Origin of the sequence: Caulobacter sp. CCNWLW153 (assembly GCF_036889365.1) — a bacterium.
Classification (GTDB): domain Bacteria; phylum Pseudomonadota; class Alphaproteobacteria; order Caulobacterales; family Caulobacteraceae; genus Caulobacter; species Caulobacter radicis.
This window is the reverse complement of record NZ_JBAKFV010000001.1, coordinates 345,373-456,370: the sequence shown is the minus strand read 5'-3', so window position 1 is coordinate 456,370 and position 110,998 is coordinate 345,373. Positions and strand designations below refer to the sequence as shown.

Annotated in this window: 109 protein-coding genes, 1 pseudogene and 1 riboswitch (2 of these 111 running past the window's edge); of the genes and pseudogenes, 54 read left to right on the top strand and 56 right to left on the bottom strand. The window is 69.2% G+C overall.

Going from position 1 to position 110,998, the window contains the following annotated elements:
• The 8 genes from V6S85_RS01950 to flbT form a co-directional block, all read right to left on the bottom strand.
• On the bottom strand, positions 1-1,423 hold the 5' portion of the coding sequence (locus V6S85_RS01950) for a hypothetical protein (RefSeq protein WP_334347822.1). The gene continues 1,412 nt to the left of window position 1, outside the view; 1,423 of the gene's 2,835 nt are visible here — the first part of the coding sequence; it begins with the start codon at positions 1,421-1,423; its stop codon lies off the left edge, out of view.
• Positions 1,424-1,513: 90 nt separating this feature from the next.
• Positions 1,514-2,068 (bottom strand): UDP-4-amino-4,6-dideoxy-N-acetyl-beta-L-altrosamine N-acetyltransferase, encoded by a 555-nt coding sequence (pseH, locus tag V6S85_RS01945; RefSeq protein ID WP_116566701.1) that lies wholly within the window; start codon positions 2,066-2,068, stop codon positions 1,514-1,516.
• A gap of 109 nt (positions 2,069-2,177) precedes the next feature.
• Complete coding sequence (locus V6S85_RS01940; RefSeq protein WP_116491543.1) at positions 2,178-3,014, bottom strand: flagellin; 837 nt, start codon at positions 3,012-3,014, stop codon at positions 2,178-2,180.
• Between the two features lie 181 nt (positions 3,015-3,195).
• Positions 3,196-3,474, bottom strand: coding sequence for a hypothetical protein (locus tag V6S85_RS01935; protein WP_243410526.1), 279 nt, complete (start codon positions 3,472-3,474; stop codon positions 3,196-3,198).
• Between the two features lie 173 nt (positions 3,475-3,647).
• On the bottom strand, positions 3,648-4,469 hold the full coding sequence (locus V6S85_RS01930) for a flagellin (protein WP_116566697.1): 822 nt from the start codon (positions 4,467-4,469) through the stop codon (positions 3,648-3,650).
• A gap of 351 nt (positions 4,470-4,820) precedes the next feature.
• Positions 4,821-5,645: a flagellin gene (locus V6S85_RS01925; RefSeq protein WP_116491546.1), complete on the bottom strand. Its 825-nt coding sequence runs from the start codon at positions 5,643-5,645 to the stop codon at positions 4,821-4,823.
• A gap of 232 nt (positions 5,646-5,877) precedes the next feature.
• The gene (flaF, locus tag V6S85_RS01920; RefSeq protein WP_101715743.1) at positions 5,878-6,240 is read right to left on the bottom strand and encodes a flagellar biosynthesis regulator FlaF; all 363 of its coding nucleotides are present in this window, start codon (positions 6,238-6,240) and stop codon (positions 5,878-5,880) included.
• Positions 6,200-6,625, bottom strand: coding sequence for a flagellar biosynthesis repressor FlbT (gene flbT / locus V6S85_RS01915; protein ID WP_101715744.1), 426 nt, complete (start codon positions 6,623-6,625; stop codon positions 6,200-6,202). The genes flaF and flbT overlap by 41 nt, the downstream gene beginning before the upstream one ends.
• A 191-nt stretch (positions 6,626-6,816) precedes the next feature.
• Between flbT and V6S85_RS01910 the strand changes: the two genes are divergently transcribed.
• The 5 genes from V6S85_RS01910 (at position 6,817) to V6S85_RS01890 (ending at position 11,236) form a co-directional block, all read left to right on the top strand.
• Positions 6,817-8,610 (top strand): flagellar protein FlbA, encoded by a 1,794-nt coding sequence (locus tag V6S85_RS01910; RefSeq protein ID WP_334347821.1) that lies wholly within the window; start codon positions 6,817-6,819, stop codon positions 8,608-8,610.
• A gap of 79 nt (positions 8,611-8,689) precedes the next feature.
• Positions 8,690-9,073, top strand: a complete 384-nt coding sequence (locus tag V6S85_RS01905) for a primosomal protein (RefSeq protein WP_334347820.1) — start codon at positions 8,690-8,692, stop codon at positions 9,071-9,073.
• A 116-nt stretch (positions 9,074-9,189) separates the two neighbouring features.
• Positions 9,190-9,357 carry a hypothetical protein gene (locus tag V6S85_RS01900; RefSeq protein ID WP_165828801.1) on the top strand — a complete coding sequence of 56 codons (168 nt, stop codon included), beginning with the start codon at positions 9,190-9,192 and terminating at the stop codon, positions 9,355-9,357.
• A gap of 90 nt (positions 9,358-9,447) precedes the next feature.
• On the top strand, positions 9,448-10,314 hold the full coding sequence (locus tag V6S85_RS01895; protein WP_116566691.1) for an AAA family ATPase: 867 nt from the start codon (positions 9,448-9,450) through the stop codon (positions 10,312-10,314).
• 76 nt (positions 10,315-10,390) lie between these two features.
• Positions 10,391-11,236 (top strand): hypothetical protein, encoded by an 846-nt coding sequence (locus V6S85_RS01890; protein WP_334347819.1) that lies wholly within the window; start codon positions 10,391-10,393, stop codon positions 11,234-11,236.
• A 156-nt stretch (positions 11,237-11,392) separates the two neighbouring features.
• Here V6S85_RS01890 and V6S85_RS01885 read toward each other — a convergent pair whose 3' ends face one another.
• Together V6S85_RS01885 and V6S85_RS01880 are read right to left on the bottom strand one after the other, a co-directional pair.
• A complete protein-coding gene (locus V6S85_RS01885) occupies positions 11,393-11,764 on the bottom strand; it encodes a hypothetical protein (protein ID WP_116566687.1) in 372 nt (123 codons plus the stop codon).
• A 32-nt stretch (positions 11,765-11,796) separates the two neighbouring features.
• Entirely contained in the window at positions 11,797-12,609 is an 813-nt protein-coding gene (locus V6S85_RS01880; protein WP_116566685.1) for a universal stress protein, read from the bottom strand.
• Between the two features lie 196 nt (positions 12,610-12,805).
• Between V6S85_RS01880 and V6S85_RS01875 the strand changes: the two genes are divergently transcribed.
• Both V6S85_RS01875 and V6S85_RS01870 read left to right on the top strand, forming a co-directional pair.
• A complete protein-coding gene (locus V6S85_RS01875; protein WP_116566936.1) occupies positions 12,806-13,447 on the top strand; it encodes a YfbR-like 5'-deoxynucleotidase in 642 nt (213 codons plus the stop codon).
• Positions 13,419-14,439: pseudogene (locus tag V6S85_RS01870) on the top strand (NUDIX hydrolase); the annotation flags it as partial. The gene V6S85_RS01875 and the pseudogene V6S85_RS01870, both read left to right, overlap by 29 nt.
• Before the next feature lie 355 nt (positions 14,440-14,794).
• Here the strand turns inward: V6S85_RS01870 and glyS are convergent.
• The 4 genes from glyS to V6S85_RS01850 form a co-directional block, all read right to left on the bottom strand.
• The gene (gene glyS, locus V6S85_RS01865) at positions 14,795-16,789 is read right to left on the bottom strand and encodes a glycine--tRNA ligase subunit beta (protein ID WP_334347818.1); all 1,995 of its coding nucleotides are present in this window, start codon (positions 16,787-16,789) and stop codon (positions 14,795-14,797) included.
• A gap of 5 nt (positions 16,790-16,794) precedes the next feature.
• Positions 16,795-17,691, bottom strand: coding sequence for a glycine--tRNA ligase subunit alpha (locus V6S85_RS01860; RefSeq protein ID WP_116491555.1), 897 nt, complete (start codon positions 17,689-17,691; stop codon positions 16,795-16,797).
• A 98-nt stretch (positions 17,692-17,789) separates the two neighbouring features.
• Positions 17,790-18,824, bottom strand: a complete 1,035-nt coding sequence (locus tag V6S85_RS01855) for a fasciclin domain-containing protein (RefSeq protein WP_334347817.1) — start codon at positions 18,822-18,824, stop codon at positions 17,790-17,792.
• Positions 18,825-18,919: 95 nt separating this feature from the next.
• The gene (locus V6S85_RS01850; RefSeq protein ID WP_101718941.1) at positions 18,920-19,270 is read right to left on the bottom strand and encodes a DMT family protein; all 351 of its coding nucleotides are present in this window, start codon (positions 19,268-19,270) and stop codon (positions 18,920-18,922) included.
• Between the two features lie 314 nt (positions 19,271-19,584).
• Between V6S85_RS01850 and V6S85_RS01845 the strand changes: the two genes are divergently transcribed.
• Together V6S85_RS01845 and V6S85_RS01840 are read left to right on the top strand one after the other, a co-directional pair.
• On the top strand, positions 19,585-19,923 hold the full coding sequence (locus V6S85_RS01845; RefSeq protein WP_035046383.1) for a P-II family nitrogen regulator: 339 nt from the start codon (positions 19,585-19,587) through the stop codon (positions 19,921-19,923).
• A 28-nt stretch (positions 19,924-19,951) separates the two neighbouring features.
• The gene (locus tag V6S85_RS01840) at positions 19,952-21,478 is read left to right on the top strand and encodes an ammonium transporter (protein WP_334347816.1); all 1,527 of its coding nucleotides are present in this window, start codon (positions 19,952-19,954) and stop codon (positions 21,476-21,478) included.
• 91 nt (positions 21,479-21,569) lie between these two features.
• Here the strand turns inward: V6S85_RS01840 and V6S85_RS01835 are convergent, their stop codons facing one another.
• The 4 genes from V6S85_RS01835 to V6S85_RS01820 all read right to left on the bottom strand — a co-directional run bounded on the left by V6S85_RS01835 (position 21,570) and on the right by V6S85_RS01820 (position 26,878).
• Entirely contained in the window at positions 21,570-22,214 is a 645-nt protein-coding gene (locus V6S85_RS01835; RefSeq protein ID WP_334347815.1) for a peptidylprolyl isomerase, read from the bottom strand.
• Between the two features lie 136 nt (positions 22,215-22,350).
• Positions 22,351-23,232, bottom strand: a complete 882-nt coding sequence (locus tag V6S85_RS01830; protein WP_334347814.1) for a 4-(cytidine 5'-diphospho)-2-C-methyl-D-erythritol kinase — start codon at positions 23,230-23,232, stop codon at positions 22,351-22,353.
• Positions 23,233-23,268: 36 nt separating this feature from the next.
• Positions 23,269-25,008, bottom strand: coding sequence for a tetratricopeptide repeat protein (locus tag V6S85_RS01825; protein WP_334347813.1), 1,740 nt, complete (start codon positions 25,006-25,008; stop codon positions 23,269-23,271).
• 196 nt (positions 25,009-25,204) lie between these two features.
• Positions 25,205-26,878: an electron transfer flavoprotein-ubiquinone oxidoreductase gene (locus V6S85_RS01820; RefSeq protein WP_334347812.1), complete on the bottom strand. Its 1,674-nt coding sequence runs from the start codon at positions 26,876-26,878 to the stop codon at positions 25,205-25,207.
• A 166-nt stretch (positions 26,879-27,044) separates the two neighbouring features.
• On the opposite strand from V6S85_RS01820, the gene V6S85_RS01815 reads away from it, so the two are divergent.
• Both V6S85_RS01815 and V6S85_RS01810 read left to right on the top strand, forming a co-directional pair.
• Positions 27,045-27,866, top strand: coding sequence for a uracil-DNA glycosylase (locus V6S85_RS01815; RefSeq protein WP_116569248.1), 822 nt, complete (start codon positions 27,045-27,047; stop codon positions 27,864-27,866).
• Positions 27,867-27,931: 65 nt separating this feature from the next.
• Positions 27,932-29,497 (top strand): lytic transglycosylase domain-containing protein, encoded by a 1,566-nt coding sequence (locus V6S85_RS01810; RefSeq protein ID WP_334347811.1) that lies wholly within the window; start codon positions 27,932-27,934, stop codon positions 29,495-29,497.
• A gap of 143 nt (positions 29,498-29,640) precedes the next feature.
• On the opposite strand, the gene V6S85_RS01805 is transcribed toward V6S85_RS01810, so the two are convergent.
• Both V6S85_RS01805 and V6S85_RS01800 read right to left on the bottom strand, forming a co-directional pair.
• Positions 29,641-31,407 carry a chloride channel protein gene (locus V6S85_RS01805; RefSeq protein ID WP_116569246.1) on the bottom strand — a complete coding sequence of 589 codons (1,767 nt, stop codon included), beginning with the start codon at positions 31,405-31,407 and terminating at the stop codon, positions 29,641-29,643.
• A gap of 99 nt (positions 31,408-31,506) precedes the next feature.
• Positions 31,507-31,986, bottom strand: coding sequence for a cell wall biosynthesis glycosyltransferase (locus tag V6S85_RS01800; protein ID WP_334347810.1), 480 nt, complete (start codon positions 31,984-31,986; stop codon positions 31,507-31,509).
• Between the two features lie 81 nt (positions 31,987-32,067).
• On the opposite strand from V6S85_RS01800, the gene V6S85_RS01795 reads away from it, so the two are divergent.
• From V6S85_RS01795 to V6S85_RS01785, 3 genes are all read left to right on the top strand, one after another.
• The gene (locus V6S85_RS01795) at positions 32,068-33,174 is read left to right on the top strand and encodes a PA0069 family radical SAM protein (RefSeq protein WP_334347809.1); all 1,107 of its coding nucleotides are present in this window, start codon (positions 32,068-32,070) and stop codon (positions 33,172-33,174) included.
• A 242-nt stretch (positions 33,175-33,416) separates the two neighbouring features.
• Positions 33,417-33,833: a GFA family protein gene (locus tag V6S85_RS01790; RefSeq protein ID WP_334347808.1), complete on the top strand. Its 417-nt coding sequence runs from the start codon at positions 33,417-33,419 to the stop codon at positions 33,831-33,833.
• 92 nt (positions 33,834-33,925) lie between these two features.
• Positions 33,926-34,708: a VOC family protein gene (locus V6S85_RS01785; protein WP_334347807.1), complete on the top strand. Its 783-nt coding sequence runs from the start codon at positions 33,926-33,928 to the stop codon at positions 34,706-34,708.
• A gap of 199 nt (positions 34,709-34,907) precedes the next feature.
• On the opposite strand, the gene V6S85_RS01780 is transcribed toward V6S85_RS01785, so the two are convergent.
• Both V6S85_RS01780 and V6S85_RS01775 read right to left on the bottom strand, forming a co-directional pair.
• Positions 34,908-35,996 carry a class I SAM-dependent methyltransferase gene (locus V6S85_RS01780; protein ID WP_334347806.1) on the bottom strand — a complete coding sequence of 363 codons (1,089 nt, stop codon included), beginning with the start codon at positions 35,994-35,996 and terminating at the stop codon, positions 34,908-34,910.
• 7 nt (positions 35,997-36,003) lie between these two features.
• A complete protein-coding gene (locus V6S85_RS01775; RefSeq protein ID WP_334347805.1) occupies positions 36,004-37,233 on the bottom strand; it encodes a class I SAM-dependent RNA methyltransferase in 1,230 nt (409 codons plus the stop codon).
• Positions 37,234-37,506: 273 nt separating this feature from the next.
• On the opposite strand from V6S85_RS01775, the gene V6S85_RS01770 reads away from it, so the two are divergent.
• The 4 genes from V6S85_RS01770 (at position 37,507) to V6S85_RS01755 (ending at position 41,693) form a co-directional block, all read left to right on the top strand.
• On the top strand, positions 37,507-38,118 hold the full coding sequence (locus tag V6S85_RS01770) for a hypothetical protein (protein WP_116569241.1): 612 nt from the start codon (positions 37,507-37,509) through the stop codon (positions 38,116-38,118).
• A gap of 221 nt (positions 38,119-38,339) precedes the next feature.
• Positions 38,340-39,890, top strand: coding sequence for a hypothetical protein (locus tag V6S85_RS01765; protein WP_334347804.1), 1,551 nt, complete (start codon positions 38,340-38,342; stop codon positions 39,888-39,890).
• A 65-nt stretch (positions 39,891-39,955) separates the two neighbouring features.
• Positions 39,956-41,179, top strand: coding sequence for a hypothetical protein (locus V6S85_RS01760; RefSeq protein ID WP_334347803.1), 1,224 nt, complete (start codon positions 39,956-39,958; stop codon positions 41,177-41,179).
• Positions 41,121-41,693, top strand: a complete 573-nt coding sequence (locus V6S85_RS01755; RefSeq protein ID WP_334347802.1) for a hypothetical protein — start codon at positions 41,121-41,123, stop codon at positions 41,691-41,693. The genes V6S85_RS01760 and V6S85_RS01755 overlap by 59 nt, the downstream gene beginning before the upstream one ends.
• Before the next feature lie 53 nt (positions 41,694-41,746).
• Here the strand turns inward: V6S85_RS01755 and V6S85_RS01750 are convergent, their stop codons facing one another.
• Both V6S85_RS01750 and V6S85_RS01745 read right to left on the bottom strand, forming a co-directional pair.
• Positions 41,747-42,433, bottom strand: coding sequence for an isochorismatase family protein (locus V6S85_RS01750; protein WP_334347801.1), 687 nt, complete (start codon positions 42,431-42,433; stop codon positions 41,747-41,749).
• 12 nt (positions 42,434-42,445) lie between these two features.
• Complete coding sequence (locus V6S85_RS01745; protein WP_334347800.1) at positions 42,446-43,102, bottom strand: hypothetical protein; 657 nt, start codon at positions 43,100-43,102, stop codon at positions 42,446-42,448.
• 183 nt (positions 43,103-43,285) lie between these two features.
• On the opposite strand from V6S85_RS01745, the gene V6S85_RS01740 reads away from it, so the two are divergent.
• Complete coding sequence (locus tag V6S85_RS01740) at positions 43,286-43,879, top strand: CAP domain-containing protein (RefSeq protein WP_334347799.1); 594 nt, start codon at positions 43,286-43,288, stop codon at positions 43,877-43,879.
• 29 nt (positions 43,880-43,908) lie between these two features.
• On the opposite strand, the gene V6S85_RS01735 is transcribed toward V6S85_RS01740, so the two are convergent.
• A complete protein-coding gene (locus V6S85_RS01735; RefSeq protein WP_334347798.1) occupies positions 43,909-45,147 on the bottom strand; it encodes a CaiB/BaiF CoA transferase family protein in 1,239 nt (412 codons plus the stop codon).
• A 90-nt stretch (positions 45,148-45,237) separates the two neighbouring features.
• Between V6S85_RS01735 and V6S85_RS01730 the strand changes: the two genes are divergently transcribed.
• From V6S85_RS01730 to V6S85_RS01715, 4 genes are all read left to right on the top strand, one after another.
• Positions 45,238-46,539, top strand: a complete 1,302-nt coding sequence (locus V6S85_RS01730; protein ID WP_334347797.1) for an MFS transporter — start codon at positions 45,238-45,240, stop codon at positions 46,537-46,539.
• 95 nt (positions 46,540-46,634) lie between these two features.
• Positions 46,635-47,873 carry a class I SAM-dependent methyltransferase gene (locus V6S85_RS01725; protein WP_334347796.1) on the top strand — a complete coding sequence of 413 codons (1,239 nt, stop codon included), beginning with the start codon at positions 46,635-46,637 and terminating at the stop codon, positions 47,871-47,873.
• On the top strand, positions 47,870-48,226 hold the full coding sequence (locus V6S85_RS01720; RefSeq protein ID WP_116487276.1) for a hypothetical protein: 357 nt from the start codon (positions 47,870-47,872) through the stop codon (positions 48,224-48,226). The genes V6S85_RS01725 and V6S85_RS01720 overlap by 4 nt, the downstream gene beginning before the upstream one ends.
• Before the next feature lie 27 nt (positions 48,227-48,253).
• Positions 48,254-49,129 carry a hypothetical protein gene (locus V6S85_RS01715; protein WP_334347795.1) on the top strand — a complete coding sequence of 292 codons (876 nt, stop codon included), beginning with the start codon at positions 48,254-48,256 and terminating at the stop codon, positions 49,127-49,129.
• Between the two features lie 37 nt (positions 49,130-49,166).
• Here V6S85_RS01715 and V6S85_RS01710 read toward each other — a convergent pair whose 3' ends face one another.
• On the bottom strand, positions 49,167-51,008 hold the full coding sequence (locus tag V6S85_RS01710) for an alpha/beta fold hydrolase (RefSeq protein WP_334347794.1): 1,842 nt from the start codon (positions 51,006-51,008) through the stop codon (positions 49,167-49,169).
• Between the two features lie 165 nt (positions 51,009-51,173).
• Between V6S85_RS01710 and V6S85_RS01705 the strand changes: the two genes are divergently transcribed.
• On the top strand, positions 51,174-51,890 hold the full coding sequence (locus tag V6S85_RS01705) for an SDR family oxidoreductase (RefSeq protein ID WP_334347793.1): 717 nt from the start codon (positions 51,174-51,176) through the stop codon (positions 51,888-51,890).
• 177 nt (positions 51,891-52,067) lie between these two features.
• On the opposite strand, the gene V6S85_RS01700 is transcribed toward V6S85_RS01705, so the two are convergent.
• The 4 genes from V6S85_RS01700 to V6S85_RS01685 all read right to left on the bottom strand — a co-directional run bounded on the left by V6S85_RS01700 (position 52,068) and on the right by V6S85_RS01685 (position 54,749).
• Complete coding sequence (locus tag V6S85_RS01700; RefSeq protein WP_334347792.1) at positions 52,068-52,454, bottom strand: response regulator; 387 nt, start codon at positions 52,452-52,454, stop codon at positions 52,068-52,070.
• A gap of 96 nt (positions 52,455-52,550) precedes the next feature.
• Entirely contained in the window at positions 52,551-53,177 is a 627-nt protein-coding gene (locus V6S85_RS01695) for a glutathione S-transferase family protein (RefSeq protein WP_334347791.1), read from the bottom strand.
• Positions 53,178-53,187: 10 nt separating this feature from the next.
• Entirely contained in the window at positions 53,188-54,387 is a 1,200-nt protein-coding gene (locus V6S85_RS01690) for an FAD-dependent oxidoreductase (RefSeq protein ID WP_116487271.1), read from the bottom strand.
• 71 nt (positions 54,388-54,458) lie between these two features.
• On the bottom strand, positions 54,459-54,749 hold the full coding sequence (locus V6S85_RS01685) for a DUF1330 domain-containing protein (protein ID WP_116487270.1): 291 nt from the start codon (positions 54,747-54,749) through the stop codon (positions 54,459-54,461).
• A 175-nt stretch (positions 54,750-54,924) separates the two neighbouring features.
• Here V6S85_RS01685 and V6S85_RS01680 point away from each other — a divergent pair, with 175 nt between their 5' ends.
• Genes V6S85_RS01680 through V6S85_RS01665 form a run of 4 tightly spaced genes read left to right on the top strand, consistent with a single transcriptional unit; the run spans position 54,925 to position 58,686 of the window.
• Positions 54,925-55,671, top strand: coding sequence for a maleate cis-trans isomerase family protein (locus tag V6S85_RS01680; RefSeq protein WP_116487269.1), 747 nt, complete (start codon positions 54,925-54,927; stop codon positions 55,669-55,671).
• Positions 55,672-55,689: 18 nt separating this feature from the next.
• Complete coding sequence (locus tag V6S85_RS01675; protein ID WP_334347790.1) at positions 55,690-56,619, top strand: hypothetical protein; 930 nt, start codon at positions 55,690-55,692, stop codon at positions 56,617-56,619.
• Positions 56,616-57,488, top strand: coding sequence for an isocitrate lyase/PEP mutase family protein (locus tag V6S85_RS01670; protein ID WP_334347789.1), 873 nt, complete (start codon positions 56,616-56,618; stop codon positions 57,486-57,488). The genes V6S85_RS01675 and V6S85_RS01670 overlap by 4 nt, the downstream gene beginning before the upstream one ends.
• Positions 57,489-57,516: 28 nt before the next feature.
• Positions 57,517-58,686 (top strand): FAD-dependent monooxygenase, encoded by a 1,170-nt coding sequence (locus V6S85_RS01665; RefSeq protein ID WP_334347788.1) that lies wholly within the window; start codon positions 57,517-57,519, stop codon positions 58,684-58,686.
• Between the two features lie 141 nt (positions 58,687-58,827).
• Here the strand turns inward: V6S85_RS01665 and V6S85_RS01660 are convergent, their stop codons facing one another.
• The gene (locus tag V6S85_RS01660; protein WP_334347787.1) at positions 58,828-59,772 is read right to left on the bottom strand and encodes a CPBP family intramembrane glutamic endopeptidase; all 945 of its coding nucleotides are present in this window, start codon (positions 59,770-59,772) and stop codon (positions 58,828-58,830) included.
• A gap of 633 nt (positions 59,773-60,405) precedes the next feature.
• Here V6S85_RS01660 and V6S85_RS01655 point away from each other — a divergent pair.
• The 3 genes from V6S85_RS01655 to V6S85_RS01645 are packed head-to-tail and all read left to right on the top strand — an operon-like array spanning position 60,406 to position 63,617.
• Positions 60,406-61,629 carry a methyltransferase domain-containing protein gene (locus tag V6S85_RS01655; protein WP_334347786.1) on the top strand — a complete coding sequence of 408 codons (1,224 nt, stop codon included), beginning with the start codon at positions 60,406-60,408 and terminating at the stop codon, positions 61,627-61,629.
• 11 nt (positions 61,630-61,640) lie between these two features.
• On the top strand, positions 61,641-62,012 hold the full coding sequence (locus V6S85_RS01650; protein WP_116569224.1) for a hypothetical protein: 372 nt from the start codon (positions 61,641-61,643) through the stop codon (positions 62,010-62,012).
• A 21-nt stretch (positions 62,013-62,033) separates the two neighbouring features.
• Complete coding sequence (locus tag V6S85_RS01645; RefSeq protein WP_334347785.1) at positions 62,034-63,617, top strand: FAD-binding oxidoreductase; 1,584 nt, start codon at positions 62,034-62,036, stop codon at positions 63,615-63,617.
• Positions 63,618-63,745: 128 nt separating this feature from the next.
• Here the strand turns inward: V6S85_RS01645 and V6S85_RS01640 are convergent, their stop codons facing one another.
• The 4 genes from V6S85_RS01640 to V6S85_RS01625 all read right to left on the bottom strand — a co-directional run bounded on the left by V6S85_RS01640 (position 63,746) and on the right by V6S85_RS01625 (position 67,518).
• Positions 63,746-64,054 carry a hypothetical protein gene (locus tag V6S85_RS01640; RefSeq protein ID WP_116569222.1) on the bottom strand — a complete coding sequence of 103 codons (309 nt, stop codon included), beginning with the start codon at positions 64,052-64,054 and terminating at the stop codon, positions 63,746-63,748.
• Between the two features lie 24 nt (positions 64,055-64,078).
• The gene (locus tag V6S85_RS01635; RefSeq protein WP_334347784.1) at positions 64,079-65,125 is read right to left on the bottom strand and encodes a class I SAM-dependent methyltransferase; all 1,047 of its coding nucleotides are present in this window, start codon (positions 65,123-65,125) and stop codon (positions 64,079-64,081) included.
• A 90-nt stretch (positions 65,126-65,215) separates the two neighbouring features.
• Positions 65,216-66,004, bottom strand: a complete 789-nt coding sequence (locus V6S85_RS01630; protein WP_116569220.1) for an alpha/beta hydrolase — start codon at positions 66,002-66,004, stop codon at positions 65,216-65,218.
• Positions 66,004-67,518 (bottom strand): aldehyde dehydrogenase family protein, encoded by a 1,515-nt coding sequence (locus V6S85_RS01625; RefSeq protein ID WP_334347783.1) that lies wholly within the window; start codon positions 67,516-67,518, stop codon positions 66,004-66,006. Before V6S85_RS01625 ends, V6S85_RS01630 begins: the two co-directional genes overlap by 1 nt.
• A gap of 184 nt (positions 67,519-67,702) precedes the next feature.
• On the opposite strand from V6S85_RS01625, the gene V6S85_RS01620 reads away from it, so the two are divergent.
• Complete coding sequence (locus V6S85_RS01620) at positions 67,703-68,776, top strand: serine hydrolase domain-containing protein (protein ID WP_334347782.1); 1,074 nt, start codon at positions 67,703-67,705, stop codon at positions 68,774-68,776.
• An 839-nt stretch (positions 68,777-69,615) separates the two neighbouring features.
• Here V6S85_RS01620 and V6S85_RS01615 read toward each other — a convergent pair.
• A complete protein-coding gene (locus V6S85_RS01615) occupies positions 69,616-71,139 on the bottom strand; it encodes an aldehyde dehydrogenase family protein (RefSeq protein ID WP_334347781.1) in 1,524 nt (507 codons plus the stop codon).
• 191 nt (positions 71,140-71,330) lie between these two features.
• Here V6S85_RS01615 and V6S85_RS01610 point away from each other — a divergent pair, with 191 nt between their 5' ends.
• Positions 71,331-72,581 carry an MFS transporter gene (locus tag V6S85_RS01610; protein WP_116568621.1) on the top strand — a complete coding sequence of 417 codons (1,251 nt, stop codon included), beginning with the start codon at positions 71,331-71,333 and terminating at the stop codon, positions 72,579-72,581.
• An 11-nt stretch (positions 72,582-72,592) separates the two neighbouring features.
• Here the strand turns inward: V6S85_RS01610 and V6S85_RS01605 are convergent, their stop codons facing one another.
• Positions 72,593-73,375 (bottom strand): IclR family transcriptional regulator domain-containing protein, encoded by a 783-nt coding sequence (locus V6S85_RS01605; RefSeq protein ID WP_207780760.1) that lies wholly within the window; start codon positions 73,373-73,375, stop codon positions 72,593-72,595.
• A 241-nt stretch (positions 73,376-73,616) separates the two neighbouring features.
• Between V6S85_RS01605 and V6S85_RS01600 the strand changes: the two genes are divergently transcribed.
• Positions 73,617-74,750 carry a serine hydrolase domain-containing protein gene (locus tag V6S85_RS01600; RefSeq protein ID WP_116568623.1) on the top strand — a complete coding sequence of 378 codons (1,134 nt, stop codon included), beginning with the start codon at positions 73,617-73,619 and terminating at the stop codon, positions 74,748-74,750.
• Here V6S85_RS01600 and V6S85_RS01595 read toward each other — a convergent pair.
• On the bottom strand, positions 74,747-74,899 hold the full coding sequence (locus V6S85_RS01595) for a hypothetical protein (protein WP_165828905.1): 153 nt from the start codon (positions 74,897-74,899) through the stop codon (positions 74,747-74,749). The two genes, V6S85_RS01600 and V6S85_RS01595, sit on opposite strands and share 4 nt — an antisense overlap.
• 138 nt (positions 74,900-75,037) lie before the next feature.
• Here V6S85_RS01595 and arsC point away from each other — a divergent pair, with 138 nt between their 5' ends.
• From arsC to V6S85_RS01580, 3 genes are all read left to right on the top strand, one after another.
• Complete coding sequence (gene arsC, locus V6S85_RS01590; protein ID WP_334347780.1) at positions 75,038-75,421, top strand: arsenate reductase (glutaredoxin); 384 nt, start codon at positions 75,038-75,040, stop codon at positions 75,419-75,421.
• Between the two features lie 175 nt (positions 75,422-75,596).
• A complete protein-coding gene (locus tag V6S85_RS01585) occupies positions 75,597-76,637 on the top strand; it encodes a substrate-binding domain-containing protein (protein WP_116568625.1) in 1,041 nt (346 codons plus the stop codon).
• A 321-nt stretch (positions 76,638-76,958) separates the two neighbouring features.
• Complete coding sequence (locus V6S85_RS01580) at positions 76,959-79,100, top strand: DEAD/DEAH box helicase (RefSeq protein ID WP_334347779.1); 2,142 nt, start codon at positions 76,959-76,961, stop codon at positions 79,098-79,100.
• A gap of 106 nt (positions 79,101-79,206) precedes the next feature.
• Here the strand turns inward: V6S85_RS01580 and V6S85_RS01575 are convergent, their stop codons facing one another.
• Entirely contained in the window at positions 79,207-80,385 is a 1,179-nt protein-coding gene (locus tag V6S85_RS01575; protein WP_334347778.1) for an NAD(P)/FAD-dependent oxidoreductase, read from the bottom strand.
• Between the two features lie 158 nt (positions 80,386-80,543).
• Positions 80,544-82,364 (bottom strand): methyl-accepting chemotaxis protein, encoded by a 1,821-nt coding sequence (locus tag V6S85_RS01570; RefSeq protein ID WP_334347777.1) that lies wholly within the window; start codon positions 82,362-82,364, stop codon positions 80,544-80,546.
• 154 nt (positions 82,365-82,518) lie between these two features.
• Between V6S85_RS01570 and V6S85_RS01565 the strand changes: the two genes are divergently transcribed.
• Complete coding sequence (locus V6S85_RS01565) at positions 82,519-83,841, top strand: Hsp70 family protein (protein WP_334347776.1); 1,323 nt, start codon at positions 82,519-82,521, stop codon at positions 83,839-83,841.
• 137 nt (positions 83,842-83,978) lie between these two features.
• Here the strand turns inward: V6S85_RS01565 and V6S85_RS01560 are convergent, their stop codons facing one another.
• From V6S85_RS01560 to V6S85_RS01530, 7 genes are all read right to left on the bottom strand, one after another.
• A complete protein-coding gene (locus V6S85_RS01560; protein WP_334347775.1) occupies positions 83,979-85,430 on the bottom strand; it encodes an efflux transporter outer membrane subunit in 1,452 nt (483 codons plus the stop codon).
• On the bottom strand, positions 85,427-86,353 hold the full coding sequence (locus V6S85_RS01555) for an efflux RND transporter periplasmic adaptor subunit (RefSeq protein ID WP_334347774.1): 927 nt from the start codon (positions 86,351-86,353) through the stop codon (positions 85,427-85,429). Before V6S85_RS01555 ends, V6S85_RS01560 begins: the two co-directional genes overlap by 4 nt.
• 7 nt (positions 86,354-86,360) lie before the next feature.
• Positions 86,361-86,561 carry a DUF1656 domain-containing protein gene (locus V6S85_RS01550; RefSeq protein ID WP_116487248.1) on the bottom strand — a complete coding sequence of 67 codons (201 nt, stop codon included), beginning with the start codon at positions 86,559-86,561 and terminating at the stop codon, positions 86,361-86,363.
• Positions 86,558-88,579: an FUSC family protein gene (locus V6S85_RS01545; RefSeq protein ID WP_334347773.1), complete on the bottom strand. Its 2,022-nt coding sequence runs from the start codon at positions 88,577-88,579 to the stop codon at positions 86,558-86,560. The genes V6S85_RS01550 and V6S85_RS01545 overlap by 4 nt, the downstream gene beginning before the upstream one ends.
• A 7-nt stretch (positions 88,580-88,586) precedes the next feature.
• Positions 88,587-88,955, bottom strand: a complete 369-nt coding sequence (locus V6S85_RS01540) for a MarR family winged helix-turn-helix transcriptional regulator (protein WP_431830649.1) — start codon at positions 88,953-88,955, stop codon at positions 88,587-88,589.
• Between the two features lie 430 nt (positions 88,956-89,385).
• Positions 89,386-92,070, bottom strand: a complete 2,685-nt coding sequence (gene ppdK / locus V6S85_RS01535) for a pyruvate, phosphate dikinase (protein ID WP_116568635.1) — start codon at positions 92,068-92,070, stop codon at positions 89,386-89,388.
• A 308-nt stretch (positions 92,071-92,378) separates the two neighbouring features.
• Complete coding sequence (locus V6S85_RS01530; RefSeq protein WP_334347772.1) at positions 92,379-92,675, bottom strand: hypothetical protein; 297 nt, start codon at positions 92,673-92,675, stop codon at positions 92,379-92,381.
• Positions 92,676-92,706: 31 nt separating this feature from the next.
• On the opposite strand from V6S85_RS01530, the gene V6S85_RS01525 reads away from it, so the two are divergent.
• A complete protein-coding gene (locus V6S85_RS01525; RefSeq protein ID WP_334347771.1) occupies positions 92,707-93,273 on the top strand; it encodes an RNA polymerase sigma factor in 567 nt (188 codons plus the stop codon).
• On the top strand, positions 93,270-93,857 hold the full coding sequence (locus V6S85_RS01520; RefSeq protein WP_334347770.1) for a hypothetical protein: 588 nt from the start codon (positions 93,270-93,272) through the stop codon (positions 93,855-93,857). Before V6S85_RS01525 ends, V6S85_RS01520 begins: the two co-directional genes overlap by 4 nt.
• A gap of 10 nt (positions 93,858-93,867) precedes the next feature.
• On the opposite strand, the gene V6S85_RS01515 is transcribed toward V6S85_RS01520, so the two are convergent.
• The 5 genes from V6S85_RS01515 to V6S85_RS01495 all read right to left on the bottom strand — a co-directional run bounded on the left by V6S85_RS01515 (position 93,868) and on the right by V6S85_RS01495 (position 96,749).
• Complete coding sequence (locus V6S85_RS01515; protein ID WP_334347769.1) at positions 93,868-94,050, bottom strand: DUF3606 domain-containing protein; 183 nt, start codon at positions 94,048-94,050, stop codon at positions 93,868-93,870.
• Positions 94,050-94,220 (bottom strand): hypothetical protein, encoded by a 171-nt coding sequence (locus V6S85_RS01510; protein ID WP_165828907.1) that lies wholly within the window; start codon positions 94,218-94,220, stop codon positions 94,050-94,052. Before V6S85_RS01510 ends, V6S85_RS01515 begins: the two co-directional genes overlap by 1 nt.
• A 153-nt stretch (positions 94,221-94,373) precedes the next feature.
• Positions 94,374-95,534, bottom strand: a complete 1,161-nt coding sequence (locus V6S85_RS01505) for a glutathionylspermidine synthase family protein (RefSeq protein WP_334347768.1) — start codon at positions 95,532-95,534, stop codon at positions 94,374-94,376.
• 9 nt (positions 95,535-95,543) lie between these two features.
• The gene (locus tag V6S85_RS01500; protein ID WP_109102186.1) at positions 95,544-96,278 is read right to left on the bottom strand and encodes a PspA/IM30 family protein; all 735 of its coding nucleotides are present in this window, start codon (positions 96,276-96,278) and stop codon (positions 95,544-95,546) included.
• 30 nt (positions 96,279-96,308) lie between these two features.
• Positions 96,309-96,749 carry a YjfI family protein gene (locus tag V6S85_RS01495; protein ID WP_334347767.1) on the bottom strand — a complete coding sequence of 147 codons (441 nt, stop codon included), beginning with the start codon at positions 96,747-96,749 and terminating at the stop codon, positions 96,309-96,311.
• A 145-nt stretch (positions 96,750-96,894) separates the two neighbouring features.
• Here V6S85_RS01495 and V6S85_RS01490 point away from each other — a divergent pair, with 145 nt between their 5' ends.
• Genes V6S85_RS01490 through V6S85_RS01475 form a run of 4 tightly spaced genes read left to right on the top strand, consistent with a single transcriptional unit; the run spans position 96,895 to position 98,831 of the window.
• Positions 96,895-97,533, top strand: a complete 639-nt coding sequence (locus tag V6S85_RS01490; RefSeq protein WP_101716180.1) for a DUF2491 family protein — start codon at positions 96,895-96,897, stop codon at positions 97,531-97,533.
• 25 nt (positions 97,534-97,558) lie between these two features.
• Positions 97,559-97,972: a DUF350 domain-containing protein gene (locus tag V6S85_RS01485; RefSeq protein ID WP_116487238.1), complete on the top strand. Its 414-nt coding sequence runs from the start codon at positions 97,559-97,561 to the stop codon at positions 97,970-97,972.
• 8 nt (positions 97,973-97,980) lie between these two features.
• Positions 97,981-98,631: a DUF1190 domain-containing protein gene (locus V6S85_RS01480; protein WP_116568643.1), complete on the top strand. Its 651-nt coding sequence runs from the start codon at positions 97,981-97,983 to the stop codon at positions 98,629-98,631.
• Between the two features lie 59 nt (positions 98,632-98,690).
• Positions 98,691-98,831: a hypothetical protein gene (locus V6S85_RS01475; RefSeq protein ID WP_165828909.1), complete on the top strand. Its 141-nt coding sequence runs from the start codon at positions 98,691-98,693 to the stop codon at positions 98,829-98,831.
• On the opposite strand, the gene V6S85_RS01470 is transcribed toward V6S85_RS01475, so the two are convergent.
• A complete protein-coding gene (locus V6S85_RS01470; RefSeq protein ID WP_334347766.1) occupies positions 98,816-99,172 on the bottom strand; it encodes a response regulator transcription factor in 357 nt (118 codons plus the stop codon). The genes V6S85_RS01475 and V6S85_RS01470 overlap by 16 nt on opposite strands.
• A gap of 120 nt (positions 99,173-99,292) precedes the next feature.
• Positions 99,293-99,808: a bifunctional adenosylcobinamide kinase/adenosylcobinamide-phosphate guanylyltransferase gene (gene cobU, locus V6S85_RS01465; protein ID WP_334347765.1), complete on the bottom strand. Its 516-nt coding sequence runs from the start codon at positions 99,806-99,808 to the stop codon at positions 99,293-99,295.
• 40 nt (positions 99,809-99,848) lie between these two features.
• A riboswitch (cobalamin riboswitch) is annotated at positions 99,849-100,049 on the top strand.
• A 108-nt stretch (positions 100,050-100,157) separates the two neighbouring features.
• Here cobU and V6S85_RS01460 point away from each other — a divergent pair.
• The 10 genes from V6S85_RS01460 to V6S85_RS01415 are packed head-to-tail and all read left to right on the top strand — an operon-like array spanning position 100,158 to position 109,510.
• Positions 100,158-102,068, top strand: coding sequence for a TonB-dependent receptor plug domain-containing protein (locus V6S85_RS01460; RefSeq protein ID WP_334347764.1), 1,911 nt, complete (start codon positions 100,158-100,160; stop codon positions 102,066-102,068).
• Entirely contained in the window at positions 102,068-103,054 is a 987-nt protein-coding gene (gene cobD, locus V6S85_RS01455) for a threonine-phosphate decarboxylase CobD (protein WP_334347763.1), read from the top strand. Before V6S85_RS01460 ends, cobD begins: the two co-directional genes overlap by 1 nt.
• Complete coding sequence (gene cobO, locus V6S85_RS01450; protein WP_334347762.1) at positions 103,051-103,653, top strand: cob(I)yrinic acid a,c-diamide adenosyltransferase; 603 nt, start codon at positions 103,051-103,053, stop codon at positions 103,651-103,653. Before cobD ends, cobO begins: the two co-directional genes overlap by 4 nt.
• The gene (locus tag V6S85_RS01445; RefSeq protein WP_334347761.1) at positions 103,650-104,507 is read left to right on the top strand and encodes an ABC transporter substrate-binding protein; all 858 of its coding nucleotides are present in this window, start codon (positions 103,650-103,652) and stop codon (positions 104,505-104,507) included. Before cobO ends, V6S85_RS01445 begins: the two co-directional genes overlap by 4 nt.
• Positions 104,504-105,490, top strand: a complete 987-nt coding sequence (locus V6S85_RS01440) for a FecCD family ABC transporter permease (RefSeq protein WP_116568649.1) — start codon at positions 104,504-104,506, stop codon at positions 105,488-105,490. Before V6S85_RS01445 ends, V6S85_RS01440 begins: the two co-directional genes overlap by 4 nt.
• Positions 105,487-106,284 (top strand): ABC transporter ATP-binding protein, encoded by a 798-nt coding sequence (locus V6S85_RS01435; protein WP_334347760.1) that lies wholly within the window; start codon positions 105,487-105,489, stop codon positions 106,282-106,284. Before V6S85_RS01440 ends, V6S85_RS01435 begins: the two co-directional genes overlap by 4 nt.
• On the top strand, positions 106,277-107,233 hold the full coding sequence (cbiB, locus tag V6S85_RS01430; RefSeq protein ID WP_334347759.1) for an adenosylcobinamide-phosphate synthase CbiB: 957 nt from the start codon (positions 106,277-106,279) through the stop codon (positions 107,231-107,233). The genes V6S85_RS01435 and cbiB overlap by 8 nt, the downstream gene beginning before the upstream one ends.
• Positions 107,230-108,255, top strand: coding sequence for a nicotinate-nucleotide--dimethylbenzimidazole phosphoribosyltransferase (gene cobT / locus V6S85_RS01425; protein ID WP_334347758.1), 1,026 nt, complete (start codon positions 107,230-107,232; stop codon positions 108,253-108,255). The genes cbiB and cobT overlap by 4 nt, the downstream gene beginning before the upstream one ends.
• On the top strand, positions 108,252-109,010 hold the full coding sequence (gene cobS, locus V6S85_RS01420) for an adenosylcobinamide-GDP ribazoletransferase (RefSeq protein WP_334347757.1): 759 nt from the start codon (positions 108,252-108,254) through the stop codon (positions 109,008-109,010). The genes cobT and cobS overlap by 4 nt, the downstream gene beginning before the upstream one ends.
• Entirely contained in the window at positions 109,007-109,510 is a 504-nt protein-coding gene (locus tag V6S85_RS01415) for a tyrosine phosphatase family protein (RefSeq protein WP_334347756.1), read from the top strand. Before cobS ends, V6S85_RS01415 begins: the two co-directional genes overlap by 4 nt.
• Here the strand turns inward: V6S85_RS01415 and V6S85_RS01410 are convergent.
• Positions 109,504-110,499: a Csu type fimbrial protein gene (locus V6S85_RS01410; protein ID WP_334347755.1), complete on the bottom strand. Its 996-nt coding sequence runs from the start codon at positions 110,497-110,499 to the stop codon at positions 109,504-109,506. The two genes, V6S85_RS01415 and V6S85_RS01410, sit on opposite strands and share 7 nt — an antisense overlap.
• Positions 110,474-110,998: the 3' portion of a fimbria/pilus outer membrane usher protein gene (locus V6S85_RS01405; protein ID WP_334347754.1), read on the bottom strand. It continues 1,875 nt past the right edge of the window; the window shows 525 of its 2,400 coding nt (coding positions 1,876-2,400); its start codon lies beyond the right edge, outside the window; the stop codon is at positions 110,474-110,476. Before V6S85_RS01405 ends, V6S85_RS01410 begins: the two co-directional genes overlap by 26 nt.

Genomic DNA, 110,998 nt, shown 5'->3' with positions numbered 1-110,998 from the left:
GGCCGGCCACGTAGACCACGCCGTCCTCGCCGAAGGCCACGGCCGTGGCCTCGTCTTCCAGCAGGCCGCCGCGACGAACCGTCCAGGCCTCGTCGCCATTGGCGTCGTACAGCGACACGAAGCTGTCGGTCACCGTGCCGTTGCTGTCGGAATTGATCGGGCCGGTGGTGGCGCCGTTCAGCGTACCGGCCACCGAGCCGGCGATGGCCACCTTGCCGTCGTCCGAGACCGCGATCGAGTAGCCCGTGGCGGTGTCGGCCGCGCCCAGGCTGCGCGCGTAGAGCAGCTTGCCGGCCGAGTCGTACTTCAGCAGGGCGACGTCCTGGTCGCCCTTGATCGTCTGGCTCTCGACGCTCTTTTCGACGTCGGCCAGCACGTAGATCGAGCCGTCGGGGCCGGTGACGGTCTTGTGGACCTTGGCGACCGTGCCTTCCAGCGTATCGGAGAACACCTTGGTCCCCGCCGTCGTGGCCGTGCCGGCGCCGTACTTGGTCAGGGTGTTCTCGATGACCGCGTCGTCGGTCTTGGTGTCCTTGTCGGGGTCGGGGTTGCCGGCCTCGGTGGTGATGTAGACGGCCGGCTTGGGAGCCGGCGCGGTGAAGCTCAGCTTCTCGATGGAATCGCCGCGGATACGCAGGGCGAAGTCGTCGCCGGTGGCCGGCAGCTTCACCGTCTGGCCGTTGACGGTCGTCGTGCGCTCCACGCCGGGCGTGCGCTCGACGGCGAAGGTGGTGTTGTAGCCGGCCGCCTGGAGCTTGCCGTTGAAGAAGCTGACGACGTTGGACATGGTCCGCGGCGTCGTCCCCATCTCGGCCAGATCCATCGTCAGGTTCTGGGTCTCACCGAACTTGGTGACCGACATCGTGAACTTCTGGTCGCCCTTGAAGGCCGGGACCTCGTCGTCCATCTGGCCGCTGTAGAGCGTGTTGGTGACGTAGCCGTAGACGTTCTTGGGAACGCCGACCTTGGACTTGTCCTGGGTCATGGCCGCGCCGGTGGTCAGGCGCATGCCTTCGGTGTTGGCGTTCTGGACGTAGTTGGTGAGCTCCGTCAGCCCCTTGGTCAGCGCCGTCTGCAGGCGCTTGATCTCGCTGTCGGAGACGTTCTTCTCGCTGGCGCGATTGGCGATGGCGGTCAGGGTGTTCAGGGCCTGGTAGGCCGAGAACAGCTTCTTGTAGTCGCCCTTGATGCCCGGAGCGGCGGCTTCGGCGGCGCCTTCGTCGATGAACTTGCGGCCGTTCAGCGCGGCCTTGACCAGATCGCTGGGCTCGGTGGTCACCGTGGTCCACGGCGCGGCCGGGATGCCCTGCTTGGCGGTGGAGGTCGAACTCGTCGTGCCCGACGACAGCGCGGACGCGGCCGTGCCCACGCCAAGCTTGGCTTGGTAGTAGCTCAGCAGCGAACTGGTGTCGAAGGTGATCACAACCGCTTCCACAAAGGGCGCACGACGCCACGCGTGGCAATCTTCAGTTACGAACGCTGACGTTTCGTTAAGACGTGTGAATAGTTTCGATCAGGCCGCGATCAGATGGGCGTCGCTCAACGCCCGGCGGGCCTCGTCGCGCAGATCGGCCCACTCCTCGGCCAGGATGCCCAGCAGCACCACGTCGCGCGGCTCGCCGTTCTTGAGCACGTGGCCGCGCAGATAGCCCTCGCGGCGGAAGCCGGACGCCGACTGCGCCTTCAGGGCCGCGTCGTTGTCGGCCATCACCTCGGCGAACACCTTGTGCAGGCCAAGCTCGCCGAAGGCGCGGTCGAGACCCAGCACCTGGGCCGCCCGCCCTACCCCGCGGCGACGGGCGTCGGCGGCGCCGACGAACCAGTTCCAGCCCGCGCGGCGATGATGCGACTGCAGGCCGGTCAGGGTAAGCAGGCCGGCCGGCGCGCCGGCGCGCACGATCATCCAGCCCTGCATGTCGGGATCCGCGCGCAGGCTCTCGAACCAGGCGGCATGCGCCTCGCGGCTGGGAAACGCCGCGTCGGACATCCAGCGCTCGACCTCGGGCTCGGCGCGCCACTGGAACAGCACCGCCTCGTCCTCGTCCTTCAAGTCCCGCAGTTCGATCATACGAAGCGAATCCCCTTGCGCTGCGGGAGACACAGTAACCACGCGCGAAACGCCGGCCTAGGGAAAGACCGGCGTTTCGTATGACAATTACGTTGCGGCAGGCGCCGCGTCAGCCGTTACCGAACAGCGACAGGATGATCTGCGGCGCGCCGTTGGCGATCGACAGCGCCTGGGCGCCCAGCTGCTGCTTGACCTGCAAGGCCTGCAGGCGGGCGCTTTCCTTGGCCATGTCGGCGTCGACGAGGTTGCCCACGCCGGTTTCCAGCACGTCCGACAGCTTCGAGACGAAGGTGTTGTGGGCGTCGATCTGCTTGGCCTGCGAACCGATCGAGCCGACGGCCTGGTTGACCGTGGCGATGGTGGCGTCCAGGCGCGTCAGGACGGCGGTGGCCTGGGTCAGGGTGGCGATGCTGTCGCCAGCCAGCAGACTGTTCTTCGGGCTGCCCAGCGACAGGGTCTGAAGGTTCAGCGAGATGACCGTCTGGGCGTCGGCGTCGGCCAGGAAGGTGATGGCGTTGGTCTGACTACCGTCGAGGATGTTGGCGCCGTCGAAGGTGGCGCTGTCGACCACCTGGGTGAGGTTGCTGAGCAGACCCTGGAAGTCGGCGTTAAGGGCCGTGCGGGCCTGGGTCGACAGCGAGCTGTCCTTGGCCGCGACCACCTTCTCGCGCATCAGGTTGAGCAGGTCCGAGACCGACTCGCCGGCCGTCAGGGCGACGTCGGCGATCGAGGTGGCGCGGTCCAGGCTCATCTTGACCGAAGCCAGGGCCGAGCGGTCGGCCTGCTGGTCCTGGGCGATCGACCAGACGGCGGCGTTGTCCTTGGCGCTGGAGATCGCAAGGCCGGTGTTGATGCGGGTCTGGACGCCCTGCATCTCGTCATTGGTCTTGTTCAGGTTCTGCAGGGCGATCAGCGCAGGCTGATTGGTGTTCACGCTCAGCGTCATCACGATCTCCGAACGGCGTTCTCGCCGACTTACGAGGAGCTCGGTGCGCGATTCGACGCCCGAGCGGATCGGCCGTGAACTTGCCGCCCGGGGAGTAAGAATATGGTTAACGCTTATAAACCATGTTGCGCCTGCGACGTCGCGCCGCAAGCGTGCATCCAGACCGTGACGCGGGAAGGCCCTAGGTCAGGCCGTCGTAGATCGCGCCAGGCCCGTAGGAGGCCGCTTCCTTGAACCGCAGCACGTCCTCGCGAGGATACTGCTTCAGGGTCTCGCCCGTCCGCCGATCCACGGTCTTGTAGACGTAGACGCCGCTGTCGGTGTCCTGCTCGATCACGAGACGCAGGTCGCCAGGCTGGGGGCCGTCGTCGACGACCTTCTGCTCGGCGGACTTGCGCGCCTCGGCCTTGCCGGCTCCGGATACGACTTCGCCGTCCGAGGCCTTGCCCGGGACGGTCATGGGAACGATCAGATTTTGCGCGGACGGCTCTTGAACCTGAGCCGGCAGCGCGGCCTTGTTTTCCATCTCTCCTATCGTCGCCGTTTAGCGGCGACGCCTTCTTGCTCCCCTCCCCGGCCTGAGGCCGCGAGAAAGGCGGGGGCGGCCCGTGAGAGCCGCCCCCTGCTCGTCCCTTATCGGAACAGGCTCAGGACCGTGCCGGTCGACTGGTTGGCGATCGAGAGCGCCTGGATGCCCAGCTGCTGCTTGGTTTGCAGGGCTTGGAGCTTGGCGCTTTCCTTGGCCAGGTCGGCGTCGACCAGGTTGCCCACGCCGGCGTCGAGGCTGTCTTGCAGCTTGCCGACGAAGTTCAGGTGGGTGTCCAGGCCGGTCGAGCTGGTGCCCAGCGAAGCCAGCTTGTTGGTCGCCGTTTGCAGGGCCGTGTCGATGGTGGTGATCATCGTCTTGGCCGCGGCGGCGGTCGTGAAGGTGGTGGTGGTCGACAGACCAATGCCGGCCAGCGACAGCGTCTTGGCGTTCACGGTGATCGCCGTGCCGTCCGAGTTGGCCAGGAAGCTGAGCTTCGTGGTCTTGCCGTCGATGATGCTGGCGCCGTTGAACTTGGCGTTCGAGACGGCCTTGGTGATCTGGTCGCGCAGCGAGGTGAAGTCAGCCTTCAGCGCGTTGAACGACGCGGTGTTCAGCGAGGTGTCGGAAGCGGCCAGGGCCTTTTCCTTCATCTTGCCGAGCAGGTCGGTCACCGTGTCGCCAGCCGCCAGAGCGACGTCGATCGTGGACTGACCGCGTTGCAGCGAGTCCTTCACGGCGTTGAGCGAGGAAGCGGTGGCCGACTGGTTCTTGGCGGTGGCCCAGATCGCGCCGTTGTCCTTGGACGAGCCGATCTTCTTGCCGGTGTTGATGCGTTGTTGCGTAACCTGCAGCTCGCTGTTGGTGGAGTTCAGGTTTTGCAGGGCGATCATCGCGCCCGAGTTCGTGTTGATGCTGTTCAGCGCCATAACGAATATGTTCCTATTTCAGGTTGTCCGACGTCATTTTGACTGCCGGGAGCGTTTTGCTCGCTGAACTAGGAAGCAACTACCGGGCCAATCCTGCCCACCCATTCGAAAAATTTAAGCCATTGAAATTACAGCGTTATAGGTTCGTTTAGGATACCCCGAACCGGCAATTTCTGCCGAGCCCGACCACCATCCGGCAAATATTGCCGGGCAGCTTTCGGCAGATGCGACCGAATTGCCCACCGGCAAACCGACCGGCGGTCGGCGAAAGTCAGGCCCCGGAACAAAAGAAAACGCCGGGCGATCTTTCGATCGCCCGGCGCTTGATCGCCAGGTCCGGCGCTTCTTCGATCAGCCGCGGAAGAGCGACATGATCGATTGGGGCGCCTGGTTGGCGATGGACAGTGCCTGCACGCCCAGTTGCTGCTTGGTTTGCAGCGACTGCAGCTTGGCGCTTTCCTTGGCCATGTCCGCATCGACCAGGTTGCCGACACCGGCGTCGAGGCTGTCCTGCAGCTTGCCCATGAAGGTCAAGTGCATGTCCAGGCCCACCGAGTTGGTGCCGAGCGAGGCCAGCTTGTTGGTCGCGGTCTGCAGAGCCGTATCGATCGTGGCGATCATCGTCTTTGCAGCTGCGGCCGTCGTGAAGGTCGTCGTCGTCGTCAGGCCGATGCCCGTGAGGGACAGGGTCCGCGAGGTGACGGTGAACGCCGCGCCGGTTTCGTTCGCCAGGAACGCGAGCTTGGTGGTCGAACCGTCCACCACGCTGGCGCCGTTGAACTTGGCGTTGGTCACGGCCTTGGTGATCTGGTCGCGCAGCGACGTGAAGTCGGCCTGCAGCGCTTTGAACGAGGCGGTGTTGAGCGAGGTGTCGGAAGCGGCCAGGGCCTTTTCCTTCATCTTGCCGAGCAGGTCGGTGACCGTGTCGCCGGCCGCCAACGCAACGTCGATGGTCGACTGACCGCGCTGGAGCGAGTCCTTCACGGCATTCAACGAGCTCGAGGTCGCGCTCTGCATCTCCGCCATCGACCAGATCGCGCCGTTATCCTTGGCGTTCGCGATCTTCTTGCCGGTGTTGATGCGTTGCTGGGTGGTGGTCAGCTCCGAGTTGGTGGCGTTCAGGTTTTGCAGCGCGATCATCGCGCCGGCATTGGTGTTGATGGAGTTGGCGATCATAGGAACCTACCATTTTGGTGGAGAGCCCCGGCGTTTTGCCGGTCGGGCGTTTTGCCCGCGGAAACCATCGCAAACGGCGGGCCAGTTCAGGCCAAATCGCAATCGACTGAAATCAAACGGAAATTTCTAAGCATGGGCCGGAAACGAAACCGCCCAGCGAATGCAACATTCGCCGGGCGGCAGGTTTTTCCGAAGGGAGGCGGCAATCGGCGCCGAGCCGAGCCTTAAGCGATCAGGCCGCTTCCGCGCGACCGGCCAGCCCCTGCATGATCATGCGATTGATCTCGATCAGCGGCTCGAAGTCTTCTTCCTTGCGCATGACCAGACTCGAGTGACGCCCGACCCAGATGCTCAGCGAGATGATGCTCGCACGCAGCTCCTTGGTCATGGTGTTCTCAGGCAGCGCGCAATCGGTCGCCAGCGCCGACCAGACGCGACGGTTCCAGTCCAGCGCGTGGATACGCGTCTGGATGTCGTTCACGTCGGCCTGGGAAGCCTCCATGAGGGCGCGCGTCACCTGTCCAAACAGGCGATACTCGACCTCGCGCGGATTCTCAGTCCTGGTCGCCGCCTGCTGGTAGGCCCGAAGAGACATTCCCCAACCTCTCGTCTTCGTAATCGATCAACTTACGGCTCAGCATGAGCGCCTTGTAGTACTCGCGGGCCATGACATGCTTGGAGATCGCGATGCAATCGGCCAGCACGCCAGGATTACGAACCACGCCCATGAACTCGGTCAGGCGCGTGGCGAACTCGTCGTAGTATTTCTCCGCGCCGCTCTCTTCCAGGTACATCATCATGACCGGGAAGTAGATGTGACGCGACGGCGTGGTCACCTGGTCGGGCTGCATGATGTCCTTTTCACGCAGCACCGAGGCCTTGTTCTGCAGGACCAGCACCCCGCGACGATCGCCGTTCTGGACGACCGCCCCGTTGAGCACGAATTTCTCGCCGGGCTTCAGCGACAGCTTCAAAGGCACTTCTAGCCGTTCCTTTCTATCGCTGCGCCCGTCCGCCTCGATGGCGGTTCGCCGGTATGGCGTTCGACCGGAACCTAGAGGGCAGCGGGTTAACGCCCTATTGCCGGCCGCGCGACCGTAAGTCGCAGCTTAGGACACAATTAAGCATACTCGCCCAGAGGATGAAGCCACCCAATCGCCAAGGTGTACGCATGTCCCGCAATCTCGGCTCCGGAATCTCGGCCGCCGCCCTCGCAACCGCCCAGGAGGCGGCCGGTCAAGGGGTCCTTCCGGGCCTGCGCGCGTCGCAGCTGGGCGATTCCGCCTCGGCCGATTCGATCGCCCGCCTCAATCGCGAGGCCAATACGATCCAGGATCCGGCCACCATCAAGCTGCTGAACAAGGCCATCATCGCCGTGCAGCGCGGCGAGTACGCCCTGGCCGAGAAGACCGCCCTCAAGGCCCTCAAGAAGAACGAACGCGCCGGCCCCGCCTGGCACGTTCTGGCCGTGGCCCGCGAGAAGCTGGGCGACTTCGCCTCGTCTATGCATTGCTACGACGCGGCGCTGAAGCTGCTGCCCGACGAGGCCGCCGTGGCCGGCGACCTTGGCCGCCTGGCGTTCCGCATGGAGATGCCGGAAATCGCCGCCAAGCTGTTCATGCATTCCCTGAACGCCAATCCCAACAGCCTGGAGGCGACCAACAACCTCGCCTGCGCCCTGCGCGACCTGAACCAGGAATCGGCGGCGATCGACATCCTCAAGCCCGCCATCCAGGCCAATCCCACCCAGCCGGTGCTGTGGAACACCCTGGGCACGGTGATGTGCAGCCTGGGCGAAGGCCGTACGGCCGTGACCTTCTTCGACGAGGTGCTGCGCCTGGCCCCGCAGTTCGGCAAGGGCCTGCACAACCGCGCCTTCGCCCGCCTCGACCTGGGCGACGTGGAAGGCGCCCTCGCCGACTGCGACGCCGGCATCCTGGTCGCCGATTCTGCCGAAGACCTGGCGGCCATGAGCTTCGCGCGCTCGACCATCCTGCTGGCGCTGGGCCGGGTGACCGAGGGCTGGGCCGCCTACAGCGCGCGCCTGTCGACCGAGCTGGGGGGCGTTCCCAACTACCAGTTCCCCGTCAAGCGCTGGACGCCCGACCAGGGCTTCGCCGGCAAGCGCCTGCTGGTCGTGGCCGAGCAGGGCCTGGGCGACGAGGTGATGTTCGCCAACACCCTGCCCGACGTCGCGCAGGCCCTGGGCCCGGACGGCGCCCTATCGATCCTGGTCGAGCGCCGCCTCGTGCCGCTGTTCGAGCGCAGTTTCCCGCAGGCCCAGGTCGCCGTGCACCGCACCGTCTCCTACCAGGGCCACATCTACCGCGACGCGCCGTTCATCGAGGACTGGTCGAACATCGACTGCTGGGTCCCGATGGGCTCGCTGCTGGAGACCCTGCGCCCGTCGGTCGAGGCCTTCCCCCGGCGCGAGCGCTTCCTGACGCCCGATCCCGATCGCGTCGCCCACTGGAAGAAGGTGCTGGAGGACGCCCCTCCCGGACCCAAGGTGGGCCTGCTGTGGAAGAGCCTGAAGCTGAACGCCGAGCGCGCCCGCCTGTTCTCGCCCTTCGAGCTGTGGGAGCCGGTGCTGAAGACGCCCGGCGTGTCGTTCATCAACCTTCAGTACGGCGACTGCGACGAGGAGATCGCCTACGCCCGCGAGCAGCTGGGCGTCGAGATCTGGACCCCGCCGGGCATCGACCTGAAGCAGGACCTCGACGACGTGGCCGCCCTCTCCTGCGCGCTGGACCTGGTCATCGGCTTCTCCAACGCCACCATCAACCTGGCCGGCGCGTGCGGCGCGCCGATCTGGATGCTGACCGGCGCGGCCTCGTGGACGCGCCTGGGTTCGGACCATTCGCCCTGGTATCCGCAGTGCCGCTGCTTCATCGCGCCGGACTACGACGACTGGCGGCCGATCATGGCCGACGTCGCCGGCGCCCTGGCCGACTTCGGGAAGTAACCGGCAGGAACATCGGGCGCCGGGGCGGGTTTGATTCCCTGAACGGGCGGCGATCGCCGTCCCATCAGGGAGACCCGCCATGCCGCCGGAAAACGACTACGACCCGCAGGATGTCGCCGAGGTCCTGGACGAGACCAACCTGACCGACGACGGACAGGACATCGCCAATTTCGACGAGATCGACGACGTCTATGACGTCACCCAGGCTGACGACGACGCCGCCGAGGACGAAGACGACGACTATGACACCCTCGACGAGGCCGAGCTCGACGCCATCGACGATGAACTCGAAGCCGGCCGCGACGACGAGGGCCTCGACGTCGAGCGCGAACCGCTGGACCCCGTCGGCGGCGCCCTGTCGGACGAGGACGTGATCTCGACCGACGACGAGGAGCCCTCCGACTACGAGTCGACTCGCCTGGCCGAAGACGACATCGAGGCCCTCGGCTACGAGCGCCGCTAGGCCACGATCGTCAAAACCCCGCTCGAAGCGTTCTAGCCGCGCTCTTCGCACGGCCATAGTTGCGCTGTCCGCACCGTCACGTCAGGCTGTCGCAAGGCCCGACAGGAGATCACCGCATGTCCGATCCGAAGCCCGAAAAATCCCCCGAGAAGCCGCAAGACGAAGCCGAACAGCCGGAATACCTGGAAGACCAGCTGGAGGAAGGCCTGGAAGACAGCTTCCCGGCCAGCGATCCGCCGTCGGTGGCGCGCCGCCATCGCCAGCCGCCGCAGAACCCGTCTTGATCGCGCGGCGCGGCTCTGTAGGTTAGCCCTGGAGATTTGAACACTTGTTCGAGGCGCGCTCCATCCGGAGCCGCCGTCCAGGGACACCGCATGAGCTCGCGCTTCGAAGGCACCGCCGACTACGTCGCCACCGAGGACCTGAAGGTCGCCGTCAACGCGGCCGTGGCCCTGGAACGCCCCCTGCTGATCAAGGGCGAGCCTGGCACGGGCAAGACGGTGCTGGCCTACGAGGTCGCCAAGGCGATGAACGCGCCGCTGCTGACCTGGCACATCAAGTCGACGACCAAGGCCCAGCAGGGCCTCTACGAATACGACGCCGTCACCCGGCTGCGCGACAGCCAGCTGGGCGACGAGCGCGTCAAGGACGTCAGGAACTACATCAAGAAGGGCAAGCTCTGGGAAGCCTTCGAGGCGCCCGTCCGCCCAGTCCTGCTGATCGACGAGATCGACAAGGCCGACATCGAGTTTCCGAACGACCTCCTGCAGGAGCTCGATCGGATGGAGTTCTTCGTCTACGAGACCGGCGAGACCATCAAGGCCCAGGTGCGGCCGGTGATGATCATCACCTCCAATAACGAGAAGGAACTGCCGGACGCCTTCCTGCGCCGCTGCTTCTTCCACTACATCCGCTTCCCCGAGGAAGCGACGATGCAGGCCATCGTCGACGTGCACTTCCCGGGCATCAAGCAGAAGCTGGTCGCCGAGGCGCTGCGCATCTTCTACGACATGCGGAAAGTTCCGGGCCTGAAGAAGAAGCCCTCGACCTCGGAACTGCTGGACTGGCTGAAGCTGCTGCTGGTCGAGGACATCGACGAGACCGTGCTGCGCGAGAGGGACCCGACCAAGCTGATCCCGCCGCTGCACGGCGCCCTGCTGAAGAACGAGCAGGACGTCCACCTGTTCGAGCGCCTGGCCTTCCTGGCCCGCCGCGAAGGCAGCGCCCGCCCCGGCCAATAGTCCCGTTACCGCAATTTCATTGGACGCCGGTCGCCGAGCCGCACACCTTCGCGCCGAACGTGAAGGATATTCTTCGATGCGCCTCATCCTGGTCCTGGCCGCCGGCGCCGCCGCCCTCGCCGCCTGCTCGCCGCCCGCCTCGGTGAAGACCGAGCGGCACGAGCGCGTGATCCACAGGCGCGAGCCGCTGCGCGCCATCGAGCGGCTGGACTGCCCCGACCGCCAGGGCCGGCTGACGCGGGTCAGCATCGCGCCGGATGGCAAGTCGTGCGGCTACACCGGCGACAACGCCGAGGTGACCCTGCGCCTTGTGGCCCTGCAGGGCGACGACGCCGAAGCCGCGCTGAACCCGATCGAGACCGACCTCAAGGCGCTGATGCCGCACCTGAAGGCTCCGGCCGCGCCGGGCGCACCCCGTTCGTCGAAGGGGGGCAAGGAAACCGCGCAGATCAGGCTGCCGGGCCTCAGCATCGACGCCCGCGACGAAGGCGCCGACATCCGCATCGGCGGCATGACCATCAACGCCGACGACGGCGAGGCCCAGGTCCGCATCACCAAGAACGTCACCAGCAAGGACGGCGAGCGCACCACCTCGGTCGAGGAGCGCAAGGACGGCGGCCGCGAGAGCCGCACCGTCCGCGTCAGCAGTTCCGACGACAAGGACGGCGAGGTCGACATCCGCGCCGACGACCACGGCGCGGTCGTGCGTCACCGCCAGAAAGAGAACGACGGCGTGCGCGCCACCCTCGTCCTGGCCAGCGACAAGGCCCCGGGCGGCTACCACCTGGCCGGCTACGAAGCCCGCGGCCCCAAGGGCGGCCCGCTGGCCGTGGCCATCGTCAAGGCCAAGGACCGCAACTCCGAGGACGGCGACCTGTTCAAGGACATGAAGGCCCTCGTGCGCCACAACGTGGGTGGATGAGGCCTCGAGATGCTCCCCCTGAAGGGGGAGCTGTCGCGAAGCGACTGAGGGGGAAGAGATTGCTGGTGCAGAGGATGCACAGACCTCGTCACGGACTTCCCCCTCCGGCCCTCCGGGCCACCTCCCCCTTCAGGGGGAGGATCTCCGTCTCAGGCTTCAGATCGGCGTGACTTCCATCACCTTGTAGGTCAGCGGCCGGCCGTCCTCGTCGGTGACGGTGACGTACTCGCCGACGGCGAAGCGGTGCTCGCCCAGGCGGTGGACCGGCTCGTCGTCGATCTGGTCGTCCTCGTCATAGTCGAAGAACCAGCGCTCGCCGCGCCGGGCCAGCCGGCCATCGGCGGGGTCCTCGTCAGGAGCGAAACGGCGCACCGCGCAGTCCTTCCTCGCCTTGGCGTACTGGGCCTCGTCCAGGTGACCGTCGGCCGTAAGCGGCGCGGTCAGGGCGTAGCCGCGATGATCGTCGCCGCCGGCGAATTCGGTGCCCGGATTGCGGGCCAGACGCATGACGATGCGCGATAGGGACATGGACTGCCTCCTTCTTGTTGGTTGAAACGGGCTCAGTGCGACAGGAAGAGCGACGGGCCGTCGGCGTTCAGCAGGCTGCGCGTCGTGCCGCCGAAGATGAACTCCTGCAGCCTTGGATGCCCGAAGGCACCGGCGACCAGGAAGTCCGCGCCCTCCGCCTTCGCCGCCTCCAGCAGCAGCTTGGCCGCGTCGTGCGAGCCTTCCAGCACGCGCACCTGGGCCGCGACGCCCCGGGCCGCCAGGAAGTCGACCATCCGGGCCAGTTCGAAGCTGCGCGACGAGGCGGCCGGCGCGCCGGCCACCACCACCCGCGAGGCCTTCTGCAGCAGCGGCAGGGCCGTACGCAGGGCGCGGCTGGCTTCCTTGCCGCCGTCCCAGGCCACCAACGCCGTCCCGCCGACCTTCAGGCCCTCGCGGGCCACGACCACGGGCCGCTGCTCGTCGGCGATCATCTGCTGGAAGGCCTCGGCCAGAGGGCCCTTGCCGCGCGCGGCGGCGCTGTCGAAGACGATGACGTCCGACAGCCGGCACTCCATGGCCAGTCCCGCCCAGACGGGCGATTCCAGCGTGGTCACGCGCGACTTCGGATAGCCCACGGCCGCGACCATGGTCTCGACGGCGTGCGCGCCCTCGACGGCGGCCTCCTTCAGGCTTTCCAAGGCCGTGACCTGCACGCCGCCCATGAAGCCCTCGCCCATCCACGGCATCAGGTCGGCCACGTCCGCCGGGGCGTGGACGGCGGCCAGTTCGGCGTCGAATGCGCCCGCCAACACGGCGGCGGCCCGCAGCACGCCCTCGTCCGGCCTGGCTCCCGCCAGCGGCGCCATGATCCTTGCCCAGCTCATGATCGGTCCTCCTTGTCCCTGACGCGTGACGGTCGTCGAAACCGGTATCCACTTTCGCCGGCCTCCACCTTCGACTGTCGCGCTCCTCGGTACGCTTTCTGACAAAACGCATTTCCACAGGCGTCGGGCCGGGCCATCATTGATCTTCATCAAGCGATGCGGCACTCAAACCACCTTCACCATAAGGAACGATCTCGTGGCCAAAGGGCTGCATAAAAGCCCTCCGAGGGCGTGGCAGCGGATGCTGTCGGGACGCCGGCTTGACCTGCTGGACCCCTCGCCCATGGATATCGAGATCGAGGACATCGCCCACGGCCTGGCGCGCGTGGCCCGCTGGAACGGCCAGACGATCGGCGACCACGGCTTCTCGGTGGCCCAGCACAGCCTGGTGGTCGAGGAGATCGCCGCCCACATCAAGCCCGACCTGGAGCCGCGCTGGCGCCTGGCGGCCCTGCTGCACGACGCCTCCGAATATGTGATCGGCGACATGATCAGCCCGTTCAAGGCGGCCCTGGGCGTGTCGTACAAGGACTTCGAGGCCCGGCTGGAAGACGCCATCCACATCCGCTTCGGCCTGCCGGTGAAGACCCCGGCCCCGATCAAGAAGCTGATCAAGCAGGCCGACCGCGCCTGCGCCTTCTTCGAGGCCACGCAGCTGGCCGGCTTCGAGCACGGCGAATCCCTGTCGATCTTCGGCGCGCCGCCGGCCGGCTACGACCTCAAGATCACGCCCCTGCCCCCGTTCGAAGCGCAAGGACGCTACGTCCAGCGCTTCCACGTTCTGTCCAAGGCGGCCGGCTACGAGTCGGCGCCGGGCGAAGCCTTCGAGACCGAATGAGCGGACCAGCGGCCTCTTCCGGCATCGTCATCGGCCTGTCGGCCGTGGTCGTCGCCGTGCGCGACGGCGAGGTCGTGGTGCTGACCGTGCGTCCGCACGACGCCGTCACCGACATCGCCTCGCCCCTGCCCGGCCTGCCCTTCGGCCCCTTCGACCCCGAGGGCCACCGCACCTTCGAGCTGGCCCTGCGCGCCTTCGTCACCGAGCAGACGCGGTTCCAGCTGGGCTATGTCGAGCAGCTCTACACCTTCGGCGACAAAGGCCGCGACGCCCCGCGCGCCGAGGTCGGGGCCGGCGCGGCGCGCGTGGTCTCGATCGGCTATCTGGGCCTGACGCCCAAGGCCACCGACACCCAGGCGCCCGACACCGCCTGGGCGCCCTGGACCCGGTTCTTTCCCTGGGAAGACTGGCGCGCCGGCCGCCCGGCCCTGCTGGACGAGGCCATCGCCCCGGCCCTGCGCCGCTGGGCCGGCGACGACGCCGACCGGCTGTCGCGCGCCCGCCTGGCGTTCGCCCTGGACGGCGCGCCTTGGAACGAGGAACGGGTGCTCGAGCGCTACGAGCTGCTCTACGAGGCCGGCCTGGCGCCCGAAGCCGCCCGCGACCGCGACCGCGCCGACGGCCATGACCCGGCCGAGCCGGTCGCCCTGTCGGCCGCCCTGGGCGAGCCGATGATCTCCGACCACCGGCGGATCCTGGCCACGGGCCTTTCGCGCCTGCGCGGCAAGATCAAGTACCGCCCGGTGGCCTTCGAGCTTATGCCCGCCGAGTTCACCCTCTCGGCCCTCCAGCGCACCGTCGAGGCCATCGCCGGCGTGCCGCTGCACAAGCAAAACTTCCGCCGCGTGGTCGAACGCGAGGACCTGGTCGAGGGCCTGGGCCGCCTCGACAGCGAGACCGGCGGCCGCCCGGCCGAGCTGTTCCGCTTCCGGCGGGAGATCCTCGGAGCGCGGCAGGCCGGCGGGCTGTCGCTGCCGCTGCTGCGGGAGTAGTCCCACCATACTTCCCGTCATTCCCGCCCTTGTGGCGGGAATGACGGGAGAAATTGGGCGACGGTTGACGCTCGCCGCCGCCTGCGGCCGACGGCGCGCTGGTGGTCGAGGAGGCCGACGCCACCGACGCGGTCAACGCCAAGTGGTCGGATGTGTGTGAGTAGAAGTTGCTCCCTCTGAAGGGGGAGCTGTCGCGAAGCGACTGAGGGGGAAGTTCCTGCGCCCCCGGCAAATGCCGCGGCGGCTGAAAACGTCCCCCCTCCGGCCCTCCGGGCCACCTCCCCCAGAGGGGGAGGATCTTAAGCGCCAGGATGCTCCCCCTCTGGGGGAGCTGTCGCGGAGCGACTGAGGGGGCTTACCCCGCCACCAGACCAAAGTCCGCCACCTGCCCCATGGCCGCGCGGACGGCGGCGAGGGTCTTGAGGCGGTTGTCGCGGTGCTCGGGGTCGTTGACGAAAACGCCGTCGAGATAGGCGTCCACAGGACCGCGCAGCTCGGCCAGCTGGGCCATGGCGCCGGTGAAGTCTTCCTTGGCCAGGGCGTCCTTCAGCGGGCGGTCCAGCAGGCGCAGGGCCTGGTAGAGACCAACCTCGGCGGCGCTGTCTGCGGCCGGCTCCTCGGCCAGGCCTTCCGGCAGCGGGCCCTTCTTCTCCTCGGCCTTGAGGATGTTGGAGGCGCGCTTGTAGCCAGCCAGCAGGTTCTTGCCGTCGTCGGTCTTCAGGAAGCCGTCCAGGGCCTCGACCCGCGCGACGATGCGCGCCAGATCGTCGTCGCCCAGGGCGAACACGGCGTCCACCAGGTCGTGGCGCTTGCCCTGGTCCTTCAGGGTCACCTTCAGGCGATCGGCGAAGAAGGCCAGCAGGTCTTCCTTCCCGAACTTGGCCAGCGGCAGGCGCAGGCCATTGTCCAAAATGATCCGGATCACGCCCAGCGCCGCGCGACGCAGCGCATAAGGGTCCTTCGACCCCGTCGGCTTCTCGTCGATGGCGAAGAAGCCGACCAGCGTGTCCAGCTTGTCGGCCAGGGCCACAGCGACGCTGACCGGCGCGGTCGGGACGGCGTCGGACGGGCCCTGCGGCTTGTAGTGGTCCTGGATGGCGGCGGCGATCTCGGGATCGACGCCGGCCTCGCGGGCGTAGTAGCCGCCCATCAGGCCTTGCAGTTCGGGAAACTCGCCGACCATGCCCGAGGCGAGGTCCGCCTTGGCCAGGCGCGCGGCTTCCTTGGCCTTGCCGACGTCGGCGCCGACCAGCGGCGCGATCTCGCCGGCCAGGGCGACGATGCGTTCGACACGCTGGGCCATCGTGCCGAGCTTGGCGTGGAAGGTCACGCCGTTCAGCTTCTCCAGCCACGGCTCGAAACCAGCCTTGCGGTCCTCGTCCCAGAAGAAGCGGGCGTCGGCCAGGCGCGCCGACAGCACCTTGGCGTTGCCGGCGGCGATCACCTTGCCGCCGTCCTTGGCCTCGATATTGGCCACGGTGATGAAGTGCGGGGCCAGACCCGCCTCGCCCGGCTTGCGCACGGCGAAATACTTCTGGTGGGTGCGCATCGAGGTGCGGATCACCTCGGGCGGCAGGTCGAGGAACGACGGGTCCATGTCGCCCAGCACCGGCGTCGGCCATTCGGCCAGGCCCGCGACCTCCTCGAGCAGGCCGATGTCCTCGACCAGTTCGAGATGACGCGCGAAGCACAGGGTCTTGCAGCCTTCGAGGATGCGCTCCTTGCGCTCCTCGACGTCGAGCACGACGAAGTGGGCTTCCAGGCCGGCGGAATACTCGTCGAAGTCCTTGGCGACGAACGGCTTGGCTTCACCCATGAAGCGGTGGCCCTCGGTGACGTCGCCACTGGCGATGCCGTCGATCTCGAACGGAACCACTTCACGGTCGAGCACGCAGAGGATCCGCTTGAGCGGACGCACCCAGCGCAGCTTGCCCGTGCCCCAGGTCATCGACTTGGGCCAGGCGAAGCCGCGGACGATGGCTTCCACCATCTCGGCGACGATCTCGGCGGTCGGGCGGCCCTTCTTTTCGACGAAGGCCATCCAGACGCCGTTCTGCTCGACCAGCTGGTCTTGCGTCAGGCCGGCCTTGCGCAGGAAGCCGTCCATGGCCTGCTGCGGGGCGCCGACGCGGGGACCTTTGAGCTCTTCCTTGCGGTCGGCCTGGGCCAGCGGCAGGCCTTCGACCACCAGGGTCAGGCGGCGCGGACCGGCGAAGGTCTTCAGGGCCTCGGGCAGGAAGCCCGCGGCGGCCAGGTGCTCGCGCGCCATGCGCTCCAGGTCCTTGGCGGCCTGGCCCTGCATGCGGGCGGGGATCTCTTCGGAGAACAGTTCGAGAAGCAGTTGAGGCATTGGAGTTACGCGGCTTCCTGCAGCTCGACCCACTTCTGGGCGCACATCTTACAGAGGTCGCGGATGCGGCCGATGTAGGAGGCGCGCTCGGCGACGGCGATCGCGCCGCGGGCGTTCATCAGGTTGAAGAGGTGGCTGGCCTTGAGGACCATGTCGTAGGCGGGCAGGACGAGAGTCTCGTTCTTGTAGGAGCGGGCCAGCATCAGCGGCACCTGCTCTTCCATCTGCTCGAACTGCTGCTTGAGCACGGCCACGTCATAGCCGTGGAAGTTGGCTTCCGACTGCTGGCGCTCGTTGGCCAGGAAGACGTCGCCATAGGTCAGCGCGCCCAGCGGCGAGTCAGGGTCGTTGAACGGCAGGTCGTAGACGTTGTCGACGCCGAACACGTACATGGCCAGGCGTTCCAGGCCATAGGTCAGCTCGCCCGCGACGGGCGAGACGTCCAGGCCGCCGACTTGCTGGAAGTAGGTGTACTGCGACACTTCCATGCCGTCGCACCAGACTTCCCAGCCCAGACCCCACGCGCCGACGGTGGGGTTTTCCCAGTCGTCCTCGACGAAGCGGATGTCGTGGGTGCGCAGGTCCAGGCCGATGGCCTCCAGCGAGCCCAGGTAAAGGTCCTGCATGTTGGCCGGGTTCGGCTTCAGGATCACCTGGTACTGGTAGTAGTGCTGCAGGCGGTTGGGGTTCTCGCCGTAGCGGCCGTCGCCCGGACGACGCGAGGGCTGGACGTAGGCCGCATTCCACGGCTTGGGGCCGAGCGCGCGCAGCACCGTGGCCGGGTGCAGCGTCCCCGCCCCCACTTCCACGTCGTGCGGCTGCAGGATCACGCAGCCCTTTTCGCTCCAGTAGTTGTGGAGCGTCAGGATGAGGCTTTGAAATGATTTGGGGGCGGCGGGCATGACGTCCGAACAAGGGCCTGAAAAAGTCGGCGGACCATAGGGCCCGCCGACTGTCGCTTCAAGCGAAGTGGACGTCGTTTATTGAGCGCTACGCTCAGTTAGTTGCCCTTTGCGCCCGAACGCTTGCCGGCGTTCGACAGCGGCGCGCCGTAGGCCTTGCGGTTCTCGGGCGTGTCGGCGACGGGCGGGTTGGAGACGACGTTGGCGTCGCCGGCCTTCAGCGTGGCCTGCTGATCCGGGCTCATCGACGAGGCCGGCAGCGTGGCCGAGGTCGGCGCGGCCGTGCCGGTGTCGGCGACCGGCGCGGTCGTCGCGGCGGTGGGATCGGCGGGCGCCGGCGCCGAGGTCGGGTTCAGGGCCTGGTCGGCGGGGGCGTCGGTCGCCGAGGGCGTGGTCGCCTGGTCGGGAGCCGGCGCGGCGGCCGGGGCCGTCTGGGCCGCGACGTCGGCGCCCGCATCCGTCGCCGACATGGCGTCGGCGTTGGTCGTGGCCGAGGCCATGCTGGTGGCGGCGTCATCGGTGGCGGCCGCGGCGGCCTGGATCGGAACGTCCTTGGGGATCAGGACCTTGTCGACCACGTGCAACACGCCGTTGGTGGCCATGACGTCGGCCTGCACGATGTTGGCGCCGTCGACCATGGGACTGGCGCCGCTGCCGTCCAGCGTCACCGACGAGCCCTCGACCGTCTTCACCTCGCCCTTGGCGCCGGTGATCTTGGTCGAATCCACCTTGGTGTTGATCACGTGGTAGGTCAGCACCTTCTGCAGCTGGGCGGCGTTGGCCGGCTGCATCAGGCGATCCAGCTCCCCGGCCGGCAGGGCCGCGAAGGCCGCGTCGGTGGGCGCGAACACCGTCAGGTTTGGATTGCTCTTGAGCACGCTGGTCAGGTTGGTGGCGTCCAGGGCCTTGAGGAAGGTCGTGAACTGGCCCGAAGCCTGGGCCGTGGCGATCAGGTCGCCGTTCGGAGTCACCTTGGCGGCGGGGGTCGCCGGGGTCGCCGGGGCCGCGGTCGCGGCGGGCGGAGCGGCGGCCGGCGGTTGGGCGGGAGCCGCCGGATCGGCGGTCTGGGCGATGGCGACGCCCGACAGCAGCGCCATGGCCGCCGCGGCGGAGAGGAAGCGCGTCACATACATGGCCTGGTCCTTTCGCTTGAAACTCAGGCCGGCTTTACGCTCCAGATTGCGACTCCGTTGCAGCCCATCACGGGCTCGTGATCCAGACTTCGTCGTTACTTGAAAAAGAACACCAGCGCCGCGCCCGCGAAAATCAGCACGAAGCCCAGCATCGTAGTCCAGCGAATGGCTTCCCCGAGATAGAAATACGAGAACAACGTGAAGACGATCAGCGTGATCGCTTCTTGGCCGGTCTTAAGCTGGGCCGTGGAATAGACGCCGTGGCCGATGCGGTTGGCGGGAACCGCCAGCATGTATTCGGGAAGCGCGATCAGCCAGCTGCTGAGGATCGCCACCGGCAAGGCCAGGGGCTTGCCCTTCAGGTGGCCGTACCAGGCATAGGTCATGAACACGTTCGAACAGATCAGCAGCCCCCAGGGGGCGATCTTGGCCCACAGGGGCGTCATCGGAGAATCCTTCGGAACTGCGCGGGAACGGCCATTGTAGACGTTGCGCGACGCCGCGCGCCATGGCGCCGCTGGACGACGTATTTGCCGTAGAAGCGCGCAAACTGGGCGACCGATGATACTTTTGTAGGCGCCTTGCCTCTTTCGTTTCCAATTGCCTACCCCGCACCCCCGCTCGGGAACCGTGACCGATAGCGTACGAGCGCCGGGGAAACGACGCGGCCGCATCCGGCGGCGTCGCGGTGATCGAGTGAGCAAATCCGCTCTAGCCATCAACAAGGGGGGTCCGCCGAAGGCGGACCGGAGCAAGCCGGATGAAACTGATCATAGCGGTCGTCAAACCCTTCAAGCTGGACGAGGTCCGCGAGGCGCTGGTCGCCGCCGGCGTCGAAGGCCTGACGGTGTCGGAAGTGAAGGGTTACGGCCGCCAGAAGGGCCAGACCGAAATCTATCGCGGCGCGGAGTACCAAGTGAACTTCGTGCCCAAGGTGAAGCTGGAAGCCGTGGTGGACGATGCGTCCGCGGCCAAGGCGGTCGAAGCGGTCAAGGCCGCCGCGGCCACGGGCAAGATCGGCGACGGCAAGATCTTCGTCCTCAATGTCGAAGAAGCCGTACGCATCCGGACGGGCGAAACTGGCCCGGCCGCTCTGTAACGATCGTCGGGGAAAGGGGATACCAACGATGAAATTGACCTTTAAGCCGCTGGCCGGGCTGATGCTCGCCGCGACGCTCGCGGGGGCGCCGCTCGGCGCGACCGCCTTCGCCCAGGAGGCCGCTCCGGCCGCCGCCGCCGCGCCCGCCGAGGCCGCGCCGGCGCCCGCCGCCGCTCCGGCCGCTGCTCCGGCCCCGGCCGCCGCTCCGACCATCGTCGACAAGCAGGACAAGGGCGACAACGCCTGGATGCTGACCTCGGCGCTGCTCGTCCTGCTGATGATCCTGCCGGGCCTGGCCCTGTTCTACGGCGGCCTGGTCCGCTCCAAGAACATGCTGTCGGTCATGATGCAGGTCTCGACCGTCGCCCTGATCGGCTTCGTCGCCTGGTTCCTGTGGGGCTACAGCTTCGCCTTCACCGACGGCGGCGGCTGGGACAAGGTTGTCGGGGGCCTCGGCCGCCTGTTCCTGAAGGACGTGACGCCCGCCAGCAACGCGGCCACCTTCTCGACCGGCGTCGTGATCCCGGAACTGACCTTCATCGCCTTCCAGTCGACCTTCGCCGCCATCACCGCGGCCCTGGTGGTCGGCTCGCTGGTCGAGCGCATGAAGTTCTCGGCCATCGTCGCCTTCGCCGTGCTGTGGCCGCTGCTGTCGTACTATCCGATGGCGCACATGGTCTGGTGGTGGCCGGGTCCGAACGCCATCGCCCTTGATCCGGAAGCCCCGGTCAAGGCCGGCCTGATCTGGAGCTTCGGCGCCCTCGACTTCGCCGGCGGCACCGTGGTCCACATCAACGCCGGTATCGCCGCCCTGGTCGGCGCCCTGATCCTCGGCAAGCGCCAAGGCTACGGCAAGGAGCCGATGCCCCCGCACTCGCTGACCCTGACCCTGGTGGGCGCTGGCCTGCTGTGGGTGGGCTGGTTCGGCTTCAACGCCGGCTCCAACCTGGAATCGAACGCCTACGCCTCGCTGGCCATGGTCAACACCTTCGCCGCCACCGCCGCCGCCGGTCTGTCCTGGATCATCGTCGAGTGGATCACGCGCAAGAAGCCGTCGGCCCTGGGCCTGGCTTCAGGCATCGTGGCTGGCCTCGTGGCCATCACCCCGGCCGCCGGCTTCTCGGGCCCGATGGGCGCGATCCTGCTGGGCCTGGTGGTCTCGCCGATCTGCATCATCTTCTGCTCGGCCATCAAGAACGCCTTCAAGTACGACGACAGCCTGGACGCCTTCGGCATCCACGGCATCGGCGGCATCGTCGGCGCCATCGGCACCGGCCTGGTCGTCAACCCCGCCTGGGGCGGCGCTGGCGTCGTCGACTACATGTCCTGCGCCAAGGACGGCGATATCTCGACCTGCGACACGGCTGCCTACGACCTGGTCACCCAGGTCATCGCCCAGTTGAAGGGCGTCGGCGTCACGATCGTCTGGTCGGCCATCGCCTCGGCCATCGTCTTCTTCGTGATCAAGCTGGTGATCGGCCTGCGCGCCTCGCCGGACGCCGAAGAAGAAGGCCTGGACATCTCCGAACACGGGGAACGCGCCTACCACAGCTGAGCCTTCGGGCTCCGCTGAAGGCGGTCCAAGAGAAGGGCGCGGAAGCTTCGGCCTCCGCGCCCTTTTTCTTTGCCTGCTGTCCTGCGCCCTTCTACGGAACCCGCTTGGCCGAGATGATCTTCAGCGGCGGATCGATGATCTGGCCGGCCATCACCGGATTGATCGCCTTGCCCGGCGTCGGCAGCGCCAGGATCTTCTGGGCCACGTCCATGCCCTCGACCACCGTGCCGAAAGCCGCGAAGCCCTGGTTGTCGCCCGAGGCGGCGGGATTGGCGTCCAGGCCCGGCGCGTCGCCGATCAGGATGAAGAAGTCCGAGGTCGCCGTGCCCGGCGCGTTGCGGGCGATCGAGACCGTGCCGGAAACGTGCTTGAGCCCCGTCCTCGTCGTCGGCTCGTGGGCGATCGGCGGCAGCACCCGCTTGGGGTCGCCCTGCACCCCGCCCTGGATCAGGCCGTACTCCGGCGCGCCCGGCGCCCGCGAGGCGCGGAAGAAGGTCGCCCCGTCGTAGCGCTTCTGGTCGACGTAACGCAGGAAGTTGGCCGTGGTGATCGGCGCTTCCTTGGTGTGCAGTTCGATGACGATGCGGCCGAGCGGCGTCTCGACGGCGACGCGCGTGGGCGGCTTGGGGGCCGGCTGCGGCGGCGCGGCCGGCTGGGGCGCGGGCGCGGCGTCTTGGGCGATCGCCGGCGAGGCGACGGCCGCGGCTGCGGAGGCGAGGAACAGGCGGCGGTCCATGCAGGGCTCCTTGGATCAGTCCGGATGTTGGCCCGAAGACCTCGCCCTTCGACAAGCTCGGGGTGAGGTTTTCTGCTGAGCGGCATGCCTTGATCCTCATCCCGAGCTTGTCGAAGGACGAGGATCACGCAAGACCCTAGAACGGCCCGCCCAGGCGGCAGCGGCGCACCCACCAGTCGGGCCGCATGGCCTCGACGCGCTCGGCCAGGCCCTCGGCCTCGATGTCGCTCGCGCAGAGGGCGAAACAGGTCGCGCCCGAGCCCGACATCCGCGCCAGCAGCGCCTCGGGCTCGCCGGCCAGCAGCTCCAGCACCTCGCCGATGCGCGGCTCCAGGGTCACGGCGGGCGCTTCGAGGTCGTTGCGCGTCATGGCCGCCAGCCAGCCGCAGACCTCTTCGGCGCTCTCGAAGGCGTGGGGTGTGGGCGGCGGCGCCTCGCCGCGCGGATCGACGGCCGCGTCATAGGCCCGATAGACCGCACCGGTCGGCGACGGGACCAGCGGATTAACCAGCACCGCGTGCAGCTCCGGCAGCATGGGCGCGGGCGACAGCCGCTCTCCCCTGCCCTGCGCCAGCACCGGCGCGCCCCAGAGGCACGGCACGCCGTCGGCGCCCAGCGCGCCGGCCACGGCCTCCAGCTCCGCGTCGGACAGGTCGTAGCCCAGCGCCTCGCGCAGCAGCCGCAGGGCAGCGCCCGCATCGCTGGAGCCGCCGCCCAGGCCCGCGGCGATCGGCAGGGCCTTGTCGAGGATCAGCCGCACCGGCGGCGCGGGACCGCCGACGGCCGCGTGCAGCCCCTTCGCGGCCCGGACGACCAGGTTGCTCTCGTCGACGGGAATGTCGCGCCCGAAACGGCCCGAGGTCTCGAAGCTCGGGGCGTCGCCCGGCTGGATCGAGACCGTGTCGCCGACGTCGGCGAACACCATCAGGCTCGACAGCGGATGATAGCCCTCCGCGTCGGGACCGCCGACATGCAGGAACAGGTTGACCTTGGCCGGGGCGAAGGCGGAACGGCGCATCGAAGGATCCGAAAGCTTGGGCGGGTGGCGCTAGACCTACAGCGCGTTGGCGCCGTTGGCCACGGCCGGGGCCTTGGCCGGACCCTTGCTGCCCAGGCCGTCCTTCAGCTTGGCCTCGGCGGCGGCCTTCTGCTCGTCGGTCGGCTCCAGGCTCAGCACCCGCCGCCACTGGAACTGGGCCTCGGTCTTGCGGCCCAGGCGCCAGTAGACGTCGCCCAGGTGGTCGTTGATGTCCGGATCGCCCGGCTCGATCTCGATCGCCTGCTCCAGCATCTCGACGGCCGCCTTGTCGTCGCCCAGGCGGTGATAGGCCCAGCCCAGCGAGTCGAGCATGGCCCCCGACTGCGGATTGGCCTTCACGGCCTTCTGCACCATCGAAAGGGCTTCGGGCAGGCGCTCGTTGCGGTCGATCCACGAGTAGCCGAGATAGTTCAGCAGCTCCGGCTCGTTCGGATTGAGCTCCAGGGCCTTTTCCAGGTCGCGCTCGGCGTCGGGCCAGCGGCCGGCGCGCTCCAGCGACACGCCGCGCATGTAGAGCAGGCGCCAGTCGGGCTTGTCCTTCTCGGCCTCGACCAGCGGGTCGATCACGGCCACGGCGTCGGCCCAGCGGTCGTTGGCCCGCAGCAGGTCGGCATAGACCAGTTGCGCCGAACGCCCGGCCTCGGGCGCCTTGGCGGCGGCCTCGGCCACGGCGATGGCCTTGTCCTTGTCCCCGGCGTTCTGCAGCGTCCAGGCGATCTTGCCCTGGGCCGCGGCATAGCGGGCCGAACCGGTGGGGATCTTGGCGTAGGCGGCCCGGGCGCCGTCGATGTCGCCGCCCTGGTCGAGCAGGTCGCCGACCATCAGCAGCGCGTCCTCACGCTTGGGATCCAGGTGCAGGGCCAGGCGCAGATACGCCAGGGCGAACTGGCTCTGGCGCTCGCTGGTGAACACCGCCGCGCAGGCGACCAGCGTGTTGGCCGCGCCCTGGCGGCCGGTGACCAGGGCCGGCGGGCTCTTGCGGGCGACGGCGCGGGCTCGCGCGTCCAGCAGGGCCACGTCGTTGGGCGCCTCGGCCAGGATCGAGTCGTAGAGGGCCACGGCCTCGTCGCGGCGCTTGCGACGCTCAAGGAAGGCCCCGTAGTCGAGAGCGAACATCGGCCGGACGGCCGCGACTTCCATCAGCGCCTTGTAGTCGGCTTCGGCCTCGGCGGGCTTGCCGGCCCGTTCGAAGATCTCGGCGCGGCCGAGCTGGCCGAAATACTGCACCAGGCGGTCGTTGCGCAGTTCGGGCAGCACCTGGGCGGCGGCCGCGTCGCCCGCGGCCTGGGCGGCCCACGGCGTCAGCAGGGCCACGGCCGGACGGTGCGGAAAGCCCAGGGCCGGATCGGCCAGCAGGGCCTGCGCGTCCTTGCCCTTGCCGCGCGCCAGGGCGTCGACGGCCACAGTCAGCATGCCCAGGCGGCGAACACCCTCGGTCCCGCCCTCGGCCCGCGGCGCCAGCTCGGCGGCGCGCGTGACCTCGCCGGCCAGCAGCGAGGCGGTGAAGGCGCGCTCGCCCAGCAGGCCCGGGTCTTCGCCCAGATTGCGGGCGGCCTGGAAATAGGCGGCGGCCTGGTCGCTGCGGCCGTCCTCCAGCGCCGCCTGGCCGGCCAGGAACTGGCCGTAGGCCGAGCGACCGTTCCATGGCTCGGTGTTCCACCCCTCCTGCGTCCCGCGCAACGCGGGCTCGGTGGTGGCGCAGGCGGCCAGCACGGCGGTGGAAGCCAGGGACAGGAGGACTCGAAGACGCATCATCCCGTCACCCTCTTAGGTTTCAGGGTCAGGAGCAAGCGTGGACGAGAACCAAAGACCCTCCCCCTTCAGGGGGAAGTGTCGGCGAAGCCGATGGCGGGGGACGTGACCGCCGAACAGGCGCCCGCGCCAGGGGCCGAAGGAACTTCCCCCCTCCGGCCTCCGGGCCACCTCCCCCTCCAGGGGGAGGATCGCCCCATCACATGTTCGGATAGTTCGGGCCGCCGCCGCCTTCCGGCGTCGTCCAGACGATGTTCTGCGACGGATCCTTGATGTCGCAGGTTTTGCAGTGGACGCAGTTCTGGGCGTTGATCTGGAACTTCGGATTGGCGCCCTGCTCGTCGTACAGCACCTCGTAGACGCCGGCCGGGCAGTAGAGGCGCGCCGGCTCGCCGTACTTGGGCAGGTTGACGTCGATCGGGATCGACGGGTCCTTCAGCTTCAGGTGCGCCGGCTGGTCTTCCTCGTGGTTGGTCGCCGACAGGAACACGCTCGACAGCTTGTCGAAGCTGATCACGCCGTCGGGCTTGGGATAGACCAGCGGCTTGTAGTCCTTGGCCAGGCCCGTCGAGGCGGCGTCGGTCTTGTCGTGCTTCAGCGTGCCGAAGAACGAGAAGCCGCCGAAGAGGTGCGTGCACCACATGTCGAACATGCCGACCGCGCCGCCCAGCGCCGTGCCCAGCTTGCCCAGCAGCGGCTTGGCGTTGCGGACGACCTTGAGCTCCTTGGCGACCCACGACTTCTCGAAGGCGGCCTCGTACTCGACCAGGGCGTCGCCCTCGCGGCCGGCGGCGATCGCGTTGAACGCCTCTTCGGCGGCCAGCATGCCGGTCTTCATGGCGTTGTGGCTGCCCTTGATGCGCGGCACGTTCACAAAGCCGGCCGAGCAGCCGATCAGCACGCCGCCCGGGAAGCTAAGCTTCGGGATCGACTGGTAGCCGCCCTCGGTGATGGCCCGCGCGCCGTAGGCGATGCGTTTCCCACCTTCCAAATGGGGTCGCACAGAGGGGTGCTGCTTGAAGCGCTGGAACTCGTCGAACGGCGACAGCCAGGGGTTCTTGTAGTTCAGGTGCACCACGTAGCCGACCGACACGTAGTTGTCCCCGAAGTGGTACAGGAAGCTGCCGCCGCCCGTCTGGTTGTCCAGCGGCCAGCCGGTGCTGTGCTGCACCAGGCCCGGCTGGTGCTTGTCGGCGGGGATCTGCCACAGCTCCTTGATGCCGATGCCGTACTTCTGCGGCGACTTGCCGGCGCTCAGATCGAACTTGGCGATCAGTTGCTTGGCCAGCGAGCCGCGCACGCCTTCGGCGATGAACACGTACTTGCCATGCAGCTCCATGCCCGGCTGGTAGTCGGGCTTCTCGTGGCCGTCCTTGGCGACGCCGACGACGCCGACCACGACGCCCTTCAGCGAGCCGTCCTCGCGCCAGACCATGTCGGAGGCGGCGAAGCCCGGATAGATCTCGACGCCCAGCTCCTCGGCCTGGGTCGCCAGCCAGCGGGTGACGTTGCCCAGCGAGGCGATGTAGCAGCCGTGGTTGTGCATGAACGGCGGCATGGCGAACATAGGCAGGCCGAGCTCGCCCTGCGGACCCAGCAACAGGAACTTGTCCTTGGCGACCGGGGTCTCGAGCGGCGCGCCCTTTTCCTTCCAGTCGGGGATCAGCTCGTTCAGCGCCTTGGGATCGATGACCGCGCCCGACAGGATGTGGGCGCCGACCTCCGAGCCCTTCTCGACCAGGGCTACGCTGACTTCGGTTCCGGCCTTCTGCGCCATCTGCTTGAGACGGATGGCCGCCGACAGACCCGCCGGGCCGCCCCCGACGATGACGACGTCGTATTCCATCGACTCGCGTTCGAGGACTTCGCTCATGGCTTCTCCCGCCCCAGGCCCTGCGCGGGACCTGCCTTCTTCCTGTTTGAGTCGGACTTTATCCGAACGTGACGCCACGGCGGTCAAGGAAAACCCGATAGTTTTTGTTGCACCGCAGCGCGGACATATCGGTGACGAAGCCCACTATACTCGCTAGAGAAACGCCATGAGCCTCGCCGTCGATCCGCGCGCCGTCGAAAGCCTGCTGGCCTTCTGGGCCGATGCGGGCGTCGATGCCTGCTATGCCGACGAGCCGATCGATCGCCTGGCCGAGGGCGCGGCTTTGCTGCGGGCCCGCAGCCAGCCGCAGCCGGTGGCGGTCGCAGCCCCCCCGCCCCGTCCCGGCGCGTTCGGCGGGGTCGACATCGGCGCCGCCGCCGCCCAGGCCAAGCAGATGGCCGCCGCCTGCAACGACCTCGAAAGCCTTGCGGCCGCCATCGCCGCTTTCGACGGCTGCCCGCTGAAGACGCAAGGCGCCAAGCAGGCGGTATTCTCGCGCGGCCCCGGCGATGCGCCGGTCATGGTCGTCGGCGAAGGCCCCGGTGCCGAGGAAGACGCCCGCGGCGAACCCTTCGTGGGCCGCGCCGGCCAACTGCTGGACCGCATGCTGAAGGCGGCCGGCCTGCAGGAGCGGGCCTTCATCACCAACACCGTCTTCTGGCGTCCGCCGGGCAACCGCACGCCCACGCCCCAGGAGCAGGCCGTCTGCGCCCCGTTCGTCGAGCGAGCGATCGCGCTGGTTAAACCCAAGCTGATCCTTCTGGTCGGCGGCGCCTCCGCAAAGAGCATGTTGAAGCGCGAGGAAGGCATTCTTTCGCTTCGCGGGCGCTGGTTCGAATGGCGCTCCGAGGACGGCCAGATCGAGGTTCCGGCCTTGCCCAGCCTGCATCCGGCGTTCCTGCTGCGTCAGCCGGCGGCCAAGAAGAAGGCCTGGCAGGACCTCTTGATGCTGGCCGAAAGGCTTGATCGTCCCGAACGGCCCCATTAAACAAACCGCTGACCAGTCGGAACGGGGACGCGCGCCGCCTTTTCAAAGGCTTGCGCGGATACGATTTGCAGCTTTTCGCTCGCCCTCTGGCCGTTGTCTCGGCCCTCGCGCTTTGCCTGAACCTCGCTGCGCCCGCAGCAAGGGCCGCGGGGCTGGAACCGCTGTCGGACAACGACCTGCGCTACTACCAGGCCGCGTTCGGCGCCGCCGAGCGCGGTGATTTCGACGCCGCCGAGGTCGCCTTCGCCAACACCCGCAACCGCAGCCTGATCGGCAAGCTGTCGCTGGTGCGGCTGATGCACCCCACCGCCTACACCGCCAGCTATGACGACCTGACCGGCTGGCTGAAGCTATACGGCGACGAGGCCGGCGCCGATCGCGTCTACGCCCTGGCCATGAAGCGCAAGCCGGCCCGCGTGTCCGCGCCCAAGGCCCCCGAACTCTTCGTCGACGTCGCCCAGGGCGGCCGCTCGGCGAGCCCCGCCGACAAGGGCCGCGCGGCCCGCGAGGCCTACTACTCCGGCGACGTGAAGGGCGCCCTGAAGCTGGCCAAGGCCTCGGGCGAGCGCTGGATCGCGGGTCTGGCCTCGTTCCGCCTGGAATCCTACGCCGAGGCCCGCAGCTATTTCGAGCAGGTCGCCCACGACCAGGGCCAGGACGACTGGCTGCGCGCCGCCGGCGCCTTCTGGGCAGCCCGCTCGGCCGGCATGGCCGGCGACAACGACGGCGTCCGCGTACTGCTGAACCAGGCCGCCCAGGCGCCGCAGACCTTCTACGGCATGATCGCCGCCCGCCAGTTGGCGATGGCGGGCCTGGCCGTCGCCAACGATCCCGAAGATCCGATCGCCGCCCTGATCACCCGCGTCTCCTACGCCGGTCCCGATCCGGCCTCGCTGAACAAGCTGCTGGCCGGCGACATCCGCGCCCGCCGCGCCGCCTCGCTGGCCCAGCTTGGCCGCTGGAACGAAGCCGGCGCCGAGCTGCGGGCCGGCCTGTCCCTGGCCGCCGACGACAAGGCCCGCGCCGACTGGAGCGCTCTTACCCTCGCGCTGAACGCCCGCGCGCCGCTCAACGCCGGCCGCCCGGTCAAGAAGATCGGCGGCGAGGACTACCCCCTGCCCGACCTCGCGCCCAAGGGCGGCTTCACGCTGAACAAGGCCCTGGTCTACGCCCTGGTGCGCCAGGAAAGCCGCTTCGACCCTATGGCCGTCTCCGGCGCCGGCGCCGTGGGCCTGATGCAGCTGATGCCGGTCGCGGCCGCGCGCGCCGCCGGCGACGACAAGCTGCTGGCCGACAACACCCCGCTGTTCGACCCGGCCTTCAACCTGCGGGTCGGCCAGGACTACTTCACCTGGCTGATGGACCGCGGCCTGCAAAGCCCCGACCTCCTGCGCGCGGTGGCCGCCTACAACGGCGGTCCGGGCACGCTGCTCAAGGTGCAGCAGCAGCTGGGCGCCGACTGCGACAGCCTGCTGCTGATCGAGAGCCTGCCGGCGCTCGAGACCCGCAACTACGTCGAAAAGGTCATGGCCTCGTACTGGACCTACCGCCGCCTGCTCGGCGCGGAGACCAGAACCCTCGACGCCGTGGCCAGCGGCGCCAAGGTGATCGACTTCCGGCTGGATATGTAAAAACGCCCTTCTCCCCTTGCGGGAGAAGGTGTCAGCGACGCTGACCGATGAGGGGTCGAAAGACCTCTCCGCAAACTTCTGAGAGACCCCTCGCCCGACCTCGCTCCGCGAGGCCACCCTCTCCCGCAAGGGGAGAAGGGAACCTACCCCGCCTCGCCCGTCAGCTCGCGCCGCGCCTTCTCGAGCTCCTCGGCATAGCGCCGCGTGGCGTAGGCTTCCGACAGCACGCCCAGCACGTTGCGCTTGTCGTCGATCACCGCCAGCTCGTCGGTCTCGCTGCGGTCGAAGGCGCGCATGACGTCCTTGATCGACTGCTCGGGCTTCAGCGCCGCCTCGGCGTTGATCGCCAGGCCCGCCACCGGCCTTTCACCGTCGCCGCCGTCGGCATAGGCCTTGGCCGTCGGGATCACCCCGGCATAGAGCCCCGCGTCGTCGACCATGATGACCCGCTTGGTCGAGCCCAGCGGGAAGCGCCGACGGAACTCGGCCAGGGTCGTCGCGGCCGGCACGGTCTGGACGTCCTTGCGCATCATCCGCCCCGCGCTCAGCGGCCGCATCCACGAGACGTCGTGGGCGCTGCGGATGGTCTCGCCGCGCAGGTGCAGCCGCCAGGTCGAGAACGAATAGCCGAAGGTCTCGCGCACCATGGCGCTGGCGATCATCGAGGCCACCAGGGCCGCGGCGGCCACCGTGAAGTCGCCGGTCGCCTCCAGCACCAGGAACGACATGGTGAACGGCCCGCCGACCACGGCCACGCCCAGCGCCGCCATGCCGACCAGCGCCGCCACGGTGGGGTCCAGGCTCGGCGCCCAGGGGATCAGCAGCGACAGCGCCGAGAACACCTGGCCCAGCAACGCTCCCAGGAACAGCGAGGCGAAGAACAGCCCGCCCCGGAAGCCGAAGCTCAGCGAGATCACCGAGGCCAGGGCCTTCATGGCCAGCAGCATCAGCAGCAGTTTCAGCGGCAGCTCGGCCGTTAGGTTCAGGTGCAGCGCGCCATGGCCCGCCGACAGCGTCTGAGGCGTGATCACCGCCAGCGCCGCCAGCCCCATGCCGCCGATCGCCGGCCGCAGCCAGCGCGGGATCGGCGAGCGGGTCACCAGCCGCTCGGCGTTGGCCACCAGCCGCATCAGGCCGATGCCGACGATCGCGCAGGCCAGGCCCACAAGGGCGTAGAGGCCGTAGTCGGTCCACGACTGCACCGCCTGGGTGTCGGTCTTCAGCAGGTAGGGGATCGCGCCCATCTTGCTGGCCACCAGCACCGCGGCCAGCGCGGCGGCCACCACGGGCGCCAGGTTGGCGACGGTATAGGCCCCGATGACGATCTCGAAGGCGTAGAAGGCGCCGGTCAGGGGCGCGCCGAAGGCCGCGGCGATGGCCGCCCCCGCCCCCGCGCCCACCAGGGTGCGCATGTCGGCCCGACGCAGGTTCAGCCGCTGGCCGGCGAACGAGGCGGCGGCCGCGCCGGCCTGGGCGTAGGCGGCCTCCAGCCCGACCGAGGCCCCGACCCCGTTCGACAACATGGTCTGGCCGCAGATGAAGGCGCTGTCCTTCATCGACAGCCGCCCGCCGTGCAGGGCGTTGGCCTCCACCGGGTCGACGGCGGGGCGCGGGCGATACTTCATCCAGGCCCAGGTGATCCCGCCCAGCAGCAGCCCGCCCGCCGGAATGGCCAGCAGCCGCCAGGGCGCCACATGGGACTGGGCGCTCAGGCGCTCGTTGATGTCGATCTCGAACAGCAGCATCTGCAGGCCGTGCGCCACCTGGGCCTGCACGACCGCGAAGGTCCCGGCCGCCACCCCGATCAGGGTGGCCACCGCGATCAACCACAGCTCGCTCGAGCGGATCCGGCGCCGCAGCCAGCCGACCCACTTCACGGATGCGGCGGCGGAGGCGTGGGCGAGCGACATGAGCTTCGATAACGCGGGGCGGGTGGAAACCGCAATGTTCCTTCTCCCCCAGCGGGGCGAAGTCGACGCTTGCGATCCTCCCCCTGAAGGGGGAGGACTTTAAAGCCGCAACCGCCGCGCCTTCAGCCGCCCTGCCAGCGCCTTCTCCGGCGTACTCCCCGCAAACCCGCCCGTCGCCGCGTAATCCAGCCGTCGAACCAGCAGCCCAAGCGGCGGCGCCGTCAGCCGGGCCAGGAAGCCTCCCGCCGGAACCAGCAGGGCCGCCGCGCCCGCCCCTCCGGCCAGGTGCGCCTCCACCGGGCCGCGCCAGGCCTCCGGCACGCCCCGCGCCGGATCCAACGCCAGGATCCAGTCGCCCCGCGCCAAGGTCGCGCCGGCCGCCAGCAGCGCGCCCCGGTCGCCAGAAGCCGTCACGAACCGCGCCCCGCTGTCCTCGATCAAGGCGTCCAGCCCAGGTTCGGCAGCGCCCGCGATCACCACCTCCTTGACCAGGCCGTCGACGGCCGCCGGCACCAGCTGGGCCAGGATCTGGGCGAGCGCATGCACGGGCGCGACGGCGGGAAGGATCACGGAGATCATGATCTCGCCTTTGGAGCCTCGCCACCCTCGCCGTCAAGCATAGTTCTTGTTATGTTCCGGATGTGCGCGTAGGATGCCCGCATGCAGACCCGTCGCTCGTTCACCGACACCGCCTACAAGCAAGGGACCGCCGCCCTGCGCGGACGCGGCGCGCGCAGCAACGAGACCGGCCGCTACGAGAGCCTGACCTCCGTGCCCTTCGACGACGGCTGGACCGAGGACGACAACGCCGCCCGGGTGCTGACCACCAGCGTCCTGGCCATGAAGTCCAAGACCGTCATCGCCAGGAACAAGAGCCCCGACGTCGGCTTCGACCGCTCGATCAATCCCTATCGCGGCTGCGAGCACGGCTGCATCTACTGTTACGCTCGCCCGGCCCACGCCTATCTGGGGCTCTCGCCCGGCCTCGACTTCGAGAGCAAGCTGTTCTTCAAGCCCGAGGCCGGCAAGCTGCTGGACCGCGAGCTTTCCAAGCCGACCTACAAGGTCGGCAGCGTCCATATCGGCGGCGACACCGACCCCTATCAGCCGCAGGAGCGAGGCCTGCGCGTCACGCGCGGGATTCTGGAAACCCTCAGCCGCTTTCGCCACCCGTTCTCGATCATCACCAAGTCGGCCCTGATCACCCGCGACCTCGACATCCTGGGCGAGATGGGCAGGGCGGGCCTGGCCCGCGCCGCCGTTTCGATCACCACGCTGGACCGCAAGCTGGCCCGCAGCATGGAGCCGCGCGCCGCAACGCCCGAGCGCCGCCTCGACGCCGTGCGCCAGCTCTCGCAAGCGGGCGTGCCGACCATCGTCATGTTCGCGCCGGCCATCCCGTCGCTGAACGACCACGAGATGGAGGCCGTGCTCGAGCGCGCCAAGGAGGCCGGCGCGGTGGCCGCCGGCTATGTCGCCATCCGCCTGCCGATGGAGATCCACGGTCTGTTCGAGCAGTGGCTGGCCTCAGACCACCCTGACCGCGCCAAGCGGGTGATGTCGCTGGTGCGCCAGATGCGCGGCGGGGCGGCCTACGACAGCGAGTTCGGCAAGCGCATGACCGGCGAAGGCCCGGTGGCCGAGGTGCTGAACCAGCGCTTCCACGCCGCTCTCAGGCGCTTCGAACTCGACAGGCCCCTGCCCCGCCTCGACACCTCGCAGTTCCGCGTCCCGCCCAAGGCGGGCGACCAGTTGAGTTTGTTCTAGTCGCGTTTCCTCCCTCCCAAGTGCGTCATCCCGGAAAGCGCGCAGCGCTTATCCGGGACCCAGGGGTCGCCGCATTGCCCGCGCCATCGTTGCGTTGGTTGGTTCAAGCGCTGCGCCCAGTCCCCTTGGTCCCGGGTCTGCGGCGCTACGCGCCTCCGCCCGGGATGACGGCGAAGGGTGAGCAGAAGCGACACGCCTCTCCTCGCTTGCACCTGTCACAGGAAGGCCCATCAATGCCGCCCATGACGACGGAACACCGTTACGCCGGAGGATGCCTGTGCGGCGCCGTGCGCTGGAGCGCGACGGGCGAGCCCCTGTACCAGGGCTATTGCTGCTGCACCGACTGTCGCAAGGCTTCGGGTTCGGGCTTCGTGCCTTTCATGGGGTTTCCGGCCTCGGCCGTGACAATCACCGGTCAGACGCTGAAGGTGCGCTCGCCGGCCTTCCGCGGCGGTGAGGCCGTGCGCAACGCCTGCCCGGCCTGCGGCGGCCTCGTCTTCGGCGGCGAGGTCGGCGTCGACGACAGCCATACGATCTATGCCGGCTCACTGGACGACGCCTCGCTGTTCGCGCCGACCATGGCCCTGTTCCTGCGCGACAAGCCGGGTTGGGTCGTGCTGCCACAGGGCCTGGCGACCTTCGAGACCATGCCGGACTAGAAAATCACGCGCCGCGTGTCGGGACGGGCGCCCGCCGTTCGTCCTCGCGAAGAACACGGCCCGAGCCGGGGCCGGAGAAAAGGGAGAGAGCGATGTCGGAAACCAATGGACGGTTCGGCTGGTACGAACTGATGACCACCGACGTGGAAGCAGCGTGCGCCTTCTACGCCAAGGTCGTGGGCTGGACGCCTACGGATTCCGGCATGCCGGGCCCAACCCCGTACATGATCCTCAATGTCGGCGAGGTCGGGGTCGGCGGGGTCTTCACGCCCGAGGGCGGCTGCCCGGACGGCGCTCGTCCCGGCTGGATCGGCTACATCTTCGTCGACGACGTCGACGCCTATGTCGGCAAGGTGGTCGAGGCCGGCGGCTCGGTGTTCATGCCCGCCGGCGACATCCCGACGGTGGGCCGCTTCTCGGTCGTCGCCGATCCGTACGGCGCGGTCTTCACCCTGTTCAAGCCGTTCCCCCGCGACGAGATCCCGCCGCAGCCGGCCGATGGCGCCCCCGGCACGTTCGGCTGGCGCGAACTGATGGCCGGCGACCTGGACGGCGCCTTCGCCTTCTATTCGGGGCTGTTCGGCTGGGTGAAGACGCAGGCGATCGACATGGGTCCCATGGGAACCTACCAGCTGTTCGCCTACGAGGCGGGCGGGCCCGATGTCGGCGGCATGATGACCCGGCTGCCCGACATGCCGGTGTCGTTCTGGAACTACTACGCCCAGGTCGACAGCGCCTCGGCGGCCCGCGACCGCGCCGTGGCCGCCGGCGGAACCACCATGATGGACGTCCACCAGGTGCCCGGCGGCAGCTGGATCTACATGGGAACCGACCCGCAAGGGGCCGGGTTCGCGGTGGTCAGTCAGGCGGAGTGATATGGGTCGAGGCCAGGCAAACGGCTGAAACCACCGCTTCGCCTTCACTTTTCAACGCCTCCCTCGCCCTTGTGGCGAGGGCCCATGCTGGCTGCCGCTCAGACCTAGGCAAGCTTTGAAATGTCTGGGCAGCTGGACGATGGGTCCCGGGCACAAGGCCCGGGAAAGCGTTGAAGGGTGGGATAAGGAGCTCGCTGCATCACTTCTCCAGCAACAGCGCCTTGGTCAGGAACGCCTTGTCGCGTCCCACCACCCGCAGGCCCGCCGCCTGAAACAGCGCCTCCAGGTCCGTCTCGGCGTAACTGCCGTAGAACGGCTCGTGGAAATAGGCCGGGAAGGCCTCGAGCATCCGCGCCAGGTCCGGCTCGTCGCCCGGCTGCACGGAGTCGGCGAAGGCCAGCACGCCGCCGGGCTTCAGCACCCGGGCCAACTCGGCGGCGACGATCGGGCGCACGCGCGGCGGCAACTCGTGGAACAGGTAGACGCAGGTCACGGCGTCCAGGCTGTCGTCCGCCAGCGGCAGGCGCTCGGCGTTGGCCTGCACCATGCCCCGCCCCGATCGGGCGCGCGCCTCGGCCAGATAGGCCGGCGACAGGTCAACGCCCGCCAGCGCCGCGCGCGGAAAGGCTTCGGCCAAGTCCCGCAGGAATGCCCCCGAGCCGCAGGCCACGTCCATCAGCCTGAGGTCGCGCTGATCGCGTCCCCGCCAGTGGCGGGCCAGCAGGCTAAGCGCTCGCCGGCGCATCGCCCCGGCCGCCCCCGAGAACAGCGCCTCGACCTGTGCGTCGTAGCGGCGGGCGCTGTCGGCGGTGAACCAGCCGCCCGACTGATAATGGAAATTCTGCCGGTAATAGGCCGGATAGCCCTGGCTCTTGGGATCGTCGCGCACTTCGACGCCGTCGCCCCGGCGACGCCGGCCGTCGACCTCGCGGGCGTCGGCGATGAAGTCCCAGGCCTTGAGGATCGAGGCGGCCGGATGGGACGGCGCGTCCTCCATCGGCGGATAGAGGCCGGCGGCGACGTCGGCGGCGTCCTTCTCGAAGGCCGACAGGTAGGCCCGGCGCAGGCGCCCCTGCGACACCGGTGGGGCGTCGGAGGAAAAGCGCGGCGCGGCCTTGCCCTCGGTCGGGCGGGTGATGAACTTGGCCAGTCCTCCGGCCGCCGTCCACCAGGCCGCCTTGGCGGCGGCCTTGCCCCGCTGGGCGGCGGCGTCGAGGGCGAACGCCCCGCGCCGATCCGCCGCTAGCTTTCTTTCCCGGCCACTGGCCCGACCACTAGCTTGGCCCATCCTCGCCTCATCGCGAAAAGACCCCGACCAGCTCAATATGCGGCGACCAGAGGAACTGGTCCACCGGCAGCACCTTCTCCAGCTTGAAACCGGCGTCGATCAGGATGCCGGCGTCGCGAGCGAAGGTGGCCGGATTGCACGACACCCCGACCACGCGCGAGACCTTGGAGATGGCGATCTCCCGCGTCTGCTCCAGCGCCCCGGCGCGCGGCGGGTCGAAGACCACCGCGTCCATCTTGTTGAGCTCGCTCGACAGCACCGGCCGGCGGGTCAGGTCGCGCGCCTCGGCGACGATCGCCTTCAGGCCCGGGGCCGAACCCACGGCCGCCTTCAGCGCCGCGATGGCCGGCTCGGCGAAGTCGGCGGCGTAGACCCCCGACTCCTGGGCCAGGCGGAAGGTGAAGGTGCCCACGCCGCTGAACAGGTCGGCGACCCTCGCCGCGCCGGCCACGTGCTGCACGGCGAAGTCGGCCATGGCCTTCTCGGCGGCGGGCACGGCCTGCAGGAACGAACCGGCCGGCAGCGGCACGATGGCCGGACCCAGCTTCACCAGCGGCTGGCGGGCCATGTACAGCATCTCGCCGGCCAGGGTGACGCGGGCGAAGTCGAACTCGGCGGCCACCATCGCCGCCTGCACGCGGGCGTCGGCCGACAGCCCGCCGCTCTTGCGCTCGACGCCGGTGACGTCGATGTCCAGGCCCGTGCCGGTCAGGGTGACGTGCAGGGTCGGGGCCGACTTGGGGTGTTCCAGGAACGGCTGGGCCAGGCGCGCCAGGCCCGGCAGGGCGGCGACGATCTTGGGGTGCGTGACCGGGCATTCCTCGATCTTCACCAGGTTCCAGGAGCGGCGCTCCTTGAAGCCCAGGCGCACCCCGCCCTTGCCGCCGCGCGCGTGCAGCGCCACCCGGCGGCGCGACGCCGGCGGCGAGGCGATGGTCGGCAGGATCTCGGTCTCGATCCGCTCGCGCTTCAGCTCGAAGCGCACCTGCTCGCGCTTCCAGTCGAGATAGGGCGCGATGTCCCAGTGCTGCAGGGCGCAGCCGCCGCAGTGGCCGAAGTGCTTGCACGGCGGGGCGACGCGATCGGGGCTGGCTTCCAGGACATCGACCAACTCGCCGCGCTGACCTTCCATGCGGGCGGTGATCCGCTCGCCCGGCAGGGTCAGGGGCACGAAGGCCGGGCCGGCGGCGACGCCGTCGCCCTGGCCGCCGACGGCGTCAATTTTCAGTTCACGCATTCCAGAGTCGCCTTCGGGAACCTTGACCGGTTCCGATCCGTTCAAGCCTCGCCGCAGGCGTGGCCCCATTTTCGCCTCGCCAGCGCCCAGTTCGACGCCGAAGAAGCCAGTTCGAGCGCGTCCATACCTCATTCGGCGCCTTCATGCGTGAACGAACTGGTGCGTGAACGAAGATGAACGGTCCGGTCAACGGCCGTTCAGGAACGGCTTGGCATGGTGCGGACAACGGACGGTCCCCCGATCGTCACGCCCGCCTTCAGGGAGAGTTTTTCGATGATGATCCGGACCGCCATCAGCGCCCTCGTCGCCGGCGCGGCCCTCGTCGGCGCCGCGGCTCCGACCGTCGCTTCGGCCCAGGCCTATGGCTACGGCCAAGGTTCGTACCAGGGCGGCGCCTACGACCGTAACGGCTACTACTACGACCCCTGCCGTCGCAGCACGACCAACCGCGCCACCGGCGGCGGCCTGGCCGGCGCCGGCATCGGCGCGGCGATCGGCGGCAGCGTCGCGGGTCGCGGCGCCAAGACCGAAGGCGCGGTGCTGGGCGGCCTGCTCGGCGCGGTCGTCGGCGGCAACATCGGCAAGAGCTCGGCGGCCTGCGCCCCGGGCGCGGTTCCCCCGCCGCCTCCTCCGCCGCCCCGCGCCTACAACGACTATGACCGCGGCTACGACAACGGCGGCTATGACGACGCCTACTACGATCGTCGTGGCGGTAACGGCTACACCTACGAGTCGGAACGCTCCTACCGCGTGACCGAAGGCCGCGCCGACGCCAACGGCTGCACCCTGGCCGAAAGCCCGATCTACCTGCCCGACGGCCGCACCCAGAAGCGTTTCGTCCGCGTCTGCCCCGACGCCTCGGGCCGCTACCAGGTCGTCGACTAAGCTCCGGATTTCCTCCCCGAAATCCTACACTGAGGGCCGCCAGCTCCCCCCGCTGGCGGCCTTTTTCTTTGGCCTCGCCGTTCGGTCGACGATTGCGCCTGGCGGATGTTCGAAACCAACAAGACCGAGCGAGCCCCCTCTCGCCATTGTCGAGACGCCCCAGACAACAACCTTAACGGTTGAAAACCCCTCTCCCTCATGAGAAATGATAACAACGGTCGATGAGTGCGTTCGACGTCGAACCGATCGCCGCAAGCGCCGCCTTTCTGGCGGTGTCAGAGCGCTGCAAGCCGGGGGGCGAACACATGAGCTTTTTCGACGATGCGATATCGAATCTAGGGCGTGGCCTGGCGCAGAGCGCGGTGAGCGCGATCAGCGACGCCACCGGCTACGATGTGGGCAGCGCGCTCAAGTCGCTGTTCGGCGGCGCGCAAACCAAGGGCGGCGAGGATCTGGCGCAACTGCAGCAGGCCCTGCCCTCCGACTGGAGCGGCAGCGCGGACCAGTTGCTGATGTTGACCAACAACATCACGCAGCAGCAGGGCGCGATACAAGACCTGGGCTCTCAACTTTCGTCGCTGTCCAATAGCATAGGCGGCATATCGACCCGCATCGCCAACATTGAAAGTCTTCTTCAAAAACTCAACCAGGAACAACTGTTCCAGGAATGGGCTACGGCCGACAACAGCTTGCAGCCATACGCCATCAAGACGGGCACCGCCCATACCCAGTATGCAGCCTACATAGATGAATACGATAGCACGCCGACCGACATGATTTCGGACCTCGTCGAGAACGTGCTCGATCTGAACTCGGGCCCCGCCGCTTCGCTGGACATCATTCACCAAGCTATCCAAAGCCAGGAACAGCAACGCGGCGTTCTGGAACTTTGGTCCAGCATGGTCGCGCCCCTCGTGTCAGCTGGATACATAGACTATCGTCACGCCGTATCCCAATACATGAATTACTATAAGAAACTGGCCCTGGCCCAGTTGCAGGCGACCAATCTGCTCATGGAGGCCTACAACTACGAGGGAAGCAAACTCGCGCCGCAAGCATGGAGCCAATACAAGGGTTATCTGCTCGCCCAGGAAACCACCTTCATCACCTGGCTATATCCCTTGGTCGCGGCCGGCGTCTGGCTCGTCCCAAAAGCACGCGTGACCTTTTCGGCGGCGCTCGCAGCCACGGATCTCGATCCAGGACTGCAAAGCCTCCAACCTTCGACGGGACAATACGGGCCAGGTTACTATCAGCCGTCAATGCTGTTCGCGAAGGCGGAACAGATGCTGGCGACCCTCTACGTCAACGGCGAGGCGGATCGGCGCGTGGTCATCCATCTGGCCTACGAGGCGGAACAGTACATCAGCCAACTGGTCGGCGGCGCCGTCTTGACGCTCACGCCCCAGCCGGAAGGAGACGTGGTCAAGCCGACGAGCTCAGATCTGCTGCCTCTCAAGTTCCATGCCCAGCCGCGTGTAGACGACAACTATTCCGGCGACTTCTATGTCCGGCGCTTCGTATTCCAGTCCGATACGAACGACGCCGCCCTGGCCGACGGCGAATACAACATCACCGACATCAACGGCCACCACGGGCTCGTCCCGATGGAAGCCTATATGGGGGGCATCTACCTTCCGGCGAAGTTCCCCTTCATGCGCGACGCCGTGCTGCAGTACGGCCTGAGCGTATCCCAGGCGAGTCCGTTCGATTTCATGAACTTCTTCGCCTACATGACCCCGTTTCCGTGGCCGGCCTACTGCGACAGTTGACCGCACCGCAGATGCGCTCGCCTCCCAGCCTGCTGGTCGTCGGATGGGAGATGAGCGCCAGCGGGATGACCGGCGCCCTCTGGAACCTGCTGCCCGGCCTGCACCCCCATTTCAGGGTCGACGTGGTCGCCTTCGCGCCGAGAAGCGGAACCCGCCGGCTCAGCATGACGAGAAGCGGCGTCCCCGTGACGATCATGCCGGGCGCGGGGGCCCGCATGATCCTGCCGCCAGCCTGGCTGCACGCTCGCTTTCAACGGGATCCGCCGACTGCGGTTCTGGTGCATGCGCCGCTATTTGCTGCCTCGGCGGTCTTGGAGGCGCTGCAACCCTACCGCCACGACTGCCCGATCGCGATCTACGCGCCGTTCGAGGGCGAACCGACCGCCCCCTCGATCGTACCCCGACTGAGCAAGACCGATCTTTGCATACTCTACACCCGCGCCGCGCGTGACGCCGTCGCCCGCCTCCATCAGATCCACCCGTCCAACGACGCTCCCCCCCTGCTCAGGGTCTTGGGGCATGGCGTCGACCACACGCACTTCAGACCCCTTCACGCCGACGAGCACCTGCGCCGCCGCATGGCGCGCCGGGCGCGCCTGCCAGAACGTTTGGAAACGCCCGACGCCTTCGTCGTCCTCAACGTCAACCGCGACTACGGACGCAAGCGGCTTGATTTGACGATCGAGGGGTTTTCCCGCTTCGCGATCACGCGGCCGGACGCCTTTCTGGTGCTTCACACCGGCGCGCGAACGCAGACCTCGGATCAGCATCTGCAAAGCCTGCTGCGCGCTGGCGGCGTCGGCGATCGCATCTTCCTGTCTCCGGAAGATCCTGGCGAAGCGCCACTCAGCCTTTCGGCGCTCAACCAACTCTACAACGCCGCCGACGTCGGACTGACGACGGCCGAGGGCGAGGGCTGGGGACTGACCGCCTGTGAGCATGCCGCTACGGGCGCGGCTCAGATCGTGCCGGGCCACGCCGGCTTTCGGGAAATCTGGGGCTCCGCAGCCATTCATCTGCCGTGCGGCCCGGTGCAGGACAGGCCGTTTGAATTGAGCCGGATGTCCGCCCCCCACGTCGAAGGCGTCAGCCAGGCCCTAGCCGATCTTCACGACGCACCAGCCCAGCGCCGCCGCTGGGCTAGCCTGGCTCACGACCACATCCGCCAGCCATCCTTCGGCTGGAACAGCCTAGGCGCGACGCTTTGCGATCATCTTCGGGAAATTATCCATGCGCATGCAACAACTGCTCGACGCCCTTCGCTCGGTCGTGGCGCAGGATCTGTCTGATCCGCAGCCGATCATTCGCCTGTTCCTTACCAGAAACATCTCTGGCGGATGGGAGTCCTGGCTTCAGGTCAGCTGCGCTGCGGCCCTCATCTACGCCAACCTCGCGGCCGACTTTCTCCGTGAGGTCGAATATCCACGCGAGGCGGTAGGTGGAAATGCTCGCCTGCCAATTTGCGATCTTTGGGCCAAGCCCACGCGGGGAACCGAAATCTGGATCGAGCTCAAGACCCAGCGCAACAGCAACTATACGCAGACGATCAACGACTTCATGCGCGATATCGCCAAGATAACGGCTTTATCTCAGTCATGGCGGCAGTCGAACGTCACAGCGGCCGTGGCCCTGCTGATCTTGACGCAAAACGACCGGAAAACCCTGAACGATTTGCGCACGCAAATACGATCCGGAACCCTTTCATACGTTCTTTATATTAACGGCGAATGGCGCGACTTCACTCAGAACATCCTGAATGCGCCGACGGAGTATTTCACGATGATCGCCTTTGCTCCCACGTGAACCACCCGCCGCCCGGGGCGCGCTGGTTCATCCAACACCCCAAGGGGAGCCCGTCACCCCTTAAGCCAGGCCGCCGCTTCCTCGACATCAACCACGTCGGCGTACTTCAGCTGCAAATCCGTCAGGTTGGCGAAGTGGTAGCTCTCGTGCTTGTCGGCCACGCATTGCTCGGGAACTATCGTGCGATAGCCGCGCGAGAGGCCTTCGACGGCGCTGGCGCGCACGCAGCCGCTGGTCGAGCCGCCGGTCAGGATCACCGTGTCGACCTTGTGCCAGACCAGATAGCTCTGCAGCGGGCTCTCGAAGAAGGCGCTGGGCATGCGCTTGTCGAACACGAGATCCACGGCCTGGTCGATCTCGACGCGCGGGTCGAAGGCGTGGCGGTCGCTGTTCTGCTTGATGTTCTGCAGGCTGTCGGGGGTGTCGGTGCGCGTGCCCCAGACGCCGGCGTCGCCGCCGTCGGGCTTGTACATCACCCGCGTCCAGATCACCGGCATCCCCCGCGCCCGGGCCAGGGTCGAAATGCGGTTCACGTGCGCGATCTGGTCGGGATCGGTGACGTAGGCGCTCTTGGGAAAGAGGTCGGGCCGCGTATAGGCCTGCTGGAAGTCGATATTGACCACCGCCGCCTTGGACCCGAAGCCGAAGCGGGCGCGGGCGGGATTGGCCTTCACCGCCTCGTAGAGCTGCCGGGCGGTCTTGTCTTCACGCACCATGGTCGGTTCGAAGCGCAGGGTCATGGCGGGGGTCCTTCAGGCGGGGGTCCAGAGGCCGAGCAGCGCGGCGAGGATCAGCAGGATCCAGAGACTGACGACCACGGGACGGCTCCTGGCCAGCACGTCGGCGATGATCGCGTCGCCCTCCGGCGTGGGTCCGGTCGTCATCATGGCCACGACCGGCGGGCCCAGCGGGGCCAGCAGCTTGCGGATGAACAGGCCGCAGCCGATCGCGATCGCCAGGATCAGCATCTTCAGGGCCAGGAACAGCGGCGCGGTCGTCAGGCCCACGAGGCTGGCGCCGCCGAAGCCGGCCAGCGCGACCAGCACGCCCCAGCGGATGGCGATGTCGATGCGGCGCACACCGGCCTTGGGCGGGCTGTGATGGATGTGGATCGCCCAGGCCATGACCAGCCAGAACAGGCACAAGGCCCAGACGGCGGCCACGCCCTCGGGCGCGACATCCCACCAGCCCTTCAGCTTGGCCAGGGTCAGACCGGTGGGCAGGGCCAGGATCAGGCAGGTGCGCGGGGCCATGTCGATATCGGCCAGCACCTTCAGCGCCAGCCCCCGCTCCTTGACCGTGCGGGCCGGATCGGCGGCGTAGCGCGAGGTGTAGAAGGCCCCCAGGTCCCCGCCCAGCCAGTAGACGAAGACCAGCACGTGCAGCAGCGTGATCAGGGCGAGAAGCATCGCGGAATCCGGCGGTTGTCAGGCCGTCTTGATGCCGCCTGGAAAGGCGCCTTGGCGCGCCGTCGCCGGTTTTCTCGCCTCGCGGATAGCAAGGCCCCGGGTGCGACGCTGCGGACACAGGCGAATCCAAACAAGCGTGCTACAGCACGCATCGAGGGGCTTTTTTCCGTATCGTAGGTTCGTATGCGTTCTTACCGTCGCTCAGGCCTGGCGCTCGCCGGACTGCTGCTGCTCGCCTTTCCGCAAATCGCCGCCGCCCAGAGCCAGGCGCAAGCGGTGCTCGACGAGATCAACTACGTCCGCGCCAATCCCCGGGCTTATGCCGACGAGCTGCGCCGCTCCGAACCCCACTACGGCGAGGATCCCGACGCGCTGCATGAGGCGATCGCCGAGCTGCAGCGCCAGCGCCCCCTGGCTCCGCTCACCGCCGACGGCCGCATCGACGACGCCGCCCGCGACCACGCCAGCGCCCAGGGCGCGCGCGGCACGGTCGGCCACGGCGCGACCGGGAGCCTGGGCCAGCGCCTGCGCAAGTACGGCGTCTTCGCCGGCATGTCGGCCGAGAACATCTCCTACGGCTACGAAGACCCTCGCGACGTCGTGCGCCAACTGATCGTCGACAGCCGCGTGCCCGGGCGGGGCCACCGCCGCAACATCCTGTCGGCCGGCTACAGCAGCGCCGGCGTCGCCTGCGGCGGCCACCGCTCGTACGGCGCGATGTGCGTTATCGACTTCGCCGGGGCCATGCCCGAGGGCGTGGCGAGGGCGGCGCGGTAGGGCGAGGACACGCACGGCGTCGGCGGCCCCTAGATCACCCCCGCGCTCGCCAGCTCGGCGATCTCCGCCTCGGTCTTGCCCAGCCCGGCCAGCACCGCCGCCGTATCCGCCCCAAGGCTCGGCGGCGGGCGCTCCACGACGACCGGCGTGCGCGACGCCCGGATCGGCGAAGCGACGGTGCGGATCGGTGACGCCAAGTCGTCCCGCGCCTGTTCCACGACGAGACCGCGCTGGATCGCCTGCGGCTCCTCAAACACCTGGTCGATGGTGTTGATCGGGCCGCACGGCACGCCGGCGGCTTCCAGCAGGGCGATCCAATCCCGTGTCGTGCGCCTCGCCAGGATCGGGGCCATGGCCTGGGCGAGCTCCGCCCGCGCCGCCACCCGCTGGGCGTTGGTCGTAAAGCGCGGATCCTCGGCCAGCCCCGGCGCCTCGGCCGCCTTGGCGAAGGCGCGGAACTGGCCGTCATTGCCCACCGCCAGCACCATCGCCCCGTCGGCCGTGGCGAACACCTGGTAGGGCGCGAGATTGGGGTGCGCGTTGCCCAGGCGCTCGGGCGCCTTGCCGGTGGCGAAGTAGTTGCTGGCCTGGTTGGCCAGAACGGCCGCCTGCACGTCGAACAGGGCGATGTCCATGTGCTGCCCCTCCCCGGTCGCCCGCGCATGCAGCAGGCCGCAGAGAATGGCGTTGGCCGCATAGAGGCCGGTGAACAGGTCCACGACCGCCACCCCGACCTTCATCGGCTCGGCGCCGTTGCTGCCGTCCGGCTGGCCCGTGATCGACATCAGCCCGCCCATGGCCTGGATCATGTAGTCGTAGCCGGCCCGCGCCGCATAAGGGCCCGTCTGGCCAAAGCCGGTGATCGAGCAATAGACGAGGCGCGGATTGATCGCCGACAGGCTCGCATAGTCGAGGCCGTACTTCGACAAGCCCCCGACCTTGAAGTTCTCGACCACCACGTCGGCCTCGGCGGCCATCGCGCGGATCAGCTCGGCGCCGCGCGGGTCGGCCATGTCGATGGTCACCGAGCGCTTGTTGCGATTGGCGCAGGTGAAATAGGCCGCATCGCCCCTGCCGCCGTCGGTCGTTTCGAAGAACGGAGGCCCCCAGGCCCGGGTGTCGTCGCCGACGCCGGGACGCTCGACCTTGACCACTTCGGCGCCCATGTCGGCCAGGGCCTGGGTCGCCCAGGGACCGGCCAGCACGCGGGAAAGATCGAGCACCTTGACCCCCGAAAGGGCGGCGCCGGGCCTGACGTCTGATCGCAAGGCGACTGCTCCGGATATTCCTGTTGCGGGCGACGTTCAGCGCCCCAGGCTGCCTCGCCTACCGATGTGATCGCGGCGGGGCAAACGGCGATGGCGAAACTATCCGAAAACCAGGCTGGCGAATTCCAGCAAGGTGAGTTCCGAAGGGGCTGGCCTCTGCTGCTCAGCGTCGTGCTGGGCGTGGGCCTGGGCCTCTCGCCCCTTCCCTTCTACAGCATCGGCATGCTGGCCCCGCAGCTGGCCAAGGAGTTCGGCTGGAGCTTCGCCTCGATCATGCTGGGCCTGCCGGTGGCCACCGTGGCGGTCATGATCGTCGGCCCGATCATCGGCTGGCTGGGCGACAGGATCGGCGTGCGGCCCGTGGCCATCGCCTCGCTCGTCCTCTTCGCCTTCGCCTTCATGGGTTTTGCACTGACGAACGGCGCCCTGCCGCTGTTCTACCTGAACTGGGCGATCATGGGCGCGGTCGGGGCCGGCACCCTGCCCACCACCTGGACCCGGGCCATCAACAACGGCTTCGAGCTGAATAAAGGCCTGGCCTTGGGCGTCGCCCTGATGGGCACCGGCGTCTTCGGCTTTCTCATCAAGCCGTTCCTGATGTGGATGATCGAGGCCCACGGCTGGCGCGCGGCCTACCTCGTCACCGGCGCCCTGCCCCTGGTCATCGCCCTACCCGTGGCGCTGCTGGCCTTCAAGGACCCCGGCGCGCGCCGCGTCCATACGCAGGACGCGCCCCTGCCCGGCCTGACGCTTCCAGAAGCATTGCGCGACACGAAGTTCTGGCTGATCGCCGGCGGCTTCCTGCTATTCTCGTTCGCCATCGCCGGGCCGCTTCCCAACCTGGAAAACCTGCTGAAGCTGAAGGGCTTCAGCAAGGCCGAGATCGTCAGCCTGGCGCCCGTGGTCGGCCTGTCGGTGATCGTCGGCCGCGTCGCCGGCGGCTGGCTTGTCGACCGCTTCTGGGCCCCGGCCGTGGCCCTGGTGCTGCTGTGCCTGCCCGCCGTCGGCTGCCTGATCCTGCACGGCCAGGATCCGGGTTTCGCCGGCGCTCTTCTGGCTATCGCCCTGGTCGGCATGGCGGCGGGCATGGAGTTCGACCTGCTGGCCTTCCTGATCGCCCGCTACTTCGGGGCGCGGTCCTATTCGACCCTCTACGGCTGCCTCTACTGCGCCTATGCGGCGGGTTCGGGCCTGGGGCCGGTGGCCTTCGGCGCCGACTTCGACGCCACCGGCGGCTACCAGCTCTCACTGCTGGTCGCCACGGGCCTCTTGGTGCTGGGCGGCCTCGTGCTGCTGCCGCTGGGCCGCTACCGCTTCGCGTCCGAGCACGTGGTCGAGGACCAGCGCATCGAGGCCGCCGCCGGCGAACGCGCGGCCGTTCCCGGCGCCTGACTCCTGAATTCCTGACAGGCGGATTTTCGCGCCGTCGCCCGCCCGCCATCCGCCGGACGGGCGCAAGCTCGCGTCAATTGGAGTAGGAGTGCGCCATGACCGGTCGCGTCAACGAGGGGCCGATCCAGGCCTATGACGGCCCGCCCGACTATCGCAAGGTCGGCCGCCATGGGGTGTTCCCCGACATGTCGCACGACGAGGTCGAGCGGCTGAACGTCCTGGCCCAGCTCAACCGCCACCTCTCCACCCGCCTGATCCCCGGCGTGAAGCAAGCGTGGGAAACCCGCGCCCTGCCCGCCTTCGAAAAGGCCAACGGCCGCGCGCCCGAGGATCGTCACGAGGTCCGCAAGGCGCTGCTGAAGGATCCCGCCTTCCAGACCTGGTCGGCCCTTCGCCGCCTGACCATGGAGCAGCGCCAGCAGGCCGGCCGCTGGACCACCCTGCGCCAAGCCGAGGAACTGGCCGCCAAGGCCGCCGCGCTGAACGCCGGCCATGACCGGCTGGAGCTGGATCCAGCCCTGCCGATCCCGCGCTACGTCAGCGCCGTGGACCACCACTGCATGCCCGGCAGCTATCACGTCGAGCGCTTCGAGGGCGACGTCTCGGGCGGCGCCAACTACGACCACGGCGGCTTCGCCACCACCGGCGGCCTGCTGGGCCGCTTCTCCGACGGCGGCGGCCAGGCCGTGGTGCGCTGGGTGCAGCGCCGCCTGCCGGACTTCAAGCCGCGCCGCATCCTCGACATCGGCGCTACCGTTGGCCACAGCGCCCTGCCGATCGCCCAGGCCTTCCCAGACGCGGAGGTCGTGGCCATCGATGTCGGCGGGCCGATGCTGCGCTACGCCGCCGCCCGCGCCGCCTCGCTGGGCGTCACGAACATCCGCTTCGTCCAGGCCGACGGCGCCGACCTGTCGCGCTTCGAAGACGAGAGCTTCGACTGGGTGCAGACCACCATGTTCCTGCACGAACTGTCGCTGGCCTCGATGAAGGCCATCTTCGCCGAGAGCCGCCGCGTGCTGGCTCCGGGCGGCGTGGTGCTGCACGTCGAACAGCCGCAGTACGCGCCGACCATGCCGCTGTTCGAGCAGGCGATGCGCGACTGGGACGCCTTCTACAACAACGAGCCCTTCTGGAGCACGCTGCACGAGATCGACCTCGACGCCCGCATGGTCGAGGCCGGCTTTGACGCCGAGGAGCTGATCCATGACGGCGTCACCGCCGTGGTCGACCGCGAGGTCTTCCCCGACGCCGCCGACGACGACAGCGAAGACTATGGGCGCAAGGCCGCCTGGCGCGTGATCGGAGCCCGGAAGGCCACCAAGGAAGCCCAATGAGCATCGCAGACGCCCTCGCCGACGCCGGCGCCAAGCCCGCCGGCAAGCGCCCCTATTTCTTCGCCAATCCCGAGGTCGAACGCGTCCTGGCCATCACCATGGCCGTGGTCCAGGAACTCGCCGTGACCCGCGCCCGCCTCGACACGCTGGAACGGGTGATCGAGGCCCGCGGCGGCCTCGATCGCGCCGAGATCGAGCGCTTCGAGCCCAGCGCGCAAGCCGCCGCCGAGCGCGGCCTGTGGCTTCAGGAATACCTCTCCCGCGTGCTGCGCATCGTTCAGCAGGAGGCGGAAGCCGCCACCGCCACGGGCGACGTCGCTTCGGAAGACGTCGCGGTCGAACTGCGCGACTAAAGCCCGCACGATTTCAAGGACATACCGATGAACCTTCTCAGGGCCGCAACCCTGGTGACGCCGAACGTCGCCCAGGCCGCGCAGCGCTACGCCCAATGGCTGGACTACACCGTGGTCGAACAGGGTGAAGTTCCGGCTGACCTCGCCGCCAGCTGGGGCGCCCCGGCCAGCGCTGGCCGGCCCTACGCCGTCTTGCAGCCGGCCAGCGGCGCCGATGTCTTCCTGCGCTTCGTCGAGGGCGCCCCCGTCCCCGAGTACCGGCCCTTGCGCACCTACGGCTGGGCGGCGATCGAGATCTGCTGCCAGGACGTCATGGCCGTGAACGCCCGCATGCAGGACGCGCCGTTCGAGATCATCGGCCCGCCCAAGCGCATCGACGGCCTGCCCACCATCCACCCGATGCAGGTCAAGGGTCTCGACGGCGAGATCGTCTACCTCACCGAGATCGTCTCGCCCGGCAACGGCCTGCCCCATCCTGGCAGCCTGATCGACAAGCTGTTCATCCTCGTCCTGGCCAGCGACGACATGGAGGCCAGCGGCGCCTGGTTTGGCCAGACCCTGGGCCTGGACGTCGGCGCGCCGATGACCATCGTCTACAACATGATCAACGACGCCTTCGACCTGCCCCGGGACAGCCGCCACGCCCTGGCGACGGCGACCTATCAGAAGGACGTCTTCCTGGAGTTCGACCAGTATCCGGAGCAGGCCACGGTCCGTCCCGGCCACCCCGGCGCTCTGCCGCCGGGCGTCGCGATCTGCACGCTCAAGCACCCAGACTTCGACAGCGTCCAGGGCGACTGGATCGTGGTCCCCACCGTGCGCGACGGCGCCGTCTACGCCGGCAAGCGCGCCGGCGTGCTGCGCGCCCCGGGCGGGGCGCTGGTCGAGGTGGTCGAGGCGTAGTCCCAAACCCTCTCTCTTCGAGAGAGGGACGCAATGATCAAAGCGTCACCACCACCTTGCCGAACGCGCCCTTGTCGGCGCGGGCATAGGCGCCTTCGATGGCGTCGAGGCCGAACACGCTGTCGACCACAGGCACGATCCCCATGGCCGCCACGAAGTCCGACAGCGCCTGGTGATCGGCGCGTGAACCCACCGAGATCGCCGTGGCGCGCTGGGCGGCCATGACCATCGCCGCCGCGCCCAGCGCGCCGCCGAAACCATCCAGAGCGCCGATGACCGCCACGTGGCCGCCGACGCCGAGGGCGCCTTGCGACTTGGCCAGGGTGCCGGCGCCGCCCAGTTCCAGGGCGTGCTGCACGCCGCCGAACGAGGCCTCCTTCACCGGGACCTCCCAGTCGGGCGTGGTGCGATAGTTGACGGTCAGGTCCGCGCCCAGTTCCTTGGCGCGGGCCAGCTTGGCGTCGTCGCCGCCGACCACGGCCACCTTGGCCCCGAAGGCCTTGGCGATCTGCAGGCCCCACAGCGAGACGCCGCCGGTGCCCAGGGTCACCACCCAGTCGCCCGCCTGCAAGCCGCCGTGCGTGACCAGCGACGACCAGGCCGTGACGCCCGAGCAGGTCAGGGTCGCGCCCTGCACGTAGTCGAGCCCCTCGGGCAGCTTCACCACCCCGTCGGCCGACAGCACCACCTGCTCGGCCAGAACGCCGGGACCGCCGGCGCCCAGCGACGAGATCACCGCCGGGAAGGTGATGCGGCCTTCCGGCCAGGCCTGGAAGAAGGTCGACGCCACGCGGTCGCCGACGGCGAAGCCTTCGACACCTTCACCCAGCGCCACGATCTCGCCGGCGGCGTCCGACAGCGGGGTGAAGCCGTCGGCCTCGCCCACCGGATACCAGCCCTGGCGGATCATCACGTCGCGGCGGTTCAGGGCGACGGCGCGCACGCGAACCAGCACCTGGCCCGGCCCCGGCGTCGGAACCGGCACGATGGACTCGGCCAGCTCGAAGCCCTGGCCGGCGCGGACGAGGGAGAAACGGCGATTGGTCATGGGCGGGGTCCACTGAAGGGGGCTGTTCGGAGGCGTGGTTTCGACGCCGGCCACGAAGGCCAGCAGGGTCTCGGCGAAGATTTGGGGTTCCAGCTCGGGCGCGGCGACGCCGGTCTTGCCCTGGGTGGTGACCACCACGCCCGGACGGGCCTTGCGGATACGGCCGACGAAGCCCGCCAGCGGGTCGTCGGCCGCCTGCAGCACGGTCACCGGGCAGGTCACGCCCTCGAAGACGCTGGCGAAGTCCTGGTCGAAGATCGCCCCGAAGGCCTGGTTGCGGCCGTCCGGCGCGCCGATCGCGCCCAGGAACTCGGTCTGCACCAGTTGGGCGTCGAAGCGGGGCAGCAGCCCCTTCATCACGCCCCAGGACTGGATCAGGTAGGCGCCGTGCGCATCGATCGGCGCGGACTGGCCGATCTGGGCGCGAAACATCTCGCGCTCGTCGGCGCTGGCGAACAGCACGCCGTTCAGCAGCAGCGAGCGCACGCGGTCGGGCGCGGCGACGGCGATCTCGGCGCCGATGTGGGTGCCGGTATGGTGGCCGGCCAGGTGGAAGCGCTCGACGCCAAGGGCGTCCAGGGCCGCCAGCAGCCACGCGCCATAGTCCACCGTGGAGGGCAGGCCTTCCGGCTTGAACGACTGGCCAAAGCCGGGCGTGTCCAGCGCGATCGCCGCGCGGCGGCCGGCGAGAAGCGCCAGCACGCCGTCGAAACAGGCCGAGCTGACCGGGGTGCGGTGCAGGAGCACGATCGGATCGCCGGGGCCGTCCACCCGGCGCAGGTGCACCTGGCCGGCGGGCGTATCGGCATATGCCTTGCGGATGAGCGTCACGGGCGGCTCCAGCGGAATCTTCGAGTCTCGGTCCTAGCGCCCGCCCCTCGCCGGCTCCCCTCGCCCGGGACCGTTATCCGCACAGCGGCGAAGATCGCCGCCGCCCCGCCCTCGCCTTCTAGGCCGGTTCAAGTCGGCGTCGACAACCAAGGAAGAGAGCACGCCATGACCACGGTCCTGATCACCGGCGCCAATCGCGGCATCGGCTTGGAGCACGTTCGCCAGTACGCCGCCTCGAGCGCTCAGGTCATCGCGACCTGCCGCGATCCGGCCTCGGCCGCCGAGCTGCAAGCCATCGCCGACGTCCATCCGGGCAAGGTCCGCATCGAGGCGCTGTCGGTGAACGACGCGGCGTCCGTCGCCGCCTTCGCCGAGCGCCTGAAGGGCGTCGCCATCGATGTGCTGGTCAACAACGCCGGCACCTACGGTCCCATCCCGCTGCCCGAGGGCATGGCCCACCAGACCCTGGCCGGCATGGACTACGACATCTGGGCCGACATCCTGGCCACCAACGTCGTCTCGCCGTTCCGCATCACCGCGGCCCTGATCGACAACATCAAGGCCGGCCAGAAGAAGACCATCGTGATGATGTCCAGCGGCCTGGCCTCGATCGGCACCAACATCTACGGCGGCTCGCACGCCTATCGCTCGTCCAAGGCCGCGCTGAACATGCTGGCCAAGGGTCTGGCGGTGGAGCTGAAAGGCGACGGCGTCACCGTCATCGCCATGGCCCCGGGCTGGACCCGCACCGCCCTGGGCGGCCCCGACGCCCCCTACTCCGTCGAGGAAAGCGTCGAAGGCCAGCAGAAGGTCATCGCCGGGCTGAGCCTGGACGATACGGGCAAGTTCCTGGATCTGGCGGGCGCCGAGGTGGCTTGGTGAGGGCTTTCCCGTCAAGCCCCCCCATTATCCGTAAAATCCCCGCGAAAGCGGGGACCCAGGCTTTTTCTGAAACCCTGGGCGCTCTACGATAAAACACCTGGGTCCCCGCTTTCGTGGGGATTTTGCGGGGTGGGAGTAACCGCTCAACCGCGCCCTCTCCTTGCGCGATAGCCGCCTCTACCCCAAGCTCAGCGCCGCATAGACCTTCTCCACCACCTGCTGCGGCGAGAACGGCTTGAGCAGATAGGTCGTCGCCCCAGCGCCCATGGCGCTGGCGATGCGGTCGAGACGCCCCTCGCCGGTCAGCATGACCACCGGGGTCTCGCGGTGCTCGTCGCCGCCGCGCAGGAGCCTGAGCAGCTCCATGCCGTCCATGTCGGGCATGCGGATGTCGATCAGCCAGATCGCCGGCTTGTCGAGGCCCGCCGCGTGCAGCGCGCTGCGGGCGGACTCGAAGGCCTGGACGATGTAGCCGGACTTGGCCAGGGCGCCTTCCAGGAAGGCCAGCAGCACCGGGTCGTCGTCGACGACGAACACCCGCCCCTTGATCCAGCTGCGCTCCATGCGGCCTCGCCTCGCGTTAACCGTGCGAGGAACAGTCTCACAAGGTTTTCGCGCCGGGTACGGCGCCAAGGTTGCAAGACCTTGGCGCTCGCCCCTTTAGCCGTTGGCCATGCCGCGCTGCACGGCCGGCCGCTGGACGATGAAGGCCTCATAGCGGGCAAGGTTCGGATAGCGCTCCAGCCCGCCCTCAAGACGCTTGGCCGAGCTGGCGACCATCGGGAAGAAAAGGGCGTCCAGGATCGTGAACCGCTCGCCCAGCATGTAGACGCGGGTCGCCAGCCGGGCCTCGAACGCCGCCAGCTGCTCGTGGCAGTCGGCCAGCGACCGCTCGATCGCCCACGGCGTCTTTTCGGGCGCCATGACCGTGGCCACGAACTGGTTGGTGAAGGCGCCCGCCAGCTGCGACGACACGGCCGAGGCCCACATCAGGAACTCCGCCCGCTCGCCCGGCCCCTTGGGCAGCATGTCGCTGGCGGCCTTCTCGGCCAGGTACCAGGCGATGGCCAGGGTTTCCGACAACACCAGCGGCGCGCCGCCGGGACCGTCGGGATCGACGATCGCCGGCGCCTTGCCGAACGGGCTGAGCGCGGCCTTGTAGCCGGGCTTCTTGTGCTCGCCGGCATAGAGGTCGACCGGGGCCAGCGCATAGGCCAGCCCCGTCTCCTCCAGCACGATCCGCACCTTCTGGCCGTTGGCGGTCGGGACGGTGTGAAACTGGATCATCGTCCCGACCTCACGCCGTCGCCGCTTCGAGCTCGAGGCTCTTGTACATCGACTGCAGCAGCAGGTATTCGCGCCGCTGTTCCGGGTCGGCCAGGATCTTGCGCATCTTGGCCTCGCGCTCGGCATAGGCCTCGGCGGTGCCGGCCTCCATCGCCGCCTTGTTGGCGATGGTCTGGGTCTGGATGAACTTGTGCATCACCGCCCGTCGCTGCCGGTCATAGAGCGGCAGCAGCGTCTCGGCGTCGCCCTTGTTCTGCAGGATGTCGACAAGCTTCTCGGTCAGGTTCCAGACGTCGTGGATGCCCGAGTTCATGCCGAACCCGCCCAGCGGGTTGTTGAGGTGCGCGGCGTCGCCCGCCAGCAGCACCCGGCCCACATGGTAGGTCTTGGCCACCCGCTGGTGCACCTTGTAGAGCGTGCGGTGCGCGGTCTTCACCGACGCCCCCTCGCCCAGCAGGCCGCCGAACACGGCCTCCTTCTTGGCGTCCGACAGCAGGGCCTCGTCGCTCTCGTCGCCATTGGCCGGCACCAGGATCCGCCACAGCGACGGCACCCGCAGCAGCACGCACCACTCCTTGGGATCGGCCACGTAGTTGACGTGGGCCAGCCCCGGGAAATGCTCCTCCAGCGGCCAGTCGGTCGACAGGGTCAGGAACTTCTCCGGATAGGTGAAGCCCTCGAACTCGATGTCGAGCCACTTGCGGACGATCGAATTGGCCCCGTCGGCGCCGATCAGGTAGTCGCAGCGCACCTGCTCGATGCCGAACGGCGCCTCGACGAAGGCGGTGACGCCCTGGTCGTCCTGGGTGAAGTGGGCCAGCCGGTGCGAGAACCGCACCTGCCCCTTCGGGTGATCCGCCAGCTTGGCGGTCAGCAGGCGCGCCAGCTTGAACTGCTCGCACTGCAGTCGATACGGGTGCTCTGAGATGTCGCCCAGTTCGCCCATGTCGAAGGCCATCACCTCGCCCGTCAGGCGATTGCGATAGTGATAGATCGGCGCGCGCAGGCCTTGGGCCTCCAGCTCGTCGAGCACGCCCAGCTCTTTCATCATGTCGAGCGTCGGCGGATGCATGGTCGAGGCGCGCAGGTCCTCGGGGCAGCGGGGCGCGGCCTCCAGCAGCAGCACCTCGACGCCCATCTGGGCCAGCCGATAGGCCGCGACAGAGCCCACGGGCCCAGCGCCGGCGACGACGACTTGGAATCGTTCCACGGAACCTCGCTAGTTTTGGATCGGCGTTGCGGGCGCGGTTTCCCCCACGCGCCCCGGCTCACGCGCTTTGATCAGTCGACGACGACCATGCGGACCACGACGCTGCCCGCGTCCTTCCGCAGGAGCTTGGCGGCCTGATATTCGTCCGAATACAGATAGGCCTTGGCGGCGGCGGCGTCGGGATAACGGGTGACAATCACGCGCTCGCCTTCGGGGACCTCGCCCTCCAGCACTTCGGTCACCGGACCGCGGACATAGGTTTCGCCGCCGAAGCGCTCGGCCAGGCCCGAAATGGCCTTCACGTACTCGAAGAAGCGCGGCGGATCCGTGATGACGGTCGTGGCGATGATGAAGGCGGGCATGGTCTCGTCCCCCGGAGGAATTTCCGTTGTGGTTCAACGACGACCCTAGCGACGCCCGTTCTTCCCGCTCTGGCGGCGCCTTTTCCTATCCGCCGGGCGGATATCGGCTCCTGGGGTGCGGCGCGGCCGCCTCGGCTTTGCCATTCCTCGACCATCGAAACGTCGAGGAAGCGTCATGCCGGATTCATTGGGACACCGCCTGAAGTATGCGGTCATCGCGCCGTCGACCAACACCAGCGTGCAGCCGGAATACGACGACATGCGCCCGCGCGGCGTCACCAATCACTTCCAGCGCATCGCCATTCCCGACACCAAGGTCACCGACGACGAGTCGTTCATGGTGATGCTGCAGAACATCCGCGACGCGACCATGGACAGCGTCGACGTCGCCATGACCATGGATCCGGCCTGCGTGGTCATGGGCATGTCGGCCGAAACCTTCTGGGACGGCGCCGACGGCGCCGAGCGCCTGACCCAGCGCATGCTGGAACGCACCAACGGCGTGCCGGTCGTGATGGGCTCCACCGCCGTCGACGCGGCGCTGAAGGCTTACGGCGGTATCAAGAAGATCGGGGTCATCACCCCCTACATGCCGGTCGGCGACAACCAGGTGCGCAAGTTCTTCGAGGACCTGGGCTACGAGGTCACCCAGGTGAAGGGCCTGAAATCGCCCTCCCCGATGCTGATCGCCCACGAGACGCCGCAGACGCTCAAGCGCGCGGCCGAAGAGGTCTCCGAAGGCGCCGACGCCGTCGTCCAGTGCGGCACGAACCTGGCCTTCGCCAAGGTCGCCGCCATGGCCGAGTTCTGGCTGGAGAAGCCGGTCGTGGCCATCAACACCGCCACCTACTGGCACGCTCTTCGGAGCATGGGCGTGGCGGACAAGATCGACGGCTTCGGCTCGCTCCTGCTCGAGCACTAGGGATCACGGGGTACCAGTATGGAATACGATTACGTTCCGCTTCCGCACCGCAAGCCGCTGATCTGGCCGAACGGCGCGCGCGTGGCCCTGGTCATGACCTTCAATCTCGAGACCTGGGACCTCACCAAGCCGACCAAGGAGAAGTACTACGCCGGCGGTCCGGCCGTGCTGCCCGACGTGCTGGCCGGCGATACGCCCGACTTCCCCAACTACACCTGGCGCGAATACGGCCAGCGGGTGGGCATCTGGCGGCTGTTCGACCTGTTCGATGAGCAGGGCGTCAAGGCCAGCTGCACCACCAACGCGGTGACCTTCGAGCGCCGCAAGGCCATGACCGACGCCTGCCTGGAGCGCGGCTGGGAGCTTCTGGCCCACAACTGGGAACAGGGCGAACTGCTGACCGACTTCGCCCATGAACCGGCCAAGGAACGCGACATCGTCCTGCGCTCGCTGGAGCAGTACGAGAAGTTCGTCGGCAAGCGCGCCAAGGGCTGGCTGTCGTCGTCCCTGCGCGGCACGCTGCAGACCGCCGACATCCTGGCCGAGCACGGCTGCACCTTCTATTGCGACCTGCTCAACGACGACCAGCCCTACCTGCTGCGCACGCCGAACGGCCCGATCGTCTCGACGCCCTATTCCAACGAGATCAACGACTTCACCCTGCTCACCCGTCGCGGCCACACCACCGACGAGTACCGCGACGTGATGATCGAGGAGCTGAACGTCCTCTACAAGGAAGGCGCGACCTCGGGCCGGATCATGAACGTGGGCATCCACCCGCACGTCTCGGGCCGGGCCTATCGCATCCGGGCCCTGCGCGAGTTCATCCAGCACGCCAAGAGCCTGCCGGGCGTGTGGTTCGCCACCCGTGAGGAGATCGCCCACTGGTATCTGGCCAATCACGAAAGCCACATCCCGACGGGCGCCAGTTCGAAGGCCGCCGAGTGACCAGCGCCGCCACGCGCCTGCGCAAGCGGCTGGCGGCCGGCCCAGACGGCCGCCGCCGGCTGCTGGCCGCGCCGGGCTGCTACGACGGCTTCTCGGCCCTGCTGGTCGAGCAGGCCGGCTTCGAGGCCGCGTTCCTGTCGGGCGCGGCCCTGTCGCTGGCCCGCCTGGGCCGGCCCGACGTCGGCCTCGTCGGCGTCGGCGAGCTGGCCGACGCGGTGCGGGCCATCGCCGACCGCGTCGAGATCCCGCTGATCGTCGACATCGACACGGGCTTTGGCAACGCGCTGAACACCCAGCGCACCGTCAAGGTGCTCGAGCGGGCCGGCGCCGCCGCCGTGCAGCTGGAAGACCAGACCTTTCCCAAGCGCTGCGGCCACATCCGCGGCAAGGGCGTGATCCCGGTCGCCGAGATGGTCGGCAAGGTCCGCGCCGCGGTCGACGCCCGGTCAGAAACCCTGATCATCGGCCGCACCGACGCGCTCGGCGTGGAGGGGCCAGAAGCCGCCCTCGACCGCGCCGAGGCCTATCTGGAGGCGGGCGCCGACATCGTCTTCGTCGAGGGGCCCCGCACCCTGGACGAGACCAGGGCCGTCGCCGAGCGTTTCGCCGCCCGCGTTCCCCTGGTCCACAACCTGGTCGAGGGCGGGATCACCGCCGTGCGCACCGGCGCTGAACTTCAGGAGCTGGGCTTCGCCATCGCCCTGCACCCCATGCTGCTGCTGCATGGCCTCGCCCGCTACGCGCCCGAATGGCTGGCCAAGCTGAGATCCGACGGCACGACCGACGGCCTCGACATTCTCGATCTTCCCCGCCTCAACGCCGTCGCCGGGCTCGACGCCCTGCTGGCCGACGCGGCGACCTACGCCTGATTTTGGCGCTTAAGTTTCGGAGATACCCATGCGTCCCCAGCACCTGATCGTCGCCGGCGCCGGCATCGGCGGCCTGACCGCCGCCATCGCCCTGGCCCGCGCCGGCCACACCGTCGAGGTGCTGGAGCAGGCCCCGGCGCTGGGCGAAATCGGCGCCGGCGTCACGCTGGCCCCCAACGCCATGCGCGTCTACCACCACCTGGGCCTGGCCGAGGCGATCACCGCCGCCGGGGTCGAGCCCCAGCGCCAGCGCGTGCAACACTGGGCCGACGGCCGCGATCTGGTCGCCTTCGAGCGCGGCCAGAAGGTGCGCGACCTCTACGGCGCCCCTTACGTCTACATCCACCGCGCCGACCTGCACGCCATCCTGGTCGAGGCGCTGGAAGCCACCGGCCGCGCCACGGTCCGGCTGTCCAGCCCGTGCGTCGCCGCCGAGCCGACCGAGAACGGCGCGATCGCCGTGCTGGCCGGCGGAACCGAGATCAAGGGCGACGCGGTGATCGGCGCCGACGGCGTGAAATCGGGCGTCCGCAAGGGCTTCGACCCGGGCGAGCCGCACTTCACCGGCCACGTCGTCTGGCGCGCCATCGTGCCGGTCGAGGGTCCTCTGCTGACCGACATGGCCCATTTCCCCGGCATCCATATCGGCCCGGGCCGCATGGCCGTTCGCTATCCGCTGCGCAACTCCACCCTGCTCAACCTCGTCTTCTTCGCCCGCCAGGAGGGCTGGGCCGAGGAAGGCTGGACGATCCGCGCCGACCTGGCCGACCTGCGCAAGACCTTCGAAGGCTGGAGCAGCGACGTCCAGGCCCTGCTCGACGCCGTCGATCCGTCGGCCCTCTACAAGTGGGCCGTCTTCGCCCGCCAGCCGCTGAAGACCTGGGTGCGCGGCGGCCGCGTGGCCCTGCTGGGCGACGCCGCCCACGCCATGACCCCGTTCCTGGGCCAAGGCGCCGCCGCCGCCATCGAGGACGCCCTCGTCCTGGCCCGCGCCTTCGAGGCCGCGTCGGACGTCCCCGAGGCCCTGGCCCGCTACGAGGTCGCCCGCAAGGAGCGCTGCGGCTTCATCCAGGTGGAATCCAACCTCAACGCCGACCGCCTGGAAGGCGACGAAGCCCACCTCTACGGCATGACCGAGATCAAGAACGAAGAGACCCTGGGCCTGTTCGCCTACGACGCTGGGGCGGTGGAGGTCTAAGATTTGATCCCTCTCTCTTTGAGAGAGGGAGGGGCCCGCGCCGCAGGCGTGGGAGGGTGAGAGGTTTCCCCCCCTCCGAACCAGGCGCGGCCCCTACTCCCGCTATTCCAACCCGCGTCGTTTTCCCAATCGAAGGCGCGGCTACGAAAGTGCCGCGGAGACGGCTTTGGGCTGGGCCTTGGACGTCGCCTTCAAGACCCCCTTCGCGATCAGATAGGCGCAGCCCGCGGCAAGCACGATCGTCGCGACGACGCTCGCCTCGGGGCCGAACGCCCCGCCGGTAAGCCACCACGGTGCGCTTGAGACCGGCGCCAAGCCCACGACGACCGGTGCGATGGCCACCTTCTGACCGCTGACCTCCAGTCCAAAACCCGTGCCAAGGAGGGCGTTCCAGGCCGTATGGAAGGCGCACACGCCCCACAGCGATCCTTCCCTGACGGCGTAAAGGCTAAGCAGGACGGCGAAAAGAAACAGATTGAGGATCCCGAGCACGAGCTCCTTCGATGGATCGATGTTGCTCGCATGAAGCAAGGCAAAGAAGCCGGAGTTCAGAAGAACGGCGACGATCAATCCGTGCCTGGAGGCGACCAAGGGCATCAGCCAGCCACGCAACATGGTTTCCTCGGCCGCCCCCTGGATCATGTATCCGGCAAACAGGGCGAGGAACGGCGCCAAAACGGCTGGCGTCAGCAAGCCCAGAGACAGATCTCCGGCGGCCTTGTAGCCGCCCGCGGCGAAAATGACGCCGACGACGGCGCCAAGGCAAAGCCCTCCGACGGCCAGCCCGCGCAGATAGGCGCCGGCCATCCTGGCGTTGAAGCCCAAGGCTGCAGGTGACCTGCGCTCGAACAACCACGCCCACGCGACAATGAGCAGTATAGTAATGCCTCCGCCGGCCAGGTAGATGGCGAGCGGCTGCCATTGCGTATCAAGGTCCGCCTTGTGATACCCCATCGGCTTCAACACGGCGAAAATGGTCGCCAGCTGCCCGATCACGAAGAAGACGACGATCAGGATTATCGCCGCAGCGGTCCACGTGCGCCGGCTTCTGGCGGTGCGCGGCGCAAAAATCTCGACTCCACTCATAAACCCCCTCCGACTGGCTCAAGAAATGAATCCTTCATGCCGCGCATCTGTATTTCGAAGTGCGCGGATCAGCTTGGACACATGCTGTAGAGGCGCCGGAGCGGTCGCTCGGATGCAGTGAATTTCATTAATTGTTTGTCAGAACAGGCAGACCGCTCACCAAAGAGCCCGTGCCAGCTTCGACATCGATAGATCCTCCCCCTCTGGGGGAGCATCCAACTGTCCGCTCAGGATCCTGAAGCGAAGTTGGCCCTGATGCTCGTTCGAGACGCTCGGATGGCCCCTGCGAGAAAGTATCCGCCTCGGTCAATACACGCCCTTGTAGCGGCCTCCTCGACCAGCCGCGTAGACGGATGAGGCGGCGTGCTCAGCACGCCGCGTGCACCTCACATGTGAGCCGAACCAGGGTCTCCCGCCACGAGGGCGGGAATGACGGGAAGGGGGTGGGCCGGCGAACATTCGCCCCTTCACCACGGCCGCCCGCTCCCCGCCCGTCAACCGCGCCCAACTGCCTGCCGCCCGGGCTGACCGCCTAGCGGAGCATCCGCTGAACGCAATATTTTGACTGATCGGTCCCCTTCAGATTAGCCTCAGTTCGCGCCGCCCGTCCGGGCCGGCTGTTTGGAGGCCGCCATGTCCGCCGAGATGCTCAACACCTTCCAGCAGGTGGATCACCCGATCCTGCCCAAGCCGACCCACGACGAGGCGTCGCGGCAGGAATTCACCAAGAGCTTCAAGCAGTTCATCCAGCAGGGTCTGCTGCCGGGCCTGGGTCCCGTGTTCGGCGTCCGCGCCGCCAAGGCCTTCGAGCGCGAGCATGGCCGCGCCCCCGGCGACCGCCGCGACATTCGCGCCGCCATGGTCAAGGACCTCTATTTCCAGCACTACGCGGCGGCCAACCGCATCGCCCAGGAGCTGCTCTGGGAATCGACCAACGTCACGATCGACCGTGAACTGCCCGACCTGATCGAGAAGGCCCGCGGCCTGTCGGCCTCGGCCAAGGGCAAGCTCGACCTGCCGCAGGAATTCGACACCCCGCGCTACGTCACCTCGATCGACATCCACTGCATGCCCGGCGGCTACGCCGGCGCGGTGGCCCCGGACGACATCTCGACGGGCGCCCTCTACGACCGCGGCGTCTATCTCTACGCCATGGGCTACATGGGCCCCTTCAACGACGACATGGGCCGTTCGGTCTGCAACTACGTCAACCGTCGCCTCGACGGCTTCAAGCCCAAGCGGATCCTCGACCTGGGCTGCACGGTGGGTCACTCGACCCTGCCCTACAAGGAGCTGTTCCCCGAGGCGGAAGTCTGGGGCGTCGACGTCGCCGCCCCGCAGGTGCGCTACGCACATGCTCGCGCCGCCGGTTTGGGCCTCGAAGTCAATTTCGCCCAGATGAACGCCGAGGAGACCCGCTTCGAGGACGGCTCCTTCGACCTCATCGTCAGCCACATCCTGCTGCATGAGACGTCGGGCAAGGCCATGCCGCGCATCTTCAACGAGTGCCACCGCCTGCTGGCGCCCGGCGGCTACATGATCCACGCCGACCTGCCGCCGTTCGACAACATGGACCCGTTCACCCAGTTCATCCTGGACAACGAGACCTGGTACAACAACGAGCCCTTCTGGGGCGCCATGCGCGAGACCGACCAGGTCGCCCTGGCCAGGGACGCCGGCTTCCCGCCCGAAAGCATCAAGTTCGACACCGCCCCGATGGCCATCATGGAGTTCGTGGCCCAGCAGGCCGCAGGCTACAGCCAGGACGCCAGCGCGGCGGTCTCCGACCGCGAATTCGCCGCCGGCGAATACGCCCCCGGCGGCGGCTGGGAAGTCCTGATCGCGCGTAAAGCCTGAGGAACAGATAGATGAACGCCCACGCTCCGCAGGCCGATCGCCCGCACGTCATCCGCGACGCCAAGGGCAAGCGCCCCCAGTTCTACGAGGCTCCCGGCCTCGACCAGGCCATGTCGATGATCATGGTCCTGGCCAACGAACTGGCCGTGCTGCACGACCGTCTCGACAGCGCCGAACGCGTCCACGCCGCCAAGGGCCTGGACCTGGCCGCCGAGATCGAGGCCCTGCAGCTCGACCAGGCCGCCCTGGAGGCCCGCGAGGCCTGGCGCCAGGACTTCCTGGGTCGCCTGTTCTACCTGGCCCGCAAGGACGCCTCGGAAGCCGCCGCGGCCGACACGGCCGAGCGCTTCCGCGCCACCATCGAAGACATCGCCAAGACCTGATCCTGGGACCTGAGTAAGCTGATGCCCGTCAAGACGCGTACCGCCCCAGCCGCCGCTGGCCTCCTCGCACGCCTGGAGGCGATCGTCGGCAAGGACGGCGTCCTGACGGGCGAGGCCGCCCTGCCCTTCGCCACCGACGTCTACCGCGCCCTCGAGACGCCTTTGGCCGTGGTTCGCCCGGCCGACGTCGAGCAACTGCAGGCGGTCGTGCGCGAGGCGGCGGCCGAGGGCGTCGCCATCGTCCCGCGCGGCGGCGGCGCTTCCTATACCGACGGCTATCTGGCCGCCCGCCCCGAAACCGTGCTGATCGACACCGGGGCCCTCGACCGCATCGTCGAGATCAACCAGACCGACGCCTATGTCACCGTCGAGGCCGGCGTCACCTGGGCCCAGTTGAAGACCGCGCTCGATCCCTTAAGCCTGCGCACGCCGTTCTTCGGCCCGTTCTCGGGTCTGGCCGCCACCATCGGCGGGTCGATGTCGCAGCACGCCATCAGCCACGGCTCGGGCCAGTTCGGCAGCTCGGCGGAATCGGCCGTGTCGGTCGAGGTGGTGATCGCCGACGGGAGCTTGCTGCGCACCGGCTCGGCCGCCCGCGGCGCCTCGCCCTTCGCCCGCTGGTACGGTCCCGATCTGTGCGGCCTGTTCCTGGGCGACTGCGGCGCGCTGGGGATCAAGGCGCGCATCACCCTGCCGCTGATCGCCAGGAAGCCCGCCTTCCAGTGCGCGTCCTTCGCCTTCGCCGACCTGCCCAGCCTCGCCCGCGCCATGCGGGCGGCGGCTCTGGAAAACCTCGACGACGAGCACTTCGCCATCGACGCGCCGCTGGCCCAGGGCCAGATCGCCCGCCAGGACAACGCCGCCGTCGTGCAGATGGCCCTGACCGTGCTGAAGAGCTCGCCGTCCCTGGCCGCGGGCCTGCGCCAGCTGACCAAGATGGCCCTGGCCGGCGATCGCGCCCTGCGCAACGCCGAGTACATGGTCCACTACATCCTCGAGGGCGTCGACGACCGCGAGGCCAAGGCCCGCCTGGATCGCCTGCGCACCCTGATGACGGCCGAGGGGGTCGAGATCCCCAACACCATGCCGACCATCGTGCGCGGCATGCCGTTCGCCCCGCTCTACAACGTGCTCGGCCCCAAGGGCGAGCGCTGGGCCCCGCTGAACGGCATCCTGCCCCACAGCCAGGTCGCCGCCTTCCACACCGCGCTCGAAGCCCTCTACGCCAGCCACGCCGACGAGATGACCGCCCGCGGCGTCTGGCGCGGCGGCATGTTCGAGGTGCTGCGCCCGTCCGGCTTCCTCTACGAGGTCGCCCTCTACTGGCCAGGCGCCCAGACCGCCTACCACGCCGGCGTCCTGCCGGCCGAGCACCTGGCCAGCCTGCCGCATTACGCCGACGATCCGGCGACCACGGCCTTCGTGCACCGGCTCAAGGCCCAGATCATCGCGCTCTACGCCCAGCACGGCGCGGTGCACTTCCAGCTCGGCAAGCTCTATCCGTACGGCGAGGTCCTGGAGGCGCCCGCGCTGGATCTGGTGCGCGCGATCAAGACGGCCGTGGACCCGAAGGGCGTGATGAACCCCGGGGCGCTGGGGCTTTGAACCTGCCCTCTCCCTCTGGGAGAGGTTCTTCTTGGTTGGGAGAGGCGCTCCACCGCGCATAAAAAAGGCGCGGTCCTTTCGGACCGCGCCAGGCTACACACTGCGCAGTTGCAGCGGGGACTTTGACGTCAGCTCCGGGCTTCCGGAGCCGCGCGCAGGGCGCGCAGCAGGTTCTGGACGATGGCGTCGCGCTTGGCGTTCAGCTGGGCCTGCAGCTCCGGGCCCGGCTGGAAGGCGTCGACTTCCGCATTGGCCAGCACGCCGTGGCTTTCCAGCACGGCTTCCAGCACGTGTACGCGGTCGGTCAGCACCCAGACCTCGCGGGTCAGGGACAGGATCGCCTCGCCCAGGTCGTCGATCTGGTCGGCGGACAGCATCCGGCGGTTCACCGGCTCGGAGATCGGGCGCTCGAAGGTCTTCTGGTTCATCGCGTTCATGTCGCTCGCTCGTTGTCGGAAGGATCAGGCGGGCTTGTGAGCGCGCAGCACGTAGTACGAGTGGGTCGGAGCCTGGGTCGCGCCCTCGACGTCGACGAAGCCGATGTCCTTGCAGGTCTGGATCAGGTCCATGCTGGCCGAGGCGCGCCAGTAGGGCTCGCCGCCCCACTTGGCCAGGTAGTCGTAGCGCCAAGAACTTAGCTTATCGATCTCGGCGTAGCGCGGCACGTCGGCCATGATGATGTCGCCGCCCGGCTTCAGCATCCGGAAGGCCTCTTCCAGCACCGCCTTGATGATCCGCGGCGGGGCCTCGTGGAACAGGATGAAGGTGGTCACGAGATCGAAGCTCTCGTCGGCGAAACCGGAGTTCTCGCCGCCCTTGACCATCAGCTTCCAGTTCCAGCCCTTCTCGTTGGCCACGCGACGGGCCTGTTCGAGCATGCGGGCCGACCAGTCGATGCCGGTGATCTGGGCTTCCGGGAAGGTCTCCTGCAGGGCCTGGGTGAAGTGGCCCGAGCCGCAGCCGATATCGAGGATTTCCTTGTAGTCGCGGCGCGGGGCCTGCTGGGCGGCCGCTCGGCGCTGGCCGAAGATGTCGCCGCCGTAGCCACGCGCCACCAGCTGCTTGTGCACCAGCTCGCCGTGGACATAGCCGGTGTGGTCGATGTGGTCCCAGCCGCCGGTGGTGCGGTGGAACCACACCTTGCTCCAGTAGCTGGGCGGGGTCTCGCCGTCGCCGTAGTCCAGCGTCGCCGTGCCTTCGTCGAGGCTCTTGAGGTAGGGCTCGAGGACAGCGCGACGCTCCTCGAAGGCTTCGTCGCAATGGGCGCCGTGGGTGCGCGAAGCCCATTCGCCGAACAGCTCGCGGATCTTGAAGATCTTGGAGTCGGCCAGGGTCTCGACGACCAGGGCGTGACGTTCATCCATGTCGTCGGGCATGGTCTGGGCGTTGACGCCCTTCATGGCCAGTTCCGCCTCGGAGGCGAAGTGCAGGCCGAAGGTCGCCTTCGATATGCCCGCCTGGAAATCGAGCGACGCGCGCCCGCGTTGGGCCAGGGCCGGAGCGTCCATGAGGCACCTCTAAAACCTTGTTTCGATAAGGGACTTTAACCCCGGCGCGCCTGGCTGAAAGGCGTGTCGGACCCGCTATCCGCACAACGGTCAGCGGGTGGTGAAGCTTGCATCGCTCGACCGGGCGGCGATGCGGGCGGCCGCCTCGGCGTCGCCGGCGGCATGGGCCAGGACCAGGTCCGCCGAAGCCGCCAGGGCCTGTGCGAAACCCTCGGCCTGCGCCGGACCGGGCAATTCGGGCCGGCAGATCAGCCCGCCAAAATAGTGGTCGACGCCAGGCAGCACGAGCGCGTGGCGGTTCCCCGCCGGCGGCGCCTCGTAGGCGATCAGGCGCATGCGCCAGTCGTCGACGAAGCCCGGCAACACGTCGGCGTCGCCGGTCTGCACCAGGAGCGGCGCTGTGGTGCTCGCGAAACCTTCCGGCCCGATCAGCGGCGGCGTGGCCGGCGGCGGCGACAGGGCGATCACGGCCTTGACGCGCGCATCCAGGGTCGGCGCGCCGGGCGGCGCCAGCACCCCCGCCCCGCCGGCCGCCAGGGCCAGCAGCGCGCCGAACGAATGGCCGGCGGCGGCCAGGCCGAAAGTCCCCTGCCCGGCCAGCCAATCCAGCGTCGCGGCCTGGTCCTCCAGCCGCGTGCGCCAGACGGCGGCCTGGTCAAAGGCCTCCCGTTGCGGGTGGTCGGTGCTGTCCACGTGCATCGGCGCGGCGACCAGCAGGCCCTGCGCGGCCCAGCCTTCCAGCAGGGCCGCGTACTTGCCCGGCGCCGAGAAGGCCCCGTGCGAAAAGGAAATGGCCGCCTTGGGCGCTCCCGCGGGCCGCGCCACGGCCAGCCCGACGGAGCGATCGCCGACGGCGATCTCGACGATGTTGAGAGCCATCAGACGACCGCGCAGACCGTCTTCCATTCCAGGTAGCCGTCGAGGGCGACCTGGCCGCTGTCGCGCCCCCAGCCCGAGGCCTTCACCCCGCCGATCGGCAGGGCGTTGTCGTACATCGAGTGGCAGTTGATCCACACCGTGCCGGCCTTGATGCGACGCGACAGGCGGTGGGCGTGCGAAAGGCTTTCGGTCCAGATGCTGGCGGCCAGGCCGAATTCGCTGTCGTTGGCGGCGGCCACCACCTCGTCGATCTCGTCATAGGCCTGCACGACCACCACGGGGCCGAACACCTCCTCGCGGACGATGGCCATGTCGGCGGTCACCCGCGCCACCACGGCGGGGGTCACGAAGGTGCCCTCGTCGCCGCCCTGGACGCCGCCGGTCAGCACCTCGGCCCCGGCCGCGGCCGCGCCGGCCACGAAGCCGGCCACGCGGTCGGCCTGCTTGCGCGACACCAGCGGGCCCATGTGGGTGGCCGGGTCCAGGCCGTGGCCCAGCTGCAACCCCTTGGCCTGGGCCGCCACGCCCTCGACCACCCGGTCGTAGATCGAGCGGTGGGCGTAGAGCCGCGAGCCGGCCACGCACACCTGGCCGGCGTTGAAGAAGATGGCGTTGGCCGCGCCGGGGATGGCGAGGTCCAGGTCGGCGTCCGGCAGGATCACCACCGGCGACTTGCCGCCCAGCTCCAGGCTGACCTTCTTGAGGTTGCCCTTGGCCGCATCCAGGATCGCCCGCCCCGTGGGGGTCGAGCCGGTGAAGGCCACCTTGTCGACGCCCGGGTGCGCGGCCAGCGCCGCGCCGGCCTCGCCGCCCAGGCCCGTCACCAGGTTCAGCACCCCCGCCGGGAAGCCGGCCTGCTGCACCAGTTCGGCCAGGCGCACGGCGGTCAGCGAGGTGTCCTCGGCGGGCTTCAGCACCACGGTGCAGCCGGCGGCCAGGGCCGGCGCCAGCTTCATGGCCGTCAGCACCAGCGGCGAGTTCCACGGCACGATGGCGGCGACCACGCCCACCGGCTCGCGCAGGGTCCAGCTGGCCACCTGCTTGCCGGCCGGCTGGTAGTTGATCGAGCTGTCGATCGTTCGCCCCTCGATGGCCGTCGCCAGGCCGGCGTAGTAGCGGAACTGGTTCACCGCGCCGGGGATTTCGGCCCAGCGGCCCACGTAAAGCGGCTTGCCTTGGTCGAGGGTCTCCAGCTCGGCCAGTTCGTCGATATTGGCCTCGATCAGGTCGGCCAGGGTCCACAGCAGGCGCGAACGCTGCATGGGGGTCAGCGAAGGCCATTCGCCGCCGTCGAACGCCTTGCGCGCCGCCGTCACGGCCGCGTCGACATCGGCCGCGCCGCCCTTGGCGATGTCGGCCAGCACGACGCCCGTGGCCGGGTCCTTGGTCGCGAAGGTCTCGCCGCCGGCCGCATCGACCCAGGCGCCGCCGATCAGCAGCTGCTTGCGACGCTTGGCGAGGAAGGCTTTCGCCCCCTCCGTCTGAGGTTCGACCGAACGGACGACGAAGGTCATGGCGCATTCCCCGGGACGCTTGAATTCCAGCCTCGACGCTAGCTCTCGCGCCCTCGATTCACAGGGGTCGCGGACCGCCTATCCGCTGTGCGGGCGCCCCTGCGCGCGGCCGTTTCGAAACCGCGCTAGAGCCTAGGGTCACGGGGTTTTCAGTGATGCTTTCCGGGGGCTTGGGATGACGACGATGAACGGACGCGGCGTGGACGAGATCCACGGCTACGCCCCCCTGCGCCCGGTGGCCGGCGCGGCCGCGCCCGACGCCTCTCCGGTCGTTTCCGGCGGCGTCTCGCAGGCCGCCCTCGACGCCGCCCAGGCCTTCTCCGACGCCCATGACGGCGTGGCCCTGCTGGTCTGGTCGGGCGGCGCTCTGCGTCACGAGGCCTACGCCCCGCACCTTACCCAGGACAGCCTGTTCGAGACCTTCTCGATGCACAAGTCGGCGCTTGGCCTGCTCTACGGCGCGGCCATCCGCGACGGCGCGATCGCCTCGATCGACGACCCCGTCGGCCTCTACATCGCCGAATGGCGCGACGACCCGCGCGGCGCGATCCCGCTGCGCCATCTGCTGGGCATGAGCTCGGGCCTCACCATCCACAGCCTCGACAAGGGCGACCCCGTCGCGCTGGCCCTGATGCTGGGTGACCGGATCAGCGAGACGGCCCTGTCGGTGCAGGCCCAGCGCCCGTCCGGCGAGGTCTTCGACTACTACAACGTCGCCGCCCAGGTGGCGGGCCTGGCCTTGTCGCGCGCCGTCGCCGCCAAGGGCCTGGGCGACGCGGCCGCCTATCTTTCCAAGGCGCTGTGGGCCCCGATGGGCGGGGCCGACGCCCGGCTGTGGGTCGAGCGCGAGGACGGCGAGCCGCGCTTCTTCGCCGGCCTGCAGGCCCGGGCCCGCGACTGGCTGCAACTAGGTCGCCTGGTCGCCGGCGCCGGCGCCCTCGACGGCCGCCAGGTGCTGCCCGCCGACTGGATCGCGGCGATCACCGCCGAGAACCCGCTCAATCCCGCCTACGGCCTGCTGGTCTGGCGCGCGGCCCCGGTCGCGGACGGCAGGCGCACCTACGGTCCCTCAACCGCCTACGCCGCCCCGCACGGCGCGCCGTTCATCGCCGATGACCTCGTCTATTTCGACGGCTTCGGCGGCCAGCGCGTCTACGTCTCGCCCTCGCGCGACCTCGTGATCGTCCGCATCGGCCGGCCCAGGCTCGACTTCGACGACGCGGTCCTGCCGAACCTGATCGTCGAGGGGTTGCAATAACCAAAGCCCCTCCCCCCTGGGGGAGGTGTCGCCAAAGGCGACGGAGGGGGGTCGTTCTCAGCTTTCGAAACGCTAGCCACCTTCCCCGTAAAATCCCCGCGAAAGCGGGGACCCAGGCTTTTTCTGAAACGCGTGGCGCTCGACGATAAAACGCCTGGGTCCCCGCTTTCGCGGGGATTGGGCGGATTGGGGGGCTGAAGGGGATAGAGCAGAGTCGGTCCTCGGCATTCTCCGAAAACTCCTGAACAAATCCAACCACTTCCAACTTTCTCACGCCCGCCGATCAGACGCGCTCAAACCCGCCGTACACTCTACCTGTCTCGCCGCACCGAAGGGGCGCACGGCCAGCGACCATGCGGCGGCGGGATGCAGTCGAGCGGGAATGAGTCCGGCCAGGAAAGCCGGACGCTCGGGGACCTGGCGCTGGCCAGGCCCGCCCGCCGTCGGCTTCGTCGGGGACAGACGGGAGAGACGCTCCTACCCAGGACCCTCCCGCCCCGCGGCGCGCCTTTCGGGAAACCGGCGGGCGCGCTCCGGCAAGGCGTCAACAGCGCCGCCGGCCGGAGGCTGACGGAAAACGGCGGCGCGGAGCGCTCGGCTTCGTCGAAACGGTAACTTGCTGAAAACAGCTTCCGGGCGTCGCCCGGGCGCCCCGCACCCCTTCGATCAACTCGCAGCCAAGGCGCGAGGCCGCAAGGTCGCGCCCCAAGATCCTCCCCCTCTGGGGGAGGTGGCCCGGAGGGCCGGAGGGGGGGCGGTTTCAGCTGCCGAGGCGTCGAAAAGTCACCCCCCACCGATCGCTCACGCGATCGCCTCCCACAGGGGGAGGTTCCCAAACCTCACCCCGGGATCACCCCCAGGTTCACGCTCACCGCCTTGGTCTTCAGGTACGAGTCGATGCCCTCGCGCCCGAACTCGCGGCCCCAGCCTGACTGGCGGTTGCCGCCGAACGGGGTCTCGGGGCTCAGCGCCGCGTGGATGTTGACGCCCACCTGGCCGCTGTCGATGGCCCGGGCCATGCGGTGGGCGCGCGACAGGTCCTTGGTCCAGACCGAGCCCGACAGGCCGTAGGTCGTGGCGTTGATCGCCGACAGAAGCGCCTCGTCATCGTCGCCGAAGCTCTGCACGCCCAGCACCGGGCCGAACACCTCTTCCCGCGCCAGGCGCATGTCGGGGGTGACGTCGGCATAGACGGTCGGCGCCACATAGTGCCCCGGACCGGCCGGAACGCCGCCCGCATAGGCCAGGCGCGCGCCCTCGGCCGCCGCGGCCTCGACATGCTCGAGCACCCTGCCCTTCTGGCGAGCCGAGACCAGCGGGCCGATCATCGTCGTCGGATCAAGGCCGGGACCGACCTTCAGCCAGGCGGCCGTCTGGGCCAGGCCCTCCAGCACCGGCTCCAGCACCTTCTCGTGCACGAACAGGCGCGTGCCGGCCATGCAGTTCTGGCCCGACAGGAAGAAGCAGGCCATCGCCGCCGACGGGATGGCGTCGGCCAGGTCCGCGTCGGGGAAGATCACGAAGGGCGACTTGCCGCCAAGCTCCAGCGAGACCCTTTTCAGGTCGTGGCTGACGGCGCGGACGATCTCCTTGCCCACGGCGGTCGAGCCGGTGAAGGTGATCTTGTCGACGCCCGGGTGCGAGACCAGCGCCGCGCCGATCTCGTGGCCCAGGCCGTGGATCAGGTTGAACACGCCGGGCGGGCCGCCGGCCTCCAGCCACAGCCGCGCCACCAGGATCGAGGTCAGCGGCGTCAGCTCGGCGCTCTTGAGCACCAGGGTGCAGCCCGAGGCCAGGGCCGGCGCCAGCTTCAGGATGATCATCGACACCGGCACGTTCCACGGCACGATCGCCCCGACCACGCCCACCGGCTCGCGCACGGTGTAGACGAGAAGGTCCAGCGCCTCGCGGCCGTTGGCCCTCGCCGGGATGGTCGAGCCCTCCAGCTTGGTGGCCAGGCCCGCGTAGTAGCGCACGTAGTCGGCGCAGAAGCCCTTGATGGTCGCGCCCGACAGCGCGATCGGCATGCCGTTCTCCAGCGTCTCGATCTCGGCCAGTTGGTCGGCGTCGCGCTCCAAGAGGTCGGCGAAGCGCAGCATGATCCGCGCCCGGTCGGCGCCGGAGGTGCGGCTCCAGCCCTTGAAGGCCTTGCGGGCGGCGGCCACGGCCAGGTCCAGGTCCTCGACCGAGGTCGCACGCACCTTGGCGATCACCTGCTCGGTCGCCGGATCCTCGACCTCGATCAGGGTCTCGCCCCGCCCTTCGACGAAGGCCTCGCCGATCAGCTGGCCATGGGTTTGCGCCAGAAAGGCCAGGGCCGCCTTCGAGGGGCCGAAGATCGCTGCGTCGCTGGCGTCCGCCATGGGAAACTCCGTGGGAAGAAACTGAGGTCTGTTGTGAAGCCGGGGCGCATCGGACGCCGCCTTCCCGCGCGCCCTCCCCGCCTGTCGATCAGCCCGCGCGAAACGATGGCGCGCCGCGCGCGGGCCGTCGGATGCTCGACTGGGGACATAGGGGCCGTCTGGGGGGCCGCCTGGCCCGGGGGATGTGACGCGTGAGCGAGGTTCGGGACGAATTCCGCAGGGGCTGGCGCGTGGTGCTGGCGGCGGGCGTTGGGGTCGGCTGCGGCATCAGCCTGCAGCAGTATGTCGGCTCGCTGTTCGTGAAGGCGTTGCAGGCCGATCTCGGCTGGACGCGCGGCCAGATCGCCCAGGCCCAGGGCGCGGCCCTGGCCGCCCTGTTCGTCGCCCCCGTGCTGGGCTGGCTGATCGACAAGGTCGGGGTGCGGCCGGTGGCGATGGTCTCCATCGGCCTGCTGGCCGCCGTCTATGCGATGCTGGCGGCCATGCCGCCGTCGCTGGGCGCGTTCTACGGCCTCTTCGCCCTGCTGGTGATCCTGGGCAGCGGCACCGGGCCGATCGGCTACACCCGGGCGGTCAACACCTGGTTCGAGAAGGGCCGCGGCCTGTCTCTGGGACTGACCCTGACCGGCGTATCGCTGGTCGCGGCGCTGAGCGCTCCGCTGCTGAACTTCGTCATCACCCATCACGGCTGGCGCGGTGGCTATGCAGCCCTGGCGGCGCTGTCGATCTTCGTCGCCCTGCCCACCGTGTTCCTGGCCCTGTGGGAGCGCCCCCGCTGGCTGGCCCGGAAAGGCGCGACCGAGGGCGAGATCGCCGCCGCAAGGCAGGTGGCCCAGGTCGGCCTGACCGCCGGCCAGGCCCTGAAGACAGGCCGTTTCTGGATCCTGGCCCTGGCCATACTGCTGGCCACGGCGGGCCTGACCGGCGTCATCAGCCAACTTCAGCCGATCCTCACCGACCAGGGCCTGGACGCCCAGGCCGCCGGCTGGCTCGTGGCCCTGCTGGCCGTCTCGGTCGCCCTGGGGCGCATCGTCGTCGGCTGGGCGGTCGACCGCTTCTGGGCCCCGATCCCGGCCGCCATCGCGCTGGTCCTGCCCGCGCTGGGCGTGGGGCTGCTGGCGATCGGGCACGGCCAGTGGCCGCTCGCGGTTCTGGCCGTGCTGCTGATCGGCGCGGCGCAGGGCGGCGAGGTCGACGTGGCCGCCTTCTTCGTCGCCCGCTACTTCGGCATGCGCTCGTACGGCGCCGTCTACGCTCTGATCGGCGTGGCGATCTCCCTGGGCGTGCCGATCGGCGCGATCGGGATCGGCGCGCTGTACGACCACGACGGCGGCTACGGCCGCGCCCTGGCGATCGCGGCCGCCGGCTTTGTCGCCAGCGGCGCGCTGATCCTCCTGATGGGACGCTATCCGCAATGGGAAACGCCCAAGGAAAAGCCCTGACCGCACCGCCATCAGGCGGCGCGGGACAGCGGCTCCGACAGGTCGCGGCTGATGGCCGCCGCGGCGATCTTCAGCTTGTCGCCGTACTGCTTGACGGCGTCGGGCATCTTCATCGACGAGCTGAAGAACACCAGCACCAGGGCTCCGCAGACGCCCTCGCTGTTGAAGATCGGCGCGCCGATCGACGAGGTCTTGCCCGGCGTCGCCGTATAGGGGTTGCGGCCCTTGGTGGCCACGCCCGCCTCGACGATGTCGGCGAACATGCCGCCGGACTCCGCGTATTGCAGCGTCAGCGGGTCGACCTGCCCCTCGCCGGAGCGATAGGCCTCCAGGACCGCCGCCTGCTCCTCCTGCGACGCGAAGGCCAGATAGGCCTTGCCCGCGGCGCTCTCCAGGATCGGCAGGGTGTAGCCCGGATAGTAGTTGTTCAGCGTCAGCGACGTCATCGTGTGCGTCGAGTCGCGGATCATCATCTGCTGGCCGACGCGCGTGGCGATCGACACCGGCCAGGTCACCTTGGCCGTCAGGTCGACGATGTGCGGGCGGGCGCAGGCCACCAGGCGATCGCTCTCCTGGAACCCGTGCGACAGCGACTGCACCAGCATGGTCGGCCGATAACGCTTCCGCGCCGGCTCCCGCTCGATCAGCTTCTCGTGCAGCAGGGTCTGCACGATGCGGCAGGCCGTCGGATAGGGAACGCCCGAGGTCTGGGCGATCTCCATCATCGACAGCGAACCGCGACGGTTGATCGCCTGCAGCACCGAGATGCAGCGGCTGATGGCCCTGATCGGCACACCTTTTTCCATAGAAACGCCTCCTCCAGATTCACGCGAACTCCAGACCGTGGCGGCGGGGGTCTGGCGGAAACCACGTCCCGACTATCCGTTCGCCGGATAGCGCAACGAAGCCCCGCAACGGTCGGAGTCGTCTTTTGTGCGTCGCCTGCTCTTTCGCAGGGCGGATATTTGACCACGCGGTCAACGAAGTGGCAATTCGTGGATTTACGGTCAGGCTCACATAACGTCGGAGCCCGAAATGAGCGCTGAAACTTCCGCAACGTCAGCCGACGAGTCCTTGTATCTTCAGCGCTTTCAGGCCGCCGCCAATGCGCCGCAGGAGACTTACGACACGCTCGAGCCCGTGCCCGGCGCAGCCGGCCGCACGCTGATTCCCCCCGCCTCGCCGGCCACGATCGACGCCGCCGCCCTCGACTCGGCGGAGGCCTACGCCCGTGACAGCAACGCCAAGGCCTTCATGGTCTGGCGCGACGGCGTGCTGGAACGCGAGACCTACTTCGCCGGCGCGACCCGCCCTTCCCTGCTGGCTTCGAAGTCGCTGGCCAAGCCGCTGACCGCCGTCGCCATCGGCCGCGCCCTTGACCTGGGCGTCATCAAGTCGCTGGACCAGTCGCTCGCCGACTTCATCACCGAGTGGAAGGGCACACCCAAGGCCGACATCCTGGTGCGCCATACGCTCGACATGCGCACAGGCTTCCTGCCGCAGGGCTTCAGCACCGATCCAGCCAACGTGCTGAACCGGGCCTATCTGCACCCGCGCCACGACGACATCCTGATCAACGACTACCCGCTCGTGAACACGCCGGGCAGCCGCTACGACTACGCCAACGCCACCTCCGAACTGGTGGCCCTGGTGATCGAGCGCGCCACCGGCCGCCGCTACGCCGAGTTCATCTCCGAAGAGGTGCTGAGGCCCATCGACGCGCCGGGAGGCCAGATCTGGGTCGATCGTCCGGGCGGCCTGGCCCACTCCGGCTGCTGCATCCTGCTGCCGGCCGAAAGCTGGCTGCGCCTGGCGATCCTGCTGATCGACGACGGCGTCCACGCCGGAAAGCGCCTGCTGCCCGAGGGCTATGTCGGAGAGATGCGCACCCCGACCGAGCAGAACCCGCACTACGGCCTCGGCGTCTATATCGGCGCGCCCTACGCCGAGCGCCGCGGCTGGGCCGCGCCCGACACGCCCTGGCCCAAGATCCTGCACAGCGAGCCCTATGCCGCCGACGACCTCTATCTCTTCTGCGGCAACTCCAACCAGGTGGTCTACATCGTGCCGTCCAAGCGGCTGATCGTCCTGCGGGTCGGCGACAATCCGCCCAAGTCGCCCGAGTGGGACAACAGCATCCTGCCCAACCTGATCCTGAAAGGACTCTAGCGCTTCCGGCGGAGGGCGACCCGCGCGATCAGACTGCGCACCTCGCCCTCCTCCACGCCGTCGCGGCGCATCAGAAGACGGACGATCGGCTCGGAAAGCAGCTCGTCGAGCGTGGGGGGCGGGTCGTCCAGACCCCGGTCGTCGCGCATGGGGCGCTCCTCTGCGGGCGGGGCGCCCCAGTCGCATTGTTGAGAGTGAATCGCAACTACTATTCTGAAGCGACACGCACGGCGTGGCCGGTCCGCGCCTCGCCTGCTATCAGCCTCGCACCCTATCGAGAGGCCGCCATGACCGACTTCCCCGTCACCATCTTCCACAATCCCAAGTGCGGAACCTCGCGCAACACCCTGGCCATCATCGAGGCCGCTGGCTACGCCCCCACCGTCGTCGAGTACCTCAAGGCCGGCTGGACGCTCAAGCAGCTGAAGGATCTGGCCGCCCGCACCGGTCTCGGCGCCCGCGGCCTGCTGCGCGTCAAGGGCGCGCCGGCCGAGGAACTGGGTCTGACCGATCCGGCCGCCACCGACGATGCGATCCTGGCGGCCATGGTCGAGAACCCGATCCTGGTCGAGCGTCCGATCGTCGTCACGCCCAGGGGCGCGGTGCTGGCGCGGCCCAAGGAGAAGGTGCTCGAGATCCTCGACCGCCACCCGCCGACGGATGCATCCTGATCCGTGGTCGGACGTTTAGCCGTCGCCTGTCGCAAATCTGTCGCCGAACTGTGACAAATAGCCGGCCTCGCCGCCGCTAATCTGCGGTGACGAGGTCGGAGACCGTTCCCCCGAAGGGTCCGCCCGACACGTCCAAGATTCCAATGGCCCCAAGCCGACCATCAGGATGTCGTCCATGAAAGCCTTCCTCGGAGCCGCCGCCGCGCTCGGCCTGCTGGCCCTGGCTCCCAGCGCCCACGCCGCCCGCGACTACGTCTGGGCCGCCGGCTCCTCGACCGTCTTCCCGTTCAGCACCCGCGTCGCCGAGAACTTCGCCAAGAAGACCGGCAAGAAGTCGCCCAAGGTCGAGAGCCTCGGCACCGGCGGCGGCATCAAGATGTTCTGCGGCGGCATGGGCGAAGGCTTCCCCGACATCGCCAACGCCTCGCGTCCGATGAAGAAGTCCGAGTACGAGGCCTGCAAGGCCAAGGGCGTCAAGGACATCATCGAGATCAAGATCGGCTTCGACGGCATCGTCATCGCGATGGACAAGAAGTCGCCCGACTACAACTTCAAGCTCGAGCACCTGTACCTCGGCCTGGCCCAGAACGCCCTGCGCGGCGGCCAGTTCGTGAACAACCCCTACAAGACCTGGAAGGACGTGGGCGCCGGCCTGCCGGCCAACCGCATCCTGGTCTACGGCCCGCCGCCCACCTCGGGCACCCGCGACGCCTGGGTCGAGCTGGCCATCGAAGGCGGCGCCAAGAAGTTCCCGACCGCCAAGGCCCTGCACGACAAGGACGAGAAGGAATTCAAGGCCAAGATCGACCCGCTCCGCAAGGACGGCGCCTGGATCGACGCCGGTGAGAACGACAACGCCATCGTCGGCACCCTGACCAAGACCCCCGGCGCGCTGGGCGTGTTCGGCTTCTCGTTCCTCGAAGAGAACGCCAACGTCATCAAGGGCGCGGCCGTCAACGGCGTGAAGCCTACCCCGCAGACGATCGCCAACGGCACCTATCCGGTCTCGCGCTCGCTCTTCATCTACGTGAAGAAGGGCCAGGTCGGCGTGACGCCGGGCCTGAAGGAATTCCTGGCCGAGTTCGTCTCCGACGCCGCGACCGGTCGCGGCGGCTACCTCCAGGGCCGCGGCCTGATCCCGCTGCCGCCGGCCCAGCACGACGCCGCCAAGGCCGCCGCCGGCAAGCTGACCCTGATGGCTCCGCCGAAGGCCTGATCGGCTCGATCAAGACCTTGAAAGACGCCCCGTCCGGACCTCCGGGCGGGGCGTTTTCCTTTGACACCCCCTGCGGCCAAAGCGCCGCAGTCGGCGCTAATCGTCGCCCGCCCCTTGCCTTTCTTGGCGGTTTGGCGTCTTAACGCGCCCTTGCAAATGTCCTCGCTGGCTCAAACGCCTCGTTTTGGCGGCCGGAGAGGTTTATTTTCATGACAAGTGACCAATCAGACGGGTCCGGGACAACGGGGTCGTAATTTGGTCGTGGCGCAGGCCGCGGGCGTTTTTGTGTGCGCGCCGCCTGCAGAATCGAACTGGACCAAGATGCCCTTCCCCGCCTCCCACCCCGCTCTTGAGCGGGCCCTCGCTGCTCAGGGTTACGCCGAGCCCACCCCCGTCCAGGCCGCCGTGCTTGAAGCCGACGCCGAAGGCCGCGACCTGCTGGTCAGCGCCCAGACCGGTTCAGGCAAGACCGTGGCCTTCGGCCTCGCCGCCGCCCCGACCCTGCTGGGCGAAGCCGAGCGCCTGCCCAAGGCCGGCCTGCCGATGTGCCTGGTCATCGCCCCGACCCGCGAACTGGCCATGCAGGTCAATCGCGAACTGGAGTGGCTCTACGCCCAGGCCGGCGCCACGGTCGTCAACTGCGTCGGCGGCATGGACGCCCGCCGCGAGCAGCGCGCGCTGAACTTCGGCGCCCACATCGTCGTCGGCACCCCGGGCCGTCTGCGCGACCACATCGAGCGCGGCCACCTCGACCTTTCCGAGCTGAAGGTCGCCGTCCTCGACGAGGCCGACGAGATGCTCGACATGGGCTTCCGCGAAGACCTCGAATTCATTCTCGACGCCGCCCCGGCCGATCGCCGTACCCTGCTGTTCTCGGCCACCCTGGCGCGCGACATCATCGCCCTGGCCAAGAACTACCAGAACGACGCCCTGCGCATCGACACCATCGACCGCAACGAGCCGCACCGGGACATCGAGTACCGCGCCGTCCGCGTGGCGCCGAACGAGACCGAGCATGCGGTCGTCAACCTGCTGCGCTATTTCGAAAGCCCCGGCGCCCTGGTGTTCGCCAACACCCGTGAAAGCGTCCGCTCGCTTCACAGCAAGCTGCGCGAGCGCGGCTTCGACGTCGTCGGCCTTTCCGGCGAACTGAGCCAGCGCGAGCGCGCCGACGCCCTGCAAGCCCTGCGTGACGGTCACGCCCGCGTCTGCGTCGCCACCGACGTCGCCGCTCGCGGCCTCGACCTGCCGGACCTCGGCCTGGTCATCCACGCAGAACTGCCCGTCAACAAGGCCACCCTGCTGCACCGTTCGGGCCGCACCGGCCGGGCCGGCAAGAAGGGCGTCTCGGCGCTCGTCGTGCCCTATACTCGCCGCCGCAAGGCCGAACAGCTGCTGTTCGCCGCCGGCGTCGAAGGCGTCTGGGGCGGCGCCCCGAGCGCCGACGAGATCCGCGCCAAGGACACCGAGCGCCTGCTCGACGATCCGATCTTCGCCGAGGCTTCGAACGAGGAAGACCTGGCCCTGGCCGAGGCCATGCTGGCCAAGCGCACGCCGACCGAAATCGCCGCCGCCCTGATCCGCACCCGTCGCGCCAAGCTGCCGGCTCCGGAAGAAATCTACGACGACCCGCGCCACGGCGCCGATCCGGGTCCGCGTTCGCGCGAGCCGCGCGGCGACCGCGACTTCGCCCCGCGTGACTTCGGCGACCGTCCCGAGCGCGAACCGCGCGTCAGCATGGACGGTTCGGAGTGGTTCCGCATCAGCGTCGGCCGTCGCGGCAACGCTGATCCCAAGTGGCTGATCCCGCTGATCTGCCGCCAGGGCCACATCACCAAGAAGGACATCGGCTCGATCCGGATCTTCGACTACGACACGAAGTTCGAGATCTCGGCCGAAGCGGCGGTGAAGTTCGGCGCGGCGGTGCAGGCTACCGTGCGCGAGGACGTCTCGATCACCCCGACCACGGCTCCGGCTCCGCGCGGCGATGGTCCGCGCGCGCCGCGTCCGCCCCGCAGCTACGACGACGCGCCGCGCGGTCCCCGCGCCAACGCCCCGGGTTCGCGCGATCACACCCCGCGTCCGGGCGGCTACGACCGCGACGGCGTGAGCGGCGCCAAGCCGTACGGTCGCGGCGAGGAGCCGAAGGGCGACTACAAGGCGCGTCCGCCTCGCGACGCCAAGCCGCGCGACTTCAAGCCCCGCGATCGCGACGAGGCCCCGCGTCCGTATTCGCCGGTCGACAACGACGGCGCTCCGAAGCGGGCCTACAAGCCCCGCGCCGAAAGCCGCGACAACGCCGACGGTCCGCGCGAGTACAAGCCGCGTGCGCCCAAGGCCTTTGGCGACGCTCCGGCCAAGCCCTTCAAGGGCAAGCCGGCCTTCGGCGACAAGCCGTTCAAGGGCCCCAAGCCCTTCAAGGCCAAGGGCGAGTTCGGCGGCAAGCCGTTCAAGAAGAAGTAAGCGCTTGGGCCGCCTCTCCTCCGAGAGGCGGCCCAACGTTTAATGGGGCGAGCACTCCTCGCTCCGACGCCTTCGGCGACACCTCTCCCAAAGGGAGCGGGTCCCCCTAGACCGCCTGCCCCGCGCACCAGCCCGACGCCCAGGCCCACTGGAAATTGTAGCCGCCAAGCCAACCGGTGACGTCGACGACCTCGCCGATGAAGTAGAGGCCGGCCACGCTCTTGGCTTCCATCGAGCGCGAATCCAGGCCGTCGGTGTCGACGCCGCCCAGGGTCACCTCGGCCGTGCGGTATCCCTCCGAGCCGACCGGCTTGAAGGTCCAGGCGTTGACGACGCTGGCCACGCGGGCCAGCACCTTGTCCGAACAGTCGGCGATATTGCCCGTGATCGCCTCGTCCTCGACGATCTTCTGGGCCAGGCGCTTGGGCACGATCTCACCCAGCACCGTGTGCAGCGCCCGGCGGCCGTTGGCGGCGCGTTCGGCCTTCAGGGTCGCGAACACGTCGACGCCCGGCGCCATGTCGACCGTGATCTCGCCGCCCTCGCGCCAGTGGGACGAGATCTGCAGGATCGACGGGCCCGAAAGGCCACGGTGGGTGAACAGCATCCCCTCACGAAACTTGGTCTTGCCACTGGCGACCACGGCGTCGACCGACACGCCCGACAACGGCGAAAGCCGTTCGAGCGTGCGGGCCTCGAAGGTCAGCGGCACCAGGGCCGGACGCGGCTCGATGATGGCCAGGCCGAACTGACGGGCGATGTCGTAGCCGACGCCGGTCGCGCCCATCTTCGGGATCGACTTGCCGCCGGTGGCGACCACCAGCGAGGCGCAGGCCACCGGGCCGCTCGACAGCTCGACGACGAAGCCCTCGCCCTGCTGGTCGACGCCCTGGATCGCTGTCTCCAGGCGCAGGACGACGCCGGCGTCAGCCATCTCGTCCAGCAGCATGGCGATGATCTCCTTGGAGGAGCCGTCGCAGAACAGCTGGCCCAGCGTCTTCTCATGGAAGGCGATACCGTGCTTCTTCATCAGGTCGATGAAGTTGGCCGGCCGGTAGCGGCGCAGGGCCGAGACGCAGAACTTCGGATTGGTCGACAGGAAGTTGGCCGGCGCGGCGCCGATGTTGGTGAAGTTGCAGCGGCCGCCGCCGCTGATGCGGATCTTCTCGCCGGCCGCCTTGGCGTGGTCGACGATCAGCACCTTGCGACCGCGCTTGCCGGCCTCGATGGCGCACATCATGCCGGCAGCGCCAGCTCCCAGCACCACGACGTCGAACTTTTCCAAGACCCGGCCCTTTCGATTGAGCGCGCCAAGGACGGGGGCGCGGCGGAAATGTCAATGCGAACCGCACGTTGACGCCCTCCGGATACGTCATCCGGTATCGCATCCGAGCTCTCGACGTCGCCGTGACCCGGATCAAGCACGCCAGCGAGCGCTGAGCCCTACCCCGCCATCCGGTAGCCTCGCGCCTCTCTCGCAGCCGACACCCGGAAGCGGCCCGTCATCTCCACCAGGCCGACGATCTCGCTCTTGAGAGCATGGGCGACGGCATTGGCTTCCTCGACCATGGCGGCGTTCTGCTGCACGCCCTGGTCCATCTGGTTCACGGCCGAATTGACCTCGTTGAGACTGACGGCCTGTTCGCCGGCCGAGGCGGCCAGTTCGCGCACGAGGGCGTCGATCTCGCCGACCTTGAAGACGATGCCTTCCAGGGCCTCGCCGGTCTGGCCGACCAGCTTGACTCCCTCGTCGACCTGGCGGGCCGAGGTCGAGATCAGGGTCTTGATCTCCTTGGCCGCGTCGGCCGAACGCTGGGCCAGGGCGCGGACTTCCTGGGCGACGACGGCGAAGCCGCGTCCCGCGTCTCCCGCCCGGGCGGCTTCCACGCCGGCGTTCAGGGCCAGGAGGTTGGTCTGGAAGGCGATCTCGTCGATGACGCCGATGATCTGGCCTATCTGGCGCGAGGAGCTCTCGATGCCGGTCATCGCCTCGACGGCGCCGCGCACCACCTGTCCCGACCGCTCGGCGTCGCCGCGGGCCGAGCCGACCACGCGGGCGGCCTCGCCGGCGCCGTGCGACGCCCGCCGGACGGTGGCGGTGATCTCGTCGAGGGCGGCGGCCGTCTCTTCCAACCCGGCGGCCTGCTGCTCGCTGCGGCGGGCGGTCTGGTCGGCGGCGGCGGCGATCTCGTCCGAGCCCCGGCCGATGCCGTCGACGGCGGCCAGGATCTGGCCCATGGCCTCGTCCAGGTGTCCCATGGCGGCATTGAAGTCGTCGCGCAGCTGGCGATAGCCGTCGGGGAAGGCCTCGGTGACCCGCACGGTCAGGTCGCCGCGAGACAGGCGCGACAGGCCCTGGGCGATGGCCTCCATGACGAAGGCCTGCTCGCGCGCGGCGACCTCGCGCGCGGCTTCGTTACGGCCTCGTTCCTCGTCGCCGGCGGCTCGGGAGCGGGCCTGTTCGGCCTGGGCGCTCTTCAGGGCCAGGGCGTTGTCCTTGAAGACCTGCACGGCCTTGGCCATCAGCCCGACCTCGTCGCGGCGACCCGCGCCGGTCACGGCCGTCTCCAGGCGGCCCTCGGCCAGATCGTTCATGGCCCGCGACAGCCCGGCCACCGGCCGCGAAATCTTCACCGCGCCGATCCAGAGGGCGAAGGCCACGCCGCCCAACGCGGCGGCCACGCCGAACAGCAGGGTCAGCAGCACGCCGCGCTCGGCCTCGGCCCGCGCCGCTGTCACCATGGCGTCGGTTTCCTCGTGATAGCCGTCGCCCCAGGCCTTCACGTCCTTGGCCAGGCCTTCGATCGCGGGATCCATGACGGCCAGATGCGACATGGCACCGGTGTCATCATTGGACAAACCCTTGTCCGCCGCGCCGCGCGCCTCGCTGTAGAGGGCGTCGATCCGGGCGCGGAAGCCCTCGGCCTTCTCGGCGATCGCCGGGTCGAAACCGGTCATCTTGTCGAGGCTGTCCTTGCCCTCGGCATAGACCTTGTCGAGCTCCTTGGAGGCGGCCTGGGCCTCCGAAGAGGCGCCGTCGTAGGTGACGGTGCGGTGGGCGGCGTGGCCCATCATCGCCAGGCGGCGGCTGAAGCGGGCCGACTGCACCTCGGCGGGGGCGCGATGCTCGACGAGACGGCTGGTGGCGGCGTCCAGGCTCTTCTGCTGCCAGACGCCCAGGCCGGTGCAGGCGAGCACGGCCGCGCCCAGCACCACGGCCGGCAGGGCGACCTTCGACGCGATCTTCAGATCGTCGAGCTTCATGTTCGTTTCCCCCCGGATGTTTGTTTGGTCCGCGCCGGATTCGCGGTAGTCGAACGCAGTTTTTCGGTTGCGGCGTAAAAACCCCGTTAAGTCGCTTGACCCCCGCGCTCACGGCTGTAGGACGCACGGCCCCTCCCCGCCCCGAGCTTTCCCCATGACGTCCGCCGTCCAGCCGACGATCGGCATCGATTTCGGCACCACCAACACCGTCGTCGCCATCGCCGACGGATCCGGTCCCGCGCGCCTGGTGCGCTTTCCCGTCGGCGAGAAGGACATCTTCGCCTTCCGCTCGGCGCTGAGCTTCCACTCGATGGCCGGCCCGGACGGCCGCCCGACCGAGCGCGTCATTGAGGCCGGCCCCTGGGCGATCGAGGCCTATGTCGAGGATCCGCTGGAGACCCGCTTCGTCCAGTCGTTCAAGACCTTCGCGGCGAGCGCGGCCTTCACCGAGACCAAGATCCTCGACAGGCGCTACCTGTTCGAGGACCTGCTGGCGGCGTTCCTGTTCAAGCTGCGCGACCACGCCGGCGGCCAGATGGCCGACCTGCCGCCGCGGGTGATCGTCGGCCGCCCGGTGACCTTCGCCGGCGGCAATCCCGACGAGGGCCTTGCCCTGAGACGCTACGAAGCCGCCTTCGAGCGCCTGGGCTTCTCCGACATCCGCTACGCCCACGAGCCGGTAGGCGCGGCCTTCTTCTTCGCCCGCCAGCTGAAGGAGGACGCCACGGTGCTGGTGGCCGACTTCGGCGGCGGCACCAGCGACTTCTCGATCGTGCGGTTCGAGCGCCACGGCGGCCAGCTGCGCTCGGTTCCGCTGGCCCGCTCGGGCGTCGGCGTGGCCGGCGACGCCTTCGACTACCGGATCATCGACAACGTCGTCTCGCCGGAACTGGGCAAGGGCAGCCTCTACAAGGCCATGTCCAGCCGCCTGCCGATCCCGCAGCGCTACTACACCGCCTTCGCGCGCTGGGACCAGCTGGCCATGCTGCGAGCGTCCAAGGACATGCGCGACATCCGCGCCCTGGAGCGCACGGCGGTCGAGCCGGAGAAGATCGCCCGCCTGATCGAGGTGCTAGACGACAACCACGGCTACGCTCTCTACCGCTCGGTTTCGGGACTGAAAGAGGCCCTGTCGAGCAAGGAAAGCGCGCTGTTCTCGTTCAAGGCCGGCTCCGTGGTCATCGAGCGCGACGTGGCCCGGACCGAGTTCGAAAGCTGGATCGCGCCGGAACTGAAGGCCATCGAGACGGCCGTCGACCAGGCGCTGGAGCGCTCAGGACTGGCCGCCGAGGGCGTGGACCGCGTGTTCCTGACCGGCGGCTCGTCCTTCGTGCCGGCCGTACGCGACATCTTCCTGCGCCGCTTCGGCGCCGAGCGCATCGAGAGCGGCGGCGAGTTCGAGTCGATCGCCTCGGGCCTGGCCCTGATCGGACATGAGAACGATCTCGACCTGTGGAGCGAACGGGCCCCGGGATAGATGCTCCCCCTGAAGGGGGAGCTGTCGCGGAGCGACTGAGGGGGAAGTTGGCGCGCGACCGGCCGGCGCACCGGAATCTGAAAACGGCCCCCCTCCGGCCCTTTGGGCCACCTCCCCCAGAGGGGGAGGATCTTTGTCTACCGCTGCGCCTGAACCACCTTCACCCCCGGCGCGGTTTCCCAGCCGCCGCCGAGGGCCAGGAACAGGTTGACCTGGTCGGCCGCGACGGCGGCGTCTGAGGCGGCCAGGGAGGCCTCGGCGCCGGCGAGGGTGCGCTGGGCGTCCAGGCCTTGCAGGTACGGCGCGCGGCCGGCCTTGTAGAGGGTGGCGGCCTGGCGCTCGGCCTTGACGGCCTCGTCGCGGGCGGCGCGCAGGGCGGCGTTGCGGTCGAGTTCGTGGGCGTAGGCGGTCAGGCTGGTCTCGGTCTCGCGCAGGGCGTTCAGCACCACCCCGTCGAAGCGGGCCAGGGCTCCGTCGGCGCCGGCCTCGGCCCCGCGGATGCGGGCGCGCTCGCCCTCGCCCGGCAGGGTCCAGGAGACCAGGCCCGACAGGCTCCAGCGGTTGGCGGCGGGCTGGCCGATGTCGGCGAGCAGGCCCGTGGAGCCCGCGCCCATGCCAAAGCTGATGTTCGGATAGAGCGCGCCCCGCGCCACGCCGATGCGGGCCGTGGCCCCGGCCAGCGTGCGCTCGGCCTGGCGCACGTCGGGACGACGCGCGAGCAGCGCCGCGCCGTCGCCGACCGGCAGGGGCTGGGGCAGCTTGGGCGGCGTGGCGCACGCCTCGACAGCCTTGGGGAACGCCGCCGGCGGTTTGCCGGTCAGCACGGCCAGCTTGTAGAGCGCGGCCTTGCGATGGGCCTCGAAACTGGGGATCGCCGCGCGTTGCAGATCGACCTGGGCGCGGGCCCGGGTGGCGTCCAGCGCCGTGCCGCGCCCCGCCGCGATCAGGCGATTGGTGACCTCCAGGCTCTTCTGCTGGAGCTCCAGGCTGTGCTCGGCGACATGGATCTCGTGGCCGGCCGAGCAGGCCTCGACATAGGCGCGTGCGACGTCGGCGGCGACGCTGACGCGGGCGAGATCGAGAGCCGCCTGGCTGGCGTCGGCGTCGGCATGGGCGGCCTCGGCCGCGCGCTTGAGCCGGCCTACCAGGTCGACCTGGTAGGAGACCTTCACCCCGGCGTCGGCCAGGTTCTCGACCGGCAGGGGCTGGGTCAGCAGGAACTGCTCACCGGACTCGCGGGCGTGCATCGCGGCGGCCGAGGCGCCGACCGAGAAACCGCCGGCGTCGTCGGCCTCGCCGGCCACGGCGCGGGCCCGGGCCAGGTTGGCGGCCGCGACGCGCAGGTCGGTATTGGCGGCCAGGGCCTCCTGGACGAGGCCGTTCAGGGTCTCGTCGTCATAGAGCTTCCACCAGCCGTCGGGGACCGGGTCCTGGCTGACGGCGGCGCTGTCCGCGCCCATGAACGGGGCCTGGGCGGCGGGTTCGTTGATCTTGGCGACGTCGGGCCGCTTGTAGTCGGGACCGACGGTGGTGCAGGCGGCGAGCGCCAGCAGCGAGGCGGCGGCCGCCAGGGTGCGGATCGTACTCACGAGACAGCCCCCTTGCCGGCGACTTTGGCGGCCCCCCTCACACCATCTCCTTGGCCCAGCACCGCGACGGTGGCGGTGCGGCCGGCGATCAGGCGCAGGTCCTTGGGCGTCTCGTCCAGGGCGACGCGGACGGGCACGCGCTGGGCCAGGCGCACCCAGCTGAAGGTGGGGTTGACGTTGGGCAGCAGGCTGGCCCCGGCGGCGCGGTCGCGGTCCTCGATGCCGGCGGCGATCGACTGGATGTGGCCGTGCAGCGGCCTGTCCTCGCCCATCACCGTGACGCTGACCTTCTGGCCGACGTGCAGGCCCTTGAGCTTGGTCTCCTCGAAATAGCCCTCGACCCGGTAGGAGCGGCTGTCGATCAAAGCCAGCACCGGTTTGCCGGCGGTGACGTAGTCGCCAGTGCGCAGCGTCAGGTCCGACAGGAAGCCGTCGGTGGGGGCCACGACCAGGGTGCGCTCCAGGTTCAGGGCCGCCAGATCACGGGCGGCGACGGCCTGGGCCATGGCGGCCTGGCCCTGCTCGACCTTGGCCAGGCTCTGCTCGGTGATCTCGCCGGCGACCAGGTCGCCCAGCACGCGGTTGCGGGCCAGCTCGCGCCGGGCCTGGGCCAGCTGGGCCTTCTGGGCGGCGACGGCGGCGTCGGCCTGCCGCAGCGCAAGGGCGTAGCGGTCGCGGTCGACATAGAACAAGGGCTGGCCGGCCTTGACCGTCTGGTCGTTGACCACCTGGACGGCGGTGACCAGGCCCGAGACGTCGGGGGCGACCTGGACGATGTCGGCGCGGACGCGGCCGTCACGGGTCCAGGGATCGACCTGATAGTGGTCCCAGAGGCGCTTGCCCCCGACCACGGCGACGGTGACGACGGCCAGGGTGACCGCGACGCGGCCGGCTTGCGGGAGGAGAGTTTTCAGCTGGGGCATGTTTTTCTTACGGACGGACGAAGGCCACGACGGCGGCCCAGAGGATGACGAAGAGCGCGGTGTCGAAGAGCGCCGGGTGCCAGACGAAGCGGTAGGCGCCGGCCCAGGACAGCACGCGTCGGAGCACGAAGGCGGCGACGAGGGCCGCAACGGCCGAGACGAGGACGGACGACAGGAAGACGCCGTCGATGTTGTATTCGCCGGTCATGCGGCGGGCTCCGGATTGAAGGCGGGGGCGTCTGGGAAGAGGTTGCGGCGCAGGCCGACGAGGCCGGTGACGCCGACCAGTGCGCCATTGGGGACGAAGGTGGTCTCACCCAGGCGGGTCAGCGCCTGGTCGACCTTGGCCAGCAGCTCGGCGCGCGGCGGCGCGCGGCGGCCGGCCGACAGGGCGGCGTAGTGGTCGCCCACCCCGTCGAGCACCGCGTCGAGGCTGACGCGGGCCGGGCCCGAGAGATCGCCGCGGGCCGTCTGCACGGTCACCAGGTTCATGCCCACCCGCAGGTCGCGCAACACGTCGACGCCGACGAGGTCGTGGCGCGGACCGACCGCGGCGAGCTTAGGGGTCAGAAGGCCCAGGCGGTCGACCAGGGCGGCGGCGAAGGCGGCCGGCTCGGGCGCGCGGCTGGACCTGGCCAGGCGGGCGAGGTTCTTCCAGGTGCGCGACAAGAGGCGCCGGGCGCCGGCGTCGATGCTCATCGAGCGCATGGCTGCGGTGACGAAGATCGCGGCCCCCAGGCCGACGAACTGGCCCAGATTGACGTTCAGGAAGCTGGCGAAGTCGGCGCTGAAGGTCTCCTGCAAAGCCAGCGCATTGCAGAAGCCCATCAGCGTGGCCAGGGCCGCCCCCATGGTCTTGGGATTGGGAATGAACAGGCCGATGAACAGCAACGGCGGGGCCAGGGTCAGCATCAGCAGCGGATAGCCGTCGATGGCCGGCAGCACGGCGAACATGTAGAGCGCCGACAGCGGCAGCGAGACCAGGGTGAAGATCCCGAAGCTGCGGATGGCCGGGACCGGATCGTCCATGGCCGCGAAGAAGCAGCAGAACACCGCCGCCATGACCGGCGCCGAGGCGCCGTCGCCCCAGCCAGAGACGATCCATAGCCCGCAGGACAGCAGCACCGCGATCGCGGCCGCCGCCCCGGACAGCAGGGCCAGCGGCAGGTCGCTGTGCATCCGCCGGCGGGCGGCGTTGGCGGTGGCGGCGGCCAGGTTCGGCGACAGCGGGGCGTCGGGGTTCTCCAGGCGGGTCATCAGCGCATGCCCCTCGCCCAGGGCCTGGACGGTCTCGGCCAGCCGCACCAGCAGGCTCTCGACCAGCAGGGCGTTCCAGTCGCCGCCGCGCCGCGTGGCGGCCTCGGCCTTCAGGTGGTCGATCAGCTCCAGGCCCGGGCCGCGCGTGGCGCCGGCCTCGATCCAGGCGATCACCGCGTCCAGCGCCTGGCGGGCGGCGGGATCCTTGACGTCCTTGAGCGCCAGCATCCGGTCGGCCAGGCCCGACAGCAGCGGGATCAGGATCAGCAGCCGCTCGTGCAGGGCCCGCACGACGCCGGTGGTCTCGCGCAGGCGGGTGGTGTCGAACGGCAGATGGGTGGCCAGCATCTGGATCTCGCTGGCGGCGGCGGCCAGGTGGCGGCGGTCGCGGGCGAAGGCCTGCTCGTCGGCGCCCTTCAGCACGTCCAGCGCCCAGCGGTCGGCCTCGCCCAGCCAGGCGCCCAGGCGGGCGCGCAGGACGGTCCCGACCGGGCGCGGGAAGACGAGGCTATGGACCAGGGTGGCGCAGATGATGCCCAGGCCGATCTCGACCACGCGCCAGACGGCCAGGTCGAAGATGGCGCCGGGCTGGCTGACGGCCGGGAAGCCGATGATGGCGGCGGTGTAGCCGGCCAGCATCAGGACATAGCTGCGCGGCGTGCGGTCGAGCAGCGAGATGGTGAGGCAGGCGCCGACCCACAGCGCCAGCGCCAGGCAGAGAAGCACGGGCGCGTTGACGAGGTTGGGCACCATGGCCACGGCGGCCGCGCCGCCCAGCATGGTGCCGAGCACGCGGTACAGCGCCTTGGAGCGCACGGCGCCGGCCAGGGGCTGGCTGACGATATAGGCCGTGGTCATGGCCCAATACGGACGCGGCAGGCCGACGGCGAAACCGATCCACAGGGCGAGCATGGCGGCGACGAAGCTGTTCAGCGAGAACAGCAGCGTCCACCGGTCGAACTTGGGCATGGAAGCCTTACGCCCCCTGCCCGTTGGCCGCTTCCAGGGCTGCCTCGAAGGCGGCGAAGGTGCGTAAGGTGGCGGCCAGGTCCTCGTCGCTGACGCCGACCAGCAGGCGCGAACGGACGGCCTGGACGGTGTCCTCGGCGATCACGGCCAGGGCCGCGCCGTCGGGCGTGAGGTGCAGGGTCTTGGCGCGGCCGTCGGCGGGGTCGTCGCGACGCTCCACCAGGCCGGCGGCGCACAGTTGGTCGAGCACGCGGACCAGGGACGGACCCTCGACGCCCAGCTCCTCGGCCAGCACGCCTTGCCTCATGCCGCCGCCGGCGCGGGCGATGTGCAGCACCGGCAGGGCGCGGGCGTCGGAAAGGCCGTGCTCGGCCAGGGCGCGATTGACCTCGCGGCGGTAGATGCGCGCCAGGCGCAGCACCGCGCCCGTGAAGGTGCGTTCGCTGGGGATGCGGGACGTCATGTAACGATGCTCGAAGAACGATAGGTAGCTTGCTATCTATTTAGATAGCTTCCTATCGATATCGATGCAAGCGGGCGGACAAAGAAAAACGGCCCCGCTCGTGGGAGCGGGGCCGTTCATGGTGTTGCAGGCCAAGAGTCCAACAACTCGACGGTGGGGGGCGTCAATCACCGACGCCCAATCCCAAAGCCGCCTTCCTGGGCCTTGTGCCCAGGATCCATCGCTCAGCCTGCTCAGACCTTTCCAGAACGGCAGAGCGGTTGCCGGCATGGGACCCTCGCCACAAGGGCGAGGGAGGCGGGTCTTCTTGGCTCGATAACAGACCCCTAAGCGGCCCTTCGCCTTACTTCCCGGCCAGAGCCGCCTGCGCGGCCGCGAGGCGGGCGATCGGCACGCGGTAGGGCGAGCAGGAGACGTAGTCGAGGCCGACCTTCTCGCAGAAGGCGATCGAGGCCGGGTCGCCGCCGTGCTCGCCGCAGATGCCGAGCTTGACGTCGGGACGGGCCGCCCTGCCCCGCTCGGCGGCGATGCGGATCAGGTCGCCCACGCCGTCCTGGTCGAGGCTGACGAAGGGGTCCTTCTCGAAGATGCCCTTGTCGATGTAGGCGCCCAGGAACTTGCCGGCGTCGTCGCGGCTGATGCCGAACGTCGTCTGGGTCAGGTCGTTGGTGCCGAAACTGAAGAACTCGGCGTTGGCGGCCAGGTCGCCGGCCCGCAGGGCGGCGCGGGGCAGTTCGACCATGGTGCCGACGGTGTACTTCAGGTCCACGCCCTGCTCGGCCAGAACCGCCTTGGCGACGCGGTCGGTCAGGTCGCGCAGGTACTTCATCTCCTCGCCCTTGGCGACCAGCGGGTGCATGATCTCGGGCACCGGCGCGGCCTTGCCCGACTTGGCGATCTCGCACGCCGCCTCGAGGATGGCCCGGACCTGCATCTCGTAGATCTCGGGATAGGAGACGCCCAGGCGGCAGCCGCGGTGGCCGAGCATGGGATTGGTCTCGTGCAGCTCCTTGGCGCGGCGCAGCAGCTTGGCGGCGTCCAGGCCCGTGGCCACGGCCACGGCCTGCACGTCTTCTTCCGTGTGCGGCAGGAACTCGTGCAGCGGCGGGTCGAGCAGGCGGATGGTGACCGGCAGGCCTTCCATGATCGTGAAGAGCTCGACGAAGTCGGCCTTCTGGAAGGGCGCGATCTTGGCCAGGGCCGTGCGGCGACCGGCTTCGTCGTCGGCCAGGATCATCTCGCGCACCGCGGCGATGCGGGTGTCGTCGAAGAACATGTGCTCGGTGCGGCACAGGCCGATGCCTTCGGCGCCGAACTGGCGGGCGGTCTTGGCGTCGAGCGGCGTCTCGGCGTTGGCGCGCACCTTCAGGCGGCGGACCTGGTCGGCCCAGCCCATCAGGGTGGCGAAGTCGCCGGTCAGCTCGGGCTCGATCATCTTGGGCGCCCCGGCCAGGATTTCGCCGGTGGAGCCGTCGATGGTGATCACCTCGCCGGCCTTGAACTCGCGGCCCTTGGCCCGGAACAGGCCTTCCTTGGCGAAGATCGACACGTCGCCGGCGCCCGAGACGCAGGGACGGCCCATGCCGCGCGCCACGACGGCGGCGTGGCTGGTCATGCCGCCGCGGGCGGTGATGATGCCGCGGGCGGCGTGCATGCCGTGGATGTCCTCGGGCGAGGTCTCCTCGCGCACCAGGATCACGGCCTCGCCGTTGGCGGCGGCCTTCTCGGCCTCGTCGCTGTCGAAGACGATCTTGCCGGTGGCAGCGCCCGGCGAGGCCGGCAGGCCGACGGTGACGACGTCACGATGGGCGGTCGGGTCGATGGTCGGGTGCAGCAGCTGGTCCAGCGAGGCCGGCTCGACGCGCGAAACGCCCTCCTCCTTGCTGATCACGCCCTCGGCGGCCATGTCGACGGCGATCTTCAGCGCGGCCTTGGCGGTGCGCTTGCCGTTGCGAGTCTGCAGCATGTAGAGCACGCCCTGCTCCACCGTGAACTCGATGTCCTGCATGTCGCGGTAGTGGCGCTCCAGCGTCTCGACCACGGTCTTGAACTGGCCGAACACCTCCGGCATCGCCTCTTCCATCGAAGGCGCGGTGTCGCCCATCTCCTCGCGGGCGGCCTTGGTCAGCGACTGCGGCGTGCGGATGCCGGCGACGACGTCCTCGCCCTGGGCGTTGATCAGGAACTCGCCGTACAGGCGGTTGTCGCCGTTGCTCGGGTTGCGGGTGAAGGCCACGCCGGTGGCCGAGGTGTCGCCCATGTTGCCGAACACCATCGACTGGATGTTGACGGCCGTGCCCCAGCTTTCGGGGATGTCGTGCATGCGGCGATAGAACTTGGCGCGGTCGTTCATCCAGCTGGCGAACACGGCGCCGACGGCGCCCCACAGCTGCTCCTGGGCGTCCTGCGGGAACGGCTTGCCCAGCTCGTTGAGCACGGCGGCCTTGTAGTCCTTGATGACCCCGGCCCAGTCGTCGGCGGTGAGGCCCGTGTCGACGTGGACATCCAGGCGGTCCTTATGGTCGTCGAGGATCTCCTCGAACATGTGGTGCTCCAGGTCGAGCACGACGTTCGAGTACATCTGGATGAAGCGGCGGTAGCTGTCGTAGGCGAAGCGGCGGTCGCCCGACAGGACGGCCAGGCCCTCGACGGTCTCGTCGTTGAGGCCCAGGTTCAGGACGGTGTCCATCATGCCCGGCATCGAGGCGCGGGCGCCCGAGCGCACCGAAACCAGCAGCGGGTTGGCGACATCGCCGAAGCGCTTGCCGGTGATGGCCTCGATCTTGGCGAGACCGGCGGCGACCTGCCCGGCCAGCTCGGCGGGGTACTGCTTGCCGTTGGCGTAGTAGTGGACGCAGGCCTCGGTGGTGATCGTGAAGCCGGGCGGAACCGGCAGACCCAGCGACGACATCTCGGCGAGATTGGCGCCCTTGCCTCCGAGGAGGTTCTTCATCGAGGCGTCGCCGTCAGCGCCGCCTCCCCCGAACGAATAGACCCAAAGGGACTTCGTCAGCGTCTCTACCGGCATTTTGAATTCACCCTGCGATAAAGTGAAGAAAGGCCGCGCCCTCTATCGGGGTCGTCTCGCCCTGGAACAGCCCCGCGAAATCTGAATCTCGCAGTGCAATATCCGTGGCCTCCCTAGCATTTTGGCCAAGAACGCGTCCACATGTGCGTTGCGTTCCCGCAGATTTGCCAAGAATTCAGCAAATCATTGCTATGACAACGTTGTCTTGATCGTAGTTTGACAGCACACGCCACTTGATAGGCATGAAACGTCGTCACACGGAGAATGGCGACGCTTGTTCCGGACTGGCGAAACCGTCCGCCTGGCGACTATCGCGCGAGGAAACCGGTGATGCGGCGCCAGATCGCCTTGCGGGCCTCCAGGACGCTGACGCCCAACAGCGCCGCGACGCTCCAGAACAGGGCCTCGGTCGACACGGCGGCCGCCAGCGCCGCCGTCAGGCGCAGTTCGCGCCCCGCGCCGGCGTAGAGGGCCACGCCCAGGGCGATCCAGGCGGCGAAGGCGAAGACCGCCAGCAGGGTCACCAGCACCTTCAGCACCCCCTTGCCGCGCCGCAGGACGCGGTCGCCGGCGGGAAGGGTTTCGATTTCGGTCTTGAGCGTCACGACGAACCTCCTGTCTTTTGTCGAGCACGCCGTGAAAGTCTCGCCAGGCCGCAGAGTCTTTCGGACCAGACGCGATTTTTCGGGGAGACCGCTTCTGGGACGGGACGACGCATTCGAGGCCATTCTCGCCGAGCACGGCGCGATGCTGGGGCGCATCGCGGCGGCCTACGAGGCCGATCCCGAGCGCCGGCGCGAACTGCGGCAGGAGATCCTGCTGGCCGTCTGGCGCGCCCTGCCCCGCCATCGCGGCGAGGCGCCGCTGCGCGCCTTCATCGCCCGCGTGGCGCACAATCGCGCGATCACCCACGTGGCGCGGGAGGCGGCCGAGCCACGTCGGCAGCCGCTGGATGAAAGCGCCCCGTCGGGCGCGCCCGACCCGCATGAGAGTTTCGAGGCGCGGCACATGCAGGAGCGGCTGGCCCGCGCCGTGCGCGCCCTGCCCCTGTCGCTGCGCCAGCCGGCCCTGCTGACCCTGGAAGGCTTCAGCCCGGCCGAGATCGGCCCGATGCTGGGACTGAACGCCAACGCCGTCTCCATACGCCTGACCCGCGCTAAGGCCGCCCTGCGCGAGGCGCTCGATCCGGAGGATCGCCGATGACCACGCCGCACGGACCGCCCAACGGTCCTGAAGACGACTGGACGGCCCTGGCCCAGGCCTGGACGGACCCCGCCGCCGCCGAACCCGCGATCGATCCCGCCCAGATTCGCGCCCTGCGCCGCCGCGACCGGCTGGCGCGGCTGAACTTCGCCGCCGAGATGGCCGGCGTGCCGCTGGTCCTGGGGCTGGTGGCCTGGGCCGTGGTCAAGCGCGAACTGCCGTGGCCAGCGGCGATCGCCTGCGCGGTCTTTACGCTGTTCGCGGGCGCGATGACGTTGTGGTCGCGGCGCGGGGATCCCGGCCTGCTGCTGGATACGCCGCAGACCGTTGTGAGCACGGCCCTGGCCCAGGCGCGGACAGGTTTGCGCTGGGCCCAGGCCGGGACCTGGACCTGCGCCGCCGGCGCGGCCTTCCTCGCGGCGATGGGAAGCCTGTCGGGCCGGTGGCGCGCGGACTGGCCGCTGCTGGCCGGCGGGGCCGCCTTCCTGGCCGCGTGCCTGGTTCTCTATTGCGGCCACGCCCGTCGCTGCCGCCGGCGGATCGCCGCCCACGAGGCGGCGCTGGCGGCGTTGCAGGAGCGCTAGCCGGTCAGGCTCAGCGCTTCTTGCCGAGTTCGGCGGCGATGTCCTTGGTCATGCGGCCGACCTTGCGATGGGCGGTCGTGATCTGCTCGCGGGTCACGCCCCAGCGCTTCATCCAGTATTCGACGGCCTGGCGCTCGGAGAGATCGAGGCAGTCCTTGTCGATGAAGCCGCGCTTGTCCTTCAATCCGGCCATCAGCTGTTCCACGGCTTGGTGGAGCCGGCGGCCTTGCGCGACGCCTGCTCACGTTGGAAGCGACCGCCGCGCGGCGGCTTGGGCCTGGCGGCCAGCGCCGCCTGCTTGATGCGCAAGGCCCGCTGGATCGGCGTTTCGCCGGGCGGGCCGTCTTCGGATTGGTCGCTCATTTGGGGGAGGTTAGCATGACCATCGCCCTTCCCCACATCCGTAAAACCCTCGCGAAAGCGGGGGCCCAGGTGTTTTGTCGTCAAGCGCCGCGGCCTTCAGAAAAGCCTGGGTTTCCGCTTTCGCGGGGATTTTACGGAGAGAGCTAAAAGACCTCACGCCTCGATGATGTGGGGCACGAAGCGGGCGAGGTTCTTGGTGACCTGGCTATCGTCCTCGCGGATGCCCATGCCGACGGGCTCGGCCCCGACGATCCAGGCGCCGACCACTGGATGCTTGCCGTCGAAGCTGGGCGGCGGATGGAAGGCCTGCACGATCGCGCCCTCGGCCCCGTAGCCCTGGTCGAGCACCGGCTCGGCGGCCGCGCCGACGATCTCGACATTGGCGCCCTCGCGCGAGAACAGCGGCTTGCGCACGTAGTTCGCGCCGAGCGCCGAGGCGGCCGGATCGCCCTCGAAATAGGCCTCCAGCAGGTTCGGATGGCCCTTGTGGCGCTCCCACAGCAGCGGAAGGATCGCCTTGTTGGACAGGACCGCCTTCCACGGCGGCTCCAGCCAGCGGACCTTGGCCGTGGTCAGGTTGGCGGCATACGGCTCGCGCAGCATGTCTTCCCACGGATAGAGCTTGAACGCGGCCTGAAGCAGGTAGCCGTCGGTGTCGACGAACTGGCCCTCTTCGTTCAGGCCGATGGCGTTCATGGCCACGAACTTGGGATCAAGGCCCGCCTGGGCGGCGAGGTCTTCCAGGAACCGCACTGTCTGCCGATCCTCGACGGCCTCGTCGTCGCTGGCGAAATGCACGAAGCCGCCGCTGGGGAACAGCACCTTGAAGCGATCGCGCATCGCCTCGAACAGGCTGTTGAACTGGTCGGTGCCGGCCGGCAGGGCCCCCTGGCCCAGCAGGTCCTCCAGCCACAGCCACTGGAAGGTGGCGGCCTCGAACAGGCTGGTGGGGGTGTCGGCGTTGTACTCGTAGAGCTTGGGCGGGCCCGAGCCGTCGTAGCCGAAATCGAAGCGGCCGTAGAGCGAGGGCTCCTTGGCGCGCCAGGAGGCGGCGACGAAGTCCCAGTGCTCGCGCGGGATCGCCAGCTTCTCGAGGATCTCCTCGCTGGCGACCGCCTCATCGACGAGATCCAGGCACAGGTCATGAAGCTCGGCGGCGGCCGGCTCCAGGTGCTCCTCGACCTCCTGAAGGGTGAAGGCGTACGCCGTCCCCTCGTCCCAATAGGCCTGTCCGCCGGTGTGATGGTAGACGAAGCCGACGGCCTCGGCCTTCTCGCGCCAGTCGGCGCGAGGGGTCAGGGTAAGACGACGCACGCTTGGTCCTTATTCGGGCTTCGAGCCGTCGGCGGCCTTGTCCTCGATCTGCAGCGGGGCGGGCTGCGGAGCCAGGCGGGCCAGGATGTCGTCGGCCGACGACTGGCCAGGCAGGATGCCGGCCACACGCAGCTTCTCGTCGAGATCCGCGCCGGTGCGGCGGTCTTCCAGTTCGCCGGCGGCCTTGATCTTCTCGCCGCGGACCATCTGGCGTTCCTTGATCCGCGCCAGGCTGTCGGCGGCCGAGCCGAGCGAGGCGCCCGCGCCGGCGCCGCGGGCGGTGACGGCTTCCTGCGCCTTCTGGACGGACTCGTTGACCTTCACGACCTCGACCTCGCGCTTGAGCGTGTCGATGCGGCGGTCGGTGGCGGCGATGGCCTGGTGCAGCTGGTCCTCGGCCTCGCGCATGGAGCCGATCTGCGGTTCCTTCAGCGAGATCTCGCTCTCGATGTCGGCGATGCGCTGGGCCACCTGGCGGGCGAGATCCATGTCGCCCTTGGTGACGGCGGCGCGGGCGGAGTTTTCGTACTTCGCCACCTGCTCGCGCAGGCTCTTGACGTCGTTCTCCTGGATGCGGCGACGGGCGACGAGCGTGGCGAGGTTGTCGCGCGCCTTGGCCTGGGCCGCATCAGCGTCGCGAATCTCCTGGTCGAGGATGCGGATGGCGTTGGCGTCGACGACGGCGGACGTGGCTTCGTGGGCGCCGGCGCGACCCAGGGTGAACAGCTTGCGCCAGATGGACATCGGAAGGCTCCGGGAAATTCTAGGTTTGGGTCAGGCGGCGGCGGACGAGAACGAGGTGCGCAGGTCGGAAGCCACTTCGATGGCGTTCTCGGCCAGGGTGCGCAACTCGATCAGGATGTCCTCGATCGAGGTGGTGGTCGAGAGCTCGCCGAACAGTTCGTAGTAGTCGCGGCCGCCGACGACGCAGATGCCGAAGTTCGACAGCGGCACCAGCTTCTGGGCCTTGAGCAGGAACTCGTTGAAGGCGTGGCGGTCTTCCTGTTCGTCGACCGGCCACAGCAGGGCGGACGCCGCGACCTGCTGGTCGCTGACGCTGATGTAGATCTCCAGATCGCCATGCCAGTGCATGGTCGCCAGCAGGATCTCGTCGGCGCCCTCCAGGATGCTGACGGTGATCTCGTCGGCGCCGCGTCCGGGCGCTTCGTCCAGGGCCGCCTTCAGCGAGCGGACAGTCCAGGGCGTCTGACTCATCGGGTCATGATCCTCTTCAACGGGCCATCTTGGCCGTGTTCATACAAGATGGGAGCCCGAACGCCAGCCGTCGAGAGCGAGCGGCGCCCCTTTTACAGCGCAGGCTGGCGCCGTACATGAAGGACCAGTGTTGCAGGGACCCGCCATGTTCAGTCGCTTATTCGGCCGCAAGGAGCCCGCTCCGGAATCGGCCCTGCCCGCCATCCGCAACGTGACCCTGGGCCGGACCGTGTGGCTGGACCCGCTGGCGTGGAAGCGTTTCGGCTCGGATACGAAGTTCCCGCTCGACCGCGACACGCTGGAAATCACCGCCCAGGGCCTGGTGGACCTGAAGGACGGCGGCTTCGTGCACCGGTTCTACACCGACGACCACGTGATGTTTCAGGCCGTATCGGACGACCGCGCCGGCCAGCGCCTGACCGACGTGACGATCTTCGTGCCCTGGGACAGCGCCTATCCGAGCGGCCGCGCCGACCGCGACGCCTGGGGCAAGCGCCTGCGCGCCCGCAGCTTCGCCGCCGCCGGCCTGCCCGAGTACCACCGCTTCTGGTTCGGCGACGAGGCCGAGAGCCAGGAGCCCGTGACCTTCTGGGAAGAGCTGCACGACGACCGCGACGGCGTGCCCGACCGCAAGATCTTCCAGACCTGCATGCTGTTCGCCCGCGACCTGCCCGGCGAGGGTCGCGAACTGCTGCTGGCCATAGAAATGGAGACCGAGGACCGCGAGGTCTCGTTCGAAACCATGATCGGCGTGCCGCTGGAAGTCGGCGAATTCCGCGCCTAAGCCACCTGACAGGGGGAAAACTGAAATGTTCGACGTCCATGCCTTCGGCGAGAGCGCCCTGGCCTTCCTGGTGGCCTTCGTGGCCGCCGGCGTGTTCACCGTCGTCTTCAAGATCGTTTATCAGGCGGTGACGCCCTACGACGAAGCCAAGCTGATCCGCGAGGGCAACGTCGCCGCCGCCATCGCCCTGGGCGGCGCCGTGGTCGGCTATGTGCTGCCGCTGGCTTCGGCCCTCAGCCACACCGTCAGCCTGCTTGAGTTCGCCGCCTGGGCCCTGCTGGCCGGCGTCATCCAGATCGCCGCCTTCACCCTGGTGCGCTTCACCGTGCTCAAGGACCTGATCGACCGGATCGAGAAGGCCGAGCTCGCCGCCGGCGTCTACCTGGCCTCGATCTCGCTGGCCGTCGGCCTGCTGAACGCCGCCTGCATGACCTCGTGAGGCCGGACATGAACGCGCTTTCTCCCCTGCCCGCTCCCAAGCGCCGCAAGCGCTCGAGCGCCGTGGCCCTGACCGGCCTGATGGCCGGCTCGGCCTTCACCCTGATGGCGTGCGACGATCCCGGTTCGGCCACGCAATGGGGCGACAACCCGCCCGCCGCCGCCTCTGGCCAGAAGGTCGACGCCTCCAGCTTCGCCAGCCTGGACGAGTGCAAGGCCTCGGGCGACTTCACCGCCGACCAGTGCCAGACGGCCTATGACGAGGCCCAGAAGGCCAGCGCCGAGAACGCGCCCAAGTTCTCCGACCAGAAAAGCTGCGAAGAGCGCTACGGCGTCGACCAGTGCGTGCCGCGCAGCCAGGCCAATGGCGGCGGCAGCTTCTTCACCCCGCTGCTGACCGGTTTCATCATCGGCCAGGCGCTGGAAGGCATGAACAACCGCGGCTATCGCGGCGCGCCGATGTATCGCGACCGCGAGGGGACCTACTACAGCGGCTCGGGCTATCCGATCTCGCGCGACTACCTGTCGGGCCGCAGCCGGGTGCGCCAGGACAGCTTCGACGCGCCTTCGCGCTACGAGGCCCCGGCCCGCGTGCAGAGCCGCAGCAGCGTCATCTCGCGCGGCGGCTTCGGCGGCGGCTCGCGCGGCTTCGGCGGCTGATTGGAACTGAAAGCCGGTCGTCTCGCGTTGGATCTTCGAAGACTACGCGAGGCGACCGCATGACCGACAAGACCATCACCGGCGTTCCCCATCCGCGCTGGTGGCAGCGCCATCCCACCCTGGCGTTCTGCGCCGCCTGGGCCTTGGGCCTGGGGTTCTTCGCGACGATCCTCGCCCTGGGGCTTCAGGCCGCGGCCTGAACCTCGCCCCGCTGCAGCGCGCGCACGGCGCTCAGCAACCGCGCCGGCGAGATCGGCTTTTCCAGCCACATGTCGGGCTCGACCTTCAGCACGCGCGGGTCGCTGGCCGACACCATCAACACCGGCACGTCGCGGCCTTCCACCGCGCGGATCAGTTCGGCCCCCGTCATGCGCGGCATCGAATTGTCGGTGATCAGCAGGTCGGGCGCGAAGGCGTCGAAGGCGTCCAGCGCCTCGCGGCCGTCACGGCTCCACAGGACCTCGAAGCCCGCGTCCTGCAGCAGCATCTCGTAGACGCCGCCGAGGAGAATGTCGTCTTCCGCGATAAGGATCCGTCGCATGGCCAGCCCCAGCCCTGTCGAATGTGTGAACAGGTCTTAACCATGCTGGGACGCCCGGTGTCAGCGTGCGCAATCGTCGCATTTCCCGAAGTTGAGCAACCGTCGACTGAGTCGCGCGACTCACTTCATCCGCAGGCTTAGCCCAGCCGCGACCAGATGGACGGCGTCAGCCGCCCGGGCCAGGGCCTGGTGCAGGCGGCCGGCCTCGTCGCGAAACCGGCGGGCCAAGGCGTTGTCGGGCACGACGCCCCAGCCGACCTCGTTCGACACCAGCCACAGTTCGCCGTCGAAGTCGGCGACCGTCGCGACCAGATCGGCGGCGGCGGACGAAAGGTCGCACTCGGCCAGCATCAGGTTGGTCAGCCAGAGGGTGAGGCAGTCGACGACCGCCACGGCCCCAGGCGGCAGGCCCCGCAGGGCCGCGACCAGGTCCATCGGCGCCTCGAGCGTGGTCCAGGCCTCGCCCCGGTCGACCTGATGGCGCGCGATGCGGTCTTCCATCTCGGCGTCGAAGGCCTGGGCGGTGACGATCATCACCGGCGTGGCGCGGCGCGCCTCGGCGACGATCTCGGCCGCGCCCTGCGCGAACGCGCTCTTGCCCGAACGGGCCCCGCCCAGGACCAGGGTGACTGACAACGCTGAGGCCTCCAGATTGACGGTGTGCGGCGCACCATATAGTGCAGCCAGCGCGACAGGTTCCTCCCAAAGAGGATGAAAAGGGAACTCGGGTGTGAAACCCGGGCTGCCCCCGCAACTGTAAGCGGCGAGTTCGCGCGTCACATGCCACTGGGACTGTTCTTCGGAAGAGGCCTGGGAAGGCGACGCGCAGCAACGATGACCCGCGAGCCAGGAGACCTGCCTGTCGTTGTCGTTTTTCGTCCGGCCGGGGTGCGCCGTACGATCGGGTTCTTCCCCGCATGACGACGTTGGTCCGGGCGTGTTCCTCGCGGAACGCGCTCCTTCTTGTCGCGCACGGAGGAACGACATGCGCCTTGTTTCCCTGCTGGCCCTCGCGGCCGCAGTTCCCACCCTCGCCCTGCCCGCCCATGCCATGGCCGATGACGCCGTGGCGGTCGACCAGATCGTGGTCACCGCCGGCCGCGAACCGGAAAAGCTGTCGGAAGTCTCGACCAGCATGACGGTGATCGACGCCGAGACCCTGAAGAAATCGCAGGCCGTGGTGGTCTCCGACCTGCTGTCGCGCACCGCGGGCGTGACCGTCACCCGCAACGGCGGCGTCGGCGGCACGACCCAGCTGCGCATCCGCGGCGCCGAGACCGACCAGACCGTGGTGCTGATCGACGGCGTCAAGCTGAACGATCCGTCCTCGACGGGCGGCGGCTACAACTTCGCCACCCTGCTGGCGGGCAACATCAACCGCATCGAAGTGCTGCGCGGCTCGCAGTCGACCCTGTGGGGCAGCCAGGCCATCGGCGGCGTGGTCAACATGATCACCGCCGTGCCGACCGGCCCGCTGGGCGCCACCGTGTCGGCCGAGGCCGGCTCGCGCGACACCGCCTACGGCCATGCCGCCGTCAGCACCGGCGGCGACTGGGGCGGCTTGCGCCTGGCCGGCGCCTACTACACCACCGATGGCGTCTCGGCCTTCGGCAAGTCTTACGGCGGCAAGGAGAAGGACGGCTATCGCAACGCCGCGATCAGCAGCCGCCTGGACCTGAACGTCACCGACTGGGCCGCCGTTGACCTGCGCGCCTCGTACGCTGCGGCCAAGAACGAGTTCGACGGCTTCCCCGCCCCGCTCTTCGCCTTCGCCGACAGCCCCGAGTACGGCAAGACCAAGGAGCTGGTCTCCTATGCCGGCGTGCGCCTGAGCGCCTTCGACGGCGCCCTGAAGAACCGTCTCGGCTACGGCTACACCCAGACCGACCGCGACAACTTCGATCCCAGCTCGTCTGTCCCCAAGACCTTCGAGGCGCGCGGCACCAACAGCCGCTTCGAGTACCAGGGCACCTGGACGGTCAACGAGGCCCTGCGCGCCACCTTCGGCGCCGAGACCGAGCGCTCGTGGTTCCGCACTGCCTCGCCCTCGACCTTCGCCCCGAACCCGACGCCCGACCGTCACGCGGCCAGCACCGACAGCCTGTACCTGCAACTGCAGGCCAAGCCGGTTGCGGGCCTCGTCCTGACCGGCGGCGTGCGCCAGGAGGACCACTCGGCCTTCGGCGACGCCACCGTCTATCAGGCCGGAGCCACCTACTCGCCCAACGACGGCGTGACGGTGTTCCGCGCCAACTACGGCGAAGGCTTCAAGGCCCCGTCGCTGTACCAGCTCTACAGCATCTACGGCGATCGCAACCTGAAGCCGGAAGAGTCCGAAAGCGTCGACCTGGGCGTCGAGCACAGCGTGCTGAACGGCCGGGTGCGCGCGGGCGTGACCTGGTTCCACCGCGACATCACCAACCAGATCGACTTCGTCTCGAACAACAACCCGCCGAACTACGGCGGCTACGCCAACTTCGCCAAGACCGAGACCAGCGGCGTCGAGCTGGAAACCACGATCGAGGTGACGTCGGCCCTGCAGGTGAGCGCCAACTACACCAACATGGACGCCATCAACCGCTCGGCCACGAACAACGGCAAGCGCCTGCCGCGCCGCCCGAGCGAGACGGCCAACCTGAACGCCGACTACGACTGGAAGAACGGCCTGACCACGGGCGTTTCGGTGCAGTACGTGGGCGAAAGCTACGACAACGCCACCAACGCCCGTCGCCTGAAGAGCTACGCCCTGTTCGACCTGCGCGCGGCCTATCCGGTCAATGAGCAGTTCGAGGTGTTCGGCCGCGTCGAGAACCTCTTCGACAAGGAATACCAGACGATCTACCGCTATGGCTCGGTGGGCCGCGGCTTCTTCGCCGGCGTGCGGGCGAAGTTCTGATGACCGGCGCGCCGTCGTCCCTTTCCGGACACGGCGGCCGCCTGGCGGCGGCGCGGGCGCGTTTTCCGGACGCGCCCGCGCCGTGGCTCGACCTGTCGACGGGGATCAATCCCCGCCCCTATCCGGTTCCGCCCCAGGCCTTCGAGGACTGGGGCCGCCTGCCCGACCCGGCCGACCTGCTGGCGCTTGAAGCCATGGCCGCGCGGGCCTTTGGCGTTGACGACGCCAGCCGGGTCGTGGCCGTGCCCGGCAGCGAGACGGCCATCCGGCTGCTGCCCAAGATCCTGCCCCGCGGCCGTGTGAGCCTGCCGCTGCCTACCTATTCCAGCCACGCCCAAGCCTGGCGGCGCGTCGGCTCCGAACTGGTCGCCGATCCGGCCCAGGCCGACGTCTGCGTGGTGGTGAACCCCAACAATCCCGACGGCCGCAGCCTGGCGCCCGAGGCGGTGCTGGCGCTGGGCCAGCGCGGCGCCGTGGTCGACGAGGCCTTCGTCGAGTGCGAGCCGTCGTTGTCGGTCGCGCGCTTTGCCGGCGCGCCCGGACACGAGCGGCTGGTAGTGCTGCGCTCGTTCGGCAAGTTCTACGGCCTGGCCGGCCTTCGGCTGGGCTTCGTCGTGGCCCGCCCGGCCCTGGCGCGCCGCCTGCGCGACACCCTGGGCGAATGGCCCCTTTCCGCTCCCGCCCTGGCCGCGGGCCTTGTGGCCTATTCCGACACGGCGTGGGTGAACGCAACCCGCGCCAGCCTATCCGACGACGCCGCGCGGCTGGACGCCCTGCTGGCCGGCGCCGGCTTCGAGATCATCGGCGGGACCAGCCTGTTCCGCCTGACGCGCGTCGCCAACGCCCCTGCCCGCTTCGAGGCCCTGGCGCGCGCCGGGATCCTCACCCGCCCCTTCGACCACGACGCCAGCCTGCTACGCTTCGGCCTGCCCGGATTCGACGCCGACTGGGCGCGCCTGGCCGCCGCCCTGGAGACTTCGCGATGACCGACGAGAACACCCAGCACGCCGAGGCCATGCGCGCCCTGAAGGCCGAGCGCGAAGAGCTGATGAAATCGAAGACCCTCGAAAAGGGCCTGCTGCTGGTCCACACGGGCGACGGCAAGGGCAAGTCCTCGGCCGGCTTCGGCATGGTCGCCCGCTCGCTGGGCTGGGGCATGCAGGTGGGCGTGGTGCAGTTCATCAAGGGCAAGTGGAAGACTGGCGAGCGCCTGTTCTTCAGCCGCTTCCCCGACCAGGTGCGCTACCGCGTGATGGGCGAAGGCTTCACCTGGGACATCCAGGACCGCGAGCGCGACATCGCCGCCGCCAGGGCCGCATGGGAGGAGTCCAAGGCGATGATCGCCGACCCGACGCTGGACTTCGTGCTGCTGGACGAGATCAACATCGCCCTGCGCTACGACTATCTCGACATCGACGAGGTGGTGGCGGTGCTGACGGCCCGTCCCAACGACAAGCACGTCTGCCTGACCGGTCGCAACGCCAAGCCGCAGCTGCTGGAGATCGCCGACCTGGTCACCGAGATGACCCTGGTCAAGCATCCCTTCGAGCAGGGCTTCAAGGCCCAGCGCGGGGTCGAGTTTTGACGCCGCTCAGCCGCCGGACGGCGCTGGGCGCGGGCCTGGCGGCCGGGCTCGGGGCGGGCTCGTCGCGGGCGGCGGCGCGCAAGCCGCGCCTCGTCTCGCTGAACCCCTGCCTCGACGGCGTGCTGGTCGAGGTGGCCGACCGCGACCAGATCGCGGCGCTCAGCCACTATGCCCGCGACCCGCAGCAGTCGAGCATCGCCGAGCGCGCCAAGAGCTATCCGATCACCTACGAGAGCGCCGAGGAGGTGATCTCGCTGCGGCCCGACGTTGTGCTGAGCGCCGCCCACTCCTCGCCCGCCACCCGGGCGGCGCTGAAGCGGCTGGGCGTGCGGGCCGAGCTCTTCAAGGTGCCCAACAGCTGGGTGGAAAACCAGGCCGACATCCGCCGCATCGCCGACGCCGCCGGTCATCCCGACCGCGGCGAGGCCCTGATCGCCCGCATCGACCGTGCGCTGGCCGCCTCGGCCCCGCCGCCCGGCTCCAGGCCCCTGGAGGCGCTGGTGTTCCAGCCCAACGGCTTCGCGGCCGGCGAAGGCACGCTGGTCGACGAGATGATGAAGCGCGCCGGCTTTACGAACGTCGCCGGCCGCTATGGCCTGAAGAAGTGGGGAAATGTCTCGCTTGAGCGCTTGCTGGCCGATCCGCCGCAGGTGCTGCTGGCGGGCCAGGCGCGCCCCGACGCTCCGACCTGGGCCGAGCGTATGCTCAGCCACCCCGCCCTCGCCAGCGTGAGCCATCGCATGACCCGCGCCACCTTCCCCGAGCGGCTGCTCTATTGCGGCGGCCCCACCCTGATCGACACCGCCGCCACCCTGGCGGCCGCTCGCCGCCAAGTGCTGAAAGCCCGCGCATGAGCCATTCCCGCCGTTCCTGGCTGCTGATCGGCGGCCTGCTGCTGGCCATAGCCGTATTGTTCGGCCTGTCGTTGATGAGCGGCCGGGTCTGGGCGCCGTGGAGCGCCTGGATCGACCGCAGCGATCCGCGCTGGGCGATCATCTTCGAACTGCGCCTGCCGCGCACCGTCCTGGCCGTGGCCATCGGCGCGGCTCTGGGCCTGTCGGGCGCTGCGATGCAGGGCTATACCCGCAACCCGCTGGCCGATCCGGGCGTGCTGGGCGTGTCGTCCATGGCCGCCCTGGGCGCGGTGATGAGCCTCTATCTGGGCCTGGCCTTCACCGCGACCTGGCTGCTGCCGGCCTGCGCGATCCTCGGCGCGGGCTTCGGCGTCGTGCTGATGCTGGCCCTGGCCGGGACCACCGGCGGCACGGTGACCTTCCTGCTGGCGGGCGTGATCCTCAACACCGTAGCCAGCGCCGGCGTGGCGCTGGCCCTGTCCCTGGCGCCGAACCCATGGGCGGCGCAGGAGATCATCAGCTGGCTGCTGGGCTCGCTAGCCGACCGCAGCGTCGAGGAGGTGCGGCTGGCCGTGCCGCTGATCATCGTCGGCCTAGCCATCCTGCTGACCCTGCGCAAGTCGCTGGACGCCCTGACCCTGGGCGAGACCGGCGCCGTGGCGCTGGGTGTCAACCTGTCGGCCGTGCGGGTGATCCTGGCGGTCGGCGTCGGCATCGCCTCGGGCGCCAGCGTGGCGGTGACGGGACTGATCGGCTTCGTCGGCCTGATCGCCCCGCACCTGGTGCGGCCGCTGGTCGGACACCGGCCGGGCGCGCTGCTCGTCCCGGCGGCGCTGGCCGGTTCGGCCCTGGTGCTGGCGGCCGACATCGTCGTACGGCTGACGCCATCGGCCGCCGAGATGCGGCTGGGCGTGGCCACCGCCGCCGTCGGCGGGCCGTTCTTCCTGGCCCTCCTGATCTCCATGCGCCGGAGGCTCGCATGACCGCCCCCCTCATCTCCGGCGCCACGCTTTCCGCCGACAACCTGACCGTATCCCTGGGCGGCCGCGCCGTGCTGCACGGCGTCTCGGCGCAGTTCCGGGCCGGCGAGGTCACCGCCGTGGTCGGTCCCAACGGCGCGGGCAAGTCGACCCTGCTGGCGTGCCTGGCGGGCCTGCGCAGGCCGGACGCCGGGAGCGTCAGCCTGGAGGGCGCGCCGCTGGCCGCCCTGTCGCACCGCGAGCGCGCCCGAAAGATCGGCTTCCTGCCGCAGACGCCCGAGGTGGCCTGGGCCGTCGACGTCGAGACCCTGGTGGGCCTTGGCCGCACGCCGCACAGCGGCATGCGCGGCCTGTCGGAAGCCGACCGCCTGGCCGTGGCCCGGGCGCTCAAGCACACCGACCTGGAGGAACTCGCCCTTCGCGAGGTCAGGAGCCTGTCGGGCGGCGAGCGCGGCCGGGCGCTGTTCGCCCGCGTGCTGGCCGGCGAACCGAGCTGGCTGCTGGCCGACGAGCCGCTGGCGGGCCTGGATCCCGGCCACCAGCTGGACGCCGTCGACCTGATGCGCGGCTTCGCCGCCCAGGCCGGCCAGGGCGTCGTCATGACCCTGCACGACCTGGCCATCGCCGCGCGGCTGGCCGACCGGGTGCTGGTGCTGGTCGATGGCCGGCTGATCGCCGATGGTCCGCCGCGCGAGGCCCTGACGCCCGACGTGCTGGCCCGCGCCTATGGAGTCACGGCAAGAGTGGTCGAGGGCCAGTCGGGCCCGCTGATCGAACTTGTGGGACGCCATGGCTGAACCCCTGCTGCTCGCGCCTCCGCTGGCCCTGCTGATCGAGGCCCTGGTCGGGTATCCGCAGGCCCTGCACAGGGTTGCGCCGCATCCGGTCACCTGGATCGGCAAGGCGATCGAGGCGATGGAGCGGCGGTGGAACCGGCCCGAGCGCAGCGAGGTCCGCCGAAAGGAGCTGGGCGTCGTCACCGTGGCGATCCTGGTCGGCGGCGCGATCCTGGTCGGCAGCATCCTGGAGGCGGCCTTCGACAGCGGCCTCCTGGCGACGCTGGTCGTGGCGCTGCTAGCGACCCTGGGCCTGGCCCAGCGCAGCCTGCACCAGCACGTGATGGCGGTTCTCGACCCGCTGGAGGGCGGCGACCTGCCCGCCGCCCGCGAGGCGGTGAGCAAGATCGTCGGGCGCGACGTCGACGACCTCGACCTGCACGGAGTCACCGCCGCGGCGCTGGAAAGCCTGGCCGAAAGCTTCAACGACGGCGTCGTGGCGCCGGCCTCGTGGCTGACCCTGTTCGGCCTGCCCGGCCTCTTCGCCTACAAGGCGGTGAACACCGCCGACAGCCAGATCGGCCACATGGAGCCGCGCTGGCGATCGTTCGGCTGGGCGGCGGCCAAGACCGACGACGTGATGAACTGGGTTCCGGCGCGCCTGGCCGGCGGCCTGATCTGCGTGGCGGCCGGCTGGAAGGGCTGGGCGACCATGCGGCGCGACGCCAGGAAGCACGCCTCGCCCAACGCCGGCTGGCCCGAGGCGGCCATGGCCGGCGCCCTGGGCGTCAAGCTGGGCGGCCCGGCCCGCTATGACGGCGAGACCACCCAGCGCCCGAGTTTCGGCGACGGCCGCGCGCCGGACCTGACCGACCTGCGCCGAGGCCTTCGCATCTACCGCCGCGCCTGCGCCCTGCTGTGGCTGCTGGTCACCCTGCTGTGCCTGGGCGGCTGGAGACTGACCCAATGACCTTCACGCCCCCGCCCATCGCCGCCGTCGACCGCGCGCTCGAGCCCAGGCTGCGCGCCAAGCTGGACGGCAAGGCCAAGCCGCCGGGCTCGCTGGGCCGGATCGAGGACCTGGCGGTGCGCCTGGGCCTGATCGCGAACGACCTGGCGCCCCGCGCCGACCGCGCCGCCCTGCTGGTGTTCGCTGGCGACCACGGGCTGACGGAGGAAGGCGTCTCCAGCTATCCGTCCAGCGTGACCGTGGCGATGGTCGGCCTGTTCCTGTCGGGCCGTTCCAGCGTCAACGCCTTCGCCAAGGCGACGGGCGTATCGGTCAAGGTGGTCGACGCCGGCGTCGCCGCCGACCTGCCGGCGCACCCGGGCCTGATCGACGCCAAGGTGCGCCCGGGCGCCCGCAACGCCGCCCGCGAGCCCGCCCTGACCCGGCAGGAGACGCAGCTGGCCCTGACGCGGGGCATCGAGATCGCCCGCGCGGCCCTCGATGACGCCGATGTGCTGGCGATCGGCGAAATGGGCATCGGCAACAGCTCGGCCGCGGCGCTCGTCATGCACCGCCTGGCCCCCGCCGCGCTGGACGCCTGTGTCGGCCAGGGCACGGGCCAAGACGCCGAGGGGCTGGCGCGCAAGGCCGCCGCCATCGCCCGCGCCGCCGCCCGCAGCGACGCCGAGGATCCCTTCTCCGTCCTGGCGGAGTTCGGCGGCTGCGAGATCGCCATGATGGCCGGCGCCGTGCTGGGCGCGGCCGCGCGGCGGCGCCCGGTGCTGGTCGACGGCTTCATCGCCACCGCCGCGGCGCTAGCGGCCGTGCGCCTGGCGCCCGAAGCGCTGGACTACTGCGTCTTCGCCCACGGTTCGGCCGAGAAGGGCCACGCGGCGATGCTGGCCGCGCTGGGCGTCGAGCCGCTGCTCGATCTTGGCCTGAGACTGGGCGAAGGCACCGGCGCGGTGCTGGCCGCCCCGCTGCTGGCGGCGGCCGCCAATCTGTTGACGCAGGTGGCCGACCTGGCCGACGTGCTGGGATGATCGGCCGTCAGGTGCAGCTGCTGCTCTGCGCGGTGCAGTTCCTGACCCGCCTGCCGACCCCGCCCCTTCGCGGCTTCGAGCCCGACTGGATCACCCGCTCGACCCGCTATTTCCCGCTGGTAGGCCTCCTGGTCGGCGGGATCTGCGCGCTCGTCCTGCTGGCGGCGAGCCAGGTCTGGAGCGGCTGGGTCCCGGCGCTACTGGCGCTAGGCGCTGGCCTGCTGCTGACCGGCGGCTTCCACGAGGACGGCCTGGCCGACACCGCCGACGGCCTGGGCGGCGGCCAGACCCGCGAGCGTCGCCTGGAGATCATGAAGGACAGCCGCGTCGGGACCTATGGCGTGCTGGCGCTGGTCGTCGTCCTTGGCCTGAAGGCCGCGACCCTGGCGACGCTGACGCCGCTGAGTGCGGCGCTGGCCCTGCTGGCCGCCCACGGGATCGGCCGGGCGGCGGCGGTGGCGGCCATGGCCGCCCTGCCCCATGTCAGCGATCGCGCCGACGCCAAGTACAAGCCCGCGCCCGACGGCGTGAAGCCGGCCGAAGTGCTGGTCGCGGCGCTTCTGGGCCTGTGGCCGCTGCTGCTGGCCCCGCCGCTCGGCGCGCTGGCGGCGATCGGCCTCGCCGCCGCCTTCGCCGTCGCCATGGCCTTGATGGCCCGCCGCCTGATCGGCGGCTATGTCGGCGACGTGCTGGGCGCGATCGAGCAGCTCGCCGAGCTGGGCGCCCTGCTGGGCCTGGCGGCCGTGCTCGCATGATCCTGGCGGTCTGCCCCCTGAGCGGCCTTGCTGCGCACCTGGACGCGCACCGCCCCTCGCACGTGGTCAGCCTGCTGTCGCCGACCGCCCCGGCGCCGGAGATCGTCGATGTCGAGCGCCTGCACCTGGCCTTTCACGACATCGCCGAACCGCGCGAGGACCTGATCGCGCCGAGCGCGGCCATGATCGCCGACCTGCTGGCCTTCGCCGACGCCTGGGATCGAAAGCGGCCGCTGCTGCTGCACTGCTACGCAGGGGTCAGCCGCTCGACGGCGGCGGCGTTCATTCTGGCTTGTCGCGTCGCGCCGACCCGTGACGAGGCCGAACTGACGTGGGCGCTGCGGAGCCTGTCGCCCTCCGCCACGCCCAATCCGCTGATGGTGGCCCTGGCCGACGCGGCGCTGGGCCGCGAGGGACGCATGGTCGCCGCCATCCAGGCCATCGGACGCGGCGCGGAGGCCTTCGAGGGCGAGGCCTTCGCCTGGGATCCTGGTCAGTAGGTGACCGTCGCGATCACCTGGTCGCCATAGGTCGCGGGCGACGGCGTGGTCTGGGCGGGGACGCGGCCGTAGAGGGTCAGCGGCTGGGCGCCGCCGACGCCGCTGCCGCCAACCGTCAGCCCCGCGCCGGTCCCCCAGGGCGATCCTCGCGCCTCGTCCTTGTATATGCCGTAGGTGACGTACTGGCTGCCGGCCTTCATGCGACGCGCCGTGGCCGAGGTTCCCTGCTGGCCGTTGTCGAGGCCGATGGCGTAGGGCGTGTCCTTGGTGCAGGTCACCGACATGCCGGTCTGGGCGTCCTTGTTGGCGCTGAGCACGCCGACGTTGCCGAAGCTGAGGTTGCCGGTCGTGATCGTGCAGTCGGCGATCAGCGTGGCGCTGAAGGTGAAGGTGGCCGGCGTCAGCGTCGAGCCGACCGTCACGCCGGCGCAGGACAGGAGGTTCAGGCCCCAGAAGAAGGTCTGGCCGGTGAAGCTGGTGGAATAGGCGCCAGGCAGGGTCGTGGTGCTGGTCGACAGCCGCAGATAGACCGTCTGGTTGACGTTGATCGAACTGCCCGTGCCCGGATTGGCGGTTATGGTCGGCACCGTGCCGAACACCAGCAGCACCGACGAGCCCCAGGGCTGGGTGCGGCCGCTGTCCTGGTAGATCTGGAAAGGCACGGTCGCCCCGCCGGGCCCGACCATGTAGCGCTGGCCAGAGCCGTTGCTGCCCCCGGATCCCGCGTCGAGATTGGGGCAAAGAGAGATGGGCAACAGCGGCGTCAGGCCGGTGCAGCTGAAGTTGAGAGTGGCCGTGGCGTCGACATTGCCGGCCGTCAGCGGGCTGAGGGTCGAGCCGAGATTGACGCTGGAGATCGAGGCGCTGCAACTGGCGGCGGCCTCCGCTCGCGACGGCGCGCCGAACCAGGCCAGGCCAGCGACGAGCAACACGGCCAGCGCCATGAAGCGCAGGCGCCAGAGCCTAGCGGCAGACGGCGTCGACGACATGCCGGCCTCCCTCGCTGGTCGCCGAGCCCAGAACCAGGCGCGCGACGCATTCGTTCCCGTCCTCGACGACGACGCGCAGGTCGCCGTCCGCGATGACGCCGGTCAGGAAGGTCTGGCCATCGTAGCCCACGATGGCGCGCTCTGACCCGCCGGGACGGATCACCTCGGCGCCCGGCGGCACGAAACTGCCGTCCGGCCGGTGGAGCGTCAGCAGCACGGCCGGCGGGCTCTTGCCCACGCCGAAGCGGACGATCGCGCCGCCGCCGGCCATCGGGGTGACGGCGCGTTCGGTCTCGGCGGCCTCCAACTCCAAGGGCAGGTCCTGGCTGTCGATGACCAGGCGATTGACCTCGAAGGCCTCGAGATTGCGCACCAGCAGCCTGCCGTTGCGATCGCTGCGGCCGACCCTCTGGTTCTGGTAGAGCACCGGCACGTCGGGCGCGCCGACCTCGACCAGGGCGAAGGCGCCTTCCAGCCGGTTGGTCGCCGCGCTCACGCC

Coding starts and splice junctions, on each gene's coding strand:
- pseH (WP_116566701.1), bottom strand. CDS start 2,068: ATGATCGAACTGCGGGACTTGAAGGACGAGGACGAGGCGGTGCTGTTC.
- V6S85_RS01940 (WP_116491543.1), bottom strand. CDS start 3,014: ATGACGCTGAGCGTGAACACCAATCAGCCTGCGCTGATCGCCCTGCAG.
- V6S85_RS01935 (WP_243410526.1), bottom strand. CDS start 3,474: ATGACCGTCCCGGGCAAGGCCTCGGACGGCGAAGTCGTATCCGGAGCC.
- V6S85_RS01930 (WP_116566697.1), bottom strand. CDS start 4,469: ATGGCGCTGAACAGCATCAACACGAACTCGGGCGCGATGATCGCCCTG.
- V6S85_RS01925 (WP_116491546.1), bottom strand. CDS start 5,645: ATGATCGCCAACTCCATCAACACCAATGCCGGCGCGATGATCGCGCTG.
- flaF (WP_101715743.1), bottom strand. CDS start 6,240: ATGTCTCTTCGGGCCTACCAGCAGGCGGCGACCAGGACTGAGAATCCG.
- V6S85_RS01910 (WP_334347821.1), top strand. CDS start 6,817: ATGTCCCGCAATCTCGGCTCCGGAATCTCGGCCGCCGCCCTCGCAACC.
- V6S85_RS01905 (WP_334347820.1), top strand. CDS start 8,690: ATGCCGCCGGAAAACGACTACGACCCGCAGGATGTCGCCGAGGTCCTG.
- V6S85_RS01900 (WP_165828801.1), top strand. CDS start 9,190: ATGTCCGATCCGAAGCCCGAAAAATCCCCCGAGAAGCCGCAAGACGAA.
- V6S85_RS01895 (WP_116566691.1), top strand. CDS start 9,448: ATGAGCTCGCGCTTCGAAGGCACCGCCGACTACGTCGCCACCGAGGAC.
- V6S85_RS01890 (WP_334347819.1), top strand. CDS start 10,391: ATGCGCCTCATCCTGGTCCTGGCCGCCGGCGCCGCCGCCCTCGCCGCC.
- V6S85_RS01885 (WP_116566687.1), bottom strand. CDS start 11,764: ATGTCCCTATCGCGCATCGTCATGCGTCTGGCCCGCAATCCGGGCACC.
- V6S85_RS01880 (WP_116566685.1), bottom strand. CDS start 12,609: ATGAGCTGGGCAAGGATCATGGCGCCGCTGGCGGGAGCCAGGCCGGAC.
- glyS (WP_334347818.1), bottom strand. CDS start 16,789: ATGCCTCAACTGCTTCTCGAACTGTTCTCCGAAGAGATCCCCGCCCGC.
- V6S85_RS01860 (WP_116491555.1), bottom strand. CDS start 17,691: ATGCCCGCCGCCCCCAAATCATTTCAAAGCCTCATCCTGACGCTCCAC.
- V6S85_RS01855 (WP_334347817.1), bottom strand. CDS start 18,824: ATGTATGTGACGCGCTTCCTCTCCGCCGCGGCGGCCATGGCGCTGCTG.
- V6S85_RS01850 (WP_101718941.1), bottom strand. CDS start 19,270: ATGACGCCCCTGTGGGCCAAGATCGCCCCCTGGGGGCTGCTGATCTGT.
- V6S85_RS01845 (WP_035046383.1), top strand. CDS start 19,585: ATGAAACTGATCATAGCGGTCGTCAAACCCTTCAAGCTGGACGAGGTC.
- V6S85_RS01840 (WP_334347816.1), top strand. CDS start 19,952: ATGAAATTGACCTTTAAGCCGCTGGCCGGGCTGATGCTCGCCGCGACG.
- V6S85_RS01835 (WP_334347815.1), bottom strand. CDS start 22,214: ATGGACCGCCGCCTGTTCCTCGCCTCCGCAGCCGCGGCCGTCGCCTCG.
- V6S85_RS01830 (WP_334347814.1), bottom strand. CDS start 23,232: ATGCGCCGTTCCGCCTTCGCCCCGGCCAAGGTCAACCTGTTCCTGCAT.
- V6S85_RS01825 (WP_334347813.1), bottom strand. CDS start 25,008: ATGATGCGTCTTCGAGTCCTCCTGTCCCTGGCTTCCACCGCCGTGCTG.
- V6S85_RS01820 (WP_334347812.1), bottom strand. CDS start 26,878: ATGAGCGAAGTCCTCGAACGCGAGTCGATGGAATACGACGTCGTCATC.
- V6S85_RS01815 (WP_116569248.1), top strand. CDS start 27,045: ATGAGCCTCGCCGTCGATCCGCGCGCCGTCGAAAGCCTGCTGGCCTTC.
- V6S85_RS01805 (WP_116569246.1), bottom strand. CDS start 31,407: ATGTCGCTCGCCCACGCCTCCGCCGCCGCATCCGTGAAGTGGGTCGGC.
- V6S85_RS01800 (WP_334347810.1), bottom strand. CDS start 31,986: ATGATCTCCGTGATCCTTCCCGCCGTCGCGCCCGTGCATGCGCTCGCC.
- V6S85_RS01795 (WP_334347809.1), top strand. CDS start 32,068: ATGCAGACCCGTCGCTCGTTCACCGACACCGCCTACAAGCAAGGGACC.
- V6S85_RS01790 (WP_334347808.1), top strand. CDS start 33,417: ATGACGACGGAACACCGTTACGCCGGAGGATGCCTGTGCGGCGCCGTG.
- V6S85_RS01785 (WP_334347807.1), top strand. CDS start 33,926: ATGTCGGAAACCAATGGACGGTTCGGCTGGTACGAACTGATGACCACC.
- V6S85_RS01780 (WP_334347806.1), bottom strand. CDS start 35,996: ATGGGCCAAGCTAGTGGTCGGGCCAGTGGCCGGGAAAGAAAGCTAGCG.
- V6S85_RS01775 (WP_334347805.1), bottom strand. CDS start 37,233: ATGCGTGAACTGAAAATTGACGCCGTCGGCGGCCAGGGCGACGGCGTC.
- V6S85_RS01770 (WP_116569241.1), top strand. CDS start 37,507: ATGATGATCCGGACCGCCATCAGCGCCCTCGTCGCCGGCGCGGCCCTC.
- V6S85_RS01765 (WP_334347804.1), top strand. CDS start 38,340: ATGAGTGCGTTCGACGTCGAACCGATCGCCGCAAGCGCCGCCTTTCTG.
- V6S85_RS01760 (WP_334347803.1), top strand. CDS start 39,956: ATGACCGGCGCCCTCTGGAACCTGCTGCCCGGCCTGCACCCCCATTTC.
- V6S85_RS01755 (WP_334347802.1), top strand. CDS start 41,121: ATGCGCATGCAACAACTGCTCGACGCCCTTCGCTCGGTCGTGGCGCAG.
- V6S85_RS01750 (WP_334347801.1), bottom strand. CDS start 42,433: ATGACCCTGCGCTTCGAACCGACCATGGTGCGTGAAGACAAGACCGCC.
- V6S85_RS01745 (WP_334347800.1), bottom strand. CDS start 43,102: ATGCTTCTCGCCCTGATCACGCTGCTGCACGTGCTGGTCTTCGTCTAC.
- V6S85_RS01740 (WP_334347799.1), top strand. CDS start 43,286: ATGCGTTCTTACCGTCGCTCAGGCCTGGCGCTCGCCGGACTGCTGCTG.
- V6S85_RS01730 (WP_334347797.1), top strand. CDS start 45,238: ATGGCGAAACTATCCGAAAACCAGGCTGGCGAATTCCAGCAAGGTGAG.
- V6S85_RS01725 (WP_334347796.1), top strand. CDS start 46,635: ATGACCGGTCGCGTCAACGAGGGGCCGATCCAGGCCTATGACGGCCCG.
- V6S85_RS01720 (WP_116487276.1), top strand. CDS start 47,870: ATGAGCATCGCAGACGCCCTCGCCGACGCCGGCGCCAAGCCCGCCGGC.
- V6S85_RS01715 (WP_334347795.1), top strand. CDS start 48,254: ATGAACCTTCTCAGGGCCGCAACCCTGGTGACGCCGAACGTCGCCCAG.
- V6S85_RS01705 (WP_334347793.1), top strand. CDS start 51,174: ATGACCACGGTCCTGATCACCGGCGCCAATCGCGGCATCGGCTTGGAG.
- V6S85_RS01700 (WP_334347792.1), bottom strand. CDS start 52,454: ATGGAGCGCAGCTGGATCAAGGGGCGGGTGTTCGTCGTCGACGACGAC.
- V6S85_RS01695 (WP_334347791.1), bottom strand. CDS start 53,177: ATGATCCAGTTTCACACCGTCCCGACCGCCAACGGCCAGAAGGTGCGG.
- V6S85_RS01685 (WP_116487270.1), bottom strand. CDS start 54,749: ATGCCCGCCTTCATCATCGCCACGACCGTCATCACGGATCCGCCGCGC.
- V6S85_RS01680 (WP_116487269.1), top strand. CDS start 54,925: ATGCCGGATTCATTGGGACACCGCCTGAAGTATGCGGTCATCGCGCCG.
- V6S85_RS01675 (WP_334347790.1), top strand. CDS start 55,690: ATGGAATACGATTACGTTCCGCTTCCGCACCGCAAGCCGCTGATCTGG.
- V6S85_RS01665 (WP_334347788.1), top strand. CDS start 57,517: ATGCGTCCCCAGCACCTGATCGTCGCCGGCGCCGGCATCGGCGGCCTG.
- V6S85_RS01660 (WP_334347787.1), bottom strand. CDS start 59,772: ATGAGTGGAGTCGAGATTTTTGCGCCGCGCACCGCCAGAAGCCGGCGC.
- V6S85_RS01655 (WP_334347786.1), top strand. CDS start 60,406: ATGTCCGCCGAGATGCTCAACACCTTCCAGCAGGTGGATCACCCGATC.
- V6S85_RS01650 (WP_116569224.1), top strand. CDS start 61,641: ATGAACGCCCACGCTCCGCAGGCCGATCGCCCGCACGTCATCCGCGAC.
- V6S85_RS01645 (WP_334347785.1), top strand. CDS start 62,034: ATGCCCGTCAAGACGCGTACCGCCCCAGCCGCCGCTGGCCTCCTCGCA.
- V6S85_RS01640 (WP_116569222.1), bottom strand. CDS start 64,054: ATGAACGCGATGAACCAGAAGACCTTCGAGCGCCCGATCTCCGAGCCG.
- V6S85_RS01635 (WP_334347784.1), bottom strand. CDS start 65,125: ATGGACGCTCCGGCCCTGGCCCAACGCGGGCGCGCGTCGCTCGATTTC.
- V6S85_RS01630 (WP_116569220.1), bottom strand. CDS start 66,004: ATGGCTCTCAACATCGTCGAGATCGCCGTCGGCGATCGCTCCGTCGGG.
- V6S85_RS01625 (WP_334347783.1), bottom strand. CDS start 67,518: ATGACCTTCGTCGTCCGTTCGGTCGAACCTCAGACGGAGGGGGCGAAA.
- V6S85_RS01620 (WP_334347782.1), top strand. CDS start 67,703: ATGAACGGACGCGGCGTGGACGAGATCCACGGCTACGCCCCCCTGCGC.
- V6S85_RS01615 (WP_334347781.1), bottom strand. CDS start 71,139: ATGGCGGACGCCAGCGACGCAGCGATCTTCGGCCCCTCGAAGGCGGCC.
- V6S85_RS01600 (WP_116568623.1), top strand. CDS start 73,617: ATGAGCGCTGAAACTTCCGCAACGTCAGCCGACGAGTCCTTGTATCTT.
- V6S85_RS01595 (WP_165828905.1), bottom strand. CDS start 74,899: ATGCGCGACGACCGGGGTCTGGACGACCCGCCCCCCACGCTCGACGAG.
- arsC (WP_334347780.1), top strand. CDS start 75,038: ATGACCGACTTCCCCGTCACCATCTTCCACAATCCCAAGTGCGGAACC.
- V6S85_RS01585 (WP_116568625.1), top strand. CDS start 75,597: ATGAAAGCCTTCCTCGGAGCCGCCGCCGCGCTCGGCCTGCTGGCCCTG.
- V6S85_RS01580 (WP_334347779.1), top strand. CDS start 76,959: ATGCCCTTCCCCGCCTCCCACCCCGCTCTTGAGCGGGCCCTCGCTGCT.
- V6S85_RS01570 (WP_334347777.1), bottom strand. CDS start 82,364: ATGAAGCTCGACGATCTGAAGATCGCGTCGAAGGTCGCCCTGCCGGCC.
- V6S85_RS01565 (WP_334347776.1), top strand. CDS start 82,519: ATGACGTCCGCCGTCCAGCCGACGATCGGCATCGATTTCGGCACCACC.
- V6S85_RS01555 (WP_334347774.1), bottom strand. CDS start 86,353: ATGCCCCAGCTGAAAACTCTCCTCCCGCAAGCCGGCCGCGTCGCGGTC.
- V6S85_RS01550 (WP_116487248.1), bottom strand. CDS start 86,561: ATGACCGGCGAATACAACATCGACGGCGTCTTCCTGTCGTCCGTCCTC.
- V6S85_RS01545 (WP_334347773.1), bottom strand. CDS start 88,579: ATGCCCAAGTTCGACCGGTGGACGCTGCTGTTCTCGCTGAACAGCTTC.
- ppdK (WP_116568635.1), bottom strand. CDS start 92,070: ATGCCGGTAGAGACGCTGACGAAGTCCCTTTGGGTCTATTCGTTCGGG.
- V6S85_RS01520 (WP_334347770.1), top strand. CDS start 93,270: ATGACCACGCCGCACGGACCGCCCAACGGTCCTGAAGACGACTGGACG.
- V6S85_RS01515 (WP_334347769.1), bottom strand. CDS start 94,050: ATGGCCGGATTGAAGGACAAGCGCGGCTTCATCGACAAGGACTGCCTC.
- V6S85_RS01510 (WP_165828907.1), bottom strand. CDS start 94,220: ATGAGCGACCAATCCGAAGACGGCCCGCCCGGCGAAACGCCGATCCAG.
- V6S85_RS01500 (WP_109102186.1), bottom strand. CDS start 96,278: ATGTCCATCTGGCGCAAGCTGTTCACCCTGGGTCGCGCCGGCGCCCAC.
- V6S85_RS01495 (WP_334347767.1), bottom strand. CDS start 96,749: ATGAGTCAGACGCCCTGGACTGTCCGCTCGCTGAAGGCGGCCCTGGAC.
- V6S85_RS01490 (WP_101716180.1), top strand. CDS start 96,895: ATGTTCAGTCGCTTATTCGGCCGCAAGGAGCCCGCTCCGGAATCGGCC.
- V6S85_RS01485 (WP_116487238.1), top strand. CDS start 97,559: ATGTTCGACGTCCATGCCTTCGGCGAGAGCGCCCTGGCCTTCCTGGTG.
- V6S85_RS01480 (WP_116568643.1), top strand. CDS start 97,981: ATGAACGCGCTTTCTCCCCTGCCCGCTCCCAAGCGCCGCAAGCGCTCG.
- V6S85_RS01475 (WP_165828909.1), top strand. CDS start 98,691: ATGACCGACAAGACCATCACCGGCGTTCCCCATCCGCGCTGGTGGCAG.
- V6S85_RS01470 (WP_334347766.1), bottom strand. CDS start 99,172: ATGCGACGGATCCTTATCGCGGAAGACGACATTCTCCTCGGCGGCGTC.
- V6S85_RS01460 (WP_334347764.1), top strand. CDS start 100,158: ATGCGCCTTGTTTCCCTGCTGGCCCTCGCGGCCGCAGTTCCCACCCTC.
- cobD (WP_334347763.1), top strand. CDS start 102,068: ATGACCGGCGCGCCGTCGTCCCTTTCCGGACACGGCGGCCGCCTGGCG.
- cobO (WP_334347762.1), top strand. CDS start 103,051: ATGACCGACGAGAACACCCAGCACGCCGAGGCCATGCGCGCCCTGAAG.
- V6S85_RS01440 (WP_116568649.1), top strand. CDS start 104,504: ATGAGCCATTCCCGCCGTTCCTGGCTGCTGATCGGCGGCCTGCTGCTG.
- V6S85_RS01435 (WP_334347760.1), top strand. CDS start 105,487: ATGACCGCCCCCCTCATCTCCGGCGCCACGCTTTCCGCCGACAACCTG.
- cbiB (WP_334347759.1), top strand. CDS start 106,277: ATGGCTGAACCCCTGCTGCTCGCGCCTCCGCTGGCCCTGCTGATCGAG.
- cobT (WP_334347758.1), top strand. CDS start 107,230: ATGACCTTCACGCCCCCGCCCATCGCCGCCGTCGACCGCGCGCTCGAG.
- cobS (WP_334347757.1), top strand. CDS start 108,252: ATGATCGGCCGTCAGGTGCAGCTGCTGCTCTGCGCGGTGCAGTTCCTG.
- V6S85_RS01415 (WP_334347756.1), top strand. CDS start 109,007: ATGATCCTGGCGGTCTGCCCCCTGAGCGGCCTTGCTGCGCACCTGGAC.
- V6S85_RS01410 (WP_334347755.1), bottom strand. CDS start 110,499: ATGTCGTCGACGCCGTCTGCCGCTAGGCTCTGGCGCCTGCGCTTCATG.